Genomic DNA, 114,041 nt, shown 5'->3' on the forward strand with positions numbered 1-114,041 from the left:
GCCGATCGAAGTTTCCAGGTTGTCATCGCCGCCGGTGCCGAGATTGTGGCACGAGTTGCACGAGAACACGCCGGATGCAGAAATACGCGGGTCAAAGAACAGCGCCTTGCCCAGGTCGATCTTGTCGGGGGTGATCAGATTGTTTGCCACTGCCGGCGTGGTCGATGGCAGCGGCTTGAAAAGATCCAGCGCCGCATTGCGTAGCTCCGTGGGAGTCGGATCTGCGGCGAATGCGGTAGTGGCAAGGAGCATCACAGCAATCGTTGTGAGCATATTTTTCATAGTAACCTCCGTTCGGTTGTGAACAGAGTCAATATTAGAATGATTTTAATGTGCAGCCTTGTCTTGAATCAATGAATAAAACCGACGCTTGCGGGGCGCAAACGAAAAAGGCGCCCGGAAAGCCCGGGCGCCTATCATTCGTCAAAGCAGCGGTGCGACATAATCGCACCCAGGCTTCCGGGTCTTATTCGCCGACCGGAGCACCCTCCGCCTGGGCAAGATCCTGCAGCATCGGGGTGGCCAGATCGGCGCCCGTACCCTTGCGACGCTCTTCGAGGATAAGCTCGTCGCGCGAAGTGGCGATGCGGCGGATCTGCGTCATCGTACCACCGGTACCGGCCGGGATCAGACGGCCGACGATGACGTTTTCCTTGAGGCCCTGCAGCGTGTCGGTCTTGCCGGCAATCGCAGCTTCCGTGAGAACCTTGGTGGTTTCCTGGAAGGATGCGGCCGAGATGAACGACGGGGTCTGTAGCGAGGCCTTGGTGATGCCGAGGAGGACCGGTTCGCCGTAAGCCGGCTTCTTGCCTTCCTCGATCAGACGCTCGTTGCCATCGTCCAGTTCGATCCGATCGACATTGTCGCCGACGATGTACTGGCTGTCGCCGGCATCCGTGATCTCGACCTTCTGCAGCATCTGGCGAACAATCACTTCGATGTGCTTGTCGTTGATCAAAACGCCCTGCAGTCGGTAGACCTCCTGGATTTCGTTGACCAGGTACGAAGCCAGAGCCTCGACACCCTTGATCGCCAGAATGTCATGCGGCGCCGGGTTGCCGTCGAGGATATAATCACCCTTTTCGATATAGTCGCCATCCTGAAGATGGAAGGGCTTGCCCTTCGGGATCAGGTATTCGACCGGCTCGACACCGTCTTCGGCCGGCTCGATGATAACGCGACGCTTGTTCTTGTAGTCGCGGCCGAGGCGGATCGTACCATCGATCTCTGCGATGACGGCATGGTCCTTCGGACGACGGGCTTCGAACAGTTCGGCAACACGCGGCAGACCACCGGTGATGTCCTTGGTCTTGGCGCTTTCGAGCGGCGAACGCGCCAGAACGTCACCCTGGGAGACCTTGGTTCCCGGCTCGACCGACAGGATCGCTTCGACCGAGAGGTGGAAGCGGGCTTCGCCACCGCGGGCAAGCTTCAAGACGTTGCCTGCAGCATCCTTGATGACGATCGCCGGCTTGAGGTCCGAACCACGCGGGGTCGAACGCCAGTCGATGACTTGACGCTTGGTGATGCCGGTCGATTCGTCGGTCGCCTCGAGCACCGAGAGACCATCGATGACGTCCTCGAAATGCACGATGCCTTCGACTTCCGTCATCATCGGGCGGGTGTAGGGATCCCACTCCGCGAGACGCTGGCCGCGCTTCACCTTGTCGCCGTCGTCGACGAAGACCTTCGAACCATAGGCCACACGCTGCGAGGAGCGCTCGACACCACGCTCGTCGAGAATGGTGACGGCCATGCTACGGCCCATGGCAATGAGGTTGCCTTCGGAATTGCGCAGCATGTTGCGGTTCTTGATCTGCACCGTACCTTCATACGAGGCTTCCAGGAACGATTGGTCGACCACGGTCGCCGTACCGCCAAGGTGGAAGGTACGCATGGTGAGCTGGGTGCCCGGTTCGCCGATCGACTGTGCGGCGATGACGCCGACGGCCTCGCCCATGTTGACCGGTGTACCGCGGGCCAGATCTCGACCATAGCAGATCGAGCACACGCCGGTCTGAACTTCGCAGGTCAGCGCCGAGCGAATACGGATCGACTGGATACCCGCCTTTTCGATCTCGATGACGTCCGGCTCGAGGATCATGCGACCGGCATCGACGATACGCTCGCCGGTAACCGGATGATCGATGTTGTCGAGCGCGGTGCGGCCGAGAACACGGGCACCGATCGAGGCAACGACCTGACCGGCATCGACGATCGCCGTCATGGTCAGGCCCTTGTCGGTGCCGCAATCCACGAGGTTGACGATGCAATCCTGCGCGACGTCGACGAGACGACGGGTCAGGTAACCGGAGTTTGCGGTCTTCAAGGCGGTGTCGGCCAGACCCTTACGGGCACCGTGGGTCGAGTTGAAGTACTCGTTAACGGTCAGACCTTCCTTGAAGTTCGAGATGATCGGCGTCTCGATGATTTCACCCGACGGCTTGGCCATGAGGCCGCGCATGCCGCCCAGCTGACGCATCTGGTTCGGAGAACCACGGGCGCCCGAGTGGGACATCATGTAGATGGCGTTCATCGGCTTTTGACGGCCGGTTTCCGGATCGAACTCGACGGCCTTAATGCGGGCCATCATGTCTTCAGCAACCTTTTCCGTTGCCTTGCCCCAGGCGTCGACGACCTTGTTGTACTTCTCACCCTGAGTGATCAGACCGTCGTTATACTGCTGTTCGTATTCCTTGACCAAGGACTCCGTGTCGCCGACGATCTTCGCCTTCGTCTCCGGAATGACCATGTCGTCCTTGCCGAACGAAATGCCAGCCTTGCAGGCATGCGAGAAACCGAGCTGCATGATGCGGTCGCAGAAAATGACCGTGTCCTTCTGACCGCAGTGACGGTAGACCGTATCGATCATCTTGGAGATGTTCTTCTTGGTCATTTCCTGGTTGCAGACGTCGAACGGCACGTTCACGTTCTTCGGCAGGAGTTCGCCGATGACCATACGACCCGGCGTCGTCTCAAAGATCTTCGAAACCGGCTTGCCGTCGGCATCGACGGTCTTGAAGCGGCCCTTGATCTTCGAGTGCAGGGTGACAATCTTGTTCTCAAGGGCGTGCTGAAGCTCGCCCATGTCGGAGAAGGCCATGCCTTCGCCTGGCTCGTTCTGGTTCTGGATCGACAGATAGTACAGGCCGAGAACCATGTCCTGCGACGGAACGATGATCGGCGCGCCGTTTGCCGGGTGCAGGATGTTATTGGTCGACATCATCAGCACGCGGGCTTCAAGCTGGGCTTCGAGCGACAGCGGCACGTGAACGGCCATCTGGTCGCCGTCGAAGTCGGCGTTGAAGGCCGTGCAGACGAGCGGATGCAGCTGGATTGCCTTGCCTTCAACAAGCACCGGTTCGAAGGCCTGGATGCCCAGACGGTGCAGCGTCGGCGCACGGTTCAGCAGAACCGGATGCTCGCGAATGACCTCGTCGAGGATATCCCAGACCTCCGGCTTTTCCTTTTCGACCAGTTTCTTGGCCTGCTTGACGGTCGAGGAATAACCCTTGGCGTCGAGACGGGCGTAGATAAAGGGCTTGAACAGTTCGAGCGCCATCTTCTTGGGCAGGCCGCACTGGTGCAGCTTGAGTTCCGGACCGGTCACGATTACCGAACGGCCGGAGTAGTCGACGCGCTTGCCTAGAAGGTTCTGGCGGAAACGGCCCTGCTTGCCCTTGAGCATGTCGGACAGCGACTTCAGCGGGCGCTTGTTGGCACCGGTGATGACGCGGCCACGGCGGCCGTTATCGAAGAGCGCGTCCACAAATTCCTGCAGCATGCGCTTTTCGTTGCGGATGATGATGCCCGGCGCGCGCAGTTCGATCAGGCGCTTCAGACGGTTGTTACGGTTGATCACGCGGCGATAGAGATCGTTAAGGTCGGAGGTCGCGAAGCGGCCACCATCCAGCGGAACGAGCGGACGCAGGTCCGGCGGAATGACCGGAACGACCTTCATGATCATCCATTCCGGACGGTTGCCGGATTCCATGAAGTTCTCGACGATCTTCAGGCGCTTCATCAGCTTCTTCTGCTTGAGATCCGAAGTGGTCTCAGCCAATTCGGCACGCAGATCGCCGGCGATCTTCTCGAGGTTCATCGAGGCGAGCATCTCGTAGATCGCCTCGGCGCCGATCATCGCGGTGAACTGGTCTTCGCCATATTCATCCACGGCCAGCATGTATTCTTCTTCCGAAAGGAGCTGATGCTCCTTCAGGGCGGTCAGGCCCGGCTCAGTGACGATATAGTTCTCGAAATAAAGAACGCGCTCGACATCCTTCAGCGTCATGTCGAGAAGGGTGGAGATGCGGGACGGAAGCGACTTCAGGAACCAGATGTGGGCAACCGGCGCTGCGAGCTCGATATGGCCCATGCGCTCGCGGCGAACGCGCGACAGCGTCACTTCGACGCCGCACTTTTCGCAGATGATGCCCTTGTACTTCATGCGCTTGTACTTGCCGCACAGGCACTCGTAGTCCTTGATGGGCCCGAAGATACGCGCGCAGAACAGGCCATCGCGTTCCGGCTTGAAGGTACGGTAATTGATCGTTTCCGGCTTCTTGATCTCGCCATACGACCACGAAAGAATCTTTTCCGGGCTGGCAATCGAAATCCGGATGGAATCGAAATGCTGCGCCGGTACCGACGGGTTGAAAAGGTTCATGACCTCTTGGTTCATGCCTGTCTCCTTGATGGGGCAAAAGAGCCCTCAATGGGATCTCGGTTCCGGCAAATTCCCGGGATGCCGAACCGGATCCTGAAATGACAATAACCGCCAAATGCGGCGAAACTTCCCTGCCCCGGTCCGACCGGATCAAGGCGGGAATGGCGTGCGAGGTTCGCCCCGCACGCCCTTGTCAACTTGCTATTCCGCCGCGTCGGGCAACTGGCCGGATGCCGCTTCGTCGATCTTCGAGTTCTCGAGCTCGACGCTGAGACCCAGCGACCGCATTTCCTTGACGAGAACGTTGAAGCTCTCCGGAATGCCAGCCTCGAAGGTATCGTCACCGCGGACGATCGCCTCGTAGACCTTTGTACGGCCCGCCACGTCGTCCGACTTCACCGTCAGCATTTCCTGCAGGGTGTAGGCGGCGCCGTAGGCTTCGAGCGCCCAGACTTCCATTTCCCCGAAGCGCTGACCGCCGAACTGCGCCTTGCCGCCCAGCGGCTGCTGGGTCACGAGCGAGTAAGGACCGATCGAACGGGCGTGGATCTTGTCATCGACCAAGTGGTTGAGCTTGATCATGTACATGTAACCCACGGTAACCATGCGGTCGAACTGCTCGCCGGTACGGCCATCGTAGAGCACCGACTGTCCGGACGGATCGAGACCGGCACGGGTCAGCATGGCAGCGACGTCAGGCTCGTGCGCACCGTCGAAGACCGGCGTTGCGATCGATACGCCCCGCTTTGCTTCCTCGGCCAGACGAACAAGAAATTCGTCGTCGAAACGCTTCACTTCGTCATGCGATTCACTCGCATAGATGTCGGTGAGTTCGGTCCGCAACTCGGTGATGTCCAACGACTTGTGATAGGCCTCAAGCATATCACCGATCTTCTTGCCCATGCCGGCGCATGCCCAGGCCAGATGGGTTTCGAGGATCTGGCCGACGTTCATGCGCGAAGGCACGCCAAGCGGGTTCAAGCAGATGTCGACATGCGTACCGTCTTCCAGGAACGGCATGTCTTCGACCGGCACGATGCGCGATACGACACCCTTGTTACCATGCCGGCCGGCCATCTTGTCACCTGGCTGGATCTTGCGCTTCACAGCAACAAAGACCTTGACCATCTTCATGACGCCCGGAGGCATTTCGTCGCCGCGCTGGACCTTTTCGACCTTGTCCATGAAGCGATGCTCGAGCAGCGACTTCGACTCGTCGTACTGGCCTCGCAGCGCTTCGACCTCGCCCTGGACCTTCTCGTCCTCGACGGCGAACATCCACCATTGCGAACGCGGATACTCCGAGATGACGTCGTTCGAAAGCTCGACGCCCTTCTTGAAGCCCTTCGGACCGGCAACAGACACCTGACCACGCAGCATGTCGAGCAAACGACCATATACGTTACGGTCGAGGATCGCCTGTTCGTCGTCGCGGTCCTTGGCCAGGCGCTCGATTTCCTCGCGCTCGATGGCCATCGCACGCTCGTCCTTTTCGACGCCGTGACGGTTGAACACCCGCACTTCGACAATCGTGCCGAAGGTACCCGGCGGCATGCGCATCGAGGTGTCGCGAACGTCCGAAGCCTTTTCGCCGAAGATGGCGCGCAGAAGCTTTTCTTCCGGCGTCATCGGGCTTTCGCCCTTCGGCGTGATCTTACCGACCAGGATGTCACCGGGCTGAACTTCAGCGCCGATGTAGACGATACCGGCTTCGTCCAGGTTCTTCAGCGCTTCTTCCGATACGTTCGGAATGTCGCGGGTGATTTCTTCCGGACCAAGCTTGGTATCGCGCGCCATCACTTCGAATTCTTCGATGTGAATGGAGGTGAAGACGTCGTCAGAGACGATGCGTTCCGACATCAAGATGGAGTCTTCGTAATTGTAGCCGTTCCACGGCATGAACGCGACGAGCGCGTTCCGGCCGAGAGCCAGATCACCGAGGTCAGTCGACGGACCGTCCGCGATGATGTCGCCCTTGTTCAGAATGTCGCCGACGGTAACCAGCGGACGCTGGTTGATGCAGGTGTTCTGGTTGGAACGCTGGAACTTCTGCAGACGATAGATGTCGACGCCGGACTTGCCGGATTCAAGATCTTCCGTGGCACGGATAACGATACGTGTCGCGTCGACTTGGTCGACGACACCGCTGCGACGTGCAGCAATGGCGGCGCCGGAGTCGCGCGCAACGATCGGCTCCATGCCGGTACCGACGAACGGCGCTTCGGCACGCACCAACGGCACGGCCTGACGCTGCATGTTCGAGCCCATGAGAGCACGGTTGGCGTCATCGTTTTCCAAGAACGGAATGAGCGCCGCTGCGACCGAAACGAGCTGCTTCGGCGAAACGTCCATCAGGTTGATGGTGTCGCGCGGCGACAGCATGACTTCGCCGGCATGACGGCAAACGACGAACTCCTCGACGAACTGGCCGTCCGGGGTGAGTTCGGAATTGGCCTGCGCGACGTAGTACTTCGCTTCTTCCATGGCCGACAGGTAGACGACTTCCTTCGTAACCTTGCCGTCAATAATCTTGCGGTACGGGCTCTCGATGAAGCCGTACTTGTTGACACGGGCGAAGGTAGCAAGCGAGTTGATCAGACCGATGTTCGGGCCTTCCGGCGTTTCGATCGGGCAGATGCGGCCGTAGTGGGTCGGGTGAACGTCGCGGACTTCGAAGCCGGCGCGCTCACGGGTCAGACCGCCCGGCCCAAGAGCCGAAAGACGGCGCTTGTGGGTGATTTCCGAGAGCGGGTTCACCTGGTCCATGAACTGCGACAACTGCGAGGAGCCGAAGAATTCGCGCACCGCGGCCGCTGCCGGCTTGGCGTTGATCAGGTCCTGCGGCATGACGGTATCGATTTCGATCGACGACATGCGTTCCTTGATGGCGCGCTCCATGCGCAGCAGACCCAGGCGGTACTGGTTCTCCATCAATTCGCCGACGGAGCGGACACGACGGTTGCCGAGGTTGTCGATGTCGTCGATCTCGCCCTTGCCGTCGCGCAGTTCGACAAGCATCTTGACCACGGCCAGGATGTCTTCCTTGCGCAAGACGCGGACGGTATCCTCGACGGTCAGGTCGAGGCGCATGTTCATCTTGACGCGACCGACGGCCGAGAGGTCGTAGCGCTCGCTATCGAAGAACAGCGAGTTGAACATCGCTTCCGCCGACTCCATGGTCGGCGGTTCACCGGGACGCATGACGCGGTAGATGTCGAACAGAGCGTCCTGACGGTTCTCGTTCTTGTCGGCGGCCAGCGTGTTGCGGATGTAGGCGCCGATGTTGATGTGGTCGATGCCGAGAACCGGGATCTCGCCGAAGCCAAATTCTAGGATCTGCGGCAAGGTCTTCTCATCGATCTCTGCGCCTGCTTCGAGATAAATCTCACCGGTCGCCATGTTGACCATGTCTTCGGCGAGATAGTTGCCGTAAAGATCCTCGTCGGATGCCTTCAGAGCCTTCAGGCCCTTATCCTGCAGCTGACGCAGCAGGCGCGGGGTAAGCTTCTTGCCACCTTCGACCACGACTTCGCCGGTGTCGGCGTCGACCATGTCGGAAATGGTCTTTGCGCCCTTCAGCGTTTCCGGCAGGAAAGGAATGCGCCAGCCTTCGCCGTCACGCAGATAGGTCGACTTGGTATAGAAGGTCGAAAGAATTTCTTCGCCATCCATACCAAGCGCCATCAGCAAAGACGTGACCGGGATCTTGCGGCGACGGTCGATACGGGCATGGACGATGTCCTTGGCATCGAATTCGATGTCGAGCCAGGAACCGCGATAGGGGATGACACGGGCTGCAAACAGCAGCTTGCCCGAGGAATGGCTCTTGCCCTTGTCGTGGTCGAAGAACACGCCTGGCGAACGGTGCATCTGAGATACGATGACGCGCTCGGTACCGTTGACGATGAACGTACCATTGTTGGTCATGAGCGGCATGTCGCCCATGTAGACGGACTGTTCCTTGATGTCCTTGATCGAACGGGCGCCCGTATCCTCGTCAATATCGAACACAATAAGGCGCAGCGTCACCTTGAGCGGCGCTGCGTAGGTCAGATCGCGCTGACGGCATTCGTCCACGTCGAATTTCGGCTGCTCGAATTCGTAAGAGACGAATTCGAGCATCGAAGCACCCGAAAAATCGGTGATCGGAAAGACCGACTTGAAAACAGCATTAAGCCCCTCATCGGGACGGCCGCCTTCGGGCTCGTCAACCATGAGGAACTGATCATAGGAAGCCTTCTGAACCTCAATGAGGTTCGGCATTTCCGCGACTTCTGGAATCTTACCAAAAAACTTGCGTACGCGCCTGCGACCATTAAAGGAAAGGGTCTGAGCCATCGTCGCTCCTTGTCAATTTGCATCCGGGCCTGCAACAGACGGAGACCGCTGGCCAGTCGACTCCGTCAATAAATGGATCGCTCAATCTCGTCTTAGTTCCAAAACGGCCGGCCGGATTGCCGGGTGTCTCGGTTCAAGACCATCCTCTTGAGAACCCATTACCCAAAAGCCGTTTTATGGGCTTTTGGGTAATCAGTTCCTTGCAGAACGACGGATGGGAGACGGCCGATGCCGTCTCCCAAACGCTATTCCAGTCTTACTTGACGTCAACCTTGGCGCCGGCGTCTTCAAGCTTCTTCTTGAGGTCAGCGGCTTCAGCCTTGGAAACGGCTTCCTTGACAGCCTTCGGAGCGCCTTCGACCAGGTCCTTGGCTTCCTTGAGGCCGAGGCCAGTGATGGCGCGGACTTCCTTGATGACGTTGATCTTGTTCGCGCCGGCATCCGTGAGGATGACGTCGAACTCGGTCTTTTCTTCTTCGGCAGCAGCCGGAGCAGCACCACCAGCAGCAGCGACGGCTACCGGAGCAGCGGCGGAAACGCCCCACTTTTCTTCGAGCATCTTGGAAAGCTCAGCAGCTTCCAGAACGGTCAGAGAGGAGAGGTCTTCAACGATCTTAGCGAGATCAGCCATTTTACTAGTTCCTTAAAAGATGTTCGGTTCGAAACGAACGGGTTAGGGTATGAACAGCGAAAAACCGCCTTACGCGGCTTCGTCCTTCTTGGCATAGGCTGCGAACACGCGGGCAAGCTGACTTGCCGGTGCTGCAACAACCGTGGCGATGCGGGTTGCCGGGGCATTGAGAAGGCCCAGCAGCTTCGCGCGCAGCTCGTCCAGCGAAGGCAGGGTCGCAAGCGACTTGACTGCTTCGGCGGTGAGCTTGGTTGCCCCCATGGCACCACCGAGAACAACGAGCTTGTCGTTGGTCTTGGCGAAATCCATGACGACCTTCGGAGCCACAATCGGGTCTTCGCTGAATGCGATCAGCGTCTGACCCTTGAAGAGATCCGACATCTCTTCCGACTCCGTGCCCTGAAGAGCGATCTTGGCCAGGCGGTTCTTCGCGACTTTGACGGTACCGCCAGCTGCGCGCATTTTCGAACGGAAGTCGTTCATTTGCGCAACCGTGACACCAGCATAGTGGGCCACGACAACCGAACCGGAAGTCTTGAAGACTTCGTTCAGCTCCGTGACGAATTCGCGTTTTTCCGCTCTTTCCACTGTCTGTCTCCAGTTGATGGGACCGCAATCCTGCAGGCCCCACCGGGTTTGCCTTTTGCCTCAAGGGATCCATGTGAAAGTGGATCCCAAGCGACGCTTGAGGATCCTGTCCCCTCGCACTGCAGCCAAAGCTACAGGCACAAGGCACACAAGGCTCGAACCGAACTTCAACACGTCTTCCGACGTTTAAATATCGGGTCTTACCCGTCTCATGCAGGCGGTAATTAAGGCCATTCGGCCACCCACAATCTCGGACAGGAATTCCGGATTTCTCCGGAAATCTCCGGCCCCGAAGGGCCGGAAATCGGTGTTTCCGGGACCAAGGCCCCGGAGAAATCTTAGGCCGTAACGGTCGACGGATCGATCTTTACGCCCGGGCCCATGGTGGACGAGATGGCAACGCGCTTGACGTAGTTGCCCTTGGCGCCAGCCGGCTTGGCCTTGACGACCGCATCAGCAAAGGCCTTGATGTTCTCTTCGAGCGCCTTGGCGTCGAAAGACGCCTTGCCGATACCGGCGTGGATGATACCAGCCTTTTCAACGCGGAACTCGACTGCACCACCCTTGGAAGCCTTGACGGCGCCAGCGACGTCCATGGTCACGGTGCCGACCTTCGGGTTCGGCATCATGCCGCGAGGCCCGAGCACCTTACCGAGACGACCAACGAGCGGCATCATGTCCGGGGTCGCGATGCAGCGATCGAAGTCGATCTTGCCGCTCTGGACGACTTCGAGCAGATCTTCCGCGCCGACGATATCAGCACCGGCTGCCTTGGCTTCGTCAGCCTTGGCGCCACGCGCGAAGACTGCAACGCGAACGTCGCGGCCAGTGCCGTTCGGAAGGTTGACAACGCCGCGAACCATCTGGTCGGCGTGACGCGGGTCAACGCCGAGATTCATTGCGATTTCAACGGTCTCGTCGAACTTTGCGACGGCACGTTCCTTGACCATTGCAATGGCGTCGGACAGAGCAACCAGGGTCGTCGGGTCCACGCCTTCGCGGATCTTCTGCATACGCTTTGCGAGCTTAGCCATGATCAACCTACCACTTCCAGGCCCATGGAGCGGGCAGAGCCCTCGACCATGGCCATTGCGCCCTCGACATCAGCCGCGTTCAGGTCCTTCATCTTGCCTTCGGCAATCGTACGGACCTGAGCCTTGGTGATGGTACCGATGTTGGCACCCTTGCCAGGCGTCTTAGAGCCGGCGGTGATCTTTGCTTCCTTCTTCAGCCAGTAGGTCACGGGCGGCTGCTTCATAGCGAAGGTGAAGGACTTGTCCTGGTAATAGGTGATGACGACCGGAATCGGCATACCCTTTTCCATTTCCTGCGTAGCAGCATTGAATGCCTTGCAGAATTCCATGATGTTAATGCCACGCTGACCAAGCGCCGGACCAATCGGCGGGGACGGGTTTGCCGATCCTGCCTTGACCTGAAGCTTGAGCTGGCCTGCAACTTTCTTAGCCATATCTCTCTGCCTTTCAATGAGGACCGGTTGCCCGGCCCAGATGTGCCGGAAGAACCCGGCGGCTGCGGTTGCGTGGTACGTTTGACAGGTCCGGCTTCAGACCCTCACCCTCCCACGCGCTTGCGGGATCCAAGGACCCCTTCCGATCAGACCTTTTCGACCTGACCGTATTCCAGTTCAACCGGGGTCGCGCGACCGAAGATCGAGACCTCAACCTTGAGGCGCGACCGCTCCTCATCAACGTCCTGAACAACACCGTTAAACGAAGCGAACGGACCGTCGGAAACGCGGACCTGCTCTCCGATCTCGAAGGAGACGGAGGACTTCGGACGCTCGACACCTTCCTGGACCTGCCCCAGAATACGCTCAGCCTCGAAATCCGGGATCGGAACAGGCTTGTTGTCGGAACCGAGAAAACCCGTGACCTTCGGGGTATTCTTGATGAGGTGGTAGGCCTCGTCAGTCAGGTTCGCCCGCACCAGCACGTAACCGGGGAAGAACTTGCGCTCGGCGTCGACCTTGCGGCCGCGGCGCACCTCGACAACCTTTTCGGTCGGCACGAGAATCCTCTCGAAGAGGTGATCAAGGCCCTTCTGCTTGGCCTTGTGCTCGATGTCTTCCGCGACCTTCTTTTCAAAATTGGAATAAGCGTGGACGATATACCAACGTGCAGCCATGTTCGTCTCCGCTAATTAATTGCCGATGCTCAGCACGAGGCTGATCAGCCAGCCGATCAATTGATCGGCCGCAAAGAAAAACAGTGCAGCGAAGAGCACCATGAACAGCACCATCGCCGTCGAGATCATCGTCTCGCGCCGCGATGGCCATGTGACTTTGGACGTCTCGGAGCGAACCTGCTGCAGAAACGCGAATGGATTAGTCTTGGATGCCATTTAATGCCCACGCATTTACGGCACGTAAAGCCGACAATGTCAGCCCCACGCACCGCGTGTCTGTTTGAACCCTACATAAAGATCGATTCCCCTTTACACAAGAGTGAATCCATCCGTCCGCAACTTTTGCCTTCAACAAGTCCGCACGCTCTTCAAGCGACCGTCGCAAGAGACTGCGCCGAAATGCGGAACTTGGCAGGGGCAGCAGGGCTCGAACCTACGACCTGCGGTTTTGGAGACCGCCGCTCTACCAACTGAGCTATACCCCTAGATCCCGGCACAGGCGAAGCATGACGCATCGCTCTGCGAGATGGCATGGCGCTCCCTTTAAGGGGACCCGAAACGATTGGCAAGCCTGTTTTTTCCTTTTTCGACAGGCAAGCCCGATCTTTTCCGCCCCTACCGACACTCCCTACGCTACGTGGAAAGTCAGACCGCCGCCACGACCCTTGAAATCAGGAATCGCTCTTTTGCTCGGCCGCCTTCAGCTTCTCGGCCAGCTTGACCTTCCGCTTCTTGGGCTTTAGCCAACGACTGAAGGTGTGGAGAGCGCGGTTGAACTTGGTGTAGGAAAAGAGCCTGTCGATCTCGTGGTTCGCCCCTTCCAGCCGCTCGGACAAAACCTCAACGCCAGCGAAGACCACCTCGCCGGTCTCAAGCTCGGGGAATCGCCGCGTGATCGCAGAATAGGCATTAAACTCGGCGCCTTCCGCCGAGACGATCGTACCGCTGCGAATCAAGAGGCGCAGCACAACCTGCTCGAACGTCCAGTCGTGCTGGTGGAAGAGCTTCCAACTGGCGCTTCGGCGTGCGGAGAAACCGGTAATCATCACGGTCCGGCCGAGGCGAAGCTCTGCAAGCCAGACGGCAAGCGCAAATCCGCTCGTCGGAATCCGGCCCTTCGGATAGAAGTCGGTAAAATGGGATGCGAGGTCGAGATGACCGACCGCCGCACCGCCGAAATCCTCCGCGCGACTGAACCGCTCGCCCGCATCGACGCGCAGATTGGCAATCCCGACGAAGCGATCGCCCGGAAAGTAATTGAGGACGTCACCGACCTCGCGACGGTAGACGATATTGGCACCGACCGATCCGCTCCGGGCGACGAGCAGGGCGTTCCCGTCGAACGGCCTTTCGAGCACTTTGTAGACCTTGTTGAAGAAGACGAATAGCGCCGTATCGGGCAAGCCGGATCTCACCGCATCAAGTTGCGCCTGCTCGCTGTTGGCGACCAGTACGATGTGCGTATAGCGGGAAAAAAGCTCAGACCACCCGGCGGTCGCGTCGATGCCTTCGGTCGTGCGAATAGAAACGGGGACGTCGGACATTAGACCTCCCGCTGACGAACAAAGAGTGTGCGGTCGCGCATCGCGAACCACTCGTCGGCATAGTCGTCGTTGCGGTACTCGTCGAAATACGGGCCGCCATCGGTAAAATGGACGATCTTGGCCTCCGGCCGGTACTCGTATTCGTTGACGAGGTGGTTCCAGCCGACAGGCAGGCCGCCAATCTGACCGTCATCCTCAAGCCACTTGAACTGGTGCAGTTGCAAGCCCGAAGCCGTGTTCACATATTCCGGCGACAGCGCCCTGCACTTCGCGTTGTTGAACATCATCACGCTCGACCAGTTTTTCTTCTCATACTTGGTCTGCGTCTGTCCGAGAAATTTCGTCTCGATCTTGGGCTGGTAATCGTGCTTCACGCACATCACCGCGTAGCGATCGTCGCGCAAGGCCCAAAGCTCCGCGATATCTGCTCTCGCGAGCATGTCGCAGTCGACGAACAAACTCCAGCCCTCATAGCCACTGAGGTAGGGAACCATGAAGCGCGAGAAGGAGAATTCCGTCGACTGGAGGGCATTGCGTTCGCGCTGGAACATTCCGCCAAGATGGTCGAGCACAATGGGGGAAAAGACCACCGGGATCGTGGAGTGCTGAATAATGCTCTGCGCCAGGACATGGTAGGCAACGACTTCGTTTGAATCGAAGCCTATATAGACGCGCGCTATTTCATCCAACATTCCACTCTCCTGAATTCGGGCACGATCAATGTTCAGCGGGCTTGCACCGACTGCTCGGCGTGCCCATCGGACAGCAACGGAAGAACAATTCTTCTACACACAATCGCCACCCACGCCAATATCCACGGGCTTGACCTGGCTGCACGCAGGGTCGACGGTCCGCAGACTGCAGGTGTCAGAGGCAAAAACAAAAGCCCCGGGATACGCCGTATCCCGGGGCTTTCTTCCATCCCTTGCGGGAAAGAAACTACTCGATAATCGAGGCGACGATGCCTGCGCCAACGGTACGGCCGCCTTCGCGGATCGCGAAACGCAGCTTTTCTTCCATCGCGATCGGCACGATCAGTTCGACTTCAACCGTGACGTTGTCGCCCGGCATGACCATTTCCGTGCCTTCCGGAAGCGAGACGATGCCCGTCACGTCGGTGGTGCGGAAGTAGAACTGCGGACGGTAGTTGGTGAAGAACGGCGTATGACGACCGCCTTCTTCCTTCGTCAGGATGTAGGCTTCTGCCATGAACTTCTTGTGCGGCTTGACCGAACCCGGCTTGCACAGGATCTGGCCACGCTCGACGCCGTCACGGGCAACGCCGCGGATCAGGGCGCCGATGTTGTCGCCAGCCTGGCCCTGGTCGAGCAGCTTGCGGAACATTTCAACGCCGGTCACCGTCGTCTTGGTGGTCGGACGGATGCCGACGATTTCGACTTCTTCGCCAACCTTGACGATACCACGCTCGACGCGGCCGGTCACAACCGTACCACGGCCCGAGATCGAGAACACGTCTTCGATCGGCATCAGGAAGGGCTGGTCGATCGGACGCTCAGGCGTCGGAATGTAGGCGTCGACAGCGGCCATCAGTTCGCGGATCGCGTCTTCGCCGATCGTCTTGTCCGAATCTTCCAGAGCCGCCAGAGCCGAGCCCTTGACGATCGGGATCTCGTCGCCGGGGAAGTCGTAGGACGACAGGAGTTCGCGAACTTCAAGCTCGACGAGCTCGAGGAGTTCCGGGTCATCGACCTGGTCGACCTTGTTCAAGAACACCACGATCGCCGGAACGCCGACCTGACGGGCGAGCAGGATGTGCTCGCGGGTCTGCGGCATCGGGCCGTCGGCAGCCGAGCACACCAGGATCGCGCCGTCCATCTGGGCCGCACCGGTGATCATGTTCTTGACGTAGTCGGCGTGGCCGGGGCAGTCGACGTGCGCATAGTGGCGGGCCGCCGTCTCATACTCGACGTGCGCCGTCGAAATGGTGATGCCGCGCGCCTTTTCCTCCGGCGCCGCGTCGATCTGGTCATAGGCCTTGTATTCACCAAAGTACTTGGTGATCGCTGCCGTCAGAGACGTCTTGCCATGGTCGACGTGGCCGATCGTACCGATGTTGACGTGCGGCTTATTGCGCTCAAACTTACTCTTTGCCATTTGAATGCTTCCTATGATCGAGAAAGATGTGGTGCCGGCGAACCGGTTTGGTCCCGCCGTTTAAGGCTTTCCCGAGGATTGCGCAAGACTTAAATGATTTGACGCCGGATCGCAGGGACAAGGCCGCACCCTACCCTTTCGACCGGCGTCAAATCGTATCCGTCACACGCTGATACGACGTCGGATCCGCAGATTATTCGATGCCACCTTACGGCTCGATTGCCACTTTCAGCACGCCGTCGCGCTGGTTGGCGAAGAGGTCGTAGGCCTCCTCGATATCGTCCAGCTTGAAGCGATGGGTGACAAGCGGCTTCAGGTCGACACGGCCGGACGCGCAGACCTCCATGAGGCGGCGCATGCGTTCCTTGCCGCCTGGGCAAAGCGTCGTCACGATCTTGTTGTCTCCGAGGCCCGCCGAGAAAGCCCCGAGCGGTATGGTGAGATCGCTGGAATAAACTCCGAGGCTCGACAGCGTCCCCCCGGGGCGCAAGGATTCGAGCGCGGAGCGGAAGGTCCCTTGCGTGCCGAGCGCCTCGATCGCGACATCGACGCCGCGGCCGTCCGTCAGCGCCATGATCTGCTCCACGGGATCGCCTGCCTTGAAGTCGATAACGTGATCGGCGCCGAGCTTTTTGGCAACCTCCATGCGCGACGCCAGCGTGTCGACACCGATGATCGTCGTTGCACCCATCAGCTTCGCGCCCGCCACCGCGCACAGACCGATCGGCCCAAGCGCGAAGACAACGACGGTATCGCCGATCCTGACCCCGCCGCTCTCCGCGCCCGAAAAGCCGGTCGACATGATGTCGGGGCACATCAGCACCTGCTCGTCGGTTAGCTGGTCTGGAATGGGGCTGAGATTGGCCATCGCGTCCTTCACCAGCACGTACTCGGCCTGGCAGCCGTCGATGGTGTTGCCGAACTTCCAGCCGCCCATGGCCTTGAACCCGTGCTTCGTGCCGGCTCCGTCCTGCGAACCGCAGCCGCACAGGCAGGCATAGCTGTGGCCTGAGGGCGTGATTGCCCCGGCGATCACGCGCTGGCCTTCCTTGTAGCCCTCTACTGCAGAGCCGAGTTTTTCGATGACTCCCACCGGCTCGTGGCCGATCGTCAGGCCCTTCTCGACGGGGTACTCACCCTTGAGGATATGGACGTCCGTACCGCAGATCGTGGTCGTCGTGATGCGGATCAGCGCATCAAGCGGGCCGACGTCGGGGATGGGCTTCTCGTCGAGTACGATGCGACCCTTCTCAACGAAGATCGCAGCTCTCATTTTTTGCACCATGTCTTTTTCCTCCAGGGATGATGGACCAGGCGCAGGATAGTGCAATTACGAGACAACTTGAATACAACAGCAAGGGAAACGGCAGATCATTGAATAGAGCCTGCACACGCGCAATTCGGCGTCGCGTTGCCTCACCCCGGGCGTTTCGGCTTCCGTCCTCGAATAGAGCTGGTATTCAAGGACGGAAGCCGAAACGCCCGGAAGGCAATTATGCTTCCATTTTCATCGCCCTGATGGAAACTACGAATTTCGTGAGGAGATCGACTGGAGCGGGTAGCGGGAATCGAACCCGCGTATTCAGCTTGGAAGGCTGCTGCTCTACCATTGAGCTATACCCGCGATGTTCGATCCGAGGACGAATGGTGGAGAGAGTTGGATTTGAACCAACGTAGGCGAAGCCAACGGATTTACAGTCCGTCCCCTTTAACCACTCGGGCATCTCTCCAGTCTATTCGTCCGGATCAAGCGACCAAGCTTTTCAGTCGAGATTGCAGTGGCATTTGCCCCGCGATCTGCGGCGGGTATATGACGGCCCTTCCCGCTCATGTCAACACGATGAATGTCGAAAAAACTGGAAAAATTTCAGCCTGCGGAAAATGGAGCAGGGGCCAAGCGGGTCTATCCCCGACGATCCGGGGCAGCTATAAGACGACATGGCAAAAGATACGAAGATCGACAAAACCGCCCGTGATACCCACTATGCAACGCTGCGCCGCCAGGTGCGCGATGCGAAGCGCGAACGTGGCGAAATCCCGACGCCCGATACCCGCAAGGATCGTCGCAAAGAGACCGACTGGACGCCCCCACAGATCGCGCCAGATCAGGTCCGCCTCTATGGCCTGCACACCGTGCGTGCAGCGATCGACAATCCCGAGCGCAAGCTGATCAGGCTCTCCGTCACGCAGAATGCGCTCGTAAGACTTGAGATCGGACCCGTTTCCGAACTCGGCTTTCCTGTTGAAATCGTCTCGCCGCAGGATCTCGACAAGCAGCTCGGCCCGGACGCGATCCACCAGGGCGTGATGCTGGAGACGCGCCCGCTTCCCCTGCGTCGGCTGGAAGCGCTCAAAGACAGCCCTCTCCTGCTGGTGCTCGATCAGGTGACAGATCCGCACAATGTCGGCGCGATCATGCGCACCGCTGTCGCCTTTGGTGCCGGCGCGGTCATCACCACCATGCGCCACAGCCCGACCGAATCCGGTGTACTGGCCAAATCCGCCTCGGGCGCGCTGGAAATGATCCCCTATATCCAGATCACCAACTTATCGGACGCGCTCGGTGAGTTACACAAGCTCGGCTTCTTTTCGGTCGGCCTCGATTCGGACGGGCCGGCCCCGCTCGAAGGCATGCTGTCCGGCGACAAGGTCGCGCTGGTGCTGGGGGCCGAGGGCAAGGGCCTGAGGCAGAAGACGCGCGAGACGGTCAATGTGCTTGCTCGCCTCGACATGCCCGGCGCGATCAAATCGCTCAACGTCTCCAACGCCGCGGCGATCGCGCTCTACGCGACGCGCCAGCATCTCGCAAAAAAGACGGCATGATCGTCGTCTTCTCCGATCTCGACGGCACACTGCTCGACCACGAGACCTATTCCTTCGCAGCAGCCCTGCCGGCCCTCGCCGCGCTGAGGGCGAGACGGATCCCGCTCGTGCTTGCCAGCAGCAAGACGGAGGCGGAGATGCGCCCGATCGCCGAAGCAATCGGCATCGACCATCCGATGATCGTCGAAAACGGCGCCGGCATCGCCAATCTTGCCGGGCACCGAGATGAAGAGGCGAATCAATACGAGTCCTTACGCCGCATTCTTCAGTCGCTACCCGAACATCTGGCCGGCCTGTTCGAAGGCTTCGGCGACTGGAGCGTGGAACAGGTGACTGCGCGCACCGGTCTTGCGCCGACAGCCGCGGCGCTCGCCAAGCAACGGCGCTTTTCCGAACCTGGCATCTTTTCCGGCAGCGCGGAGCAGAGAGCGGAATTCTACGCCCGTCTCGACACCCTCGACTACCAGGCAGTCCAGGGCGGGCGCTTCCTTACCGTCATGCCGAAGACTTCCAAGGCCGAGCGCATGGTGGAAATCGCCGCGGCCTACGCATCGGAGACCGGAGAACCGGTCACCACGATCGCACTCGGCGACGCGCCGAATGATCTCGCCATGCTGGAGGCGGCCGACCGTGGTGTGATCATCGCCAACCCGGCGCACGCCCCGCTTCCGGTGACAAACCGGGAACGCCAGGGGTTTATTTCGCGGTCGCGAAATGCCGGCCCGGAAGGCTGGAACGAAAGCATTCTTCAACTCGTTGAAACGGGGTTTTAGTCGCATGGCCGCAGCCGTGCCTTTTGAGGAAGGATCGACATGGCGGATTTTCACCAGAACGGCGTAGTGGCCACCCTGCACAATCTGCGCGAACGCTCGCTTGAGCGCATGGAACGGGAAATCGAGCAATTCGCCACCAACCGACCGATCACCCTGATCCTGCCGTCACTCTATTCGGAGCTTGAGGCCCCAGCCCTCGAACACATTGTCAGCGAGCTCACGGAAGTTCCCTACATTTCCGAAATCGTCATCGGCCTCGACCAGGCCGACCGGGCGCAGTTCGAGCATGCCAAGTCGTATTTCTCCCGCCTGCCGCAGAAGCATTCCGTCATTTGGCATGACGGGCCGAGGCTGAGCGCGATCGATCAGCAGCTTGACGAGGCAAAACTCGCCCCCGACCAGCCGGGCAAGGGCCGCAATGTCTGGTACTGCATGGGATATGTGCTCGGCGCGCGCAATTCCGGCGTGGTGGCACTGCACGATTGCGACATCACCACCTATTCGCGCGAGATGCTGGCGCGACTGATCTATCCGGTCGCAAATCCCGGCTTCCCTTACGTCTTTTCCAAGGGGTACTATCCACGGATCGCAGAGCGCTCGCTCAACGGACGTGTGACCCGGCTGCTGGTCACGCCGCTGCTCTTGAGCCTCGAGCGGGTGATCGGCCATCACCCTTACATCGATTATCTGAAAGCGTTCCGCTATCCGCTCGCCGGCGAGTTCGCCATGCGCACCCACCTGCTGCCGGATATTCGCATCCCGTCGGACTGGGGGCTCGAGATCGGCGTGTTGTCAGAACTCTGGCGCAACTATTCGAACAATGCCATCTGCCAGGTGGACATTGCAGATGCCTATGACCACAAACACCAGCCGCTCTCGCCCGACGACAGCGCCCGTGGCCTGTCGCGCATGTCGATCGACATAACCAAGGCGCTGCTACGCAAGCTTGCGACCGATGGGGTGGTCTTCAGCCAGGAGAGCCTTCGGACGCTGAAGGCGACCTACTACCGCACAGCGCTCGACCTCGTGGAGATCTATCACAACGACGCGCGGATGAACGGGCTCTCGACCGACCGGCACAGGGAGGAACAGGCCGTCGAACTGTTTGCCGCCAACCTGGTCGAGGCCGGCAATATCTTCCTCGACAATCCCAACTCCACGCCCTTCATGCCGAGCTGGAACCGCATCCACAGCGCCCTTCCCAACCTCATCGGCGAATTGCAGGAGGCGGTGCGAGCGGACAGGGAAGCCGAATAGCTCCGTCCGCGCGCAAATCTCACTGGCAAAAGCCCGGTTCTTGAGCCCCCTCCCATGATGGTTAACGAACGGTCAACCTGATGGAGGTAGGATGGGAACCGAAGCCGCCACCGAGCCGTTGATGCGTTTATTGGGAGGAAGAACATGCTGGAACTGCTGAATACCATCCGTGCCAACGCCGCGGAAACACCGGATAAAACACCGGATACAGGCACCTTCGCCGACGGCGTTCTCTCTTTTCCGGCGGTCGATGTACGCGCCGCTTCCCGGCAGGATAATGGCCGCAGTGCGTATGCCCGCGACTATGGCACCCAGCGCAAGGTCCAGCGCGCAATCATCGGCTATGCCTGAACGGCAGTCGTCAAGCGAGCACTCAATCGGGTAATGTGAACGACCGGCCATCGGCGAGGACCTGATTGCCAAACAGGCGAGATCACGCCTCAGTAAAGTGCTCAAGGCCTTGAAGCACCAGTGCGGAAGCAAGCCGCAGAGCGAAAAAATCCAGAATTTTCAAAGGGTGGGAAATGGTGCCCCCGGCAGGATTCGAACCCGCGACCCCCTGATTACAAATCAGGTGCTCTACCAACTGAGCTACAAGGGCATTTCCGAAGCGTCGGATAGCAGATTCTGGACTGCTGTAAAGGGGAAAACAACCCGAACCTCGCAACCCGTCACCACGCAATGCAGGCAAGCGAACTGTTTCGCCGCGAAACGCCTTGTCGCTCCTAGCCTACATCATGTACCACAGTGCCTGATCACAAAGGGCTGTCCATGACGCGTTCGTTCCAGTCGCTTTCCTTCATCGCCTCCATTTCAGAAGAGGCCCAGGCCTCGCGCGACGAACTTTCGGCGCGCTATGGAAACGTGGATCCGGCAGAGGCGGACGTCATCGTCGCGCTCGGCGGTGACGGCTTCATGTTGCAGACATTGCACGACACGATGAATTCGGGGAAGCTCGTCTATGGCATGAACCGCGGCTCGGTCGGCTTTCTGATGAACGACTATTCGACAGAGAGCCTGCGCGAACGCATCGCCGCGGCGGTTGAGAACGAATTCCACCCGTTGAAGATGACCACCACCAATGCCGACGGTTCGAATTCGGTGGCGCTCGCGATCAACGAAGTGTCGCTGCTCAGGCAATCTTACCAGGCCGCCAAACTGCGTGTGCTGATCGACGGCAAGGTCAGGCTCGACGAACTGATCTGCGACGGCCTAATGGTCGCCACGCCGGTCGGTTCGACTGCCTACAACCTCTCGGCGCACGGTCCGATCCTGCCGCTCGAAGCGCCACTTCTGGCCCTGACGCCGGTCAGTGCGTTTCGTCCTCGCCGGTGGCGTGGAGCGCTGCTGCCGAACAGGGTCAGCGTCGAGATCATCGTGCTCGAACCGGAGAAACGTCCGGTCAACGCGGTCGCCGATCATACCGAGGTGAAGTCCGTGATCCGGGTCCACATCGCCCAGTCAGAGGACACGACCGCCCGCATTCTTTCCGATCCGGATCGCTCCTGGTCGGATCGCATCCTCGCTGAACAGTTTTCTGACTAAGGGAGACGATCGGATGGCCCCTACCCTGTTGTTCCGCGCCGGCCTTCTCGGCCTGATGCTGGTGGGCAGTTCCGCGCTTGCCGAGGACATAGACCAACTGCCGGTGACGGCGACCTTCGTAATCAGCGGCGGTTCATGGGAGGGCGAGAACGAAACGGCGGTGCCGCCTACACCGCAATCGCAGCCGCCCGCCGATGCCAGCCAGCCGGCCCCATCAGCTGAGGCTATCACCCCTGCTCCCCGCCGGGGCTATTACAAGCTGATCGCGATCCGCCAGCCGGATCGCACAACCAGGGTCTATCTGCAGCAGATCCTGTCGAGCGAAGCCGGACCGCAGGTGCTGGAAAGCGTAGAGGCTCGAGGAGTTCACCGCGATCCGGCCTTATGTGACCGATATTCGGCCCGAGGATTCAACCGGCGTCAGCCGCCAGCCAGGCTTTTTCGCCACCGTCTATCTCAAGACAGATCCGGCACAGGTCGAACCGGACGCCTGGACGGTGCTGATCGACGAACTCGGCGAGATTCGCGTCGAGCGCGCCACGAACTGAACACCAGGCTGCGAAACGGCGGGCAATTGCCCGCCGCAGCATCAAACCCTGACTGTCAAAAGCGATCAGTCGATGTCAGAAACTGCGTCGGCCTTGCCGCTGATGCGGTGGGCGAGCGCAGCCTCCATGAATTCGTTCAGGTCACCGTTCAGCACGGTATCCGGATCGGTGCTCTCGACACCGGTCCTGAGATCCTTGACCAACTGATAGGGCTGCAAAACGTAGGAACGGATCTGGTGCCCCCAGCCAATATCAGTCTTCGACGCCGCTTCCGCGTTGGCTGCGGCTTCCCGTTTCATCAGTTCCGCCTCGTACAGGCGGGCACGCAGCATTTCCCAGGCCTTGGCCTTATTCTTGTGCTGCGAGCGCTCCTGTTGGCATGCAACAGCAATGCCGGTGGGAATATGCGTGATACGCACCGCCGAGTCGGTCGTGTTGACGTGCTGGCCGCCTGCGCCCGATGAACGATACGTATCGATGCGGCAATCGCTTTCGTTGATGTCAATCTGGATCGAATCGTCGACGACCGGATAGACCCAGACCGACGAAAATGAAGTGTGGCGACGCGCGTTCGAATCATAGGGCGATATGCGCACCAGACGATGCACGCCCAATTCGGTCTTCATCCAGCCGTAGGCGTTGTGGCCCTTAATGTGAATCGTCGCGGACTTGATGCCGGCTTCTTCACCGTCATGGACTTCCAGAACCTCGACCTTGAAGCCCTGCTTCTCGGCCCAGCGGATATACATGCGCAAGAGCATGTTGGCCCAGTCCTGGCTCTCGGTGCCACCGGCACCGGAATGGACTTCGACATAGGTGTCATTGCCGTCGGCCTCGCCGGACAGCATGGCCTCGACCTGCAGCTTGCCGGACTCGGCCTTCAGCGCCCTGAGCGCATTCTCGGCGTCCTTGACGACCAATTCGTCGCCTTCTTCCTCGCCCATCTCGATCAGCTCGATGTTGTCGTTCAGCTCCTGTTCGAGCCGCTTGACGCCATTGATACTGTCATCGAGTTGCTGGCGCTCGCGCATCAGCTTTTGGGCCTCGGCTGCATCGTTCCAGAGGTTCGGATCCTCTGCCTTGTTGTTCAACCAGTCCAGTCGCCTTACCGCCTGGTCCCAGTCAAAGATGCCTCCTCAGCAGGCTTATGGCCTGCTTGATTTCGTCGACTACATTCTCGATTTCATTGCGCATAGTGGATGATCTTAACCTCGGTCTAAACTGGTTCGTCAATTAGTTGCGGCCGCCCCCGATGTAAAGGGCGGCCGCTCGCATTGAACTTCGCTTGATGTCAGAACAGGCCGCCGGCGCCTGAGGTCACCGCCTGATTGGCCTGCGGCGATTCCCGCAGGATCTCCTCGGGTGCGACATATTCTTCCATGCCGATAACCGAGAAGGTATCGGCCGGGCCCGTGCCAGGCTTGAAAGCCTCGATGATCGTGTCGGGATCACCTGCGGTCGCATACATGCCGTTCTTGCGGTTGACCGGTATGAGGCTCATGCCCTCCGGCAGGCGGAACTTGCCCGGGGCAGTGCCGGCTACCGCGACCTGCATGAACTCGTTGAAAACCGGAGCCGACAACGATCCCCCCGTGGATCCGCGACCGAGCGGTGCGGGACTGTCGAAACCAATGTAGAGACCGGCGACGAGGTCGGGCGTATAGCCGACGAACCAGGCATCCTTTTCGTCGTTCGTAGTGCCGGTCTTGCCGGCTACAGGCCGATCGAGCTTGATCTTGCCGGCGGCGGTCCCGCGCGAAACAGCGCCTTCCATCATCGAGGTAATCTGGTAGGCCGTCATCGGGTCGAGCACCTGCTCGCGATTGTCGACGACCTCCGGCTCCTCCTGGCCTTCCCAACCATTGGCGTTGCAGCCTTCGCAGACACGTTCCTCATGGCGGAAAATGGTCTTACCGTAGCGGTCCTGGATGCGGTCGATCAGGGTCGGCTTGATCTGCTTGCCGCCATTGGCCAGCACGGCATAGGCGGAGACCATGCGCAGCACTGTGGTCTCTCCCGAACCGAGAGACATGGACAGCAGCGGCATCATCTTGTCGTATACCCCAAAACGTTCGGCATATTCGGCAACGAGATTCATCCCCATGTCGTTGGCCAGGCGGACCGTCATCAGGTTGCGCGATTTCTCGATGCCGAGACGCAGGGTCGAGGGGCCGGCCGAACCGCCGCCGTAGTTCTGCGGGCGCCAAAGCTGACCGCCCGAGACGAATTCGATAGGAGCGTCCATGATGACCGACGCGGGCGTGTAGCCGTTGTCGAGCGCTGCGGCATAGACGAACGGCTTGAACGACGAGCCGGGCTGACGCATGGCCTGCGTGGCGCGGTTGAATTCCGACTGAGCATAGGAAAAGCCGCCGACCATCGCGAGCACGCGGCCGGTATGCGGATCCATGGCGACCAGACCACCCTGCACCTTTGGTGGCTGGCGCAACCTGTAGCGTTCCGGCGAATCCGCGAGTGCCTCGACGAACACGACGTCACCCGGTTCCAGCACCCCTTCCGGCGATTTCGCAGTTTTGCGATCACCGGTCGCAGAGCGATAGGCCCACCCCATGTCCTCGGCCATGATGCGACCTGTCACGCGATCTGCCGCGACCTTTCCGCCCGCTTCCTTGGCGGGCTGCAGGCCGATGTCGACGCGCGAAGCCGAGACGGCGAGCACGACGGCAAGCTTCCATTCCGGTACGTCGCTCAGGGCATTGACCTTCGCAAGTTCGGCGCCCCAGTCACCCGAAGCGGATATCTTCGCCAGGGGACCGCGGAAACCGCGGCGCAGATCGTAGTTGAGCAGACCGTCCTGCAAGGCCTTTCGGGCGGCAATCTGCATCTGCGGATCGAGGGACGTCCGCACGGACAGGCCGCCTTCATACAGCGACTTGTCTCCGTACTTCTCGATGATCTGGCGGCGAACCTCCTCGGCGAAATAGTCCGAGGCAAAGAGAGACGAACCCGTGCGGCGGACATTCACGCCGAGCGGCTGCTTCTTGGCCTCATCGCCGTCAGCCTTAGTGACGAAGCCGTTCTCCACCATGCGGTCGACGACCCAGTTGCGACGCTCGATCGCCGCCTCGGTGTGACGGAACGGATGGTAGTTCGACGGCCCCTTCGGCAAGGCGGCGAGGTAGGCGGTTTCGGCGATGGTAAGTTCGGTCACCGCCTTGTCGAAATAGGTGAGCGCCGCGCCGGCGATGCCATAGGCATTCATGCCGAAAAAGATCTCATTGAGATAAAGCTCAAGGATCTTGTCTTTCGAATAGGTCTGCTCGATACGGAAGGATAGAATCGCCTCCTTGACCTTGCGGTCGATCGTCTGGTCGGAGGAGAGTAGAAAGTTCTTCGCCACCTGCTGGGTGATGGTCGAGGCGCCAACGGGGCGTCGACCGGAACCCATATTCTGAATATTGGTCACGACCGCGCGGGCAAGGCCGTAAACATCGACACCCGGATGGTTGTAGAAGTTCTTGTCTTCCGCCGAAAGGAACGCCGCCTTGACCCGGTCCGGGATCGCCTGGATCGGCAGGAAGAGACGGCGCTCGCGGGCGTATTCCGCCATCAGCGCGCCGTTGCCCGCGTGAATGCGCGTCGTAACCGGTGGTGCGTAGCTCGACAAGACCTCGTAGTCCGGCAAGTCCTTCGAGACCCCGTTCAGGTAAACGGCGACAACACCCGCGACACCGAGGGCGAGGACGGACGCGAGTCCGAAGAGATAACCAATCAGTCTGATCATATTCGAGCTACCGGCAATGCTTTCGGTTCAGCGCGCTATGGGCGAACATCGCACATAGCGTGGCGTTTTGCACGTCATGCACTCCATGGCAAGACGCAAGTGACCCAGTTCGGAGTAACGGCCCGATTGTGAGGAAAATAGGGCCATGTCTCGCTTATGCACCGCCGACGCCATGTGATGGCTTTGCCTCAGCCACCGTTGGCAACGACCGGAAGGCGGTAGCGCTTGATCGCCGCGGCCAGCAGTTCGGCAATCTTCACGCGCCAGGCCGGATCGAGCAGCTGCTTCTCATCCTCCTTGTTGGACAGGAAGCCCAGTTCCAGTAGGATGGAGGGCACGTCATGGGCCTGCAGCACCCGGAAGCCGGCATAACGATGCGGATTGTTGATCAGCGCCACCTGCCCTTCGAAGGATTTGACCACCGAATCGGCCATCGAAATCGAGAAGGCCTGCGTCTCGCGCCGCGTGAGATCGAGAAGGATGTCAGAGACCTCCGCCGGCTCGCTGGAATAGCTGACCCCACCCACTGCATCGGACAGGTTTTCGCGTTCGGCGAGATCGGCGGCCATGCGGTCGGATGCCTTGTCGGAAATGGTGTAGACCGTGGCACCGCGGATGTTGTTCTGGCGAAGCGTGTCGGCGTGGAAAGAGATGAGGAGGTTCGCCCCGCGCTGGCGCGCGATGGTGACGCGCTCGGCCAGCGAAAGAAACTCGTCCCCCTCCCTCACCAGAAAAGCCTCGATACCGGGCTCACCCTTCAGCCGTTCAGCCAGGGCCTTGGCGAAGGCCAGCGTGATCTCCTTCTCCTGCGTCTTTGTCGCTGCGCCGGTCGCGCCCGCGTCGATGCCGCCGTGGCCGGCGTCGATGGCGATGACAAATGCCCCCGTCGTGGCCCGCTCGACCGCCGCGACCCGACCGCCGCGCAACGAGGCGGAGGCATCATCGACGCTCGCCGTCATCCAGCTCTGCTCGTTCACCAGCTTCTCGAAATCCTGCTGCGATACCATCTCCGCATCGAGCACAAGGCGATAGCCTTCACCGTTCTCGTTCGCCATGACCTCGCTCGCGACCAGCCGGGCGGGCCGGTCTGCCGTCAGCACCAGGCGCGCGGAACCCGCGTCCATAGAGCCGTAGCGAATATCGCGGAACAGTCCCCTCGCCTCAAGGTCGGCCTCCGGAAAGGTGAATACCGTCGAAGGCAAGTCGACGACGATACGGTCGGGCTTGCCAATGTAGCGTACGGCGATTTCCGGCCTGCGGTCGAACTCCAGCACTATCCGGGTGCGGGCGCGGTCGCCAACGATCCGCGCAGCGTAGGCTGCCAACGAATCCGCGGGCTCATCTTGCGCAGCCGAAGCAGCATCGCCCGCTGTCCCTACGCCAGCAACGGTCAATAGCAAAAGGAGAGCGATTCGCGAAAACATGCGCCCCCGCCAATGCATACAGTCTGAACAAAAGCGGCTCCTAACCACATTGTCTCCCCGTGTCGGATCGCCGACGATTGCCCATTTGACGCCGCCATCGCATCGATCACGTATGAAAATCAGACCCAATCGCTTGGAAATGGACGGTTTTTCGGCGACTGACCCGTGCCAGATCGGTACAGCCGAGCCGTTTCTCCGAGAATCGGCATTCCAACGCAAACCCCGCTAATCAATCGATAATATGGCATAATTTCGTTGCCACTTGCTATTGTCACGGAGAAAACATACAAGGCAAATGAGGGTTAAAAGTGCCCACGGGATAGAATGACCGCCTCGGCTGCCAACCTCTTCAAGGACTTGGCGCCTCGCTTGTCGGGTATTCATCCGCCGTCTCCGCTTTTTTTCCTGAAACTGGTTTAACACGCCGGCTCGGCCGGCAAACGCAACTGGTGGTTTCCACCGCATGCTCAAAAGAGCACTCATCGGGTCCCGAGGGACCTAAGTCATTGTCGTTTTCGTTCGGTCTTTGATGTCATTGCAGTTGATCTTGAACAATTCAGGCGGATCGGGCTTTTCAAGCACCCCGGCAGCCGTTCAATTGCTGCTAGTGCACCCCATCGGGCGGAAACATCTATATCCGGCGCCAAGCCCCCAAGGCATCACCCGCACCACAGTACAGCGAGCGAGTGAACTCCTTCCTGGCGGCGCCGAGGAGCACAGCTTAAATGGCAGACAAAATGTTGATCGACGCGTCTCACGAAGAAGAGACGCGCGTTGTCGTCGTACGCGGTAATCGTATCGAAGAGTTCGATTTCGAGTCCCAGCACAAGAAACAGATACGGGGCAACATATATCTGGCGAAGGTGACACGTGTCGAACCCTCGTTGCAGGCGGCCTTCGTCGACTACGGCGGCAATCGCCATGGCTTCCTGGCCTTCGCCGAAATCCATCCAGACTACTACCAGATCCCCTATGCCGACCGGCAGGCGCTCCTGAGTGCCGAGGCCGAAGAGCATCGCCGCGAAGACGAGTCGGATGGCGATGAGCCTGCGGTCGTCGATCTGGCCAAGCAGGAACAGCCCGACGTCGCCGTCGGCATCGCGGCGGTTGAAGAAGTAGACGCGAACGTGGAGACTTCGACCGAAGGGCCGATGGAAGCTGCAGCCGAAGAGGCTGCACCCGCAGGGGAAGCCCCCAAGGCCAAGCCGAAGCGCACCCGCAAGCCGCGCGCCAAGAAGACCGCCGAGCCTGAAGAACAGATTACCGACGCCATCGATAGCATCGAAGACGACGGCAAGGGCGACATGGCGGCCCTGTTCGAGACCGAGGACGAAATTTCCGAGGATGCCGGCGGACGCCGCGGTCGCGACGACGATTTCGATGATGATGATGACGACCACATCGAAGAGAAGGAAGAAATCGAATCCGTCGGCGCAGAAGACGCCATGGAAGAGGTTCCGGACCGGATCGTGCGCAAGCCGCGCAAGCAGTATCGCATCCAGGAAGTCATCAAGCGGCGTCAGATTCTTCTGGTCCAGGTGGCCAAGGAAGAACGCGGCAACAAGGGCGCGGCTCTGACCACCTACCTGTCGCTCGCCGGCCGTTATTCGGTTCTGATGCCGAACACGGCGCGCGGCGGAGGCATTTCTCGCAAGATCACGCAGCCGGCCGACCGCAAGCGTCTGAAGGAGATTGCCCGCGGGCTCGAAGTGCCGCTCGGCATGGGCGTGATCCTGCGCACGGCCGGTGCGAACCGCACCAAGGTCGAGATCAAGCGCGACTTCGAATACCTGATGCGCCTGTGGGAAAATGTCCGCACGCTGACGCTCAATTCGACCGCCCCTTGCCTCGTCTATGAGGAAGGCTCGCTGATCAAGCGCTCGATCCGTGACCTTTACAACAAGGACATCTCCGAGATCGTCGTCGCCGGCGAGGAAGGCTATCGCGAAGCGAAAGACTTCATGAAGATGCTGATGCCAAGCCACGCCAAGGTGGTTCAGCCCTATCGCGACCTGCACCCGATCTTCTCGCGCTCCGGCATCGAAGGACAGCTCGACAAGATGCTGCAGCCGCAAGTGACGCTGAAGTCCGGCGGCTACATCATCATCAACCAGACCGAAGCGTTGGTGGCGATCGACGTCAACTCCGGCCGCTCGACCCGCGAATATTCGATCGAGGATACGGCCCTCCAGACCAATCTGGAGGCCGCCGAAGAGGTCGCCCGCCAGCTTCGCCTGCGCGACCTTGCCGGCCTGATCGTCATTGACTTCATCGACATGGAAGAAAAGCGCAACAACCGCGCTGTCGAGAAGAAGCTGAAGGACTGCCTCAAGAACGACCGCGCACGTATCCAGGTCGGTCGGATCTCGCATTTCGGCCTTCTAGAAATGTCGCGCCAGCGCATCCGCGCTTCGGTTCTCGAATCGACGACGCAGCTCTGCCCGCATTGCGGTGGTACAGGCCTCATCCGCTCGCAGTCCTCGGTTGCCCTGCACGTCCTGCGCGGCATTGAAGAATACCTGCTGAAAAACACGACCCACGACATCACGGTTCGTACGACACCGGAGACGGCGCTCTACATCCTCAACCAAAAGCGCGGAACGATCGTCGACTACGAGAATCGCTTTGGTGTGGCCATCGTCATCGACAGCGACAATTCGGTCGGCGCTCAGCACTTCGGCATCGATCGCGGCGAGCCCGTCGCCGAACCGGTGAAGATCGAGAGCCTGATGCAATTGCTCCCGGCAATCGAGGAGGACGACTACGTCCCCGAGATTGAAGAGGAAGAAGAAGACGAGGAAATCATTGCAGCCGCACCGGCCGCCCAACCTGCCGCATCCGGCAATGGCGACGAACAGAGCCGCAAGCGCAAGCGTCGCCGTCGCCGCCGGAACAAGAATGGCCAGGACAACGGCGTTCAGGCTGGTGCTGACGCTGAAGCCGAGGGCGACGAAGACGAGAGTGATGACGGCGATGAAGACGGCACCGTCGAAACCGCTGGCGAAGCCCGCGAGGACGGCGACACCGTCGGCGAAGATGGCCTGAAGCGCAAGCGCCGCCGTCGCGGAAAGCGCGGCGGCCGCCGCAGCCGTCCAGGCGAAGAAGGTAGCGAGAACGGCACGGAAGCATCGGCCGAAGGCGACGAAGCTGACGACAGCGATACGGAAGCCGCTCTGATCGAGGAGATCGCGGAGAAGGCTGTCGCTCAAGAGCCGGCAGCCATGGCAGCGATCGAATCCGCCGAGGAAGCCGCTCAGCCTAAGCCGCGCCGCAGCCGCAAGGCCAAGGTTGCCGTTTCTCCCGTCGAGGAACCGGTGATCGCCGCCGAGCCAGTTGCCAAGGCGGAAGCCAGGGTCAAGGCTCCCGTGGCGGTGGAGCCTGCGGCGGAAGAAGTCGTGGCACCTGCAGAAGCAGAGGTCGAGGTGGATGCCGCCGAGGAGGCGAAGCCGGCTCGCGCCAACCGCCAGTCCAACGTCACCTCTTCAGAACCGGTCGTGACCTCCGTCAAGGCGTCGACGGATGGCAACGACGATCCGACGAAGCCGAAAAAGGGTGGCTGGTGGCAGAAGCGCGGCTTCTTCTGAGAAGCGCACAGCCATCGCCGAAATCAAGAGGGCCGCGTTTGACGCGGCCCTTTTCGTTTGCGGTCATCGTTCAGAAAGTGATTCAAGCGCTTCTCGATCCGATTCCGCCGGAGCGCATAACCATCTGATCAGATTGAAATTTCGGGAAGCCAGGCAGCCATCCTGTCGGTCGCTTCGACCATCTCGGCATAGGTCCCGGCATAGGAAATGCGCAGCGCGCCGTGGCCATCGAGCGGATCGAAATCCATTCCGGGGGTCGCCGCCACGTCGATCTCGGCCAGCATGCGACGGGCAAACGCCATGCTGTCATTGGTATAGCGGGTGACGTCCACATAGGCGTAGAACGCGCCATCCATCGGCGAGAGCAGCGGCAGGCCGAGCATGGGCAGACGCGCCATCAGGAAGTCACGGTTCCTCCGGCAACTCGCCTTGTATTGCTCCAGTTCCTCTTCGGCACCGAGCGCGGCAATTGCCGCGATCTGCGAGAGTTCGGGCGCGGAGATGTAGAGGCTCTGCGCCAGGCATTCGAGCGGCCGGACGATGTGGTCGGGCACCACCATCCAGCCGATGCGCCAACCTGTCATGCAGTAATATTTGGAGAAGGAGTTGATGACGATCGTCTCGTCGCCGATCTCCAGCGCGGTCGCCTCCTCGCCGGCATAAGTGAGGCCATGATAGATCTCGTCGGAGATGAGCGTGATGCCCTGCCCCTGGCAATAATCATAGACCGCCTTCAGTTGCGCCCTCCCCGTCACCGTACCGGTCGGGTTGGCGGGGCTTGCCAGCAGCACGCCCTTGAGACGTACTCCCGCCCTCGCCTGCGCAGCCTCGAGGCTTTCGGGCGTAAGCGTGAACTGGGTTTCGGCATTGACCGGAACCTCGATCACCTTGAGGCCCAGCGCCGAGAGGATGGCGCGATAGGCCGGATAGCCGGGCCTTGCGATCGCCACGGCGTCGCCTGCATCGAACAGGGCCAGAAAAGCAAGGTTGAAGCCGGCCGACGATCCGGTGGTGACGACCACGCGCGCTGGATCGACGGCAATACCATGACGACGGCGATAGTGGTCGGCGAGTCGTGCCCTCAATTCCGCCAGACCGAGCGCGTCCGTATAGCCGATACGGCCATGGCCGAGCGCTTCGCGCGCCGCGGCAAGGGCGGCTTGCGGCGCGGGGTGGCCCGGCTGACCGACCGCCATGGAGATCACCGGTTTTCCGGCATTGCGACGTCTGGTCGCTTCCGCCAGAATATCCATGGCATGGAAGGGTTCGACTGCGCTGCGTCTTGAAAGGGAAACCACGAACAACTCTCTCCGCTCGATAAAGGGTGCCCGACAATTGCCGCATTATTCAAGTCTTCACAATGGTGAGAGCGTTGTGTTGCGGCCATTTTCCAATTCCACTTGCCGTTCGCTGCCTTTACGCTTTAGGACATCAATGATTTCGGATGGCTTCGGCCACCGCACGACATCCGCTGAGGCGGACAGTATTCAAGAGGAAAGAAATGGCCTTGAATTTCAGGAAGCTTGCCGCCACCGTTCTCGTGCTCCTGCCGGTGGCCCTGCCCACAGCGGCCGCTGCGCTGGATGATGCGCAGAAAAAGGAGTTCGGCGCCTTCATCAAGGAATACCTGATCGCCAATCCGGAGATCATGCTCGACGTCCAGGATGCGCTTGAGAAGAAGCAGCAGCAGGCGCGCCTGCAGCAGGCTTCTGCGGCGGTAGCGGAAAACAAGGACGCGCTCTTTTCCTCGAAGCACGACCTTGCGCTCGGAAATCCGGACGGCGACGTCACGATCGTTGAGTTCTTTGACTACAATTGCGGCTACTGCAAGCGCGCACTCTCGGACATGGACGATATCCTCGCCAAGGACAAGAATGTCCGTTTCGTGCTGAAAGAATTCCCGATTTTGGGACCGGAATCAGACGCTGCCCACAAAGTGTCGGATGCCTTCCGCAAGATTGCGCCGGAGAAGTACGGCGATTTCCACCGCGCCCTGATGAGAGCCGAGGGTCGCGCGGGCGAGGAAAGCGCGATCGAAGTCGCGGTTTCGCTCGGCGTCAGCGAAGAGCAGATCCGCAAGATGATGGCCGAGAACCCGAATGACGCATCGGTCAAGGAGGCCTACCAACTGGCCACCAGCCTTGGCATCACCGGTACGCCCTCCTACATCGTCGGCAACGAGGCGGTGTTCGGTGCCATCGGTTCCGAGGCGATCGGGCAGAAGCTTGCCAATGTCCGTAGCTGCGGCCAGGCGAGCTGCTGACAGCGCAACACACCGCGCTTAACCTTCCTCCTCATTTTCCGGGGAACGTACGGCACCCGGGCCGCAAAGGGCTTTCCCTTGCGGCCCCACCGGTCTATAGGAGGCGGTTGAAAGTCGACGGATTCGCAGATGAGCAAGACCCTTTTCGTCCTGAATGGCCCCAATCTCAACGCGCTCGGCAAACGCGAGCCGGGGATCTACGGCGGCAAGACGCTCGCCGACATCGAGGCCGAATGTACGGCCGTCGGCGTAGAACTCGGCTTTTCAGTGGACTTCCGCCAAACCAACCACGAAGGCGTGCTGGTCGACTGGCTGCACGAGGCCGGCGAAAGGTCGGTGGGCGTGGCGATCAATGCCGGTGCCTATACGCATACTTCGATTGCGCTGCACGATGCCATCCGCGCGATCGGCGTTCCGGTCGTCGAGGTGCATATTTCCAACATCCATTCACGGGAAGCATTCCGCCACAAATCGGTGATCGCGCCCGCCACCAAGGGCATGATCTGCGGCTTCGGCCCTCACAGCTACATCCTGGCGCTTCATGCGCTGAAGAACATCACGCAATAACAAGAATACAGGACCCCTTTCAAATGGCTGACAAGAAATCGGGAATCGATCAGGCGCTGATCCGTGATCTGGCAAACATCCTCAACGACACAGACCTCAGCGAGATCGAAGTCGAACAGGACGACATCCGCATCCGCGTCTCGCGCGCCGCGCCGCAGATGATGGCGATGCCGCAGATGGCCTACCAGCAATATGCCGCACCGGCCGCAGCAACTGCGGCCGTGCCGGTCGTTTCGGCCGAACCGGCGCGCAATATCGCCAACACGCTGACAGCACCGATGGTTGGCACTGTCTACCTCGCGCCGGCCCCGGGCTCGCGCCCCTTCGTCGAGGTCGGCTCGATCGTCAAGGAAGGCCAGACGCTGCTGATCATCGAAGCCATGAAGACCATGAACCAGATTCCGGCGCCGCGCTCTGGTAAGGTCGTCGAAATCATCGTCGAAGACGGTCGCCCGGTCGAGTACGGCGAACCGCTCGTCGTCATCGAGTAAGCCGATGACCATTTCCAAGATCCTCATTGCCAATCGCGGCGAAATCGCACTCCGAGTGCTTCGCGCCTGCAAGGAACTCGGCATCGCCACCGTCGCTGTCCACTCGACGGCCGACGCCGACGCGATGCACGTCCGCCTTGCCGACGAGAGCGTCTGCATCGGTCCGCCGCAGTCGCGTGACAGCTATCTGAACATCCACCAGATCGTCGCCGCCTGCGAAATCACCGGGGCAGACGCCGTCCATCCAGGCTACGGCTTCCTGTCGGAAAACGCGAAGTTCGCTGACATCCTCGATGCCCACGGTATCACCTTCATCGGCCCGACCGCTGAGCATATCCGCCTGATGGGCGACAAGATCACCGCCAAGAAGACCGCCGTAGAACTCGGCATTCCGGTCGTTCCGGGCTCCGCGGGCGAAGTGTTGCCGGAGAATGCGCTGGAGATCGCCCGCCAGATCGGCTTCCCCGTGCTGATCAAGGCGACCGCCGGTGGCGGTGGTCGCGGCATGAAGGTTGCGAAGACCGAGGCCGAACTCGAAGAGGCCGTCACGACCGCCCGCTCCGAGGCTCTCGCCGCGTTCGGCAACGACGCCGTCTACATGGAAAAATATCTTGGACACCCACGCCATATCGAAGTGCAGGTGGTCGGCGATGGCGAAGGCAACGCGATCCATCTGGGCGAACGGGATTGCTCGCTGCAGCGCCGCCATCAGAAGGTCTGGGAAGAGGCAAACTCCCCTGCCCTCAATGTCGAGCAGCGCATGAAGATCGGCCAGATCTGCGCCGACGCGATGAAGAAGATGAAGTACCGGGGCGCCGGCACGGTAGAATTCCTCTACGAGAACGGCGAGTTTTATTTCATCGAAATGAACACCCGCCTGCAGGTCGAGCATCCGATCACCGAAGCCATCACCGGCATCGACTTGGTGCACGAGCAGATCCGCGTCGCTTCCGGCGCCGGCCTCTCGGTCACGCAGGACGAGATCACGTTTTCGGGCCATGCCATCGAATGCCGCATCAATGCCGAGGATCCGCGCACCTTCGTACCCTCGCCGGGCACGATCACGCATTTCCACGCGCCGGGCGGCCTTGGCGTTCGCGTCGATTCCGGCGCCTATGCCGGCTACAAGATTCCGCCCTACTACGACAGCCTGATCGGCAAGCTGATCGTGCATGGCCGCACCCGCGTCGAATGCATGATGCGCCTGCGCCGGGTTCTCGACGAGTTCGTCGTCGACGGCATCAAGACGACACTGCCGCTGTTCCAGGATCTGGTCAAGAATCAGGACATCGCGAACGGCGACTACGACATCCATTGGCTGGAAGACTATCTGGCCAGGACCGCGCCTTGAGGTGAGACAGACATGGCAGGGCGCCGCAGCAGGGACCAGAGGATAACCCCGGAACTCCTGCTGCGCGCCTATTCCATCGGGCTCTTCCCGATGTCGGATGCGGCCGACGACCCGGAGATCTTCTGGGTGGAACCGGAAATGCGCGGCATCCTGCCGCTCGATGCTTTCCACATATCCAAGAGCCTCGCCAAGGCGGTCCGCAAGAAACCCTTCGACATCCGCTTCAACACGGCCTTCGACGCCGTCGTGGAGAAATGCGCCGAGGAAGCCGCAGACCGGCCGAGCACCTGGATCAACGACACCATCAAGGAACTCTACGGGGCGTTACACAAGCTGGGCCACGCCCATTCGGTCGAGGCCTGGGAAGGCGATGCGCTGGTCGGTGGGCTTTACGGCGTGTCGCTCGGCTCGGCCTTCTTCGGCGAGAGCATGTTTTCCCGGCGCACCAATGCCTCGAAGATCTGCCTGGTGCATCTGGTGGAGAGACTGAAGATTCGCGGCTTTACCCTGCTCGACACCCAATTCACAACCGAGCACCTCAAGACCTTCGGCGCGATCGAGGTGGCCAAGCAAGACTATATCAAACTGCTCGACGCGGCGATGGACAGCGACACGCTGCCATTCTGAGCTACACCCTCAGGTTGCGGGGATAGTCGTGACCGGCTAGGCCGCGTTGAGATCCGCCGTCTCGCCGAACTGGATCAATAGGCGCGGGCTGGTCATGTCGCCGCTCTCCTCATCCACCTGCACCGAATAGGCCGCGACGCCAATGTGGCGCGTCGACATGGCGGTTGCGATCTTCTCGGCAGACATCGCATTGGAGGCTTGGCGCATCTCGCCGGGAACCAAGTTCCCGCGGTTCTTCTTGAATGGCAAGACGATGAATTTTTCAGAAAGGGCCATGGTCGCAACTCCTGTTCGTTCTCTGAATGTTCCCATTCAGAGGCAAAGTCAAGCGCCGCGTCCCATCGCGCCGGGTGGATGAACCGAATTGCGTAAATATGCCGGTAAGGAAGTGGCGGCGGTGGACGTCGCCTCCGTCAATCTTCCATTCGGGTCAAGACTCAGTACAGTCCCACACTTCCCGGTGTTGTCACCGCTGCCGGCGGTACAGGCTGTTCCTGCGGCACGTCTTCGCCCGCTGGAGGAAGGTCGAGCGGTGGCAAACCTTCGCCGGTCACATCGTCCGGTATCTCTTGTGGCGCATCCAGCGGGGGCACGGTGACAGGCGCGGTCCCGTAAGGGGCGTCTTGACCCGGCTCGCCGGTCGATTGGGGTTGCGCGCTTTCGACAGGTTGCTGTGGCTCGACGGGCTTCTGGGCCTCACTGACCGGTACCGGAGCAGGATGAGCAGCCTTGACGCCCAGTGGCGCTGGTACATCGGAAGATTGTTTGCAGCCGGTCAGCCAGACGTCGTAGATCGCATGTTCGACGGCGTTGAGCGCCGGGCTGTCGGCGAACATCCAGCCGGAAAAGATGCGGCGGATCTTGCGGTCGAGGGTGATCTCGTCGACTTCGATGAAGGCGTCGATCTTCTGTGCCTCGGTCTCATCGCGGGAATAGCAGACCTTCGGGGTGACCTGGAGGGCGCCGAACTGGACCGTCTCGTCGATATAGACGTCGAAGGAGGTGATACGGCCGGTGATCTTGTCGATGCCGGCGAATTCTGCGACGGGATTGGAAATCCGCTCGGCGCGAGCAGGACCCGCTCCAACCATTGCGGCGGCAGTTGCGGCCAATGCCGCCATGCCCATCACAGCAAGGGTAGAGCCACGCCCGATACGCTTCATGTCTGCCATTCTCCAGCCTTCGATTATGCGGGCGCCGCGATCAGAGCGGCCCCGCACAGAGGCCCTAGAACCGAATTGTGGCCAAAACGGGTGTCAGTTGCCGGGGGTCCAGGCGTCATAGTCGCCCGTCACGCGGGGACGTTCGCCGGCTACGGCAATCGAACCCTGGGGACGATAAGCGTTCGGCGTGCCGGTGGCATTGGCGCGATGCGGCTTCTGCCATTCCGCGGCCTTGTAGTCCTCCTTGGACGGCGGAACGTCGGTACGATAATGCATCCAGCCGTGCCAGCCGGCCGGAATGGTCGAGGCGTCGGCATAGCCTTTGTAGATAACCCAGCGGCGCGGCAGACCGAAGGTGGTGGTGCCGCCCTCGTAATAGATGTTGCCGAACTGGTCGTCGCCGACCTTCGTGCCCTTGCGCCAGGTGAAGAACCGCGTGCCCATGGTCTGACCGTTCCACCAGGTGAAAAGTTCCAACAGAAGCTGCTTCATGTCTCGTCCTTGGCTCCGGGCCTTGGCGGCCGCCGGCTTGTCATCGTTCTCCGCTTATGCCGCCTCGGTGGCCGGTTGTCCAGTGATTCGCCGCGCAGCGGCACTCATTTCAGTTTGTACTTGAAGCCGAAATGGCTCTTGGCGAATCCGAGCCGTTCGTAGAAGCGATGCGCATCGGTGCGGGCGGCATTCGAGGTCAATTGCACCTGGCGCAGGCCGAGCCGCCTTGCCTCCTCGAGGCAGAAGCCGATCATCTGGCCGCCGATACCGCGGCCGCGCATGTCCGGTCGTGTCTGTACCGCCTCGACGATCATCGAGGTTGCGCCGCGTCCGGTCAGGGTGGTGGTCAGGAGCGTCTGGAACGTGCCGACGATCTCGCCGTCACGCTCGGCGACATAGAGGGTTTCGCGCGGCGTCTGCTCCAGGGTGCGGAAGGCATGCAGATAGTCCGCACGGCCGGCTTCAGCCGTAGTGTCGCCGTGACCGCCGATGTCGTCGGATGCGAGGATTGCGACGATCGCCGCAACATCCTCTTCGCGGGCCGGCCTGATGGTGATCGTCGGTGCTTGCATAATTTTCCCTTCCGCGCGTTACTCATGGGGAGGTTTAGGGAGAATGCAGGAGGACCGTATGACGGTGAGAGGGTTTTGCACGCTTATTTTCGCCATCGCGTTCCCGGCCACCGGAGCGCTTGCCCAGGAGGGCGGACGCCAGGGCATCGCCTTCGTCCAGGCACCGGAGATGTCGAGCGGGGTCTGCACCGGCAAGGATGCCGCAGCCGCCTTCGACTGTGCCAGGAGGCAATGCGTCGATGGCGGAGGAACGGACGAGGACTGCCTTGAACAGGCCTTTTGTTTCCCGGCGCGCTTCAGCGTCGACGTCGTGATGCAGTCGTCGGAAGGGCCGCACTGGCACGAGTATTACTGTGGTTGGGACACCAAGGAACTGGCGCTTGCCGCGGCAAAGATCGCTTGCGACAACATCAAGCGCCCCTACCTGATCGAGTGCACGCCGGTTCTGATCTACGACGAAGAAGGCAATTCGGAAGAAGTGCCGATGGACAACTGAGGCCCGGCAAACCCCGCAGGGCACCGCTCAGCCGAGCCGCTTTTCCATGATGATCGCAGGCAGGCCGCTGTCCGGCCCGCCGCAGCTCGTCGTGCGGTCGACCTCGACGAAGCCGTGTTCCTGATAGAACTTGACCGCCGCCGTGTTGCGCGGCTCGACCTCGAGCCGCATGATTTCGGCATCGGGAAAACAGGTTTCCAGCTCGGCGAAGAGATCGCGGCCGATGCCCATGCGCTGGCATGAAGGCCGGACATAGAGCTGATGCAGGAAGGCGGTCTTGGCCATCTTCGTCGACATGGCAGCATAGGCCATGCCGCCGAGCTGGCGACCGTCGTCCGCCACGAGGAACTCGCCGCCCTTCTTTTCAATCCGCGCCTTCAGCGCCGCAAGGGAATGCCAGGCATCGACCAGTTCGCGCACCTTCGCCTCGCCGTAGAGCGAATCATAGGTGGCGTGGAAGGTCTCCGACAGCAGGGTGCGGAGCGCGTCCGCGTCCTTTGGGCCGGCGGTGCGGACGAAGAACAAGGCCTTATTCCTCGACAATGCCGAGCTTGGCCTTGACCAGCGCCTGGACGGCCTGCGGGTTGGCCTTGCCGCCGGTCGCCTTCATCACCTGGCCGACGAACCAGCCGGCGAGCGTCGGCTTGGCGAGCACCTTGGCGACCTGATCGGGATTGGCGGCGATGATCTCGTCGACGGCCTTTTCGATGGCGCCGGTGTCGGTGACCTGCTTCATGCCGCGGCTCTCGACAATCTCGGCCGGATCGCCGCCCTCGTTGAAGACGATCTCGAACAGGTCCTTGGCGATCTTGCCGGAAATGGTCTCGGCCTTGATCAGGTCGATAATACCGCCGAGCTGGGCGGGAGATACCGGAGTCTCTTCAATAGCTTTGCCGGCTTTGTTCAAGGCGCCCAGCAGGTCGTTGATGACCCAGTTGGCCGCCGTCTTGCCGTCGCGGCCGGCAGCGACAGCTTCGAAATAGTCGGCGATCGCCTTTTCAGAGACGAGCACGGAGGCGTCGTAGACGGAGAGGCCGAGTTCGGCGACGAAACGCGCCTTCTTGTCGTCGGGCAGTTCCGGCAGGTCCTTCTTCAGCGCCTCGATGAAGGCGTCGTCGAATTCGAGCGGCAGCAGGTCCGGGTCGGGGAAATAGCGATAGTCATGCGCATCTTCCTTGGAGCGCATCGAGCGCGTTTCGCCTTTGCCTGGATCGAAGAGGCGAGTCTCCTGGTCGATCGAGCCGCCGTCTTCCAGGATGGCGATCTGGCGACGGGCTTCGTATTCGATCGCCTGGCCGATGAAGCGGATCGAGTTGACGTTCTTGATTTCGCAGCGCGTGCCGAATTCGCCGCCCGGCTTGCGCACCGAGACGTTGACGTCGGCGCGCATCGAGCCTTCGTCCATGTTGCCGTCACAGGTACCGAGGTAGCGCACGATCGAGCGCAGCTTGGTCATATAGGCCTTGGCTTCGTCGGACGAGCGCATGTCGGGCTTCGACACGATTTCCATCAGGGCGACACCGGAGCGGTTCAAATCGACATAGGACATGGTCGGATGCTGGTCGTGCATCGACTTGCCGGCATCCTGTTCCAGATGCAGGCGCTCGATGCCGATCTCGATGTCCTCGAAATTGCCCTGACGGTCAGGGCCGAGCGAGATGATGATCTTGCCCTCGCCGACGATCGGATCCTTGAACTGCGAGATCTGGTAGCCCTGCGGCAGGTCGGGATAGAAATAGTTCTTGCGGTCGAAGATCGAGCGCTTGTTGATCTGGGCTTTCAGGCCAAGACCGGTGCGCACGGCTTGCGCGACACATTCCTCGTTGATGACCGGCAGCATGCCGGGCATGGCGGCATCGACCAGCGACACGTTGGAGTTCGGCGCATTGCCGAAGGTCGTCGACGCGCCCGAAAACAGCTTGGAATTGCTCGTTACCTGGGCGTGGACCTCCATGCCGATGACGATCTCCCAATCACCGGTGGCGCCGGGGATAAAACGTTTCGGATCGGGCGTGCGGGTGTCAACAAGGGTCATCGGCTGCTCGTGTCATGCGTGGATTTCTCAAGCCCGTGAGGTAGAACAAATGCGGCGGTGGCGCAAGGCTTGTGCGGTTCACGCCGAAGGCTCAGACGGCTTACAAAACGTTAAACGGCAGTCGCTAGGCTGGTACGCATGACCTCTGCAAGCATGCCCATCCTGGTGGCGATCGCCGCGCTCTACAATATCGTCGTCTTCTGCGCCTACGCGTATGACAAGGCGGCGGCGCGGAACGGCGACTGGCGGGTACGGGAATCCACCCTGCTGTGGCTCGCCGTGCTCGGCGGGGGGATCGGCGCATTTGTCGGCCAGCGGCTGCTACGCCACAAGACGCGCAAGCCGCCCTTCCACGTGGTGCTGCCTGCCCTGTGCATCGTGCACACATTGCTCGCAGTCACGACACTTTTCGCCCCGGAGGCAGCCCTTGCAGCCATCCGAGCCGGCGCTGCAGCGATCGCCGGAAGCTAGAATTCCTGCCCGTAGGCGGGAGAGACCGGCGCGGCCAGTTGTTTCGACAGGCCGACCGACTGGACGTCGCGATCGAGCTTCGGATTGTAGGCGATCGTCAGCCAATGCACGGCATAGCCGTGTTTCTCGAAGAAACGCACCCCCTCTTCGTTCTTGGCGTGTGTCTGCAGACTCGCCTTGGTGAAGCCCTGGTGCAGGACCTCCTTTTCGATTTCCTCGAGCAGCGCCGCACCTAGCCCCTGCCCCTGGAAATCCGGATCGATCCAGAAGTCGGTGATGTTCTCGTCGAGCTCCTCGCGCGCCGCCCAGCCGGCAGGCTGTCCGTTCAACTCGATCACCGAGATCGTCAGCCATCCGGAGCGGGTGAAATTGAGGAAGGCGGACCGGGCGCCCTCGACCATGGTCTTCGTCTCGCCGACGGGGATCATCGCCTTTTCCCAGGCGCGAAAGCCGATGGCGGCCAAGAGATCCGCTTCGTCGCGGCGCGCATTGCGTATCGTGATCATCGGCACCCCATCTTTCGGCAACAGTAGATCATCGGACAGACGGTTTTTCCAGCCCGGCACCGCCTCTCACGAAGCCGCGCATATTTTCCATTATTTTCAGCTAGTTACCGCATCGGCTCGAAAACCTCCGCCGCGGAGGGGCCGCCGGCTACGGGCAGAACCGCGCCGTGGCCGATTCGACACGCTGCCGAGACAGGACGTCATGCTTCAGCCTTCGGCGCTTGACGTGAACGCGCGGCACGCCCATTTTCAGACTGCAACCTATGGAGTGTGGATGTTCCGTCAGTCGGAGACCCGGTAAAGGCCCCTGCCCGCGATCGTCGTGATCCGCGCGCTTGGGCCCGAAAAAAAGCGAAGCCCCGACGCCTATGCGGCGCCGGTATCGTTTTTGTGCGCTCGCCTCAGAGCGCTTATCCGGATCGACACCATGGACATCTCCCGCGCCGAACAGCGCATCCTCCACCTGCTCGCCCAGGGCGGGCGCATCGAACTCACCCGTGACGAAAATCGAAAGATCGAGAAGATCCAGCTCTTCACCCGCGAAGGCTGGGTGTTCAGCGGCCTCGACATCATCGCCTTCCGCAAGCTGAAGCAGAAGAGAGCGATCAAGTCCTCCGGCGGCCACCCCTACCGCATCACCGAACGCGGCCTGGTGCTGGTCAGGTCCCAGCCGGACAACAGGTAGTACAAACGAGAAGCGGCGCCCTCGGGCGCCGCGTCATGATGCAAGCGAATGAATTCCTACCACCACTTCGAAGGCGTGAACTTGCCGGCGGCCTGTTCGATGACGTGGGCGGTCTTGAACAGCGTGCCCTCCTCGAACGGGCGGCCGATCAGTTGCAGGCCGAGCGGCAAGCCCTTGGCGTCGAGGCCGGCAGGTACGGACAGGCCCGGCAGGCCGGCCATGTTGACCGTGACGGTGAAGATGTCGTTGAGGTACATGGCGACCGGATCGGCAGCGAGCGCCTCGTCGCCGATGGCGAAGGCCGAAGACGGGGTGGCCGGCGTCAGGATGGCGTCGACGTCGTTGAAGGCCAGTTCGAAATCGCGCTTGATCAGCGTGCGGACCTTCTGTGCCTGCAGGTAATAGGCGTCGTAATAACCGGCCGACAGAACATAGGTGCCGATCATGATGCGGCGCTTGACCTCGGTGCCGAAGCCGCTCGCGCGGGTCTTCTCGTACATGTCGGCAATGTCCTTGCCATCGACGCGCAGGCCGTAGCGCACGCCGTCATAACGGGCGAGGTTCGACGAGGCTTCGGCGGGCGCGACGATGTAATAGGCCGGCAGCGCATATTTGGTATGCGGCAGGGAAATGTCGACGATCTCGGCGCCGGCATCCTTCAGCCAGGCAACGCCTTGGCTCCAGAGCTTTTCGACGTCGTCCGGCATGCCGTCGACGCGGTATTCCTTCGGGATGCCGATGCGCATGCCCTTCAGCGACTGGCCCAGCGAGGCTTCGTAGTTCGGCACCGGAATGTCGACCGAAGTCGTGTCCTTGGCGTCGGTGCTGGCCATCGAGCGCAGCAGGATCGCGGCGTCGCGCACGTCGCGGGCGATCGGGCCGGCCTGATCGAGCGAGGAGGCAAAGGCGACGACGCCCCAGCGCGAGCAGCGGCCATAGGTCGGCTTGATGCCGACGGTGCCGGTGAAGGCGGCCGGCTGGCGGATCGAGCCGCCGGTGTCAGTGGCGGTGGCGCCGGCGCACAGATGCGCGGCAACGGCAGCGGCCGAGCCGCCGGAGGAGCCGCCCGGCACGAGCTGCTGGTTGGAACCGCTGGCCTTCCACGGGTTGACGACCGGCCCGTAGTGCGAGGTCTCGTTGGAAGAGCCCATGGCGAACTCGTCCATGTTGAGCTTGCCGAGCATGACCGCGCCGTCGTCCCACAGATTCTGGGTGACGGTCGATTCGTATTTCGGCTTGAAACGGTTGAGGATGCCGGAACAAGCCTGAGTGTGCACGTCGCGGGTGGCGAACAGGTCCTTGATGCCGAGCGGAATGCCTTCCAGCGCGCCTGCCTTGCCTTCTGCGATGCGTGCGTCCGAGGCCTTGGCCATCTCGCGAGCCTTGTCGCCGGTGACCGTCACATAGGCGTTGATGACGTCATTGGCGGCCTCGATCGCCTGGACATAGGCGTCCGTCAGTTCGACGGCCGTGATTTCCTTGGCCACCAGTTTGGCGCGGGCTTCGGCAATGGTGAGGCTGGTCAGTTCGCTCATGATGTCGGTTCACTTCAGAAAATCGGCGCTTTGGCCAAGCGCCCGGGAATCGGGATCGGCAGAATGGGACGGCGCGAAGCGCCTGACCTTATTCGACCACCTTCGGCACCAGGAAGAAATTACGGTCGGTTTCCGGGGCATTGGCGACGATGTCGTCGGCCTTGCCGCCGTCGGTGACCACATCCTGGCGCTTCTTCATCGCCATCGGCGTCACCGAGGTCATCGGCTCGACGCCGGTGACATCGACCTCGGAAAGCTGTTCGACGAAGCCGAGAATACCGTTCAGCTCACCCATCATCCGTTCCGCTTCCTGTTCGCTCAGCGCGATTCGGGCCAGGTGCGCGACGCGCTTGACGGTCTTGAGATCAACGGACATCGGTATTCTCCAGGTCTTTGGTTTCCTCCGCTATAATGGCCGCAAAGCTCAGGCGCAACGGGGGAATTGTCAGACTTCCACGCTATCGCCGGCTGCCGGCGTGGCCACGCGGGTACGGGTGCCTTCCATGCCGAGCACGAACTTCTCCGGGGTCTGGTCGATGATTGGAAACGAGCCGTAGTGGCAGGGGAGCGCCGTCTTGAAATCGAAGAAACGGCGGCAGGCGAGTGCGGCCACGGCGCCGCCCATGGTGAAACGGTCGCCGATCGGCACGATGCCGATATCCGGTTGATGCAGCTCGTTGATCAGCTTCATGTCGGAGAAGATGTCGGTGTCGCCCATGTGCAGCAGGGAGGCGTCCCCTTCAATGTGCAGCATCAGGCCATTGGCGCTGCCGAGCGCATGGGAAATCCCGTCCTCGGTGATCTGGGCGGAGGAATGAAGCGCGTTGGTGAAGGTCACGGTGAAGCCTTCGAAACCGATGGTGCCGCCGGTGTTGCCGGGCGAAAAATTCTTCAGCCCCTTGTGGGCCAGCCACATGCAGAGGTCAAAATTGGCGACGACCGTCGCACCCGTCTCGTCGGCGATCTGCAAGGCGTCGCCGACATGGTCGCCGTGACCATGGGTCAGCAGGATGTGGGTGACGCCGGCGGTGGCATCCTTGCGGTCCAATCCGGCAAAACCGGGGTTGCCGGTGAAGAACGGATCGATGAGGATGCTGGCCTTGGCGGTATCGAGACGGAATGCGGAATGGCCGAGCCACGTGATCTTCATGATAATTTCCCTCAGGTGCGTTGCCCGGAATATAGGCCATGCTATTCCTGCGGCAACCGTGTTCTCCTCAATCGGCGGGCACGGCGTGTTGCGCCCCGGTCGAGCGTAAGATAAGCCGCAGCAACCAGCCTTCGGGTTGGCAAGGCCGCCCTCACCGCTCCGGTCGTCCGGCCGACTTTCAACGCTTACGACAGGAGACCAAAATGGCCGACGACGACGATTATGTATATGACGAAGTAACAGGGGAATGGCGCCCGGCTTCCGAAGTGTCAGCTGCTGCCAATGCCAAGCCGGTCGCCAAGGATGCGGCAGGTAATGTCCTGGCTGACGGCGATTCCGTCACGCTGATCAAGGACCTCAAGGTCAAGGGGACCAACACCACGCTCAAGCAGGGAACGGTCATCAAGTCGATCCGCCTGACGGAAGACCCGGAAGAAATCGACTGCCGCAACGACACGATCAAGGGACTGGTCCTCAGGACCGAGTTCGTGCGCAAGCGCTAATTGGCCGGGGCCGCAGCATGACCACGCTCACCATCGAAGAACTGGCGCAAGTGCTGCAGCCCCGACAGGCGATTGCCGGCCTCGACCTCGGCACCAAGACCATCGGGCTGTCGATGTCGGATCTCGGTCGGCGGTTCGCCACGCCGCGAACGGTCCTCAAGCGGGTGAAGTTCACCCAGGATGCAGAAACGCTCCTGGCTTTCGCGGCCAAGGAGAACGTGGCGGCCTTTATCATCGGTCTGCCGACGAACATGGACGGCTCGGCCGGGCCGCGCGTCCAGGCGACACGGGCCTTTGTGCGCTCGATGTCGGAGAAGACCGACATTCCCTTCGTTTACTGGGATGAGCGGCTGTCCACGGTGGCCGCCGAACGGGCGCTGCTGGAAATGGACGTGTCGCGCGCCAAGCGCAGCGAGCGGATCGATTCCGCCGCCGCGAGCTTCATTCTTCAGGGCGCATTGGACAGGTTGTCAGCGCTTCGCACGACGATGGGCCGCAATTCCGACGAGGCCTGACGCGCCTCCCACCAGGCGGCGATCTTCCTGCGGCGGCGGAAGGCGATGATGGCAAAAACGATGAGGCTGTCGACGACGATGGCACGGGCAACGAGCGGCGGGATGGTTTCCGGTGCAAGCCCGAGGGCATTGCCATAGACCGCAAAGACGAGATCGTGGGCCTGGCGAGTCAGCATGAAAATTCCGAAACTCATGTCGTAATAGGAGAGTCCGTACCAACTGCCGAGCAGCAGGATCGGCAGTGCCCACAAGATCAGAAATACCTTCATGCGGGTCTCCCCTTCCAATGCTGCGGCGGCCGGTCGGTACTTAACGGCGATTCGGGCCAGGCCTGGACCAGCCAGTTCGACCCTGCCATCACGCTCAGCACCATCGCCGGGACCGCTATATCGAGCGCCAGGCCGGCGAAGAACGTCGCCATGACACCCGTCAACGTCACCTTCGCCATTCCGGTTCCCATCGCGATCGTCCCGATTCCTCTGCCTATTGGCGGAGAAACTGGCCCGTTAACCGTTCCGTCGCAACGTAAACCCTTTGTTAAGGTTAACGGGCGCTGGGGATAACGCAAGAGGCGGCCCCCATCGCCACCGTATGACGGGCACCGGCTCGATTGCCTCACGCGCCACTCAACTGCTAAGCGGAGCGCGCGCCTCCTCGACTTCCTGCTGCGAAAGCGAACCGATGCTCCTCATCTTCGAAAGCGTCCTGCCGATCTTCCTGCTCGTGCTGCTCGGCGCACTGCTCAAGCGCTGGCCGCTGATCGATGACAGATTGTGGGGCGGGCTCGAGCAGTTCGGCTACTACGTGCTCTTCCCGGCACTGCTGTTCCAGACGTTGGGCAAGGCCGATTTTTCGACCATGGACACAGGCGCCGTCAGCGTGACCGCCCTGCTTTCGGTCGGGATCATGTCGGCCCTGGTGCTGGCGCTTTGGCGGCCGCTCAACCGGCTCGGGCTCGAGGGACCGGCCTTCACTTCAATTTTTCAGACCGCAACCCGCTGGAATGGCTTCATGGCACTCGCCATTGCCGAGAAGCTTTCCGGCCCGGTCGGCCTCACCGTGGTCGCCGTGGTGATGGCGACGATCATCATTCCACTCAATGTCATTAATGTCGGCGTGTTGATCTGGTTTTCCGGCAATGGCCGGTCGCTGCGGGATTTCGCGCTGAAGATCCTCACGAACCCGATCATTCTCGGGGCAGCGAGCGGTGTTCTGGTGAATCTCGCGGGCATCCCCATCTACGAACCGCTGATGGTCGCCGTTGACCTCGTCGCCCGGTCCTCGCTCGGCCTCGGCCTGATCATGGTCGGCGCTGGGCTCAGGATCATGGACGCATTGAAGCCTCAGCCGAACGTCATCCTCGGCTCGGTCTTGAAGCTGCTAGTGTTTCCGCTCGTGATGGGGGGCGTCGCCCTGCTGCTGGGCGTCGAGGGCGATGCGCTTGCGATGCTGGTGCTGAGCGCTGCGGTCCCCACCGCGATGAACGGCTACCTGCTCGCCAAGCAAATGGGTGGCGACGCGCCGCTCTATGCGGCAACAGCGACGGTGCAGACAGTCGCTGCGGTAATCACCATTCCCCTGACGCTCTATCTCGTCGCTCAGGTGGCCGCGGGATAGAGCAGATCGAGCACATAACGGGCGTCGAAGCGGGCGTCGAGCACGCCATAAGTATGGCGCCAGCCGCCGGCGAGGCGGGATTCAAGGAAGGCATCTGCGATCTTTCCGGCACCGAGCTTGTAGAGCTCGGCCGCGGCTGCTGCGAGCGCCATTTGCTCGATCAGCAGGCGGGCTGCACCCTCGTCACGCTCGGCAAGGGCGGTTGCGGCGCGCAGCACTTCCACCGTCTTTTTGCCAGAGGCGCCGAGATCCCGCTCGAGGCCGGCAAAGATCGTCTCGAACAGGTCCTTGCCGCGGCTCAAGACCCGGAGCAGATCGAGCGCCATGACGTTTCCGGAGCCTTCCCAGATCGCATTGACTGGAGCCTCGCGGTAGTGCCGGGCGATCGGCCGTTCCTCGATATAACCGCTGCCGCCGATGCACTCCATTGCCTCGTAGATCAGGCCCGGGGCGATCTTGCAGATCCAGTACTTGACCACGGGCGTCATGACGCGGGCATAGGCGGCGTCGACGGCATTTTCGCGGGCGCGGTCGAAACTGTCGGCAAGCCTGAAGGCAAGAGCGGTCGCGGCGGCGACGTCGAGGGCCATGTCGGCGAGCACACGCGTCATGATCGGCTGGTCGATCAGCTTCTTGCCGAACACCGAGCGGCCGCGGACATGATGCACCGCCTCGGCCATCGAGGCGCGCATGATGCCGGCCGACGCCAGCGCGCAATCGAGCCGGGTCAGCGTCACCATGTCGAGGATGGTGCGAATGCCGTCGCCGGGCGTGCCAAGCAGGAAGCCGAAGGTTTCGGAAAACTCCACTTCGGACGAGGCGTTGGAGCGGTTGCCGATCTTGTCCTTGAGACGCTGGAACTCGAGGCCGTTGGCCGAGCCGTCCTCGAGCAGGCGCGGCACGAGGAAGCATCCCATGCCATCCTTGGTCTGGGCAAGCATGACGAAAGCGTCGCTCATCGGCGCCGACATGAACCACTTGTGGCCCGAAAGGCGATAGATCCCCTCGCCCACCCGCTCGCCGGTCGAGGTATTGGCGCGTACATCCGTGCCGCCCTGCTTTTCCGTCATGCCCATGCCGATCGTGACGGCAGTCTTCTGCATGGCCGGCTTGTTGGACGAATCATATTTGCGCGACAGGATCTTCGGCGCCCATTCCTTCTGCACATGCGGCGAGGAGACGAGGGCCGCGACCGAGGCGCTGGTCATGGTCAGCGGGCAAAGGTGGCCGCATTCGAGCTGAGCCGTCAAGAAGAAGCGCACGGCGCGGGCCAGATGATCGTGGCCGCGCGATTCGGACTGGTTCTCCCAGACGGACGAATGCAGGCCGATCGACATCGAACGGCGCATCAGTGCATGCCAGGCCGGATGAAATTCCACCATGTCGAGCCGCTCGCCGCGCACGCCGTGGGTCCGCAACTGCGGCGGGCTCTGGTTCGCCATGCGCGCCAGTTCCTGCGCCTCATGCGAGGTAACGTATTTGCCGATGACGTCGTATTCCTCACGCAATGCGCGCGCGAGCCCGGCCGTCAGGTCCACGATCAATGGATCGGAGCGATAGGCGTTGATACCGGACCAGGGCTTGGGCTGGTTCAGTTCGGCGAGCTTTTCTTCAGTCCGGTTCATTGGGGTCATGCCGATCCTCTAGCGGAAATCGATTCGTTTTACATGGGGACCGCGCTTCTATCCACATAGCATATGCTTGCCCCCCGGCCCGGCCTTCTTTATAGACCGCGTGACATCTCAGGAGGACGTCCATGGTCTTCTTTCCCCATCGCCATCTCATCGGCATCAAGGGCCTCACCGAGCAGGACATTACCTATCTGCTCGACAGGGCTGACGAAGCCGTCAAAATCAGCCGCCAGCGGGAGAAAAAGACTTCCACGCTTCGCGGCCTCACCCAGATCAACCTGTTCTTCGAAGCCTCGACGCGGACCCAGTCCTCGTTCGAGCTGGCCGGAAAGCGCCTCGGCGCCGACGTGATGAACATGTCGGTCAGCACGTCGTCTGTCAAAAAGGGAGAGACGCTGATCGACACGGCGATGACGCTGAACGCCATGCGGCCCGACGTGCTGGTGGTGCGCCATTCTTCAGCAGGTGCCGCGGCGCTGCTCGCACAAAAGGTCGCCTGCTCGGTGATCAATGCCGGCGACGGCCAGCATGAGCATCCGACCCAGGCGCTGCTCGACGCGCTGACCATCCGGCGGGCCAAGGGCAAGCTGTCGCGGATCATCGTGGCGATCTGTGGCGACGTGCTGCATTCCCGCGTCGCGCGATCCAACATTCTTCTATTGAACGCCATGGGCACGCGCGTCAGGGTCGTCGCGCCGGCAACCCTTCTGCCCTCCGGTATCGCCGACATGGGCGTCGAGGTTTTCCACGACATGGAAGAGGGCCTGAAGGATGCTGACGTTGTGATGATGCTGCGACTGCAGCGGGAGCGCATGTCCGGCGCCTTCGTGCCGTCGGTGCGCGAATACTTCCACTACTGGGGCCTCGACGCCGAAAAGCTGAAGGCCGCCAAGGACGACGCCCTCGTCATGCACCCAGGCCCGATGAACCGCGGCGTGGAGATCGCCTCGGAAGTGGCGGACGGTCCGCAGAGCGTCATCGAACAGCAGGTGGAAATGGGTGTGGCGGTGCGCATGGCGGTGATGGAAGCCCTGCTCGTTTCGCAAAACCAGGGGCTTCGCAGCGAAGGAATGGGCGCATGAACCGGCCAGTCGTTCTCAAGAATGCCCGCATCGTCGACCCTTCCCGCCAGCTCGACACGGTCGGCACGATCATCGTCGGCGAAGACGGCCGCATATTGGCAGCTGGCGCCGATGCGCAGAACCAGGGTGCGCCGGACGGCGCCGAAATCCGCGACTGCGCCGGCCTAACCGCCGTTCCGGGCTTGGTCGATGCCCGGGTCTTCGTCGGGGAGCCGGGCGCCGAACACCGCGAGACCATCGCTTCGGCCAGCCGGGCGGCAGCGGCCGGCGGGGTCACCTCCTTCATCATGATGCCGGACACGGATCCGGTGATCGACGACATCGCGCTGGTCGAATTCGTCAAGAAGACCGCGCGCGACACGGCCGTCGTCAATATCTATCCGGCAGCAGCCTTGACCAAGCACCTCGCCGGCGAGGAGATGACCGAGATCGGCCTGCTTCAGCACGCCGGAGCGGTGGCCTTCACCAATGGCCGTAACGGACTGGCCGACAGTCAGGTTCTACGCCGGGCGATGACCTATGCTCGCCAATTCGGTGCCGTCATCGATTTAGAGCCGCGCGAAGATTACCTTGGGAACGGCGTGATGAATGCCGGTCTGTTCGCCAGCTGGCTCGGCCTGTCCGGCGTGCCGAAGGAGGCCGAGATCATCCCGCTCGAACGGGATCTCAGGATCGCCGGGCTGACCGGTGCCAAGTTCCACTCCTCCAAGATCTCGGTGCCCGAATCGGCGGAAGCGATCCGTGTGGCGCGCGGTCGTGGCGCCAAGGTCACCTGCGGCATTTCGATCAACCATCTGGCGCTCAACGAGAATGACATCGGTGAGTACCGCACCTTCTTCAAGCTGACGCCGCCGCTGCGGGCCGAAGACGACCGTATGGCAATGGTCCAAGCGATCGCCGACGGCACCGTCGACATCATCGTCTCGTCGCATGATCCGCAGGACGTCGATACCAAGCGCCTGCCCTTTGCCGACGCGGCCGACGGTGCGATCGGTCTCGAAACGCTGCTTTCGGCGGCCCTTCGCCTGCATCACAGCGGTCACGTGTCGCTGATGCGGCTGATCGACGCCATGTCGACGCGCCCGGCTGAGATCTTCGGCCTCGACGCTGGTTCGCTCCGGCCCGGTGCCAAGGCCGACATCACGCTGATCGACCTCGATGAGCCGTGGCTCGTGGCGAAGGAACTGTTGCTGTCGCGCTCGAAGAACACACCCTTCGAGGACGCCCGCTTCTCGGGCCGCGCGGTCGCGACCTATGTCGCCGGCAATTGCGTGCATTCGCTGTAAGAACACCAAGGGGATCTCAGTGGCCAGCATCAATTTTCTTGTAATCGGTTGGCCGGCGGTGCTTGCGGTCCTCAGCCTCGGCTATCTGATGGGCTCGATCCCGTTCGGCCTGCTGCTCACGCGCATGGCCGGCCATGGCGACCTGCGCTCGATCGGTTCGGGAAATATCGGCGCGACCAATGTGCTGCGCACCGGCAATAAGAAACTCGCCGCCGCGACCCTTCTCCTCGACGCGCTGAAAGCGACAATCGCCGCCGTCATCGCTCAAGCCGTGTTCGGTCAGAATGCCGGTCTGATCGCCGGCTTTGCCGCCTTCATCGGCCATCTCTTTCCGATCTGGCTCGGCTTCAAGGGCGGCAAGGGTGTGGCGACCTATATCGGCACCCTGCTCGGCGTCGCGCCCCTGATGGTTCTGGTCTTTGCCGCCGTCTGGCTGGCGGTGGCCTTTTTGACCCGCTATTCCTCGCTGTCCGCCCTGGTTGCAACCCTTGTCATTCCGGTTGTGTTGTGGATACTGGGCATGCCTGAAACAGCTATGGTTACTGCCGTGATGACGGCAATCAGCTACTGGCGTCACAAGGCTAATATAGAAAGACTGATCGCGAGAACCGAGAGCAAGATCGGGCAAAAGGGATGAAATCATGCCGGAGCCAGGCGCAAGACGAACAGGGATTGCGCTGAACGACCGGCAAAGGATCAGTTGGCTACGGCTGATCAGAAGCGACAATATCGGCCCCGCGACCTTTCGCGATCTCATCAATCATTTCGGCACGGCAGAAACCGCCCTTGCCATGCTGCCGGAACTGTCCCGGCGGGGCGGCTCGACACGCGCCATCCGCATCGCCACCGAGGCGGAAGCAGAACAGGAGCTGGAAACGGCGGCCCGGTTCGGCGCCCGCTTTCTCGGCATCGGTGAACCGGACTATCCGTCGGCCCTGCGACAGATCGACGGCGCGCCACCGCTTCTTGCTGTGAAGGGCGACCTTTCAGCGGCCAGCCTGCCGGCCGTAGGTGTGGTCGGTTCGCGCAATGCCTCGATCAGCGGGGCGAAATTCGCAGCCCTGATGGCGCGCGACATCGGGCGGGCCGGCTATGCGATTATTTCTGGCCTGGCACGCGGCATCGACACCGCCGCGCATCGGGCGAGCCTGGAGACCGGAACGATCGCCGCCATGGCCGGCGGGCTCGACCGGCCCTACCCGCCGGAAAACATCGACCTGCTGCGCGAGATCTGGGACGGTCGGGGGCTGGCGATTTCGGAAATGCCGTTCGGCTGGGAGGCCCGGGCCCGCGACTTTCCCCGCCGCAACCGGTTGATTGCCGGCGTCGCCCTTGGCGTAGTCGTCGTCGAGGCGGCGGCACGTTCCGGCTCGCTGATCACCGCACGGCTCGCCGGCGATTTCGGCCGGCTGGTCTTTGCCGTACCCGGCTCGCCACTCGATCCACGCTGCGAAGGCACCAACGGCCTGCTGAAGGACGGCGCAACAGTGACGACGCGGTCGGACGATGTGTTGCAGGCGCTGGCGCCGCTGTCACAGATCGATCTTCTTTCCGGCCACGAGGCCAAGGAACCGGCCAGCGACGAGGAACACCAGCCGACGCCGCCGCCGAGCGACAGCGACCGGACCCGCATCACCGACGCGCTGGGTCCGACACCGGTCGAGATTGACGATATCGTCCGCCATACGGGGCTCGCGCCCGCCGCTGTCTATCTCGTGCTACTGGAACTGGACATCGCCGGGCGTTTACACCGGCATCCGGGTGGGCTTGTTTCCATTGCGATGATGGATTGACAGAGAGCGGCGGCCCATCTGCAGGTCGCCCGCCTCGACATAGGCCATCTCGATCAGGTAGCAGAGCATTTCCGCCCCCTCGTTTTCCGCAACCATGCGCAACTCACCGAGCATTTGCCGGATATAGGCTATGTTTTCCCGCGTGCGCTGTTCGCCGCCGTTCATCGCTTTCGAGACCATGCTTCCCATCCACATATGCCGCCTGGCACCACCGGACCCCTGTTATGAAAACGATAGTGGCATTTATCGGAAATTGCAATCTTAGTCGTATCCCTTCAAGGTTGTACTGCGTTGCAGTCGGGAGAAAATCCGACTGCCCCCTTGACCGCGGCCGAATCCCCCTCCATGTCGGGGAACCGGTTTTCGGGACCTGGCCATGTTGGCCCTGAGGCAAGCCTTTTCGGCAGTACAGAGAAACGCAATGGATGTCGTAGTCGTAGAATCTCCGGCCAAGGCCAAGACGATCAACAAGTATCTGGGTCCCGGATACAAGGTGCTCGCGTCCTTTGGGCACGTGCGCGATCTGCCGGCCAAGGACGGATCCGTCCGCCCCGACGACGACTTTGCCATGGACTGGGAGGTCGACAGCGCCTCGGCCAAGAGAATGAAGGACATTTCCGACGCCATGAAGGGCGCCGACGGCCTCATCCTGGCGACCGACCCGGATCGCGAAGGCGAAGCGATTTCCTGGCACGTACTCGACCTGCTGAAAAAGAAGAAGGTGATCGGCGACAAGCCGGTCAAGCGCGTTGTCTTCAACGCCATCACCAAGAAGGCCGTGCTCGACGCGATGGCCAATCCGCGCGACATCGACGGCGCGCTGGTGGACGCCTATCTCGCCCGCCGCGCGCTCGATTACCTCGTCGGCTTCAACCTTTCGCCAGTGCTGTGGCGCAAGCTTCCCGGCGCCCGGTCGGCCGGCCGCGTGCAGTCTGTAGCACTGCGGCTTGTCTGCGACCGTGAAGACGAGATCGAACGCTTTGTCGCCGAGGAATACTGGAATATCTCCGCGCTTCTCAAGACGCCGCGCGGCGACGAGTTCGAGGCAAGACTTGTTTCGCATCTCGGCAAGCGCATCCAGCGCAATTCGGTTACCAACGGCGATCAGGCGAGCGGCATAAAGACGCTGCTCGAAGGTGCCCAATATGTCGTCGACAGCGTCGAAGCCAAGCCCGTCAAGCGAAATCCAGGCCCGCCGTTCACCACCTCGACACTGCAGCAGGCGGCCTCCTCCAAGCTCGGTTTCTCTGCCTCCCGCACGATGCAGGTCGCGCAGAAACTCTACGAAGGCATAGACATCGGCGGCGAGACGGTCGGTCTCATCACCTATATGCGTACCGACGGCGTGCAGATGGCGCCGGAAGCGATCGATGCGGCGCGCGCCGCAGTCGCCGACCAGTTCGGGCCGCGCTACGTGCCTGAAAAACCACGCTTCTACTCCACCAAGGCGAAGAATGCCCAGGAAGCCCACGAAGCGATCCGCCCAACCGACTTCAACCGTTCGCCCGACAAGGTACGCCGCTTCCTCGACGCCGACCAGTTGCGGCTCTACGACCTGATCTGGAAGCGCGGCATTGCCAGCCAGATGGCTTCGGCCGAGATCGAGCGCACCACGGTCGAGATCCTCGCCGACAACAATGGCGACAAGGCGGGCCTGCGCGCCGTTGGCTCCGTGATCCGCTTCGACGGCTTCATTGCCGCCTATACCGACCAGAAGGAAGAGGGCGAACCGAGCGAGGACGGCGATGACGAAGGCCGCCTGCCCGAGATCAATGCGCGCGAGGCGCTTGCCAAGAGACAGGTCAACGCCACCCAGCACTTCACCGAACCGCCGCCGCGCTATTCGGAAGCAACTTTGATCAAGAAGATGGAAGAACTGGGCATCGGCCGCCCCTCCACATATGCCGCGACGTTGAAAACGCTGAGTGACCGAGAATATGTCACGATGGACAAGCGCAAGCTGATCCCGCATTCCAAGGGTCGCTTGGTGACGGCATTCCTCGAAAACTTCTTCACGCGCTATGTCGAATACGATTTCACCGCCGACCTCGAGGAAAAGCTGGACAAGATCTCCGCCGGCGAACTGAACTGGAAGGACGTGCTGCGCGAGTTCTGGACGAGTTTCTTCGCCCAGATCGAAGACACCAAAGAATTGCGCGTCACCAATGTGCTGGACGCGCTGAACGAGGCCTTGGCACCGCTGGTCTTCCCCAAGCGCGAGGACGGTTCTGACCCGCGCATCTGCCAGGTCTGCGGCACCGGCAACCTTTCGCTGAAGCTCGGCAAGTACGGCGCCTTCGTCGGCTGCTCCAATTATCCCGAGTGCAGCTTCACACGTCAGCTCTCCTCCGAGGGCGGCGCGGATGCCGAGGCGTCCGGCAACAACGAGCCGAAAGCGCTCGGCAAGGATCCGGTGACGGAAGAGGAAATCACGCTGCGCAGCGGCCGTTTCGGCCCTTACGTCCAGCGCGGCGACGGCAAGGAAGCCAAGCGCTCCTCGCTGCCCAAGGGATGGACCCCGGAAAGCATCGATTTCGAGAAAGCACTTTCGCTGCTCTCTCTGCCGCGCGAGGTCGGAAACCACCCCGAGACCGGCAAGATGATTACCGCTGGTCTCGGCCGCTACGGACCGTTTATCCTGCACGACGGCACTTACGCCAATCTCGAAAGCATAGAAGACGTTCTATCGGTCGGTTTGAACCGTGCCGTCACAGTCCTGGCCGAAAAGCAGAGCAAGGGACCGGGTGGGCGCGGCCGCACAGCGGCGGCACTCAAGGAAATGGGAGAACATCCGGACGGCGGCGCGATTACTGTTCGCGATGGCAAATACGGTCCCTATATTAATTGGGCCAAGGTCAATGCTACGCTGCCCAAGGGCAAGGACCCTCAGTCTGTGACGATAGAGGAAGCCTTGCTCCTGATCGCCGAGAAGGCGGGCAAGAGCGGCACCAAGAAGACCGCAGCAAAGAAGGCGCCGGCCAAGGCAGCCGCGAAGTCGAAGGCCGTCAAGACCAAGGCTGCGGATGCGACGGCAGCCAAGCCGAAAAAGACAACCGCCGCCAAGCCTAAGGCCAAGGCGGCACCGAAGACGAAGAAGAGCTAGATTTGAGCAAGACCCCGCGCGACCGTTCTCCCGACCCCGCCTCCGGCAACCGCAGGAGCCGGCGGGCGGAGGCCGCAGGCGCGTCAGGCGACAAACCGACGATCATCCATGGCGAGATCCCGCCGCGAGAGGTGCTACTCGAGTTTATCGCCGACAACCCCGACCGCGCCTCCAAGCGCGAGATCGCCAAGGCTTTCGGCCTCAAGGGTGATACCCGGGTCGAGCTCAAGGAAGTTCTGCGCACGCTTGAGAGCGACGGTCTGGTGCAGAAGGACCGCAAATCGTTGAAGCGACCCGGCGCGCTTCCCCCGGTCACTGTTCTCGACATCACCACCCGCGACAAGGAAGGCGAACTGATCGGCCGGCCGGCGGAATGGAACGAGGAACTGGGGGTCGCACCGGCCGTCGCCATCCGTCAGTCGAGCGCCGATCGTGCCAAAGGCAAGGCCCCCGTCGGCGGCTTGGGCGACCGGGTGCTGGCCAAGATCTTCGTATCCAAGGACCGGGCTGGTCCAGCCTATACCGCCCGCATCATCAAGGTCATCGACCGCCATCGCGACGCACTGCTCGGCGTCGTTCGCGAAACGCCCGACAGCGGCGCACGCCTGATGCCGATCGAACGACGCGGCGAGGAGATGCAGATTTCGCCCAGCGACCTTGGAGACGCCAAGGACGGCGATCTCGTCGAGGTCGAGATTGCCCGCACCGGCCGCCTCGGTTTGACGCAGGCACGCGTGCTGAACGTTATCGGTTCGGTCGCCTCGGAAAAGGCGATCTCGATGATCGCCATCCATGCCCACGGCATTCCGCACGTATTCCCGCAATCGGTAATCACGGAAGCGGACGAGGCGAAACACGCTTCCATGTCCCACCGCGAGGACTGGCGCCATGTGCCGCTGATCACCATCGACCCGCATGATGCCAAGGACCATGACGACGCCGTCTATGCCGAGCGCGACCCCTCGCCCGACAATCCGGACGGCGTGATCGTCACCGTCGCAATCGCCGACGTCTCCTGGTACATCAGGCCGAAATCGGCGCTGGACCGCGAGGCGTTGAAGCGCGGCAATTCAGTCTACTTCCCTGACCGCGTCGTGCCGATGCTGCCCGAGCGCATCTCTAATGACCTTTGCTCGCTGCGCGAGGGCGTCGACCGGCCGGCGCTTGCCGTGCGCATGACGTTCTCGAAGGAAGGCCGCAAGGCCGGCCATACCTTTCACCGCGTCATGATGAAGAGCGCCGCCAAGCTCTCCTACCAGCAGGCCCAGTCGGCGATCGACGGCAAAGCCGACGACAAGGCCGGCCCGCTGCTGGAGCCGATCCTGAAGCCGCTGTGGAACGCCTACGAGGTCTTGAAGCGCGGCCGCGACCGGCGCCAGCCGCTCGAACTCGACATGCCCGAGCGCAAGATCATTCTCAAGCCCGACGGCACGGTCGACCGCGTGCACGTTCCCGAGCGGCTCGATGCCCACAAGCTGATCGAGGAAATGATGATCCAGGCGAACGTTGCCGCCGCCGAAACGCTGGAAAAGAAGCGCCAGCCGCTGGTCTACCGTGTGCACGATGCGCCCAAGCTGTCGAAGCAGGAGGCGCTGCGCGAGTTCCTCGCGACGATCGGCCTGACGCTGGCCAAGGGCGCCGGCCTGCGTTCCAACTCGTTCAACGGCATTCTCGCCAAGGCTCTCGACACGCCGCACCAGACCATGGTCAACGAAATGGTGCTGCGCAGCCAGAGCCAGGCGATCTACAGCCCGGAGAACATCGGCCATTTCGGCCTGAACCTGTTGAAATACGCCCACTTCACCTCGCCGATCCGGCGCTACGCCGACCTGATCGTGCACCGTGCCCTGGTCGGTTCGCTGGGTCTTGGCGAAGGTGGTATCACGCCGGAGGAAGAGGCGTCGCTCGACGACATCGCAGCGGAAATCTCGACCTTCGAGCGGCGCGCCATGGCCGCCGAGCGCGACACCGTGAACCGGCTGATCGCGCACCATCTGGCCGGACGGATCGGCGACGAGTTCGACGGGCAGATCTCCGGGGTCACCAAGGCCGGGCTGTTCGTCACGCTGCCACAATTCGGTGCAGACGGCTTCGTACCCATTTCAACGCTCGGACGCGATTACTATATATATGACGAAGCGCATCAGGCCTTGTCAGGTGAAAAAACGGGTTTGGGATTTCGGCTGGGCGATTCAGTTCAGGTGAGGCTTGCAGAAGCGGTGCCGCTCGCCGGCGCGTTGCGCTTTGAAATGCTGAGCGACGGGCGACCCATGCCGGTCGCCACCCGCTCGTTCCACAAGTCTGGGCGACGTGGTGCGTCCAAGAAGCCGGGAACTCGGCCCAACCGGCCGAGACGGTGAAAAAGATATGGAAGGAAAAGATATGCCTGCCAGCCAGCAACAGGAGATGCTGCATCTGGGCGGAGAAGCCCCGACAGAACGGCCGGTCGGCCGCTCTATCTTACGCGGCATGCTCAACCAGTGTCCGGCCTGCGGAAGCGGCAAGCTGTTCCGCGCCTATCTCAAGCCGGTAGACACCTGCGCGGCCTGTGGCGAGGAGATATTCCACCACCGTTCCGACGACCTGCCACCCTATCTCGTGATCATGGTGCTCGGCCATGTATTGCTCGGCGGATTCATGCTCACCGATCTCATCTTTCCGGCGTCCGAGTGGATCCACCTGGCAATCTGGGCGCCGTTGGGCCTCATCACCGCGCTCGCCACCATCCAGCCGATCAAGGGCGGCGTAATCGGTCTGCAATGGGCGCTCAGGATGCACGGTTTTGGCGGAGAGACGGACGAACCCGAAAACTACGGTCCGACGACCACACCATGAGCAGCCATCCGTTCAATCGGCAAGACGCGGAATCCCAAGCGTCCGCAAGAATACGTCCGCGGGATGCGGCGTCAATTCTGCTTGTCGACCGGACCAGCAGCGTACCGCGCGTGCTGATGGGCAAGCGGGGCAGCGCGCATGTCTTCATGCCAAACCTCTATGTCTTTCCAGGTGGACGGCGCGACCGCGGCGACAGCCGGCAGCCCTTTATTCGCGATCTGAACCCACTGGTGCTTGCCAGGCTGACCGGCGGCGACGCCAGCGCCGCTGCACTCAACCGCAGCCGGGGTCTCGCCCTGGCGGCCGTGCGCGAACTGGTCGAGGAGACCGGACTCCTGCTCGGACGCGCGGAGAATGGCCGCAAAGGGCTTTCGCGCCTGCACGCCGATCTGGCCAGCCTGCGCTATGTCGCCCGTGCCATTACGCCACCGGGTCATGTGCGGCGTTTCGACACGCGATTCTTCCTGACGTTCACTGACGAAGCAGCGATCGATCCGGCAGGCATCAGCGATTCGTCCGAACTGCACGACCTTCGTTGGCTTGACATGCAGGACCTTTCCAGCCTGAACATGCCCGAGATCACGAGGACGATCCTCGATGATGTGAGGGCACAGATGAAATGCGATCCATCGCTGCCGTTCGGAAGCGACGGCCCGTTCTACTTTTGCCGCAACGGCCGCTTCTATCGCGAAACCATCTGAGGTCAGACTGATGTCACAGCCGGCACGCGGCGCAAACGGTCACCGCGAGGCAATTCACTGGCCTTCGCTCGTTGCCGCGATATCGGCAATCACCGCAGTCGGAATCGCCATCGGTCTCGGCCTGCCGCTGCTCAGCATCATTTTGGAAAAGCGCGGCATCTCGTCGACGATGATCGGGCTGAATTCGGCGATGGCGGGCCTCGCCGCGATGGCGGCAGCACCGATATCCACCAAGCTCGCCCATTCCTGGGGCGTAGCGCCCACCATGCTGTGGGCCGTCCTGTTGGCTTCCATAAGCTCACTCGGCTTCTACTATGCCGAACAGTTCTGGATGTGGTTTCCCCTGCGTATCGTCTTCCACGGAGCAACCACCACCCTTTTCATCCTGTCAGAGTTCTGGATCAATGCCGCAGCACCGCCGTCGCGGCGTGGCCTTGTACTCGGAATCTACGCGACCGTGCTGTCGGTCGGCTTTGCCTCAGGCCCCCTGCTCTTCTCATTAATAGGCAGTGACGGGATCCTGCCGTTTGCCGTGGGTGCCGTGGCCATTCTTGTCGCTGCCATTCCGATCTTTGTCGCCCGTGGCGAAAGCCCGGCGCTCGACGGGAAGCCCAGCACTCATTTCCTGCGCTATATCTTCCTCGTGCCGACAGCGACGGCCGCGGTCTTCGTCTTCGGCGCCGTCGAGGTCGGGGGATTGTCGCTCTTCCCGATCTACGCGACCCGAATCGGCTTTGGCGAATCGCAGGCGGCCCTGCTACTGACCGTGATGGGCGTCGGCAACATGATCTTCCAGATCCCCCTCGGCATGCTCTCTGACCGTCTGAAGGATCGGAGACTTCTGTTGTCCGCCATGGCATTGATCGGGCTTGCGGGCTCGCTAGCCCTCCCCTGGCTGTCCGAGAACTGGCTGCTGATGGCCGTGGTACTGCTGTTCTGGGGTGGCAGTGTCTCCGGGCTCTATACCGTCGGCCTCAGCCACCTCGGCTCGCGCCTGACCGGTTCCGACCTTGCGGCCGCCAATGCCGCCTTCGTTTTCTGCTATGCCGTCGGCACGGTTGCCGGTCCGCAGGCGATCGGCGCCGCCATCGACATCTCCGGAAATCACGGCTTTGCCTGGGCAATTGCCGGATTCTTTGGGCTCTACGTGGCGCTTTCCGTGGGAAGGCTGCTTTTCAAGGGTAAACAGACTTGACTTTTCCGGCGTGATTTGTAGTTTCGCGCCAGATTTGCCGTGGGCTTCGTTCGGTCGTCCACGGCTTCGTTTATTAGAGGCAGGACGACCATGGCCAAGGCTACAACAATCAAGATCAAGCTACTGTCGACAGCCGACACGGGTTTCTTCTACGTCACGACCAAGAACAGCCGTACGATGACGGACAAGATGACGAAGACGAAGTACGATCCGATCGTGCGGAAGCACGTCGAATTCAAGGAAGCCAAGATCAAGTAATTCCTGATCGGTTTTCATCATATCAGGCGCGTTGCTCCGGCGACGCGCCTTTTTTTTGTTTTGTGACGTCCGCTGTGCCAATTGCGTCTCGCCTGGCCAAACCGACGCATACGGGCCAAAAAACAAAAGGCACCGCGCAACTTAACGGCTGCGGTGCCTTTCGCTTTCAAAAAGGGGGTCGGTCGGCACGCAAATACGGCACGAGGAACCGTTGATTACTTGCATGCCAACCGACCGACCCCACGATCCAGGTGATGCGGCGGACCTGAGCATCATGGGGTATCGGAAGGCCTCTCTTAAGAGGCGTTCTTTCTGTTGGCTCAACTTCGCTCAACTTGGGTTCAGAATCAACAGTTTCTTAACTCTTTCACATTTTGCTTTTGCCTATGGTTAAGATCACCGGCAAAAGCGCAGTGTAGGTCGACGGCAACCATCGGACACAATTGACTATACTTTAAACACCAGGCCAACATCGCAAGTAAAATCTCTCGCGTCGGAGTGGCAAAGCGAGGCATCCCGTCGGAATGCCAGGCAAACGTATTATTTCCGCTGTGTATGAAAATGCAAAGAAGGGGAATTTATTCGGAGAGTGCGCCGCAGCCGCCAGTATACTTTTGCGTTGTCAACCACCACTTATAAAAGCGAAACTCATCCAGGCAACACAACAATAGGTGCCGATTTCAATTGCTTTCAACGCTTCCCCTAGGCGCGAACAAAAACAAGAATTTTTCGACTATCAATCACAGGCCAATCCGGCGAAATCCCCAAATATGGCAGCTTGACAGATGAATTTCATCTCACCGCAAGCGGCAGGCGCGGTGCGACGCGCTTCGTTTTGGTACACGAGGCCTCACGCCGCAGCGGCAACCACGCGGTTGCGTCCGTCCTTCTTCGCCTGATAGAGCGCGCGGTCGGCCTGCTTCAGCAGTTGTTCCTGCGTATCTATGCCCTTGCCGACGGTCGCTATACCCATGGACGCGGTGATATCGAGAGACAACCCAGAGCCCTTGAGCACGAACGGCTTGGACTCGATAATGCCTCGCAGGCGCTCTGCTATGAGAGCGGCCGCATCCGGCGCCGTATCCGGCATGACCACGACAAACTCCTCGCCGCCATAGCGGCAGGCAAGGTCGGCGCCGCGCACGGTCGAGCGAATGCGCATTGCGAACTCCTTCAGCACCTCGTCGCCGGCGTCGTGGCCATAGGTATCATTGACCTGCTTGAAGCGGTCTATGTCGGTGACGCAGACGGAAAGCAGCTTGCCGCGCGTCTGGGCTCGGGTGAAAAGCATCTTCAGATGGCTATCAAGATAACGGCGGTTGTGCAGGCCGGTCAGACCATCTGTGACAGCGAGTTCGATAGTATGCGTCACGCTGTGCCGCAGGCGATCGTTGAACCGCTTGCGGCGGATCTGTGTCAGCGAGCGGGCCACCAGTTCGTTCGGATCGAGTGGACGCACGATATAGTCGTTCACGCCGAGATCAAGGGCACGCACGATCATCTGCTCGTCGCCGTGCTCAGTGATCAACAGGATCGGAATGAAGCGCGTGCGTTCCAGCGAGCGCAGCTGCGAGCAGATCCGCAGCGGATCATAATCATCGAGATTGCCGTTGACGATCACAAGATCGAATGAATTCTCGGCGGCATCAAACACGGCAGCCTGCGGGTCGGACATCGCAGTTACGACGGCGATTGGCTTCAGGGTCTTGATGATCCGTTCCTGCGAGTTGCCACGGCTATCGACCAGCAGCACCTGGGCCGCTTCTTCGAGCCGACCGTCGCTGAGACGGAGTGGATCGTCGATACCGATCGACTGCGCCGTGTCGGCGCGGATACGCAATTCGTCGCTCAGGGTCTTCAGGCGCACCAGGCTCTTGACCCGGGAAATCAGTTGAAGGTCACTAACCGGCTTGGTGAGAAAATCGTCGGCGCCGGCCTTCAGGCCACGCACACGGTCTGACGGCTGATCAAGCGCCGTCACCATAACGACCGGGATATGTGCGGTACGCGGATTGGCCTTCAACCGCTCGCAGACTTCGAAACCGTCCATGCCCGGCATCATGATGTCGAGAAGGATGACGTCGACCTGCGTGCGATCGCAGATGTCGAGTGCGTCGCGGCCGTTATCGGCGGTCAAAACGTCGAAATACTCGGCGATCAGACGCGCCTCAAGCAGCTTCACATTGGCGGGGATATCGTCGACGACAAGTATTCTCGCGGTCATCGGTCCATTCCCTCACGCATCGCCAAGATAGGTCTTAATCGTCTCGATGAACTTTGGCACCGAGATCGGCTTGGAGACATAAGCCTCGCAACCGCCCTGGCGAATGCGCTCCTCGTCGCCTTTCATCGCAAAGGCCGTGACCGCGATCACCGGTATCACATGCAGTTCTGGATCCTCCTTCAACCACCGTGTCACGTCAAGGCCGGAGACTTCTGGCAGCTGGATGTCCATCAAGATGAGGTCCGGACGGTACTTGCGCGCCAGATCAAGCGCTTCCATGCCATTGCGAGTCTGGATCGTCTCATAGCCCGAGGCTTCGATAAGATCGCGGAAGAGCTTCATATTGAGCTCGTTGTCTTCGACAATCATTACCTTCTTCGGCATAAGTCCCGTCCCTTGATCCCGCCTGGCGTCCGCTGAACGTTGCGGTCCGGCAGTTTGCACTTCTGGTGCGATGTCATGCTAAGGTCATTTGGTTGAGAAATAGGTAACTCTATTGAGAATTGCGGAAAGGCCCATGAAGAACAGCAGCATACCAGCCAGCGCCGAGGAAACCGCCATCGCCGTTCTTAGCTGGCTTGCCGGCGAACCAGACATGCTCGGCCGCTTTCTGGCACTCTCGGGTACGCGTCCCGACCACTTGCGCCAGGCGATTCGCGACCCCGCCTTCATGGCCGGCATGCTGGATTTCCTGATGGCGCACGAGCCGACCCTCATGGCCTTTTGCGCGGCGTCCGGCACCGAACCGGAGGCGGTGGTCAGGGCTTCGCATCACTATTCCGGCCCGACACTCGAGTCGGGAGAATACTGAAGCCTCGCCAGGCCGCGGAACTCAAAGTACCAGCCGCATCAGCGGCCTTCCCTCTTTTCTCGCGGCCACCTCGACAAATTCCGCCGCCTCAAAAATTCGCTTCGATCCGACATAAAGCCCGACGGACTTCGATTGTTTGGTCCGCTCGATCGGACAAGCTTCAATGATGCGCGCAGCGGCCACGCGGGCATGAGCGACGGCGGCATCGAGCATCCTGTGGCTCAAGCCCTTGCCGCGCTCTTCCGACACGATGAAGAAGCAGCTCACCGCCCAGACCGCTAGGTCGGCAGCGTCTCGCTCTTCGAGCGGCCGCGAGACGGTGCGGGGCGAATTCCAGTTCGGCACATCGGCACGAGGCCCCACCTGCACCCAGCCGACCGGCCTGTCACCGAGATAGCCGATGAGCCCCGCCGGTGGTCCCACACTCACGCGTCGGTGCATGAAATCCTTCTTCTCGCTGCCCGCCAAGCCCTTCCTCTGAGAAGGTGACAGGCGGAAATGAGTGCACCAGCAGCCATAACAGGCACCGTGGGGGCCCATGACTGCCTCAAAATCGCTCCAGCGGTCGGCCGTGAGAGGTTGGGCACGGAATTGTCCGTCCATTGCATTTTTCCTTGTCACCCAACTCATCAAAGAGTAACGCTAGGCGCGCGAATGTTCAACATTTGTTCCAATCAATGACCGACGATCCGATCCCATCTCCCGGCTTTTGTCGCGACTGCCTGGCCGGGCAGCCGGAGAGCCGGACGCGTTGCCGCGCCTGCGGCAGCCCTCGCCTCGTCTACCACCCCGAACTCTACCGGCTGACGCTCGCCCATATCGATTGCGACGCATTCTATGCCTCGATAGAGAAACGCGACAATCCCGAACTGGTCGACAGGCCGGTGATCATCGGCGGGGGAAAGCGTGGCGTCGTCTCAACCGCCTGCTACATCGCTCGAATCTATGGCGTTCGCTCGGCCATGCCGATGTTCAAGGCACTGGAAGCCTGTCCGCAGGCGGCGGTGATCAAACCGGACATGGAGAAATATGCGCGTGTCGGGCGGCAGGTGCGGTCGATGATGGAAGAGCTGACGCCGCTCGTCCAACCGCTGTCGATCGACGAGGCTTTCCTTGAGCTCAGGGGCACCGAGCGACTGCATCACGATCCTCCTGCGCGCGTCCTGGCGCGTTTTGCCCAGCGGGTGGAAGAGGAGATCGGCATCACGGTCTCCGTCGGCCTTTCCTACTGCAAGTTCCTCGCCAAGGTCGCCTCCGACCTTCAGAAGCCGCGCGGCTTCTCGGTAATCGGCGAAGCCGAGGCCTTGTCTTTCCTGGCGCCACGCCCGGTCACAACCATCTGGGGCGTCGGCAGGGCCTTTGCTGCGACGCTGGAGCGCGACGGAATCCGCACCATCGGCCAGTTACAGACGATGGAGGAAGGTGACCTCATGCGCCGTTACGGGTCCATGGGCCAGCGTCTGTTCCGTCTGTCGCGCGGCGTCGATGATCGTGATGTCCATCTCAATGACGCCGCCAAGAGCGTTTCGGCCGAGACGACCTTCTTCGACGATATCTCGCATTACGAGGAACTGGTGACCCACCTGCGAGCGCTGTCTGAAAAGGTCGCGTGGCGGCTAAAGAGGAGCGGTATAGCCGGCCAGACCGTGGTGCTGAAACTCAAAACCGCCGACTTCAAGGGAAGGACGCGCAATCGCCGCCTTGACGACCCGACCCAGCTTGCCGACAGGATATTTCGCATCGGGCTCAGTCTGCTTGAAAAGGAAACCGATGGAACGCGCTTCCGCCTGATCGGGATCGGTGTCACGGACCTTCAGGACCAGACGCTCGCCGATCCGCCGGATCTTGTCGACGAGCAGGCCAAGCGCCGCGCCGCCGCCGAGGCCGCCATGGATGAACTGCGTCACAAGTTCGGCAAGGCAAGCGTGCAAACCGGCTATACATTCCCGTCAAAAAACCGTCCGGGTGATCCTTGAATTATACTTACGGCCGGTGGACGCAATCAACAAACTGTGAGCAGCCATAGCCGCTGTCAAAGGTTTGTATCGGCATACACGAGTTCGTGAACATCGATTTCTCTTCAAACTTTCCTTAAGCATCGAATTATAATCTGGCGGAATTCGTATTGCGTGAGGGATCCCATACCATGATCAAGTCGCTGGCTGCTTCACTCGGCCTTCTGTCTGCGACCATCCTTGCCACACCGGCCTTGGCCGGCGGTGGAGATTCGCTCCAGATTTTCGTGTCCAAGGCGGAACAGTCGCTGACCGTCTATGACGGAGATCAGGTGATCGCGACCTCAAAGGTTTCGACCGGCAAACCCGGCCATACGACGCCGTCAGGGATTTTCTCGATCCTGGAGAAGCGCAAATACCACGAGTCCAATCTCTATTCGAATGCACCCATGCCGTGGATGCAGCGGCTGACCTGGTCCGGTATCGCCCTGCACGAATCAAGCAGCGTGCCGAACTACCCAGCCTCGCACGGCTGCATCCGGATCCCGCGAGCCTTTGCCAAGCAGCTCTACGGCATGACCGAACGCGGTGCGCATGTGATCATCACCGACAATCCGGTGGCGCCGGTCTTGCTGGAACATGCAACATTGTTCAGCCCACGTCTTCAGCAACCCGAGGGCCAGTTGCTGTCCGATGCCGAATTGCGGCCCAGTGCGATCGACGCCTCGCTCCAGCCCGTCGAGGTGGCCATGGCCGATGTGCTGCCGAAAGCCGGAGCCACGGCCAAGGTCGAGCTTAAAGAGGAGCCGCCACTTCGCATCCTGATCACCCGCCGCGACCAGCGCGAAACGCTGATCGCGGCGCAGGCCCTGCTCGGTGAACTGGGCTTCGACGCCGGCATCCCGGATGGTCTTGTCGGCAAGATGACAGTCGCCGCCGTCAACGGTTTCAAGCGCTGGAAAGGCCTCGACACCCGGGGCGAGTTGATCACGGCGGAATTCCTCGGCGCGCTTTATCAGAGCGCCGGCAAGGGAGAGCCCTCCTTGGGCCAAATTATGGTGCGGCAGAAGTTCAAGCCGCTGTTCGAGGCCCCGGTGACGATCGACGATCCGCATATCGCCCTCGGCACCCATTTCATCGAGGCCGTCGATGTCGACCGCTACGGCGAGAAAGCGACATGGCGTGCAGTGACGCTGGAGAACCACCTTTCAAAGACGACGGTCAAGCGGCTGGGCATCACCACACAGGCCGACGACACCGCCATCTACAACGCTGCCGCGGCACTCGATCGCATCACGATCCCCGAGGATATCCGCCAACGGATCGAAATGCTGATGAGCAAGGGTACCTCCTTGACCATCTCGGATAGCGGAATCGGACCGGAAACCGGCCGCGGCACGGACTTCATCACCATCACCCGCCGCGCGCCCAAGTCCTGAGGCGCGCCGGCTCAGACCAGTTCAACATCGACCACGCCAGGCGCCGAGCGCATGGCCGCAGCGACCTCAGGCGAGATTCGATATTTTTCAGTGAGTTCGACCTCGATCTCCCGCTGACCGTCCTCCTTGATCACGATGAATGAAACGAGGCCGTCGCCGCGGGTGTTGAGGTGGGCGGCGACCGTCTTCAGCGGGCCGGAATCGCGCACGTAGACGCGTAGCGTCTTTTGCATCTGGACCGATTTCTCTTCCAGCGACTGCGCAGTCTGGATCCTCAACCCGATGCCTTCTGGGCGCTCTTCGGCAGCAACCGTAATGACCAGTGATTTGCCCGGTTCGAGCAGGTCGCGGTACTGGTTCAGGCCCTCGGAGAACAGCACGGCTTCATACTGGCCGGAGGCATCGGAAAAGGTGACGATGCCCATCTTGTTGCCGGTCCGCGTCTTGCGCTCCTGGCGCCCGATCACCGTTCCGGCAAGCCGGCCGGCGGTCGCGCCCTGGCGGACCGATTGCGTAAAATCGGCGATGTTTTGCACGCGCATCTTCTCGAGCAGCGAGCGATAGGAATCGAGGGGATGGGCCGTCAGGTAGAAACCGAGCACCTGGAACTCCCGCATCAGCTTTTCCGATGGCAACCAGGCTGCCGAATCCGGGAATGAAATACGTTCCGGACCGCTTGCAGCGCCCGAGCCGAACATATCGGATTGCCCGCTCACCGCATTCTCCTGGGCACGCTGGGCATAACCGAGGACGCGGTCGAGCCCACCCACCAGTTCGGCGCGATCGCGGCCGAAGCAATCGAAGGCGCCGGCGCAGATCAGGCTTTCGAAGACCCGCCGGTTTACCTGTTTCGGATCGATCCGCAGGCAGAAATCCTCGATGGATTCGAAAGGCTTATCCCCCCTCACTTCGACAATATGCTGAACGGCGGAATCGCCGACGCCTTTGAGCGCGGCCAGGGCATAGCAGATGCGGTTCAGCCCCGCCTGGAAATGGCGAAAAGAGGTCTGCACCGAGGGCGGCACGACCTCGATACCGAGCCGTCCGGCATCCTGGCGGAAGTCGTTGAGCTTTTCGGTATTCGCCATGTCGAGCGTCATCGACGCGGCAAGGAACTCGGTCGGGAAATGCGCCTTCATGTAGGCGGTCTGGTAGGAGACGATTGCGTAGGCTGCGGCGTGCGACTTGTTGAAGCCGTAGTTGGCGAACTTGGCGAGAAGTTCGAAGATGTTCTCGGCCTGCGGCTTGGACACGCCGTTCTTCATCGCCCCGTCGACAAAACGGGCGCTCTGCTGGTCCATCTCCGCCTTGATCTTCTTACCCATGGCGCGACGCAGAAGATCGGCTTCGCCAAGCGAATAGCCCGACAGCACCTGGGCGATCTGCATGACCTGCTCCTGGTAGACGATAACCCCTTGCGTTTCCTTCAGGAGATAGTCGATCTGCGGATGAATGGAGGCGATTTCCTCCTCGCCATGCTTGCGGGCATTGTAGACCGGGATGTTCTCCATCGGGCCTGGACGATAGAGTGCGACCAGCGCGATGATGTCCTCGATACAGTCAGGCCGCATGCCGATCAGGGCCTTGCGCATGCCCGCACTTTCCACCTGGAACACGCCGACCGTCTCGCCGCGCGACAGCATCTCGTAGGTCAGCGTGTCGTCGAGCGGGATGGCTGCGAGGTCGACCTTGATGCCACGCTGCTCCCAGACGAAATCGACCGCGGTCTTCAGCACGGTCAGCGTCTTCAGGCCGAGGAAGTCGAACTTGACGAGACCGGCCTGTTCGACCCATTTCATGTTGAACTGGGTGACCGGCATGTCGGAGCGTGGATCGCGATACATCGGCACCAGCTTCGACAGCGGCCGGTCGCCGATAACGATGCCGGCGGCGTGGGTCGAGGCGTGACGATAGAGACCCTCAATCTTCTGGGCGATATCAAGCAGACGCGCGACGACCGGCTCCTCTTCGGCCGCCTCCCGAAGCTTCGGCTCCTCCTCGATCGCCTTCGACAGCGGCGTCGGGTTGGCCGGATTGTTCGGCACGAGCTTGCAGATCTTGTCGACCTGTCCATAGGGCATTTCCAGCACCCGGCCGACATCGCGCAAGGCCGCACGCGCCTGGAGCGAACCGAAGGTGATGATCTGCGCCACCTGTTCGCGGCCATACTTCTGCTGCACGTAGCGGATCACCTCTTCGCGCCGGTCCTGGCAGAAGTCGATGTCGAAGTCGGGCATCGACACGCGTTCGGGATTGAGGAAGCGCTCGAACAGCAGCGAAAACCGCAGCGGATCGACGTCGGTGATGGTCAGCGCATAGGCAACCAGCGAGCCCGCGCCCGAACCACGGCCGGGACCGACCGGAATATCCTGTTGCTTCGCCCATTTGATGAAGTCGGCAACGATCAGAAAGTAGCCGGGGAACTTCATGCGTTCGATGACGCCAAGTTCGAACTCCAGCCGATCGCGATAGTCCTGCTCTTCGTAGCCCGGGGCCATCCCCAAGGCCGCGAGCCGCCCGTCCAGCCCCTCCTCCGCCTGCCGGCGCAGTTCCAGCGCTTCGGCGCGCTCCGCCTCCAGCGGATCGTCAGTGCCGCCGGTGAAGCGCGGCAGGATCGGCTTGCGTGTATCAAGCACGAAGGCGCAGCGCCGCGCGATCTCGACCGTGCTGGCCAAGGCCTCAGGCAGATCCGCAAACAGCGACTGCATCTCCGCCCGGCTTTTGAGGTAATGATCGGGCGTCAAGCGGAAGCGGCTGTCATCCGAGACGATCGCATTGTGCGCGACCGCCATCAACGCATCATGCGCCTCGTAGTCGTCACGCGACGGGAAAAAGGCCTCATTGGTAGCGACCAACGGAACGTCGTGTTCGTAGGCCAGAGCCACCATGCGACGCTCATGGCTGCGATCGAACTCGCCATGCCGCTGCAGTTCAACGTAGAGCCTGTCGCCGAACAGCCTCTTCAGCTCGAGCAGGCGCGCCTCGCCTTGGGCGCGATGGCCCTCCTTGAAGGCAAGATCGACCGGTCCCTTGGATGCGCCTGTGAGAACGATCAATCCATCCGTCCCCAACTCCTCGAGCCATGACATGCAGATGTGGACCGCCTGCGAGGAATCACCCCCGAGATAGGCGCGACTGACCAGATCGACCAGCCGCTCATAACCGGCCGCATCCGCAGCGAGAAGCACAATTGCCGGATAGGCGCTGTTCCCGGATTGCCCGGCCCGCTTTTCCGTGCCGCCATCCTCCATGTCGATCGACAACTGGCAACCGATGATCGGCTGAAGCCCATCGCCGAGCGCCTTTTGCGAGAATTCGAGCGCAACGAACAGGTTGTTGGTGTCGGTAATGGCGATTGCCGGCTGATCGTCGGCGACCGCCTTGCCGAGGATCTTCTTGAGCGGCAAGGCCCCTTCAAGCAGCGAATAAGCCGAATGCACGCGCAAATGGACAAAGCCCGGCCCTGCGCCAAACGGTTCTTTTCCATTCCCGCCCGCAACCCTGTCAGCCATCGAACTCAATCCTCGTCACGCATCTGAATCAGGCGTGATTTTCCGCCGTGTGCGAGGGGAAGTCCAGAACTGTTTGGCCCGAGGTCGGGATCTCTACAGATATGCGAGGGCCAAAGGCATCAGCGGCCGAAAATCAAAGCGCCAGCATGATCACCGAAAGGCTGGCGACGAACATGGAAATCGAGGCGAATGCGGCAACGTCACGAAGAATTTCGGTCATGGCTCTCTCCTTACTCGTTATGTTTTCTTTATGTTCCTTTTTTGTTCTGGCGTCAATACCATTTTAAGTCGGCCTCTCGCGTGACTTCGCGCCGGTAATCCGACAGACTGCGCATACAGGCTTTCAGGGGATGGACAGTGATCAAGCAGTTCTTTTCGTGGGTGTCGGTGGGCCTGCTGCCGGCCATGGGTGTTCTTGCCCAATCGTTTCCGGCCGAGCGGATTATCGCCGGGGCGTCCGGCGACTGGAACAAAGACGGAGCGACGGATCTGGCCCTCCTTGTTGCCCCCGGCAGCGATGACGAGGTTATCGGCATTTATCTTTATGTCACGGAGAGCGATCGCGGCCTGCTGAAGCTGGTGACATCCGCACCGGACAAAGTCTGGGGAAATTCCAGACTGGACGGCTTCTATGGCCAGGATCCGGCGATCACCGCGCTTGCCAACGGCTCCATCGCCGTGATGTCGCAAAATTCCACCATTGGCCGCAACCGCTGGGAAAGGACACTGACGCTTGCCTATCGCGAGGGCCGGTTCATCGTCGCCGGCTACACCTACGCCTACCGTGACACGCTTGATGTCGCTGACAGCGGCTTCTGCGACTACAATGTGGTGACCGGCAAGCTCAAGCGGGACGAAACCGCGCAAAGCGTGGCCCCTACGACCGTGTCGATCGAGGATTGGACGGACGAGATCGGCAGCAAGGCTTGCGGGATCGACTAGACGATCCCGCAAGCCTCGTGGACTATGCGACGAAATCGGCGATCTTGCCGTCGACCAGCGTCACGCAACGATCCATCCGGCGCGCGAGTTCGTGATTGTGGGTGGCGATCAGGGCGGCGAGCCCGGACTGGCGCACCAGGGCTTCCAGCGCGGAAAACACATAGGATGCCGTCTCCGGATCGAGGTTGCCGGTCGGCTCGTCTGCCAGAAGCACCAGTGGCGCATTGGCCACCGCACGGGCGATGGCGACGCGCTGTTGTTCGCCGCCGGAAAGCTCCGCCGGACGATGTTGGCCGCGGTGACCGATGCGCATGTAGTCGAGGAGTTGAGAGGCCCGCTCGCGCGCCTCCGCAATCGACAGGCCCGCGATGAGCTGCGGCATCATGATGTTTTCCAGTGCCGAGAATTCCGGAAGGAGGTGGTGGAACTGGTAGACGAAGCCCACGGAATGGCGGCGCATGGTGGTGCGTCGCTCATCCGACAAATCCTGACAAGCGACCCCCCCCAGCGTCACTTCGCCGGCATCGGGGTGCTCGAGCAAGCCGGCAATATGCAGGAGTGTGGACTTGCCTGTGCCGGAGGGGGCGACCAGAGCAACGGTCTCGCCGCTCTTGAGGCTGAAGTCGGCGCCCTTGAGGATACTGAGTATGGTTTCGCCCTGCCCATAATGGCGGTCGATGCCCGAGAGCGAAAGAACGGTATCAGAAGCCATGGAGCGGTATCCTTATTCGTAGCGCAGGGCCTGGACTGGATCGAGGCGCGAGGCGCGCCAGGCCGGGAAGATCGTCGCCAGGAAGGAAAGGCTGAGCGCCATGACAACGACGGACACCGTCTCGCCGACGTTCATGTCGGCAGGCAGCTTGCTGAGGAAGTAGAGTTCGGGATCGAACAGGACCGTGCCCGAAACCCACGAGAAGAAACCGCGGATCGACTCGATATTGAGACAGACGACCACCCCGAGCAGAACGCCGGCGAATGTCCCTGTCGTGCCGATCGCCGCACCGGTCATGAAGAAGATCCGCATGATGGAGTTGGCACTCGCCCCCATGGTGCGCAGGATGGCGATGTCGCTCGACTTGTCCTTCACCAGCATGATGAGACCCGAGATGATGTTGAGCGCGGCGACCAGAACGATCAGCGTCAGGATCATGAACATGACGTTTCGCTCGACCTGCAGGGCAGAGAAGAAGGTCTGATTGCGCTGGCGCCAGTCGGTGATAAAGATCTGGCGCCCGGCGGCCTCCTCGATCTTCACTCGCATTGCGTCGATCGCATCCGGATCGGCGACGAACAGTTCGATCGATTGGACGAGGCCTTCGGCGTTAAAATAGAGCTGCGCCTCCTCGAGCGGCATATAGATGATCGACGCGTCATATTCCGACATGCCGATCTCGAAGACGCCGGAGACCGGATAGGCCTTGACCCGCGGATTGACCCCGAGCGGGGTGACGTCCCCCTCCGGCGAGACGAGGGTGATCGTGTCACCAGCCGTAATGCCAAGATTGGCGGCCATGCGTGATCCGACGAGAACGCCCTGCCCCGCGGCAAAGCCGACCAGGTCGCCTGCGCGAATATTGCTCGAGACTGTCGTCAGCTTGGTCATGTCCTCGGAGCGGATGCCGCGCACCAGCGCACCGGTTCCAGCGCCCGCACGGCCGGAGGCAAGCGTCTGCCCCTCCACGAGCGGCAACGCCATGGTAACGCCCGGAACGGCGGAGAATTTCGTTGCCAGATCCGCGTAATTGTCCAGCGGACCATCGACCGGTTGAACGATCATGTGGCCGTTGATGCCGAGAATACGCGAGATGAGCTCGGTACGAAAACCATTCATCACCGCCATGACGATGATCAGCGTCGCCACTCCGAGCATGATTCCGAAGAACGAGAAGCCGGCGATCACCGAGATGAAGGCCTCCTTACGCCGGGCCCGCAGGTAGCGCCAGGCGACCATGCGCTCGAAGGCGGAGAAAGGCCGAGCGGACCGGCCGGCATCCGGCGCGGCCGTCTCGTTGGCTAAGGCTGCACTCGTCATCTCGTCTCCTCGCTCGGTCGCTTAGCCGACCAGCTTGTTGATGGCGGCCTCGATGGTCATCGTCTCGCGCGCACCGGTCTTGCGGTCCTTGATCTCGATCTCGCCATTGGCGACCGAGCGCGGGCCGGCAATGACCTGCATCGGAACGCCGATCAGATCAGCGGTGGCGAACTTCGTGCCGGCGCGGTCGTCGGTGTCGTCATAGAGCACGTCCTTGCCTGCCTTGGTCAGAGCGCCGTAGAGCCGTTCGCAAGCCGCGTCGCAAGCAGCATCGCCCGTCTTCATGTTGATGACAACGCAGTCGAACGGCGCAACCGAATCCGGCCAGATGATGCCGTTCTCGTCATGCGAGGCTTCGATGATGGCGGGAACAAGGCGGGTCGGGCCGATGCCGTAAGATCCCATGTGGACAAGGTGCTCCTTGCCGTCCGGACCCTGGACCTTGGCGCCCATCGGCTCGGAATATTTCGTGCCGAAATAGAATATATGGCCGACCTCAATGCCGCGGGCAGAGAGCCGGTCGGCGTCTGGAATGGCGTTGAAGGCAACCTCGTCATGCATTTCCGAGGTTGCGGCATAGACCGAAGTCCACTTGTCGAAGATCGCCTGCAGACCGGCGACGTCATCGAAATCGGTATCTTCGGAGGGAATGTCGAAATCGACGAAGCTCTTGTGGCTGAAGACTTCCGACTCGCCCGTCTCGGCAAGGATAATGAACTCATGGCTGTGGTTGCCGCCGATCGGGCCTGTATCAGCGCGCATCGGTATAGCCCGAAGCCCCAGCCGCGCGAAGGTCCGCAGATAGGCGGCGAACATCTTGTTGTAGGAATGGATCGCGTCTTCCTGGGTCAGGTCGAAGGAATAGGCATCCTTCATCAGGAACTCACGCGAGCGCATGGTGCCGAAACGCGGCCGGATCTCGTCGCGAAACTTCAGCTGGATATGGTAGAGGTTGAGCGGCAGATCCTTGTAGGACTTGACCGAGGAACGGAAGATGTCTGTGACCATCTCTTCGTTGGTCGGACCGTAGAGCATCGGGCGTTCCTGACGGTCCTTGATACGCAGCATTTCCTTGCCGTAGTCCTCATAGCGACCGCTCTCCTGCCAGAGCTCGGCCGATTGCAGTGTCGGCATCAGGAGTTCGATCGCGCCTGCGCGGTTCTGCTCTTCGCGAATGATGGCATTGACCTTGTCCAACACACGCTTACCAAGCGGCAACCAGGAATAGATGCCTTGGCTCTGCTGACGGATCATCCCCGCACGCAGCATCAAACGGTGGGAGACGATCTCCGCTTCCTTGGGGTTTTCCTTGAGGATCGGCAGGAAATAGCGCGAAAGACGCATAACAGGTTCCAACAATTAAGGATTCCGCGAGACCTGCGGAATCAGCCATTACAACGGTAATTCTCGAAGCGTTCATAGCGGTTTCCCATCCCGAAGAAAACCCGCCACCGTCCCGCCATCCCGTCACCCACAAGCGGATCCCGATTGGCCCGTGGATCGAAACACCGCGGACCAAAAATGCCGCCATGCGGCACACCGACTGCGACAAATCCGACCATCTCGATTTTTCCGGGCGACTGTTACAATTATGCAAAAAATGGGGTGACAAAGCGCACAAGTTGGGCTAGCGTTAGCCCATAAATCAGGCAGAAAGCTCAATTTCTTGCCGACTTCGCGGTCAAGTCTTGGGAGGATCAGATCTTAGGCGCGCTTGTTCGCTGCCCCTTAATTGGTGAAGGATCACGCGATACTTGAACAAGGTCTTCGGACCTTGTTTTTTTTTGCCTCCACGAATTTTGCGAAATCCGTGCCAAACAGACACTCTCCACCGGCCCCCCTGAAAAACCGGGGGCTTAGCCTGCGTTCCTCAGGATCAATCACCCGTGCCGAATGAGAATCGACACGCAGGCGCCTTGATGGAGCGATCAGTCGAACTTTGGGAGAATGCTTGGCAGACTGTCGAGTCCGATACCCAGGTATGTGGTTGCAACATACCAGGCGCCGTAGATCACGGCGGAAACCAGGGTGGTGATAAGCACGACCTTGCCACCACGGAAGCGGGCCGGGGCGCTTTCGACACTGCCCGGAACCACGTCGTCAGCCTCGGCCTGTGTCTTCATGCCGATCGGCAGAATAACGAAAAGCGTGAGCCACCAGATGACGAAGTAGACCGCAAGAAACGAAAGAATAGACAAGGTCGGGGTATCCTCTCACTGGCTCGCGCCGCGATGCGCCGAACCTGAACGCCTTATAGGTTCACCGGCTGTTTCACGCAAATCAAGAGAGACAGACCTCAGACCTGCTCAAGCTCGATCAACGTCCCGTAGAAGTCTTTCGGGTGGAGGAACAGCACCGGCTTGCCATGAGCACCGATCTTGGGCTCTCCGCCACCAAGCACCCGCGCGCCGGTCGCTGCCAACTTGTCACGTGCCGAGAGGATATCCTCGACCTCGTAACAGATGTGATGCATGCCGCCGGCCGGGTTCTTGGCCAGAAAAGCGGCGATCGGCGAGTCGTCGCCGAGCGGCTCGAGCAATTCGATCTTGGTATTCGGCAGTTCAACGAAAACGACCGTTACGCCATGTTCCGGCAGGGCCTGAGCCTGTGAAACATGTGCCCCTAGCATATCGCGATAGGATGCGGTCGCGGCGGCAAGATCCGGCACGGCGATGGCGACGTGGTTGACGCGTCCAAGCATGACTAACTCCCTCGGAGACGAAACACGGCGAGGCTATGCAAGCTTCGCCGCAGACAGCAATCAGACTTTGGTCACGAAGACCGTGACGATGGGTTTCTTGCCCCAGGCATCGTTGGCCGTGCCCCGCACCGCACGCCGGATGCTCTCACGCACCGTGTCCAGATCCTTGCGCCGAGCGCGCGGAATGCTTTCGACGGCACCGAGCACAGCGTCATAGAGGGTGTCCTCCATGGCCTCACCCTCCTGATCATACTTCGGCAGGCCGAAGGTCACGAGATCCGGGTCACCGAGAAACTCGAGATGGCTGTCCAGCAGGACATTGACGGAGACATGCCCCACATAAGAGAGCTTGCGCCGATTGCCGATGCCCATCTCGTCGAGATCACCGAGCAGTTTGCCGTCCTTGTAGATGCGACCGTGCGGAACCTGATCAATGACCTCGGCCGGCCCCGGCGCCAGGCGCAGCATGTCGCCGTTGCGCACCCGCGGCACGCTCTTGATGCCAGCCTGCCCCGCCAGCTCGGCCTGGGAAATCAGATGGGCGGCTTCACCATGCACCGGCACGAGGATTTCGGGTCGTGTCCACTCGTACATCTGCACGAACTCGCTGCGCCGCGGATGGCCGGAGACGTGGACCAGCGCCTCGCTGTCGGTGACAATATGGATACCCTGCTCCATCAGACCGTTCTTGATCTCGATGATCGCCTTCTCATTGCCCGGAATGGTGCGCGAGGAGAACACAACGGTATCGCCGGCAGTCAGTGCCACATTGCGCATCTCGTCGCGCGCGATCTTGGCGAGCGCTGCCCGCGGCTCGCCCTGGCTACCGGTCAGGATGATGACCACCTTGTTGCGCGGAATAAAACCGAACTCATCCTCGGCAATGAAGGGCTTCAACCCCTCCATGATACCGAGATCCTCGGCGACCGCGCAGACACGCTTCAGCGATGAGCCTAGCAGCAGCACTTCGCGGCCGGCCGCCTCGGCCGCCTGGGCGATGGAACGGATACGACCGACATTCGAGGAAAAGGTGGTGATCGCGACACGGCCTTCGGCCGCCTCGATGATCTGGCGAAGCCCTTCCGAGACCTGTTCCTCCGATGGAGAAACGCCGTCGCGCATGGAATTGGTGCTGTCGCACATCAGCGCCAGCACGCCCTCGTCGCCAAGTGCCCGGAACCGCGCCTCGTCGGTGAACGGCCCGAGCGACGGATGGTGGTCGATCTTCCAGTCGCCGGTGTGGATGATGTTGCCGAGCGGCGTGCGGATGACGAGCGACATCGGCTCTGGAATCGAGTGGTTGACGCCGACAGCCTCGATCGAGAAGGGGCCGACATTGATCACGTCGCCGGCCTTGAACGGGGTCACAGGAATCTTCGCCCTGCTACCCTCATAGTCGCGCTTGGCTTCCAGCATGCCGGCAGTGAAGCCTGACCCGTAGACGGGGACATTGAGGCCGGGCCAGATGTCGTTCAGGCCGCCATAGTGGTCCTCATGCGCATGGGTAATGATGATCGCTTTGAGCTTGTTCTTGCGGGCGGTAATGAAGCTGACGTCGGCAAGCACGAGATCGACGCCCGGCAGGTCGGGACCTGGAAAGGTCACGCCGCAATCGACCATGATCCATTCGCGGTTCGACGGCGCACCATAGCCGTAGAGTGCGAGGTTCATGCCGATTTCGCCGACACCGCCCAGCGGTACGAAAACCAGTTCTTCGTTCTTTGCCATTCTTCCTTAATCCATTTCACCCGAAGAAGACGTCGCCAGCGGCGATCGCCATGCGGCCTTCTTCGCCGCGGTCGAGTATCAGCATGCCTTTATCATCAATTCCGCAAAAGTAACCGGAAATCGACCTGTCGGGCAGGTTCACCGTAATTTTTTCCCCGATGCCACAGGCGACCGCACGCCACAAATCGACGATTCTGGCGATCCCCCTACCCTCATCCCAGATCGCCAGGATCGCCGCCATACTGGCGAACAGATGAGCAAAGAGCTCTGGCGCCGATACCGAAACACCTTGATCCGCCAGTGACGTCACCGGATAGACCGTCTCCTCTGGCTTGGTACAAATATTGATCCCGATGCCGACCACCAGCGCATTGCGTCCGTCGGCAACGCGCTCGCCTTCGAGCAGGATGCCGCAGACCTTCTTGCGGCCGATCAGGATATCGTTCGGCCATTTCACCTCAAGCGGCAGCGCTTCAAGAGGAAGAATTGCGCGGATCGCCGCATGCACGGCCAGTGCCACCGCGAGCGGAAGCGAAGCCAGGCGCTCCATCGGAGCCGGGTCGATCAGAAGCAGCGACGCGTAGAGATTGCCAGGTTCGGACGCCCATGCCCGGCCACGACGGCCGCGGCCGCTCGTCTGGCTATCGGCCGTGATCCAGAGAAGACCGAAATCGCCCGCGCGAGCGCGGGCGAGGCATTCACTATTGGTCGACGCCACGGCGCCAAGCGCCTCATGGCGGAAATCGTCGAGCGAAATCCGGCGATGTTCGCCGCCCTTGGTCAATTAAAGAGCGTCTTGGCGGCTGCCTCGGCTGCCGTTCCAAGCGGACCGCCGACCAGAACATAGCCGACGACGAACAGTCCAGAGAGGCCGAAGACGAGGCGCAGTTCGCCGGCGATGCGAGAGAAATCGCCCTTCGCTTCATCGAACCACATGACCTTCACGATGCGCAGGTAGTAGAACGCGCCGACGACGGACGCAAGCACACCGATGATGGCGAGCGCATAGAGCTTGGCTTCGATGGCAGCGACGAAGACGAAGTATTTCCCGAAGAAGCCTGCAAGTGGCGGGATGCCAGCGAGCGAGAACATCAGTGCGGTCAGAACGACGGCCATGAACGGCTTCGTCGTGGACAGGCCGGCGAGATCGTTGATGTTCTCGACATTGCCACCTTCCTTATCCTTCATCGCCATGATGCAGGCGAAGGTGCCAAGCGTCATGACCAGGTAGATCAGCATGTAGGTGATAACGCCCGTCACGCCAGTCTCTGTTCCGGCAGCAAGGCCGACCAAGGCATAGCCCATATGACCGATCGAGGAATAGGCCATCAGTCGCTTGATGTTGCGCTGGCCGATCGCGGCGAAGGATCCGAGTAGCATCGAGGCGATCGAGATGAAGACGACGATCTGCTGCCATTCTGCGAAGAGAGGAAGGAAGGCGTCGATGGCGATACGTACGACGATCGCCATCGCGCCGATCTTCGGAGCTGCAGCAAGGAAGGCCGTCACCGGGGTCGGCGCGCCCTCGTACACGTCCGGCGTCCACATATGGAACGGCACGGCCGAGATCTTGAAGGCTAGGCCCGCAAGAATGAAGACCAGACCGAAGATTACGCCAAGACCTGCATTGCCACCGGCCAGGACCGCGGCGATTTCGTCAAATCCGATATTTCCGGTGAAACCGTAGACGAGCGACATGCCATAGAGCAGCATGCCCGACGACAGGGAGCCGAGAACGAAATACTTGAGGCCCGCTTCGGTCGAGCGCAGGCTGTCACGGTTGATGGCAGCAACCACGTAGAGCGCCAGCGACTGCAGTTCCAGTGACAGGTAGAGCGAGATCAGGTCGTTGGCCGAGATCATCAGCATGATGCCGAGGGTCGCGAGCACGAGCAGGACCGGGAACTCAAACTTGTCGAGATGATCGCGGCGGGCGTGGCCAACGGCCATGATCATGGCAGTGATCGAGCCGATGAGTGCCAGAACCTTCATGAAGCGGGCAAAGCCGTCCGCCTTGTAGGCACCGCCAAAGGCTTCGCCCTCAGCCGGAACCAGGATCATCCACAGACCCGACGCGATCAGTAGCGCGACAGCGAGGCCCATGACGGTCGTCGCCGACTTCTCGCCGGAGAAGACGCCGATCATCAGCAGCACCAGAGCGCCGACCGCGAGGATCAGTTCCGGCGTGACCAGATGCAGACTAGCGAGGAGTGTTTCAGGGGTCATGTCCAAAGGATCCTGTCGTCAGTTCGCGATGAGCGCAACGGATTGCGCTGCCTGCAGTGCGGCTTCGTAGTTGTTCACGAGAAGGTCGACCGAGGCGGCCGTGGCGTCGAAGATCGGGGCCGGATAGACGCCGAAGAAGATCGTCAGCGCAATCAGCGGATAGAGAATGAATTTCTCGCGCACCGAAAGGTCGAGAAGCCCCTTCAGGCTTTCCTTCTCGAGCGCACCGAAGACGACCCGGCGATAGAGCCAGAGCGCATAGGCCGCAGAGAGGATGACGCCGGTGGCCGCGAAGAGTGCCACCCAGGTATTGACGCGGAAGACGCCGATCAGGGTCAGGAACTCGCCGACAAAACCGGAGGTGCCCGGAAGGCCGACATTGGCCATGGTGAAAATCATGAAGGCAACGGCATATTTCGGCATATTGTTGGCCAGACCACCATAGGCCGCGATCTCGCGGGTGTGCATGCGGTCATAGATGACGCCAACGCAGAAGAAGAGCGCGGCCGAGACGAAGCCGTGGCTGATCATCTGGAATATCGCGCCCTGCACGCCTTGGGTATTGGCGGCGAAGGTTCCCATCGTCACGTAGCCCATATGGGCGATCGAAGAATAGGCAATGACCTTCTTCATGTCGTCCTGCATCAGCGCCACCAGCGAGGTGTAGATGATGGCGATCACAGAGAGCGTGAAGACCATTGGCGCGAAGTAGTCGGAGGCCAGCGGGAACATCGGCAGCGAGAAGCGCAAAAGCCCGTAACCGCCGAGCTTCAACAGGATGCCGGCAAGGATCATCGAACCCGCAGTTGGCGCCTGAACGTGCGCGTCCGGCAGCCAGGTATGGACCGGCCACATCGGCATCTTCACCGCGAACGAGGCGAAGAAGGCGAGCCACAACCAGGTCTGCATTTCAGCCGGAAACTTGTGGTTCAAGAGTTGTGTGATGTCGGTCGTGCCGGCATTCCAATACATCGCCATGATGGCGAGCAGCATCAGCACAGAGCCGAGCAGCGTGTAGAGGAAGAACTTGTAGGAAGCGTAGACGCGTTCCTTGCCACCCCAGACACCGATGATGATGAACATCGGAATCAGGCCGGCCTCGAAGAACACGTAGAAGAGGACGATGTCGAGCGAGACGAAGACACCGATCATCAGTGTTTCAAGGATCAGGAATGCAATCATGTATTCCTTGATGCGCTTTTCAATCGAAGCCCAGCTGGCGAGAATGCAGAGCGGCATCAGCAGCGTCGTCAGGATTACGAACAGCATGGAAATGCCGTCGACGCCAAGATGGTAGGCGATGCCGGTGCCGAGCCATTCATGCTTCTCGACCATCTGGAAACCGGCATTCGAATTGTCGAAGCCGATCCAGATGAAGAGCGAGACGACGAAGGTGAAGACCGTCGTCAGAAGCGAGACATTGAGGATGTTGCGGCGGCCGAGGCTGGTGTCCTGGCGCGTCAGAAGGAGCAACGCCACGCCGACCAGCGGCAGGAAGGTGACCGTCGAGAGAATAGGCCAATCGGTCATCAGAATGAACTCCCGAGCATCATCCAGGTAATAAGGGCCGCGATACCGATCAGCATCGCGAATGCATAGTGATAGAGGTAGCCAGACTGTAGCCGGACGACACGCTGGGTCAGGTCGGCAACGCCAGCTGCGACGCCATCCGGCCCGTAGGCGTCGATGACGCCGACGTCACCCTTCTTCCACAGGAAACGGCCGAGCGCCTTGGCGGAACGGACGAACAGAAAGTCGTAGAGCTCGTCGAAGTACCACTTGTTGAGCAGGAACTGGTAGAGCACGCGATGTTGCTCTGCTAGGACCTTCGGCGTCGAGGGCGACTTGATGTACATGTACCAGGCCGTGACGAAGCCGGTGAGCATGGCCACAAATGGGCTCCACTTCACCCAAAGCGGCACATGGTGGAACTCTTCGAGGATCTGGTTCTGCGGACCGGTGAACAGAGCACCCTTCCAGAATTCGGCATACTCATGGCCGAAGAAGTAACCCTCGAAGATGACGCCGGCAAACACGGCGCCGAGTACCAGCACGACGAGCGGGACCAGCATGACCATCGGCGATTCATGCACGTGGTGCATGACGTCGGCAGAGGCGCGCGGCTTGCCGAAGAAGGTCATGAAGGCCAAGCGCCACGAATAGAAGCTGGTGAACAGCGCGGCAATGACGAGCAAGGTGAAGGCGAAACCGGCCACGCTCGAATGCGAGGCATAGGCGGATTCAATGATCACGTCCTTCGAGAAGAAGCCGGCAAAGCCGATCATCGTCCCTGGGATGCCGACGCCGGTCAGCGCGAGCGTGCCAATCGTCATGGCCCAGAACGTATAGGGGATGTGCTTGCGCAGGCCGCCCATGTAACGCATGTCCTGTTCGCCATCGACGGCATGAATGACCGAGCCGGCGCCCAAGAACAGGAGCGCCTTGAAGAAGGCGTGCGTGAAGAGGTGGAATACGGCCGCACCATAGGCACCGAGGCCGAGCGCCACGAACATGTAACCGAGCTGCGAACAGGTCGAATAGGCGATGACGCGCTTGATGTCGTTTTGCACCAGACCGACAGTCGCGGCAAAGAAGGCGGTGATCGCACCGATTAGGGTTACGAAGGTCAGCGCATCCGGCGACAGTTCGAACAGCGGTGACATGCGGGCGACAAGGAAAACGCCGGCGGTGACCATGGTTGCGGCATGGATGAGGGCCGAGACCGGGGTCGGGCCTTCCATCGCGTCCGGCAGCCAGGTGTGCAGCAGGAACTGCGCCGACTTGCCCATCGCGCCCATGAAGAGCAGCAGGCAGACAGCGGTGATCGCATGGCCCTTGTCGAGGCTCAGGCCGAAGAGGCTGATGATGGCTTCCGTGCTTTCCGCGCCCTCGGCCGGCAGATAGGTCTGGGCGGCGGCGAAGATCGTCTCGAAGTTGATCGAGCCGAACAGCACGAAGATGCCGCCAATCCCGAGCAGGAAGCCGAAATCGCCGACACGGTTGACGATGAAGGCCTTCATCGCGGCAGCGTTGGCAGACGGCTTCTTGAACCAGAAACCGATCAGCAAATACGACGCCAAACCCACGCCTTCCCAGCCGAAGAACATCTGCAGCAGGTTGTCGGAGGTCACCAGCATGAGCATGGCGAAGGTGAACAGCGACAGGTAGGAGAAAAAGCGCGGCCGATGCGGGTCGTGGTGCATGTAGCCGATCGAGTAAACGTGCACGAGCGTCGACACGGTGTTTACGACCACCAGCATGACGGCGGTCAGTGTGTCGATGCGCAGCGACCATTCCACGTCGATGCCGCCGGACTGGATCCAACGCAGAAGCGAAACCTTGATCACTTCATCGCCTTCGCCATGACCAAGGCCTACATTGATGAAGACGATCCAGGACAGAACCGCGACGATGATCATCAGGCCGGTGGTGATGTATTCCGAGGCCTTAGCGCCGATCTGGCGACCGAACAGGCCGGCGATGAGCGCGCCGATCAGAGGAAGAAAGACGATAGCCTTATAGATGAGCATAGCCGTATCAGCCCTTCATCACATTGACGTCTTCGACGGCGATGGAGCCGCGATTACGATAGAAGACCACGAGGATTGCGAGGCCGATCGCCGCTTCCGCGGCCGCCACCGTCAGGATGAACAGAGCGAAGACCTGGCCGACCAAGTCGTTGAGGAACACCGAGAAGGCCACCATATTGACGTTGACCGCGAGCAGGATGAGCTCGATCGACATCAGGATGACGATGACGTTCTTGCGGTTGAGGAAGATGCCGAAGACGCCGAGCGTGAAAAGCAGCGCGCTGACCGTCAGGTAGTGGGAAAGACCGATTTCCATAATTCTTGCTCCTTGACCTCTCAGCTGCCTCAGATGCCCTGGCCCGGCTTGACCTTGACCACCTTGACGGCGGTCTCGGGCGTGCGGGCAACCTGGCGGGAGACGTCCTGCCGCTTGATGTTCTCACGGTGACGCAGGGTCAGCACGATCGCGCCGATCATTGCCACCAAAAGCACCAGTCCGGCGATCTGGAAGAAATAGACATAGTTGGTATAGAGCACGTCGCCGAGCGCCGCGGTATTGGTGCGGACGTCGTGCGCCGGGATCGGCATGGTGATCGCCTGGGCTGCTTCCGGCGAAAGTGCGCTGCCGCCAATCACGATGACCAGTTCGGCCGCCACGACCAGACCGACCAGCGCGCCGATCGGCGCATACTTCAATACACCAGAGCGCAGTTCGGCGAAGTCGATGTCGAGCATCATAACGACGAAGAGGAAAAGAACCGCAACGGCCCCGACATAGACCACCAGGAGGATCATCCCCAGGAACTCTGCGCCGATCAGGATGAACAGGGCCGACGCGTTCACGAAGGTGAGGATCAGGAACAGGACCGAATGGACCGGGTTCCGCGCGGAAATGACCATGAACGCCGACGCCACCGCGACAAAGGCGAAGAGATAGAAAAAGAGAGCCTGAAGACCCATGTTGGTGCCTTTTCATCTTCCCCCGGGCGCGGGCCCTGCCCTGCCGCCCGATGACGCTTCACCGGCATCCCCACCGATCAAGCGCCCCGTTTCAAATTCCGCCGCGGCGAGGGCTCGTCCCTCGCCATGACGCCGTCATACCGCGGTTCAGCGGTACGGCGAATCCAGCGCGATATTACGCGCGATTTCGCGTTCCCAGCGGTCGCCGTTGTCGAGCAGCCGGGTCTTGTCGAAATAGAGTTCTTCGCGCGTTTCGGTCGCGAATTCGAAGTTCGGGCCTTCGACGATTGCATCGACCGGGCAAGCCTCCTGGCAGAAGCCGCAATAAATGCACTTCACCATGTCGATGTCGTAGCGCACCGTGCGCCGTGTACCGTCATTGCGGCGCGGGCCGGCCTCGATTGTGATTGCCTGTGCCGGACAGATCGCCTCGCACAGTTTGCAGGCGATGCAGCGCTCTTCGCCGTTCGGATAGCGGCGCAGCGCATGTTCGCCGCGAAAGCGCGGAGAAACCGGGCCCTTTTCGAACGGATAGTTGATCGTCGATTTGGGCGCGAAGAAATAGCGCATCGACAGGAAGAAAGCGCCGACGAACTCTTTCAGGAATAGCGAACTGACAGCCTGGGAAAGACCAGCCATCTCAACCTCCAAATCTGCCGAATGAACGGATGGCCATGATTATGCCCACCCCATGATCTTCAGCACGAATGCAACGATGATGACCATGGCGAGCGAAAGCGGAAGGAAGACCTTCCAGCCGAGGCGCATCAGTTGGTCATAGCGGTAGCGCGGCACAAAAGCCTTCACCATGGCGAACATGAAGAACACCATCGAAGACTTCAAGACAAACCAGACGATGCCCGGTACCCAGTTCAGGAACCAAACGTCCACCGGGGGCAACCAGCCACCAAGGAACAGGATGGTGGTCATGGCGCACATTAGCACGATGGCGGCATATTCGCCGAGCATGAACATCATGTACGGGGTCGAGCCGTATTCGACCATGAAGCCGGCGACCAGTTCCGATTCCGCTTCCGGAAGGTCGAAAGGCGGACGGTTGGTTTCTGCCAATGCCGAGATAAAGAAGATCACGAACATCGGGAAGAGCGCCAGCCAGTGCCAGTCGAGGAAGGAGTTCGGCAGGCCAAGCATAGTGCCGAGACCATCCTTCTGTGCGTAGACGATATCGGTGAGGTTCAGGGATCCGACGCACAGCAGGACCGTGACGATGACCAGGCCGATCGAGACTTCGTACGAAACCATCTGCGCCGCCGAACGCAAGGCGCCAAGGAAGGGATACTTCGAGTTCGACGCCCAGCCACCCATGATGATGCCGTAGACCTCGAGCGAGGAGATGGCGAAGATATAGAGAATGCCAACATTGATATTGGCAATCACCCAGCCGTCGGCGACCGGCACGACGGCCCAGGTGGCAAGCGCCAGCGTCACGGCAACCAGGGGGGCGAGCAGGAAGACGCCCTTGTTGGCACCGGCCGGAATGACCGGTTCCTTGAAGACGAACTTCAAAAGGTCGGCGAAGGACTGGAACAGACCCCAGGGACCGACGACGTTCGGACCACGGCGCATCTGGACGGCGGCCCAGATCTTGCGGTCGGCGAGCAGAACATAGGCGATGAAGACCAGAAGGGCGACCAGAAGCAGAAGCGACTGGCCGATCATGATGGCCGCCGGCCAGACATAAGTGGAAACGAAGCTATCCATGATCCCCTGCCCTTACTCTGCCGCAGCCTGGAAATTGTTGCGGGCCAACGCCGAGCACTCAGCCATGACGGCCGAAGCGCGTGCGATCGGGTTCGTCAAATAGAAGTCTTTGACCGGCGACGCAAACGCGGATTTCGTCATCTTCCCGGCTTTTTTCGCAACTGCGGCAATTTCAGCACCGGCGCCCGGTGCAATCTCGTCCAGCGCGGCGAAATGCGGGTAGTCCGCATAGAGCCTGGCCCGCAGAGCGCCAAGCGAATCAAAGGGAAGCTTCTTGCCGAGAACATCGGAAAGCGCCCGAATGATCGCCCAGTCCTCGCGGGCATCGCCAGGCGCGAAGCCCGCCCGGTTGCCCATCTGGACGCGCCCCTCGGTGTTGACCCAGGTGCCCGACTTTTCGGTATAGGTCGCTCCCGGCAGGATGACGTCGGCATGGTGTGCGCCGTTGTCGCCATGGCTGCCGATGTAAACGGTGAACTTTGCCGACTTCCTGGTGAAGTCGAGTTCGTCGGCACCGAGCAGGAAGAGCACGTCCATCGAGGTCAGCATATCGGCGGCAGCGACACCGCCCTCGCCCGGTACGAAGCCGAGGTCGAGGCCACCGACGCGCGAAGCGGCGGTGTGAAGGACCGCAAAGCCGTTCCACTCATCCGAGACTGCACCGACAGCACTGGCGAGCTTTGCGGCGTTGCCCAGCACGGCCAAACCTTCAGCCCCGACGAGTGCACCCTGGCCGATGATGATCAGCGGATTCTTGGCCGCCTTGAGCTTCTCGACGAAGGCGTTCTTGCCGGAAACCAACTCGCTCAGCGTATCCGTGCCAGCACCGAGATGTTCGTAAGGATAGCGCATCTCGCCGCCTTCACCAATCACGCCGATCGGCAGGCCACTGCGGCGCCAGGCCTTGCGGATGCGGGCGTTGAGAACGGCCGCTTCGTAGCGCGGATTGGCACCGACGATCAGGATCGCGTCCGCCAACTCGATGCCTTCGATGGTGGAATTGAACAGGTAGCTTGCGCGACCGAGCGACGGATCAAGTGCCGCCCCATCCTGGCGACAGTCGGTGTTGGTCGAGCCGAGCGAGTTGATGAGCGCCTTCAGCGCGTACATTTCCTCGACCGAGGCCAGATCGCCCGCGATCGCGCCGATCTTGGCACCGGACGCGGTAGCAACGGCCGACTTGATGGCGGCGAAGGCTTCGCCCCACGTTGCAACCTGGAGGCGGCCGTCACGGCGCACGTAGGGCCGGTCAAGACGCTGGGTCTTCAGGCCATCCCAGATGAAGCGGCTCTTGTCCGAAATCCACTCCTCATTCACCTCATCGTTGATGCGCGGCATGATGCGCATCACTTCGCGGCCGCGGGTATCGACGCGGATCGCGCTCCCAAGCGCGTCCATGACGTCGATCAATTCGGTCTTGTTCAACTCCCAAGGACGGGCGGTGAAGGCAAACGGCTTCGAGGTTAGCGCGCCGACCGGGCAGAGGTCGACGACATTGCCCTGCAGCTCCGACGTCATCGCCTGCTCGAGATAGGTGGTGATCTCGGCGTCTTCGCCACGGCCGATCAGGCCGAGCTCGGCAATACCGGCGACCTCGGTGGTGAAGCGGACGCAACGCGTGCAGTGGATGCAGCGGTTCATCACGGTCTTGACCAGCGGGCCGATATACTTGTCTTCGACGGCGCGCTTGTTTTCGGTGTAGCGCGAGCTGTCCATGCCGAAAGCGATGGCCTGGTCCTGCAGGTCGCATTCGCCGCCCTGGTCGCAGATCGGGCAATCGAGCGGGTGGTTGATCAACAGGAATTCCATCACGCCTTCGCGGGCCATCTTGACCATCGGTGTGTTGGTGAAGACTTCCGGCAGCTCGCCGTTCGGGCCACCGCGAATGTCGCGCACGCCCATGGCGCAGGAGGCCGCCGGCTTCGGCGGGCCACCCTTCACCTCGACGAGGCACATACGGCAATTGCCGGCAACCGACAGCCGTTCATGGAAACAAAAGCGCGGGACTTCGGCGCCGGCTTCCTCACACGCCTGCAACAGCGTGAAATGATCCGGGACTTCGATCTCTTTACCGTCGACTTTCAGCTTAGCCATATTCGCCTTCCTGCCTCACGCATAATGCGCATTGCACCGCAGCCCTCGCTGCGGCAGGCGGAGCCGACCAACCTCGATTGGCTCATCCCCGCCGTTCATTTCCCTATCCTCACCCCGTATCGCGAGGCTGGAGATCCGTTGTTCTTCGCTGACCGCGAAACGCCCCCTGCAGAGCGCTTCGCAGTCGTTATTTCTTGCCACGCGCCAAATTTCGCGCCTGGCCCAGCCAGTCGTCACGAAGCGCCCGGCCGCCAAGCCCGATCGCCTTGTCGAGCGCTTCGAGCTCACCGGCGCCCAGCGCCACCAGATCCGCGAAGCGGCGAATTCCGCGACCGTTCAGTATCTGCTCCAGCTTTGGCCCGATGCCCTCGATCTTCTTCAGATCGTCGGCCCTGCCGTTCGACCTCGCAGGCTTTGCCGCCTTGGCCACTGCGGACCTTGCAGGCGCTTCGGCCGTAGCGATCGCCGCCGTAGTCTGCGCCACCGCTGGCTTGACCATCTTTGGTTTCGCCGCCGTCAACTTGGCAGCGCCCGGTTTCGATGCCACCGGCTTGGCCGCCTTCACCGTCGCCGGCCTCGGCTGCCCCGCCTTGCGGGGCTTCACTCTATCTGCGGCCGAGACTGGTTCGTTCGGCCCGGCCTCAGCCGGAACGGGCCCTACTCCGGTATCGGTTTTCGCCTGCTCATCCTCGAGCTGGCGGGCCAGTCTGTTGGTCGCCTCGATCGCGCCATGCAGCGAACCGAGGAAGACGCTCGTCATGTGCGTCGCAAGGCCAAACCCGATCGCCGTGGCCGCGGCAAGCGCCGCCGTCGGATGCGCCATCAGCGGGTGCAGGGGCACGGCCGGCATGTCCTTCAGCGCATCGGCAAGACGACCAAAATCAGCGGCCTCCGCCGACCGCCCTTCCCCCGTCTTGTCCGGTGCCTTGGCCATCGCCGCTCGTCCTTACTCGGCCGCTTCCATTACCACGCCATGCGCCATGGCGTGGCGTGTATACTGATCGATGCGCGCCTCGATTTCGGGGCGGAAATTGCGGATGAGTTCCTGGATCGGCCAAGCCGCGGCATCGCCAAGCGCACAGATGGTGTGGCCCTCGATCTGCTTGGTCACCTGGAACAGCATGTCGATTTCACGCTTCTGGGCATTGCCCTTCACCATGCGTTCCATGACGCGCATCATCCAGCCGGTGCCTTCGCGGCACGGCGTGCACTGGCCGCAGCTCTCGTGCTTGAAGAAGGCCGCGATGCGCCAGATCGCCTTGATGATGTCGGTCGACTTGTCCATGACGATCATGCCGCCGGTACCGAACGACGACTTGACCTCGCGCAGGCCGTCGAAGTCGAGCACAACGTCCATCATGTCCTCGGCCTTGACGACCGGGCAAGATGCACCGCCCGGAATGACGGCGAGAAGGTTGTCCCAACCGCCACGGATGCCGCCGGCATGCTTTTCGATCATCTCACGGAAGGTAACGCCCATGCTCTCCTCGACCGTGCAAGGCCGGTTGACGTGGCCCGAGATCATGAAAAGCTTGGTGCCGACATTGTTCGGGCGGCCGAAGCTGGAGAACCAGCCGGCGCCACGGCGCAGGATCGTGGGGGTGACGGCAATCGATTCGACGTTGTTGACCGTCGTCGGGCAACCGTAAAGACCCATATTGGCCGGGAACGGGGGCTTCAGCCGCGGCTGTCCCTTCTTGCCTTCCAGGCTTTCGAGCAGTGCGGTTTCTTCGCCGCAGATATAGGCGCCGGCGCCGTGATGCACGATGATGTCGATGTCATAGCCGAGCTTGTTGTTCTTGCCGAGCAAGCCGTAGGCGTAGCATTCATCGATCGCGGCCTGAAGGGCCTCACGCTCGCGCATGAACTCCCCGCGCACGTAGATGTAGGCATGGTGTGCGCCCATGGCGAAGGAAGCGATGACGCAGCCTTCGATCAGCGTATGCGGATCATGGCGCAGGATGTCGCGGTCCTTGCAGGTGCCGGGCTCGGACTCGTCGGCATTGACGACGAGATAATGCGGGCGACCGTCGGATTCCTTCGGCATGAAGGACCACTTCAAACCGGTCGGGAATCCGGCGCCGCCACGGCCGCGCAGGCCCGAGGCCTTGACCTCGTTGATGATCCAGTCGCGGCCCTTTTCGAGCAGCTGCTTGGTACCGTCCCAATGACCACGGCTCATCGCGCCCTTCAGGGACTTGTCCTTGAGGCCGTAGATATTGGTAAAGATGCGATCCTGATCTCTCAACATATCTTAACCCCCTTACCGCGGCTTCTTGCCGAAGACCTTGATGTATTCGGCTTCACCGCCCTTGGCGAGCGCCTTGGCCTGCTTGACCCAGTCGTCGCGCTCGATGCGGCCTGCAAACTTCAAATAGCCGTCGACCCATTCGCGCTCGGCCTTCTTCCAGCCGGCGATCTGGGCAAAGGTGTAGATGCCGAGACCGTTGAGGATGCCTTCGATTTTCGGGCCAACGCCCGAGATCATCTTGAGGTCGTCCGGCGTGGCCGGCTTCTCAACGGAGGCCGGACGGTTCTTGTCATCGAGCGAAGGCTGGGTGGCAACCTGTACCTTCGGCGCCTTGCCGGCGCCGTCGGCTGCCGCCGTCTCCGAAATCACTTCCTTGATCTCATCGCTGGCCGGCTTTGCGCTCTTGCGGGCCGGCTTCACGTCAGGACCGCCCGGGGTGGCAGACTTGCCGTCGGCCGGGGTTTTAAGTGTCGGATTGGTCTCGTCGGTGGTCGTCACTGGCTTGGCCGCATTCGCCGGCGGCACGGCTGCCGGTTCTGCTGGTTCGGTCTCAATTCTGGCCTTCGGCACGACGATCTCTTCCGTCAGCGTGGTCGGCCCACCGGCAGGCGCCGAATAGATACGATCGACCTGCGGCCCGGGCGTAATGTCGGACCCCTTGCCTGCCTGAAAACGGTCGATGATGTGCTCCAGCTGGGTCGGCGTCAGGTCCTCAAAACTATCCTTGAAGATCATCACCATCGGCGCATTCACGCAGGCGCCCTGACATTCGACCTCTTCCCACGACAGCGTACCGTCGGCATTCAGCTCGAACGGATCGGCATGGATCTTCGACTTGCAGACCTTGATCAGATCCTCAGCGCCGCGCAGCATGCACGGCGTCGTGCCACAGACCTGCACGTGAGCGCGCGTGCCGACCGGCTTCAGCTGGAACTGGGTGTAGAAGGTCGCCACTTCCAGCACTCGGATATAAGGCATGGAGAGCTTGTCGGCGACGAATTCGATCGCCGCTCGGGTGACCCAACCGTCCTGCTCCTGGGCGCGCATCAACAGCGGAATGACCGCCGACTGCTGCCGGCCTTCAGGATACTTGGCAATCGTTGCCTCGGCCCAGACTGCGTTCTCCTCGTTGAAGGAAAAGCCTGCCGGCTGGAATTGATCTTCGGCTAGTCGACGAACGGACATTACTTCCTCACGCCTTGTCTCAGTTTATGGAACCACACCGCGAACTCGTCAGGGACGTGAATTCGCAGGCATAGGCCGAGTTGTCTTTCTGCAGGAACACGATCAGCTTGGAACCGTTAGAGACGGTGGACTTGATCTCGTAGCCCTGCTTGATGAGGTCCCCCATCGATGACGAGGAACTGCTGGACGACACACCCGAATCCTGCGCCTGCATATTGGCGGCGAAGAGCACGGCGGCGATCATCAGCAGCATGCGCGGCATCAGCGGTCAACCTCACCGAACACGATGTCGAGCGAGCCGAGGATCGCCGAAATGTCGGCGAGCTGATGGCCGCGGCAAATGTAGTCCATCGCCTGGAGATGCGCGTAGCCTGGAGCGCGGATCTTGCAACGATAGGGCTTGTTGGTGCCATCCGAGACAAGATAGACGCCGAACTCGCCCTTCGGCGCCTCGACCGCGGCGTAAACCTCGCCTGCCGGAACATGGTAGCCTTCGGTGTAGAGCTTGAAGTGATGGATCAGTGCTTCCATCGAGCGCTTCATTTCGCCGCGCTTCGGCGGAACGACCTTGCCGTCAATCGAGGAGATCGGACCGGTCTTGGCATCACCCAGCAGACGATTCACGCACTGCTTCATGATCTTCACCGATTCGCGCATTTCAAACATGCGGATCAGGTAGCGATCGTAGCAGTCGCCGTTCTTGCCGACCATGATGTCGAAGTCCATGTCGGCATAGCACTCGTAGGGCTGCGACTTGCGCAGGTCCCAGGCGCCGCCCGAACCGCGCACCATGACGCCGGAGAAGCCCCAGGCCCAGCAATCCTCAAGGCTGACGACGCCGATGTCGACGTTGCGCTGCTTGAAAATGCGGTTGCCTGTCAGAAGAGCGTCGATATCATCGAGTTTGGCCGGGAACTCGTCGCACCACTTACCGATGTCCTCGACCAGTTGGTGCGGCAGGTCCTGGTGAATCCCGCCCGGACGGATGTAGGCCGAGTGCATGCGCGCGCCGCAGGCCCGCTCATAGAAAACCATCAGTTTTTCGCGTTCCTCGAACCCCCAGAGCGGCGGCGTCAGAGCGCCGACGTCCATCGCCTGGGTTGTGACGTTCAGAATGTGCGACAGGATACGGCCGATTTCCGAATAGAGCACACGGATCAGCTGACCGCGGATCGGGATTTCCACGCCAAGCAACTTTTCAACCGCCAGCGAATAGGCATGCTCCTGGTTCATCGGCGCGACGTAGTCGAGCCGGTCGAAATAGGGCAGCGCCTGCAGGTAGGTCTTGGTCTCGATCAGCTTTTCGGTGCCGCGGTGCAGCAGGCCGATATGTGGATCGACGCGCTCGACGATCTCGCCGTCGAGCTCCAGCACGAGACGCAAAACGCCATGCGCCGCCGGATGCTGCGGGCCGAAGTTGATATTGAAATTGCGGACGTTGTGTTCAGTCATTGCGCTAACCTTCCGTCCTTACTTCGCCGCCTTCTCATCGCCCGGCAGCACGTAATCCGTGCCTTCCCAGGGCGAGAGGAAGTCGAAATTTCGGAATTCCTGCTTGAGTTCGACCGGTTCGTAGACGACCCGCTTGGCGTTGTCGTCGTAGCGGACCTCGACGAAGCCGGTGGTCGGAAAATCCTTGCGCAGCGGGTGACCCTCGAAACCGTAGTCGGTGAGGATGCGGCGCAGGTCCGGATGGTCGGTGAACATGATGCCGTACATGTCCCAAGCCTCCCGCTCGAACCAGTCGGCACCCGGGAAAACGGAACAGGCCGACGGAACCGGCTTGTCCTCGTTGGTCGCGACCTTGATGCGGATGCGAAGATTCTGGCGCGGCGACAGGAGGTGATAGACCACATCGAAGCGGTCTTCACGTGTCGGGTAGTCGACGCCGCAGATGTCGATCAGGTTAAGGAACCCACACTGCACGTCATCGCGCAGGAAGGTCAGGAGCGCGATCACGTTTTCTGGGTTCGTCGTGAGACTCAGTTCGCCGTAACGCAGATCTGCAGAGGTGATGAGCGCACCGCGCACCTCGGAGAGGTAGGATGCAAGCTCGTTCAGGGCTTCACTCATTTGTCTCGTCCCTTCGCCTTACCGTTCGATGGTGCCGGTGCGGCGGATCTTCTTCTGCAGCAGAAGTACGCCATAAAGCAGCGCCTCTGCCGTCGGCGGACAGCCCGGCACATAGATGTCGACCGGCACGACGCGGTCGCAGCCGCGCACGACGGAATAGGAATAGTGATAATAGCCGCCGCCGTTGGCGCAGGAGCCCATCGAGATGACGTAGCGCGGCTCAGGCATCTGGTCGTAGACTTTGCGGAGTGCAGGCGCCATCTTGTTGGTCAGCGTGCCGGCGACGATCATCACGTCGGACTGGCGCGGCGAAGCGCGCGGCGCAAAACCGAAGCGCTCAACGTCGTAACGCGGCATGGAAAGCTGCATCATCTCGACTGCACAGCAGGCAAGACCAAAGGTCATCCACATCAGCGAGCCGGTGCGCGCCCAGTTGATCAGCTCATCGGTCGAGGTAACGAGAAAGCCCTTGTCGGCGAGCTCGTTGTTGATCTCGCCGAAGAAGGCATCGTCAGATCCGATCGGCTTGCCGGTATTGGGATCAATGATTCCCTTGGGCTGCGGCGCAACCAGCGTCGTGTTGGACTGGCTCACTCCCATTCGAGTGCCCCCTTCTTCCATTCATAGATAAAGCCGATGGTCAGCACAGCGAGGAACACCATCATGGACCAAAAGCCGAACCAGCCGATTTCACCGAACGATACCGCCCAGGGGAAGAGGAAAGCGACTTCGAGGTCGAAGATGATGAAGAGGATCGACACCAGGTAGAAGCGGATGTCGAATTTCATGCGCGCATCGTCAAAAGCGTTGAAGCCGCATTCGTAGGCCGAGAGCTTTTCCGAGTCGGGCGCCTTGAAGGCAACGGCGAACGGCGCGATCAGCAGCGCCAGGCCGATGACGAGGGCAATACCGATGAAAATGGCAATCGGAAGATAGGAACTGAGCAGTTCAGTCATCATGTCCATCCCTGCTTGCATCGAATGCCGGGCGGCATTTCGGGCACAAGGCCAACAAGCCGAAAAGAGTGTTGCAACGAGCCGTGGTTAGCGCAGCCGGCCCGGTTGCGCAAGACCGACATCGGGCTTTTACCCGATACCGCGATGACTTTATCAGCCGATAAAAACCCTGTCGCGCGCAATCATTACATTATGATCGTGCGGCGCAACAATACACTGGTCGAAGGGGGAATGAATGGCGCGAGTGACGGGGCTCGAACCCGCGACCTCCGGCGTGACAGGCCGGCACTCTAACCGACTGAGCTACACCCGCGCACGATGGATCACCGAGAGGCGATCCGACCCTTGGTCGCCGCCCCGAGGAGCATGACAACAAGGAAGAAATTTGAGAATGGCGCGAGTGACGGGGCTCGAACCCGCGACCTCCGGCGTGACAGGCCGGCACTCTAACCAACTGAGCTACACCCGCGCATTTCTCAAACAGAAGCGTCGCCGCTTCGTTACGATCGGCTGGGCCGTTCGATGAGCGGCTAACTAAGGGGTTCGCTTATTGGTGTCAAGCGCGATCGAAGACAATTCCATGGAGGACCGAATTTTGTTCGCCGCGGTCCGTGGGATCCCATCGCGACAGCGGAAGACCACCCCCTCCCCAACCCAAAGCGAAAAGCCAGCAAAGCCGGGGCCCGGTGCCGGAATTCGTCCCCACTCGGCAAAAAAATCAAAAAATCTTCATAAATACTCTTGCGGATTTTTGCCGATCCGCATAGATCACGGCCACCGACGCAACGGGCATCGCCCGACACTGCGGAAGGGCGATTAGCTCAGTTGGTAGAGCGCCTCGTTTACACCGAGGATGTCGGGAGTTCGAGTCTCTCATCGCCCACCATTCTCCGATAAAAATAGGCTATTTCTGCGAGCACGATTGGATCGCATCACGCGAGCTGCTGGCGCAGCCTCTGCTGCTCCGCCTCATCGAGGGAAAAGCGCCACATCAGGGCGATCGCAGCGAGTTTCGGGAAAATCGGCAACCAGGCATAGAGCGCTCCAAGCGCCTGCAGTGAGGTAGCGCTCTGCGATGAGCCCGGCGTGGTCGAAAAGCCGGCCAGGCCCAGAAGCGGAAACACGATGCCGGCCGAAAGCGCCAGGGACAGTTTGGTGATGAAGCTCCAGGCGGCGAAATAGAGGCCGGAACGTTGTTCGCCCGAGCGCACGGTATCATTGTCGATGACATCGGCCTGAATGGCCGGCGGCAGTGCGAGATCGAAGCCGAGCAGGACGCCGGTCGCCGCGCAGATCACGGCAAAGACAGCGACATTCCCCTCCCCGAGAAATCCGGCACCCGAGAACACGAGGCAAGCGAGCGCCATGGAAATCGACCAGGCACGATGCTTGCCGAGCCGCGCCGAGGTCCAGACTGCGAGCGGAACGCCGGCGATTGCGGCGAGAAAATAGGCAAACAGAAGCGGCCCTTCCCAGCCGGGTGCAGCCAGACGCGCTGTAACGAAATAGATGAAGAGCGAGGCTGGGATGGCATTTGCGAAACTGTTGAGCAGAAAGGCTATCGCCAGCCGGAGGAATGGCCGATTGGCAACAAGATGCGCCAGTCCCTCTCTGATGGACAATTGCCGCACCGATCGATCGATCGGCTCCGGCACCCGCCAAACGGCGAGGCTGCCGGCGAGCGGCAACAGCAGCACGACGAAAACCGCAATCCAGGCGAGACCATTAAAGTCGCCGACGTGCTCCAGTCCGCCGATGAAGGGCAGCGAAATGGCCACGAGCGACCCTATGAGGGTCGCCCCCTCTCGCCAGGCCGAGATGCGGACGCGCTCATGATAGCCATCCGAGAGTTCTGCGCCCCAAGCGGTATAGGGCAGCAATGTCCAGGTGGCGCCGATCGACAACGCGGCGCCCCAGAGCGCGAGATAGGCAATGCCGGCATCGACCGGTGGCCAGAACAGCATGAAGGCGGCCAGGGCGGTCAAAGGCAGGGAGGCCAGGAAGAATCCGCGTCGGCGACCAAAACGGCATGTCACCCGGTCGGCGAGCCAGCCAAAAAGCGGGTCGGTCACCGCGTCGAGCAGGCGAATCGCGAGAAGAACCCCTCCGATTGCGGCCAGCGGAATCGCAAAGCTCGCCGCATAGAAGCTCGGTACGATGATGTAGAGGGGAAGCGCTATCACCGCCAGCGGCATGGCCGGGAGGGCATAGACGGCGCAAATCCCTGCGGATTGACGCGGCAGCACAGTCGGAAGGATCATGGTTGGTCTCCAGGCCGCTGTGAAATGACAAGCCCTGTCATATCTACGGCCGGGGATGCGCATCGGTTTTCCAGATGCGGGCCAATGGCACCAGAGAGTGACGGAGGTGGCTTGCGATGTGGTGTTTCAGGCGAGGCGAAGAGCGCGTAGCGCCGGAACAGAACGGATAGCTCTGATGCGTCCGAACAACCGGACAGCAAGACGTAGCGACAAGCGTAGCAGCGCCAGCGTAACGGCAATGACAAAACCGGCAAGCGCCGAAAACAGTGCATAGAGCGCCGCGCCGACCTCGAGAACCGAACGGCCGAGGAGTTTCATCACGGCATGCGACTCACCTCCGAAGCGCGTTGAGAGCCGTTGAAGCTTGCGAAGCTCCTGCGGGCTCTCGGCAAGTGACAGCGCCACAACGGAGCTGCGCACGCCGCCTTTCGTTCCGATCGCGCCCAGTACAGCAGCATCGTCCATCAAGGCGCGCGCAGCCGTGCCGTCCATCGACCGGGCCGCGGCCTTTTGCAGCCGTGCCAGCCCGAGGGCGCCTTCGTCGATTGCCGCCGCAAGTTCGGCCTTGAGCAGCCTACGGTCGAACAGTTTTGCCGCTGTCTTCCTCAGATAGATGGTGAGCGGGACGGAGAGCTTGCGGCTGCGGTAGGCGTTTTTCAAAACGGACAAACCGGCATCGGGAACGGCTGCCGCTCCGACGGTGCCGTAGGTGGAGAAGGTCAGGCCGAGCCCGACGGCGGACAAGCCCAGCAGGATCGGGTCATAGTCTTCGCCCGCCACATAACGAAAACCCTGGACGGAGAAATCCCGAATGTCGCCGATACCAACAAGATCGCTGGTGACAGAGCCGGCGATCTCCGCTCCACTGTCGAGCGAGCCGAAGACAAAGCCCTTTGCCGCCCGGCTGCCGGAAACAAGGGCGCGCCCGAGCACGGTCCCCTCGGCCTTTTCCCGAAGAGCGGGCGACAGGTCATGGCCGAAACGAATGCCGAGATCATGAAGCGCCGTCGCATAGGCGTGATCGCCATCGGCGATCGCCTGCTCGATCTCCGCAACGAAGGTGGCGGTCGGCGCGGCATAGAGCCTGTATTCCGCAAGTGCCGCCGAATCGACAAATCCCAGCATGACCCCGGAGCGATAGACGTTTGACACGAGATTCCATCCCGCGAGGCCTAAGGCGAGCAAGGCGATGAGGCGCCAGACCTTCATGAGCTTGGATAGCAGTGTCACGCCATCATACCGGGTTCGAGAGAAAGCAGGGAAAGCGCCTTCTCCTATCCGCCCATCACGGTGTTTTTGCGGCGCTCCTGGACTGAGCCATTCGCAGACAGCCCCTCAAGGTTGCCCTTGCCCCGTCGCCTACCCCTTGCTAACTGCAACGATGCAGCATTCATCAAGGAGGAAGATCATCATGCGACAGCATCCGTTCGGACGAACGAGCTTCACCGTCAGCGACGTTGGTTTCGGCGCCTGGCAGATCGGCGGCTCCTGGGGTGAGGTTTCCGAGGCCGACGGCCGGGCAGCGCTCAATGCGGCGCTCGACGCCGGCATGACCTTCATCGACACCGCCGACGTCTACGGCGACGGCCGCTCGGAGAAAATCATCGCCGATGTGCTAAAGGCTCGACAAGGAGCGAGGCCGATGGTTGCCACCAAGGCCGGACGCAGACTCAATCCGCATGTGGCGGATGGCTACACCAAGGCCAATCTGGAGGGCTTCATCGATCGCTCCCTCAAGAATCTCGCGGTCGAGCGGCTCGACCTCGTGCAGTTGCACTGCCCGCCGGCCGAGGTCTACTACCGGCCTGAGGTGTTCGAGGGGCTTGAAGAGATCAAGCAGGCCGGCAAGATCGCCAATTACGGGGTGAGTGTGGAGAACGCCGAGCAGGCGCTGAAGGCGATCGAATATCCCGGCGTCGTCAGCGTACAGATCATATTCAACATGTTCCGCCAGCGGCCCGCCGGCCTGTTCTTTCAAGAAGCGAAACGGCGCAACGTCGCAGTCATTGCCCGTGTCCCGCTGGCAAGCGGCCTGCTGTCAGGCAAGATCACGCCGCAGACGCAGTTCGCGGCCGAAGACCACCGCAACTTCAACCGCCATGGCGAAGCCTTCGACGTTGGCGAGACCTTTGCCGGCGTTCCGTTCGAGACAGGACTGCAGGCCGTCGAAGAAGTTCGCAAGCTGGTCCCGTCCGGCACCGCGATGGCAGCCTTCGCGCTGCGTTGGATCCTGATGCACGATGCGGTAACCGTGGTCATCCCAGGGGCGCGCAACGCCGCCCAGGCGCAGGCGAACGCGTCTGCATCCGACCTGCCGCCACTTTCAAGCGATGTCATGACTGCGGCACGCGAGATCTACAACCGGCTGATCGCGCCGCACGTTCATCATCGCTGGTAATCCCGCCGCCCTGCGGCACACCGGATCGCAAACGCAGCGGAGGCCGGGTGAGATCGCTCACCCGGCCTCCGATCGTCTTGGGAGGACGATGTTGATCAGTGGGTGCCCTTGAGGTCGACCGCGAAGAACAAAGTCTCGCCCGACGAATCGTCGACGCCGTCATTGTCTGTGACGGCAAAGGCCTTGCCTTCGGCGTCGAAAGCGAAGCCCTCGAGCTTGTCGAGGACATAGCCGTTGGTCGCTGCCTTTAGATCGGGCAGGAAGTCATGGGCTTCTTCCTTCTGCACCAGCGGCAATGTTTCGCCAATCTTAGCCGGCTTCAGGTCGGCGATCGCCACACGGTAGAGCTTCTTGATCCTGGCCGCATCGCCGATCAGGTTGTCGCGCTCGATGATGTAGACGTGGTCGCCATGGGCGGTGATCTCGGAGAGACCGACCCATCCGTTCTCGCCCTTGTCGAGCGGATAGCGCACGGCGCCCCATTCCTTCGACTTCGGGGTGTAGGATACGAGCTTGACGGTGCCCTTCTCGTCATCCTTCCATTCGCGCTGGACGGCCATCCACAGCGTCAGGTCGTCGCCTTCGCCAACCGTGGTGATGCCCTCGAAGCCGAAGCGGGTCTGGCCGGCCAGCAATTCGACGGGCAGGCCGATCTCCGCCTTGATCTCGCCCTTGGCATCGACATTGTAGATGCCGTGGCCGACGAGCTTGGCCGGATCTCCTTCGGAGGCGAGCCAGAAGCCGCCCTTGCCGTCCAGCGCGATGCCCTCGATGTCGAGCTTCTGGGCCGGCTGGCCACCACGGGTGACCGGCAAAGCCGTTGTGATGACGGCCGGCTTCTGCGTCGCGTCGATCGTGAAGATCGTCGGCTGCATGGCGTAGAAGCTGTCGTTGACGGCATAGAACGTGCCGGCCTTCTCAGCGTCGCCGACGAGGCCCGAGAGAGCGCCCCAGCCGATCGGCGCGCCGTCGACGATTTCGGAGCGGATCGTCGGATAGGCGGCTTCGCCTTCGCCGAGTTCATAGAGCATGACATGCGAGCGGGCGCCGCCGTCCTCGACCAGGTCGACCTCGTTGGCGGTGACGAACAGGTTGCGGCTCGGGATGGCGACCGCACCTTCCGGCGAAACGCCCGACGGCAGAAGCTGGACGAGTTCAGGCTCGGCGCCAGTATCCTTGTAGACGGCGGCGATCGAGCCACGCTCGGAGAGAACGAAGAAGTATTTCTGTTCGCCGTAGGTCGCGGCTTCCAGGCCCTCGAGCCTCGACGCCCTTGGACTTGGCGCGCTTGTCGGGGAAGTGGCCGATCCGGGCGAGCTCGAGCTCGAGCGAGGCGCCAGATTCATAGAGCACCTTGCCGTTCTTGTCGAAGATGGTGAAGCTGCGCGAACCGCCTTCGTAGTCACCTTCGTTGGCGACGACGAAGCGGTCGTCGTCGAGCCACTTCAGCGCATCGGGTTCGCGAAGGACGCCTTCCTTCTTGCCCGTGAACTTCAACGCGCCGTCGGACTTGGTGTCAATGCCGTCAAGGTCGATCGCGCCAGCAGAGAAGTGCGTCTTCACCGTGCCGGTCTTGCCGTCGATGATGGCGATATGGTTGTTTTCCTGCAGCGTCACGGCGATTTCGCCGAGGCTGTTGATCGAGACGAATTCCGGCTCCGGATCGTCCGCGCCAATCTCGGCAAGGCCGGTCAGGTCAACCTGCTTGATCGAGGAGCAATCGGCGACGCCGTCTTTCAGAGAAACGATTGCCAGGGCACCGGCCGGCAACTGCGGGAGCTTCCCGTCATTCAGGTCTTCGTCGCGCTCGTTCTCGATGGCAATCGCGGCAAAGCTCATGTCAGGCGAGACGGCAACGGAATCCGGTTGGCCACCGAGATCGCAGGTAGCGTCGATCTGTCTGGAGGCAAGGTCGACAATGGCGAGCCTGCCCGACGGCTGGACGAAGCTTTGCGAAGTGTTCACGGCAACCAGCACCTTGCCGCCAGCCACGGCTACCGAGGTCGGCTCGCCCTCCATTGCCAGCACGCCGGAAGCCTTCGGAGCCTTGGCGTCGGAAATATCGATAAAGCCGATCGCGCCGAGCGGGCTGTCGGAATAGACCAGCGTCATGCCGTCTTCCGACGCGGCAATGATCTCAGCGGAGGAAACGGACTTCGGGTCCTTGTCGGCCGGAATATTGGCTGCGACAGGGAAGGATGCGATGCGATTGAAAACCTGCTCGGCGCCAGCCGGAACGGCAGCAGATGCCAGCAGGGCTGCGGTCAGCGCCGCGCGGGAAAAGCCATACGTCATGGGAAACCTCCTGTTTCCGTTAGAAAAGAACAGGAGGCTTTTGCGTCACACGGATGACAGGCGGATGACAGTCCGGAGGGATTGCTCGCGAGGTCCGTGCCCATCAGGCGCAGGAGCGTTCCTTGCGTACCTCCGCCGCCATAAGAAAAAGCGATGCGCCGAGAATCAGCAGCGCCCCGAGCCAGAGATAGCCGGCTGGCGCATAGCCGAAAACCAGCCAACCGGCGAACACGTTGAGCGGCAGTTTCAGGTCATCGAACGGCTGAACATAGGCGGCGTCCGCCGCATTGTAAGCGAGCGTCAGAAGGTACTGGCCAATGACGGTCAGGAGGCCCGCAGCGAGCAGCAGAACGAGGATCAGTCCGGATGGCGCAGCAAGGCCCGAGGCAAGCGCCAGACCAGCATTGATCGGCGTTAGCAGCACCAGGAGCCAAACCGTAATCGTCTCCGGCGGCTCGAAGGCCGTGAGGTTCTTCATCAACAGCGAAGAGCCGCCCCACAGCAATGCCGACAGGATCGGCAGAAGTGCTGACGGCGAAAACGTCTCCGCCCAGGGCTGCAGGATGATCATTGCGCCGGTGAAGCCGACAACCGTCGCCGCCCAGCGAGCTATACCAACGGTCTCGCCGAGAAACAGGCGCGCCCCGATGATAATGAAGAACGGTGATGTCATGACCAGTGCTATCGCCTGCCAGATCGGTACCGAGGCGAGGCCCGCCACCCAGGTTTGCACCCCGAGGGCTGCGAGTAGCACGCGCAGCAGATGACGACCCGGATAGCGCGTGCGCATCGCCCGCAGGCCGAGCCTGAACAGCAGTGGCAGCGAGAGCACCATCGCGAAACCATATTGCCAGAATGCCGCGGAGGCCGGCGGGAAGGCCAGTGTCATCGCCAGCCACTGGGTTGCGACATTGAGCAGCGCGAAGGCGATGCCCGCCAGCACCATGTAGGAGGCTCCGGCGAAAGCGCGGGACCGGGAGAGCGTAAGGGAGACTCTGATTCATGTTTCTTTCCTTCACAAAGGACCAACACAAATCAGGACGCATGAGGGCATTCGCGAAAAGACCCGCCTGGACGAGCCCACCCGCTTGCGCCGCCGTCCGGAGAAGCGGACGGCATACGCAGGCCAAGCCGCCTGCATCCGGACAGATCCGTCCGAAAACGCGGCGCCACGACCGATTGCCTCATTCTCTTTCATCCGGACTATGACCGTCGGCTCCGGAATTCAACCGGATCTGCTGACCCTCCCGGACCAGGTCCGAAAGGCGCTCGCGGGCTTGGAGGCGAACCTCCTTACCGCCGGTGGGGACTTGCACCCCGCCCTGAGAACGAATGCCGGAAAACCGGCGTCCCGAGCGATACGGCAAGCATGCGCATCGCACAAGCACGGCGAACGAAAAAAGCCCGGCGCGGGGCCGGGCTTTCAATTTGTATGGCCCGCCCTGCACCAGGCAGGGAGGCGTTCAGCTGATTAGCTGTTGCAGGCGTCCTTCAGACCCTTGCCGGCCGTAAACTTCGGCACGTTACGGGCCGGAATATCGACTTCGGCGCCCGTCGAGGGATTGCGGCCCTTCGAGGCTTCGCGACGACCAACGGTGAACGCACCGAAGCCAGCGAGGCGAACATCGCCGCCGTTCTTCAGCTCGGCCTGGACCGTTTCGAAAACGGCGTCAACGGCGGAAGCTGCATCGGCCTTGGTGAGGCCGGCCTTCTCGGCGACCGCGGATACGAGTTCGTTCTTGTTCATGTTTCCACCCTTTCTGATTGGTATGAAACGACTCAATGGATAAGTCGGGCGGAGAATACGGATGCATCTGCCCTAGGCAACTCAAAAGCACCGCAATCGCCCGGAAAACAAGGGGTTTGCGGGAGTTTGCACAAAAAAGGCTGGCATTTCTGCCAGCCTTTTTCCGTTCAATGTGCCAATTTGGCCAGACTAAGGCAAAATCCGCCTTAGTGAGCCAAAGTCGCGCCGTTTTCGTCGACCCCTTCGACGGTGCCGATGGCCGGCGTTTCGACCGTTCCGTCCCATTCAATCGGTTCAGGTACGCGAACAAGCGCATGCCGAATGACCTCACCCATGCGCGACACAGGCACGATCTCGAGATTGTTCTTCACGTTATCCGGGATGTCCGCCAGATCCTTGGCGTTCTCTTCCGGGATCAGAACCTTCTTGATGCCACCGCGCAACGCCGCGAGCAGCTTCTCCTTCAGGCCGCCGATCGGAAGAACCCGACCACGCAGCGTGATCTCGCCGGTCATAGCCACGTCCTTGTTGACCGGAATGCCGGTCATGATCGAGACGATAGCCGTTGCCATCGCGACGCCAGCCGACGGGCCATCCTTGGGCGTTGCCCCTTCGGGAACGTGCACGTGGATGTCCGATTTGTCGAAGCGCGGCGGCTCGATGCCGAAATCGACAGCGCGCGAGCGGACATAGGATGCCGCCGCCGAGATCGATTCCTTCATCACTTCCTTGAGATTACCGGTGACCGTCATACGGCCCTTGCCCGGCATCATCACGCCTTCGATCGTCAGCAGCTCGCCGCCGACTTCGGTCCAGGCCAGACCGGTGACGATACCGACCTGATCCTCGCCTTCAGCTTCGCCGTGACGATAGCGCGGCACACCCAAGTAGTCATGGATGTTGGCCGCGGTCACGGCGACCGACTTGGTCTTGCCCTTGAGGATCTCTGTGACAGCCTTGCGGGCGAGCTTCATCAGTTCGCGTTCGAACGAGCGGACGCCAGCTTCGCGGGTGTACTGCTGGATGATCGCCTTGATCGCGTCGTCAGCAACCGAGAACTCCTCTGGACGCAAGGCATGTTCTTTGATCGACTTCGGCAGCAGGTGCCGCTTGGCGATCTGCAGCTTCTCGTCCTCAGTGTAGCCCGCGATCCGGATGATCTCCATGCGGTCCATCAACGGGCCCGGAATGTTGAGCGTGTTCGCCGTGGTGATGAACATCACGTTCGACAGGTCGTATTCGACTTCCAGGTAGTGGTCCATGAAGGTCGAGTTCTGTTCCGGATCCAGCACCTCGAGCAGGGCCGACGACGGATCGCCACGATAGTCCTGGCCCAGTTTGTCGATCTCATCGAGCAGGAACAGCGGGTTGGCCTTCTTCGCCTTCTTCATTGACTGGATGACCTTGCCGGGCATCGAGCCGATATAGGTACGGCGGTGACCGCGGATCTCGGCTTCGTCACGGACGCCACCGAGCGCCATGCGGATGTATTCGCGGCCGGTCGCCTTGGCGATCGACTTGGCGAGCGAAGTCTTGCCGACGCCCGGAGGGCCAACGAGGCAGAGAATCGGACCCTTGAGCTTGGTCGCGCGCGTCTGGACGGCGAGATACTCGACGATGCGCTCCTTGACCTTGTCGAGGCCGAAATGATCCTCGTCGAGAATCTTCTCGGCGGCGTTCAGATCAATCTTGACCTTGGACTTCTTGCCCCAGGGCAAACCGATCAGCCAGTCGAGGTAGTTGCGGACAACCGTTGCTTCCGCCGACATGGGACTCATGTGGCGCAGCTTCTTCAGTTCCGCCTCGGCCTTTTCCTTGGCTTCCTTGGAAAACTTCGTCTTGGCGATGCGCTCTTCCAATTCGGCCAGCTCGTCGCGGCCGTCTTCGCCGTCGCCAAGCTCCTTCTGGATCGCCTTCATCTGTTCGTTGAGGTAGTACTCGCGCTGGGTCTTCTCCATCTGGCGCTTGACGCGCGAGCGGATGCGCTTTTCGACCTGGAGAACCGAAATCTCGCCTTCCATGAATCCGAGCGCCTTTTCAAGACGCGTCTTCACGCTCACCGTTTCCAGCATTTCCTGCTTTTCGGTGATCTTGATGGAAAGATGCGAGGCGACCGTGTCAGCGAGCTTCGAATAATCCTCGATCTGGCTCGCGGCGCCAACGACTTCCGGTGAAATCTTCTTGTTCAGCTTGACGTAGTTCTCGAACTCCGAAACCACGGAGCGGCTGAGGGCCTCGATCTCGACCGGATCCTCATCCGGTTCGGCGAGTACATGGGCAGTCGCCTCATAGAACTCTTCGCGGCCGGTATAGGTCTCGATCTTGGCACGCGCACGGCCCTCGATAAGGACCTTGACCGTCCCGTCCGGCAGCTTGAGAAGCTGAAGAACATTGGCAACGGTGCCGATCTCATAGATGGCTTCCGAGGCTGGGTCGTCGTCCCCGGCATTGATCTGGGTCGCCAGCATGATCTGCTTGTCGGAGCCCATGACCTCTTCCAGAGCGCGGATGGACTTCTCGCGCCCGACGAACAGAGGCACGATCATGTGTGGGAAAACCACGATGTCGCGCAGGGGCAATACGGGATAGATATTGCCTTCGTTTGCTGCAGACGTTTTCGACATTTTCATTCCTTTCCGACGTCCCGGCGTGAACCGGAACCTGGCGCCAGTCCCCGAAGGCAACTGGCACATCTCTTGCTCCTCCAACAAATGGAGTTCCGCGATAGTGAATTCAAGCCTGACCAAATACCGGCTGCCTTCGAATGTGACAGCGGCGTTACAGACGGCGACACAACGCTACAAAACACGCTTGCCCGACGAGCGCGGAACCGAGCGCGAAGCGCCCTGCTCCGGCCGGCGACCACTGATCGCGGCGAAGCACTTAACCTTGTAGCCCAAGCCTGTGCTTCGGAAAACCACGGATGGGCAAAATCGCTGACTTCTTACCGTTTATCGCCGGAAGTGAACACAAACGAAAAAAGCCCGCCAGAGTGCGGCGGGCTTTCGTGACTAAATTCGGGGCTACCCTCAGGCCGAAGCGTTGGCCTTTTCTTCGTGCCGGTCCGCGTAGATGTAGAGCGGACGCGAAGATTCGCGCACGACGTCCTCGGAGATGACCACTTCGCGCACGCCCTCGAGTTCCGGCAGTTCGAACATGGTATCGAGCAGGATCTTTTCCATGATCGAGCGCAGGCCGCGGGCACCGGTCTTGCGGGTGATCGCCTTGCGGGCAATCTCGCGGAGCGCGTCCTCGTGGAAGGTCAGTTCGATGTCTTCCATCTCGAACAGGCGCTGGTACTGCTTGACCAGAGCGTTCTTCGGCTCCGACAGGATCTGGATCAGCGCATCCTCATCGAGGTCCTCAAGCGTTGCCAGAACCGGCAGACGACCGATGAATTCCGGGATCAGGCCGAACTTCACCAGGTCTTCCGGCTCCAGTTCGCGCAGCACTTCGCCGACACGACGATCGTCTTCGGCCCGAACCGTCGCACCGAAACCGATGGAGGTCTTTTCGCCACGCGCCGAGATGATCTTGTCGAGGCCGGCAAAGGCGCCGCCACAGATGAACAGGATGTTCGTCGTGTCGACCTGCAGGAATTCCTGCTGCGGATGCTTGCGCCCGCCCTGCGGCGGAACCGACGCGACCGTGCCTTCCATGATCTTCAACAGCGCCTGCTGCACACCCTCACCAGAGACGTCGCGGGTGATCGACGGATTGTCGGACTTGCGCGAAATCTTGTCGACTTCGTCGATGTAGACGATGCCGCGCTGGGCGCGTTCGACGTTGTAGTCGGCTGACTGCAGCAACTTCAGGATGATATTCTCGACATCCTCGCCGACATAGCCGGCTTCAGTGAGCGTCGTCGCATCTGCCATGGTGAACGGCACGTCGATGATCCGGGCCAGCGTCTGGGCAAGATAGGTCTTGCCGCAGCCGGTCGGGCCGACGAGCATGATGTTCGACTTGGCCAGTTCCACGTCACCGCCCTTTGAGGCGTGCGATAGGCGCTTGTAATGGTTATGAACCGCGACCGAGAGGATCTTCTTGGCCTGCCTCTGGCCGATCACATATTCGTCGAGGATCTTGATGATGTCCTGCGGCGTGGGAACGCCGTCGCGAGACTTGACCATCGACGACTTGTTCTCTTCGCGGATGATGTCCATGCACAATTCGACGCATTCATCGCAGATGAACACTGTCGGTCCGGCAATCAGCTTGCGGACCTCGTGCTGGCTCTTGCCGCAGAAGGAACAATAGAGGGTATTCTTGGAGTCACCGCCGTTGCTTCCGCTGACCTTGCTCATGTCTTAATCCTTCCAGCACGCCGCGCCTCCGACCAGCGGAGGGCGGTCACTCTCACCGCCCGGCACCGGCCGCAACTCACGGCCGGAACCTATCCCGATTTGGAGGTACTTACCGATCCATTCAATCCAGTTTCAGGATCGGCGGCAACGAAAACCCCTTCAAATCGTCAGGTTATGTCATCAAACTACAACATAGCCTTAATAGTTACTAATAGCGCTTTCCTCGTCCGTTTACACCCCTGAGCCGATCACATCCGGTTCATGGAGCTCGAACCGGGACCGGACAGGGACGAACTCAGGCGGGAGGAGCGCCTTCGAGCTCCTGACGAGAGGTCAGGATCTTGTCGATCAGACCCCAGTCCTTCGCCTCGCTCAACTCCATGAAATGGTCGCGGTCGAGCGTCTGTTCGACTTCCTCGAGGCTGCGGCCCGTATGCTTGACATAGACTTCGTTCAGCCGGCGCTTCATCTTGATGATGTCGCGTGCGTGACGCTCGATGTCCGATGCCTGGCCCTGGAAACCGCCCGAGGGCTGGTGAACCATGATGCGGGCGTTAGGGGTGGCAAAGCGCATGCCCTTCTCGCCCGCTGCCAGAAGCAGCGACCCCATCGACGCGGCCTGGCCGACGCAGAGCGTCGAAACGGCCGGACGGATGAACTGCATCGTGTCGTAGATCGCCATGCCGGCGGTGACGACGCCACCCGGCGAATTGATATAGAGCGCGATTTCCTTCTTCGGGTTTTCGGCTTCGAGGAACAGGAGCTGCGCGCAGACCAGCGACGCCATCGTGTCTTCCACCGGACCGGTCAGGAAAATGATGCGCTCCTTGAGGAGGCGCGAAAAGATGTCATAGGAGCGCTCGCCGCGATTTGTCTGCTCCACAACCATCGGCACCAGGGCCATGGCGGTATCAACTGGATTTCTCATGTCCGTCCTTTATCAGCCTCATCCCCAAACACTCGATGCGCGGCGGGAATCAAATAAAACCTGTCAATCCCTACATAGAGTGTCCGCACCCTCGACTTCAAGACGCGCGGCTCGGATATCCTTAATAGCCGGGGCGTTGATCACGAGCCATAAACACTTGGCCTGCCCTCGCCTATGCCACCGACTGCCGCGGCCACAGCTATTCCATGAGCGATGGTAAACCAAGTGCTAATAAATACGGCCAAGCTTGCACGAACCTGCGCGGTGACGAGCATTCCGTAAGGACTCGTTAAAGAGTCTGCCCCATCTTGCGACAATCCTCCGGACCGCACGCAAGGCCTATCTCGTGCTCGACATCAATACCGCGCTTTTCCTGTGGGCTATGGAAGCCTCGACCCTGGCCGCGCTGCTTGCCGCCGTCTGGCTGTACGATCGCACGCAAGGACACTACGGCCACTGGGCGCTCGGCTTTGGCGCCCATGGGCTCGGAGTCTTGCTCATTGCGCTGCGCGGCGGCGTACCGGACATTTTGTCGATCGAAATTGGCAACGCTATCGCCCTTTCGAGCTTCCTGTTCTGGATTTCCGGAGTGCTTGCTCTCTCCGGACGGCCCATGCCGGGATGGGCGGCCCTACCGGTGCTGATCTGGATTGCCGGAGTGCTGCTTCCCCCCATCCGCGAGGAGATTGCCTACCGGATCGTGCTATACAATCTCGCCGCCGCCTGCGGCTACCTGATGCTCGCTTCGGTCGCCTTCCGGTTTGATGTCGCCGAGCGGCGCTTTCGCCGTGTTCTGGCGAGCATCTGGACGGTCGAAGCGCTAGTCTGCCTGATCGTCGCAGGGGCCACCTTTGCCACGATGCCCGAGAGCATACAGGCGGCGCCCTTATCTGCCGTCTCCACCGCGACGAGCATCTTCGGCTTCATTGCCATGATCATGATTGGCGCGAAGATCGTCATGGATCGCTCCGAACAGCGCCTTCAGCATCTGATCCGCACCGATCCCCTGACCGGGGCACTCAACCGGCGGGGCATGGTCGAGGGTTTTGCCACGATGATTGGCAGCAAGGCCGCCGCGGATCGCCTCCTGGCTCTCGCGCTCTTCGACCTGGACCACTTCAAGACGATCAACGACACGCACGGGCATCAGGCCGGAGACGCCGTTCTCGTCGCTTTTGCCACGCTTTGCCGCACAATCGTTCCTTCCGGCGGAATATTCGGACGCACCGGGGGCGAGGAATTCATGGCCCTCATGGCGGTCAGAGACATCCGTGAAGCCGCCCTCGTTGCCGAGACCATCCGGCAGGCTTTCGCCGCGACCCGGATCGAGACGGACAGGGGGCAAGTGTCTGCGACGGTCTCGATCGGTACCGCCACCACCGCGGCCGCGGCCGGCGATCTTGACCGCCTGATGAGCAATGCCGACAGGGCGCTTTACAAGGCTAAGGCGCGGGGCCGAAACCGTAGCGCCGTGATCATCGGCGACAAGGTTCTCATCGTTCCGGCAGAAGGCCCCGAAGCGCTTGACGAACAGGCCGACCGCCAGGTCGCCGCGCTCAAACGCCTGGTTGCCAAGGCAACGCCGCAAACCGGCCTGTCCAAGCCGTAAACGGCCTTTCGCACCTCCACCAGAAACGGTAGACCATCCGCATGACTGATCTTCCCTTCCTCGCCATCGACAAGACCGCGCGGCGCATCTGCCTCGACGGCCGCAACCCGGCCTTTTATTGCGACCCAAATCGCGTCTATGCGGCGCTGCATGCCGTCTGCCCGACCTTCTACTGGGAGGAGCAGAAACAGTGGTTCTTCACCCGGTACGACCACGTGAACACGCTTCTGAGGGACCGCCGCTTCGGGCGGCAGGTCCTGCATGTCGCAACGCGCGAAGAACTGGGCATGCCCGAACCTTGCCCGCACACGCAAAACTTCGATGCGGCCGAGGCGCATTCGCTACTCGAACTCGAGCCTCCGGAGCACACACGGCTGAGAACCCTCGTCAACCGCGCCTTCGTCTCGCGCCATGTGGAGAAGATGAAGCCGGAGATCGAGGAACTGGCGAACGGCCTGATCGACAGGTTCGAAAAGGGTGGCAGGACGGAACTGCTCTCGACCTTTGCCGACATCATCCCGGTGACGATGATCGCCCGTATGATCGGCATTCCGGAAGAAATGGGGCCACAATTGCTGAAATGGTCTCATGACTATGTCGGCATGTACATGTTCAAGCGCAGCCGCGCCGACGAGGACGCCGCGGACCGTTCGGCCAAGGAATTTGCCGACTATGTCCGCGGCATGATCGCCGAACGCCGCGCCGCCCCGCGCGACGACCTGCTCAGCCACATGATCCACACCGAACACAAGGGACAATATCTGACCGAAGACGAACTGGTCTCGACGACCATCGTGCTGCTGAATGCAGGCCACGAGGCGACCGTCCACCAGATCGGTAATTCGGTCAGGATCATCCTTGAAAGCGGCCTCGATCCGGCAGCCATGTTCCGCGACGAGGCGGCGACGGAACGCACAGTCGAGGAGACGCTGCGCATCTGCGCGCCGGTCCATATTTTCCAGCGATGGTGTCTGGAACCGGCGGAAATCGATGGCGTTGCCCTGAAGCGCGGCGACAAGGTGAGCATGATCCTTGCTGCCGCAAACCTCGACCCGCTGAAGTACTCCGATCCGCTGACGTTCAATCCGGAGCGCAACGAGGCACCGAACCTGTCCTTCGGCGCCGGCATCCACTTCTGCATCGGCGCGCCGCTGGCCCGGCTCGAGCTTAACATTGTCTTGCCGCTGCTGTTCGAGCGCCTGCCGGGGCTCCGGCTTGCAGCTCCTCCGAAGGTCAAGGACGTCTATCACTTCCACGGCCTGGAGCGACTGGATCTCGAATGGTGAAGATCCGGTTCAAAGCCGGATGACGTAGTCCTTGCGAGTCGTTTCAACGACTTCCCAGGTACCCTTGAAGCCGGGCCTGAGGATCATCCGGTCGCCAGCCTTCAGGTGTACAGGCTCCCCGCCGTCCTCGGTGACGACTGAATAGCCTTCCAGCATGTGGAAATATTCCCACTCGTCGTAGGAGATCCGCCATTTGCCGGGCGTTGACTGCCAGATGCCG

At 61.0% G+C, this 114,041-nt stretch carries 99 protein-coding genes, 7 tRNA genes, 3 pseudogenes and 1 riboswitch (2 of these 110 only partly in view); of the genes and pseudogenes, 36 read left to right on the forward strand and 73 right to left on the reverse strand.

The genetic code is table 11. The features are described 5' to 3' along the window. The 16 genes from ACWPVA_RS08900 to ACWPVA_RS08975 all read right to left on the reverse strand — a co-directional run. Positions 1 to 282, reverse strand: partial view of a cytochrome-c peroxidase gene (locus ACWPVA_RS08900; RefSeq protein ID WP_454287343.1) — the start only. The gene continues 774 nt to the left of window position 1, outside the view; 282 of the gene's 1,056 nt are visible here — the first part of the coding sequence; its start codon is at positions 280 to 282; its stop codon lies beyond the left edge, outside the window. 184 nt (positions 283 to 466) lie between these two features. Further along, positions 467 to 4,681 carry a DNA-directed RNA polymerase subunit beta' gene (gene rpoC / locus ACWPVA_RS08905; protein ID WP_454287344.1) on the reverse strand — a complete coding sequence of 1,405 codons (4,215 nt, stop codon included), beginning with the start codon at positions 4,679 to 4,681 and terminating at the stop codon, positions 467 to 469. Positions 4,682 to 4,867: 186 nt separating this feature from the next. Beyond that, the gene (gene rpoB, locus ACWPVA_RS08910; protein WP_454287345.1) at positions 4,868 to 9,004 is read right to left on the reverse strand and encodes a DNA-directed RNA polymerase subunit beta; all 4,137 of its coding nucleotides are present in this window, start codon (positions 9,002 to 9,004) and stop codon (positions 4,868 to 4,870) included. Between the two features lie 256 nt (positions 9,005 to 9,260). Beyond that, positions 9,261 to 9,635, reverse strand: a complete 375-nt coding sequence (gene rplL / locus ACWPVA_RS08915) for a 50S ribosomal protein L7/L12 (protein WP_454287346.1) — start codon at positions 9,633 to 9,635, stop codon at positions 9,261 to 9,263. Between the two features lie 69 nt (positions 9,636 to 9,704). Further along, positions 9,705 to 10,223 (reverse strand): 50S ribosomal protein L10, encoded by a 519-nt coding sequence (rplJ, locus tag ACWPVA_RS08920; protein ID WP_454287347.1) that lies wholly within the window; start codon positions 10,221 to 10,223, stop codon positions 9,705 to 9,707. A gap of 338 nt (positions 10,224 to 10,561) precedes the next feature. Next, positions 10,562 to 11,257 carry a 50S ribosomal protein L1 gene (gene rplA, locus ACWPVA_RS08925; protein WP_454287348.1) on the reverse strand — a complete coding sequence of 232 codons (696 nt, stop codon included), beginning with the start codon at positions 11,255 to 11,257 and terminating at the stop codon, positions 10,562 to 10,564. Between the two features lie 2 nt (positions 11,258 to 11,259). Next, positions 11,260 to 11,691: a 50S ribosomal protein L11 gene (rplK, locus tag ACWPVA_RS08930; protein WP_454287349.1), complete on the reverse strand. Its 432-nt coding sequence runs from the start codon at positions 11,689 to 11,691 to the stop codon at positions 11,260 to 11,262. A gap of 146 nt (positions 11,692 to 11,837) precedes the next feature. Next, entirely contained in the window at positions 11,838 to 12,368 is a 531-nt protein-coding gene (gene nusG / locus ACWPVA_RS08935) for a transcription termination/antitermination protein NusG (RefSeq protein WP_454287350.1), read from the reverse strand. Positions 12,369 to 12,383: 15 nt separating this feature from the next. After that, on the reverse strand, positions 12,384 to 12,584 hold the full coding sequence (gene secE, locus ACWPVA_RS08940; RefSeq protein WP_454287351.1) for a preprotein translocase subunit SecE: 201 nt from the start codon (positions 12,582 to 12,584) through the stop codon (positions 12,384 to 12,386). A 193-nt stretch (positions 12,585 to 12,777) separates the two neighbouring features. Then, positions 12,778 to 12,853, reverse strand: a tRNA-Trp gene (locus tag ACWPVA_RS08945). 186 nt (positions 12,854 to 13,039) lie between these two features. Next, positions 13,040 to 13,912, reverse strand: a complete 873-nt coding sequence (locus tag ACWPVA_RS08950) for a 3-deoxy-manno-octulosonate cytidylyltransferase (RefSeq protein WP_454287352.1) — start codon at positions 13,910 to 13,912, stop codon at positions 13,040 to 13,042. Continuing rightward, positions 13,912 to 14,604, reverse strand: coding sequence for a glycosyltransferase (locus ACWPVA_RS08955; RefSeq protein ID WP_454287353.1), 693 nt, complete (start codon positions 14,602 to 14,604; stop codon positions 13,912 to 13,914). Before ACWPVA_RS08955 ends, ACWPVA_RS08950 begins: the two co-directional genes overlap by 1 nt. 247 nt (positions 14,605 to 14,851) lie before the next feature. Further along, positions 14,852 to 16,027, reverse strand: a complete 1,176-nt coding sequence (tuf, locus tag ACWPVA_RS08960; protein WP_454287339.1) for an elongation factor Tu — start codon at positions 16,025 to 16,027, stop codon at positions 14,852 to 14,854. A gap of 208 nt (positions 16,028 to 16,235) precedes the next feature. Then, positions 16,236 to 17,309 carry an NAD(P)-dependent alcohol dehydrogenase gene (locus ACWPVA_RS08965; RefSeq protein ID WP_454289555.1) on the reverse strand — a complete coding sequence of 358 codons (1,074 nt, stop codon included), beginning with the start codon at positions 17,307 to 17,309 and terminating at the stop codon, positions 16,236 to 16,238. A 268-nt stretch (positions 17,310 to 17,577) separates the two neighbouring features. Further along, positions 17,578 to 17,651: transfer RNA gene (locus ACWPVA_RS08970), tRNA-Gly, on the reverse strand. 21 nt (positions 17,652 to 17,672) lie between these two features. Continuing rightward, a tRNA-Tyr gene (locus ACWPVA_RS08975) sits at positions 17,673 to 17,757 on the reverse strand. 208 nt (positions 17,758 to 17,965) lie between these two features. On the opposite strand from ACWPVA_RS08975, the gene rlmB reads away from it, so the two are divergent. The 4 genes from rlmB to ACWPVA_RS08995 all read left to right on the forward strand — a co-directional run bounded on the left by rlmB (position 17,966) and on the right by ACWPVA_RS08995 (position 21,231). Further along, positions 17,966 to 18,850 (forward strand): 23S rRNA (guanosine(2251)-2'-O)-methyltransferase RlmB, encoded by an 885-nt coding sequence (gene rlmB / locus ACWPVA_RS08980; RefSeq protein WP_454287354.1) that lies wholly within the window; start codon positions 17,966 to 17,968, stop codon positions 18,848 to 18,850. Continuing rightward, the gene (locus ACWPVA_RS08985; RefSeq protein ID WP_454287355.1) at positions 18,847 to 19,623 is read left to right on the forward strand and encodes an HAD-IIB family hydrolase; all 777 of its coding nucleotides are present in this window, start codon (positions 18,847 to 18,849) and stop codon (positions 19,621 to 19,623) included. The genes rlmB and ACWPVA_RS08985 overlap by 4 nt, the downstream gene beginning before the upstream one ends. A gap of 39 nt (positions 19,624 to 19,662) precedes the next feature. Beyond that, positions 19,663 to 20,880 carry a glycosyl transferase gene (locus tag ACWPVA_RS08990; RefSeq protein ID WP_454287356.1) on the forward strand — a complete coding sequence of 406 codons (1,218 nt, stop codon included), beginning with the start codon at positions 19,663 to 19,665 and terminating at the stop codon, positions 20,878 to 20,880. Between the two features lie 144 nt (positions 20,881 to 21,024). Next, complete coding sequence (locus ACWPVA_RS08995) at positions 21,025 to 21,231, forward strand: hypothetical protein (RefSeq protein ID WP_454287357.1); 207 nt, start codon at positions 21,025 to 21,027, stop codon at positions 21,229 to 21,231. 174 nt (positions 21,232 to 21,405) lie between these two features. On the opposite strand, the gene ACWPVA_RS09000 is transcribed toward ACWPVA_RS08995, so the two are convergent. Next, positions 21,406 to 21,481, reverse strand: a tRNA-Thr gene (locus ACWPVA_RS09000). Between the two features lie 170 nt (positions 21,482 to 21,651). Between ACWPVA_RS09000 and ACWPVA_RS09005 the strand changes: the two genes are divergently transcribed. Beyond that, complete coding sequence (locus ACWPVA_RS09005; protein WP_454287358.1) at positions 21,652 to 22,425, forward strand: NAD kinase; 774 nt, start codon at positions 21,652 to 21,654, stop codon at positions 22,423 to 22,425. A gap of 13 nt (positions 22,426 to 22,438) precedes the next feature. Continuing rightward, positions 22,439 to 22,973, forward strand: a pseudogene (locus ACWPVA_RS09010) (hypothetical protein). 65 nt (positions 22,974 to 23,038) lie between these two features. On the opposite strand, the gene prfB reads toward ACWPVA_RS09010, so the two are convergent. The 3 genes from prfB to ACWPVA_RS09025 all read right to left on the reverse strand — a co-directional run bounded on the left by prfB (position 23,039) and on the right by ACWPVA_RS09025 (position 28,160). Next, a protein-coding gene (gene prfB, locus ACWPVA_RS09015) for a peptide chain release factor 2 (protein WP_454287359.1) occupies positions 23,039 to 24,167 on the reverse strand; the annotation gives its coding sequence in 2 pieces (ribosomal slippage) (positions 23,039 to 24,097 and positions 24,099 to 24,167; 1,128 coding nt in all). Between the two features lie 97 nt (positions 24,168 to 24,264). Then, positions 24,265 to 26,718: a penicillin-binding protein 1A gene (locus ACWPVA_RS09020; RefSeq protein WP_454287360.1), complete on the reverse strand. Its 2,454-nt coding sequence runs from the start codon at positions 26,716 to 26,718 to the stop codon at positions 24,265 to 24,267. Positions 26,719 to 26,906: 188 nt separating this feature from the next. Further along, positions 26,907 to 28,160, reverse strand: coding sequence for an N-acetylmuramoyl-L-alanine amidase (locus tag ACWPVA_RS09025; protein WP_454287361.1), 1,254 nt, complete (start codon positions 28,158 to 28,160; stop codon positions 26,907 to 26,909). A 707-nt stretch (positions 28,161 to 28,867) separates the two neighbouring features. Between ACWPVA_RS09025 and ACWPVA_RS09030 the strand changes: the two genes are divergently transcribed. Continuing rightward, on the forward strand, positions 28,868 to 31,726 hold the full coding sequence (locus ACWPVA_RS09030) for an Rne/Rng family ribonuclease (protein ID WP_454287362.1): 2,859 nt from the start codon (positions 28,868 to 28,870) through the stop codon (positions 31,724 to 31,726). A gap of 128 nt (positions 31,727 to 31,854) precedes the next feature. Here the strand turns inward: ACWPVA_RS09030 and ACWPVA_RS09035 are convergent, their stop codons facing one another. Further along, positions 31,855 to 33,024 carry a pyridoxal phosphate-dependent aminotransferase gene (locus ACWPVA_RS09035; RefSeq protein ID WP_454287363.1) on the reverse strand — a complete coding sequence of 390 codons (1,170 nt, stop codon included), beginning with the start codon at positions 33,022 to 33,024 and terminating at the stop codon, positions 31,855 to 31,857. A gap of 203 nt (positions 33,025 to 33,227) precedes the next feature. On the opposite strand from ACWPVA_RS09035, the gene ACWPVA_RS09040 reads away from it, so the two are divergent. From ACWPVA_RS09040 to aat, 5 genes are all read left to right on the forward strand, one after another. Beyond that, entirely contained in the window at positions 33,228 to 33,989 is a 762-nt protein-coding gene (locus tag ACWPVA_RS09040) for a DsbA family protein (RefSeq protein WP_454287364.1), read from the forward strand. Between the two features lie 129 nt (positions 33,990 to 34,118). Next, positions 34,119 to 34,556: a type II 3-dehydroquinate dehydratase gene (aroQ, locus tag ACWPVA_RS09045; protein WP_454287365.1), complete on the forward strand. Its 438-nt coding sequence runs from the start codon at positions 34,119 to 34,121 to the stop codon at positions 34,554 to 34,556. A gap of 23 nt (positions 34,557 to 34,579) precedes the next feature. Next, positions 34,580 to 35,047 (forward strand): acetyl-CoA carboxylase biotin carboxyl carrier protein, encoded by a 468-nt coding sequence (gene accB / locus ACWPVA_RS09050; RefSeq protein ID WP_454287366.1) that lies wholly within the window; start codon positions 34,580 to 34,582, stop codon positions 35,045 to 35,047. A gap of 4 nt (positions 35,048 to 35,051) precedes the next feature. Next, positions 35,052 to 36,398, forward strand: coding sequence for an acetyl-CoA carboxylase biotin carboxylase subunit (gene accC, locus ACWPVA_RS09055; protein ID WP_454287367.1), 1,347 nt, complete (start codon positions 35,052 to 35,054; stop codon positions 36,396 to 36,398). A 12-nt stretch (positions 36,399 to 36,410) separates the two neighbouring features. Beyond that, entirely contained in the window at positions 36,411 to 37,025 is a 615-nt protein-coding gene (aat, locus tag ACWPVA_RS09060; RefSeq protein ID WP_454287368.1) for a leucyl/phenylalanyl-tRNA--protein transferase, read from the forward strand. A 36-nt stretch (positions 37,026 to 37,061) separates the two neighbouring features. Here the strand turns inward: aat and ACWPVA_RS09065 are convergent, their stop codons facing one another. The 4 genes and pseudogenes from ACWPVA_RS09065 to ACWPVA_RS09080 all read right to left on the reverse strand — a co-directional run bounded on the left by ACWPVA_RS09065 (position 37,062) and on the right by ACWPVA_RS09080 (position 39,252). Then, complete coding sequence (locus ACWPVA_RS09065; protein WP_454287369.1) at positions 37,062 to 37,301, reverse strand: hypothetical protein; 240 nt, start codon at positions 37,299 to 37,301, stop codon at positions 37,062 to 37,064. Positions 37,302 to 37,765: 464 nt separating this feature from the next. Further along, positions 37,766 to 38,146 (reverse strand): annotated as a pseudogene (locus ACWPVA_RS09070) (DUF2155 domain-containing protein); the annotation flags it as partial. A gap of 135 nt (positions 38,147 to 38,281) precedes the next feature. Beyond that, on the reverse strand, positions 38,282 to 38,680 hold the full coding sequence (locus ACWPVA_RS09075) for an NADH:ubiquinone oxidoreductase subunit NDUFA12 (protein WP_454287370.1): 399 nt from the start codon (positions 38,678 to 38,680) through the stop codon (positions 38,282 to 38,284). 104 nt (positions 38,681 to 38,784) lie between these two features. Further along, entirely contained in the window at positions 38,785 to 39,252 is a 468-nt protein-coding gene (locus ACWPVA_RS09080) for an N-acetyltransferase family protein (RefSeq protein WP_454287371.1), read from the reverse strand. A 58-nt stretch (positions 39,253 to 39,310) separates the two neighbouring features. Between ACWPVA_RS09080 and ACWPVA_RS09085 the strand changes: the two genes are divergently transcribed. Next, on the forward strand, positions 39,311 to 39,748 hold the full coding sequence (locus ACWPVA_RS09085) for a hypothetical protein (RefSeq protein WP_454287372.1): 438 nt from the start codon (positions 39,311 to 39,313) through the stop codon (positions 39,746 to 39,748). Between the two features lie 27 nt (positions 39,749 to 39,775). Here the strand turns inward: ACWPVA_RS09085 and ACWPVA_RS09090 are convergent, their stop codons facing one another. Both ACWPVA_RS09090 and gatB read right to left on the reverse strand, forming a co-directional pair. Continuing rightward, a complete protein-coding gene (locus ACWPVA_RS09090) occupies positions 39,776 to 40,273 on the reverse strand; it encodes an N-acetyltransferase family protein (RefSeq protein ID WP_454287373.1) in 498 nt (165 codons plus the stop codon). A 4-nt stretch (positions 40,274 to 40,277) separates the two neighbouring features. Continuing rightward, positions 40,278 to 41,783: an Asp-tRNA(Asn)/Glu-tRNA(Gln) amidotransferase subunit GatB gene (gene gatB, locus ACWPVA_RS09095; RefSeq protein WP_454287374.1), complete on the reverse strand. Its 1,506-nt coding sequence runs from the start codon at positions 41,781 to 41,783 to the stop codon at positions 40,278 to 40,280. Positions 41,784 to 41,921: 138 nt separating this feature from the next. Between gatB and ACWPVA_RS09100 the strand changes: the two genes are divergently transcribed. Further along, the gene (locus ACWPVA_RS09100; RefSeq protein ID WP_454287375.1) at positions 41,922 to 42,254 is read left to right on the forward strand and encodes a DUF1294 domain-containing protein; all 333 of its coding nucleotides are present in this window, start codon (positions 41,922 to 41,924) and stop codon (positions 42,252 to 42,254) included. Here ACWPVA_RS09100 and ACWPVA_RS09105 read toward each other — a convergent pair. Continuing rightward, positions 42,251 to 42,760 (reverse strand): N-acetyltransferase family protein, encoded by a 510-nt coding sequence (locus tag ACWPVA_RS09105; RefSeq protein ID WP_454287376.1) that lies wholly within the window; start codon positions 42,758 to 42,760, stop codon positions 42,251 to 42,253. The two genes, ACWPVA_RS09100 and ACWPVA_RS09105, sit on opposite strands and share 4 nt — an antisense overlap. A gap of 427 nt (positions 42,761 to 43,187) precedes the next feature. Here ACWPVA_RS09105 and ACWPVA_RS09110 point away from each other — a divergent pair, with 427 nt between their 5' ends. Further along, positions 43,188 to 43,445, forward strand: coding sequence for a YjhX family toxin (locus ACWPVA_RS09110; protein ID WP_454287377.1), 258 nt, complete (start codon positions 43,188 to 43,190; stop codon positions 43,443 to 43,445). A gap of 56 nt (positions 43,446 to 43,501) precedes the next feature. Here the strand turns inward: ACWPVA_RS09110 and gatA are convergent, their stop codons facing one another. From gatA to ACWPVA_RS09125, 3 genes are all read right to left on the reverse strand, one after another. Then, on the reverse strand, positions 43,502 to 44,980 hold the full coding sequence (gene gatA, locus ACWPVA_RS09115; RefSeq protein ID WP_454287378.1) for an Asp-tRNA(Asn)/Glu-tRNA(Gln) amidotransferase subunit GatA: 1,479 nt from the start codon (positions 44,978 to 44,980) through the stop codon (positions 43,502 to 43,504). An 88-nt stretch (positions 44,981 to 45,068) separates the two neighbouring features. Continuing rightward, complete coding sequence (gene gatC / locus ACWPVA_RS09120; RefSeq protein WP_454287379.1) at positions 45,069 to 45,356, reverse strand: Asp-tRNA(Asn)/Glu-tRNA(Gln) amidotransferase subunit GatC; 288 nt, start codon at positions 45,354 to 45,356, stop codon at positions 45,069 to 45,071. 69 nt (positions 45,357 to 45,425) lie between these two features. Then, positions 45,426 to 46,130 carry a metal-dependent hydrolase gene (locus ACWPVA_RS09125; protein ID WP_454287380.1) on the reverse strand — a complete coding sequence of 235 codons (705 nt, stop codon included), beginning with the start codon at positions 46,128 to 46,130 and terminating at the stop codon, positions 45,426 to 45,428. Positions 46,131 to 46,333: 203 nt separating this feature from the next. Here ACWPVA_RS09125 and ACWPVA_RS09130 point away from each other — a divergent pair, with 203 nt between their 5' ends. Together ACWPVA_RS09130 and ruvX are read left to right on the forward strand one after the other, a co-directional pair. Next, positions 46,334 to 46,633: an alkylphosphonate utilization protein gene (locus ACWPVA_RS09130; RefSeq protein WP_454287381.1), complete on the forward strand. Its 300-nt coding sequence runs from the start codon at positions 46,334 to 46,336 to the stop codon at positions 46,631 to 46,633. A 17-nt stretch (positions 46,634 to 46,650) separates the two neighbouring features. After that, positions 46,651 to 47,148 (forward strand): Holliday junction resolvase RuvX, encoded by a 498-nt coding sequence (ruvX, locus tag ACWPVA_RS09135; protein WP_454287382.1) that lies wholly within the window; start codon positions 46,651 to 46,653, stop codon positions 47,146 to 47,148. Here ruvX and ACWPVA_RS09140 read toward each other — a convergent pair. Together ACWPVA_RS09140 and ACWPVA_RS09145 are read right to left on the reverse strand one after the other, a co-directional pair. After that, positions 47,082 to 47,417 (reverse strand): DUF6105 family protein, encoded by a 336-nt coding sequence (locus tag ACWPVA_RS09140; RefSeq protein WP_454287383.1) that lies wholly within the window; start codon positions 47,415 to 47,417, stop codon positions 47,082 to 47,084. The two genes, ruvX and ACWPVA_RS09140, sit on opposite strands and share 67 nt — an antisense overlap. After that, positions 47,414 to 47,596 (reverse strand): hypothetical protein, encoded by a 183-nt coding sequence (locus tag ACWPVA_RS09145; protein ID WP_454287384.1) that lies wholly within the window; start codon positions 47,594 to 47,596, stop codon positions 47,414 to 47,416. The genes ACWPVA_RS09140 and ACWPVA_RS09145 overlap by 4 nt, the downstream gene beginning before the upstream one ends. A gap of 233 nt (positions 47,597 to 47,829) precedes the next feature. On the opposite strand from ACWPVA_RS09145, the gene ACWPVA_RS09150 reads away from it, so the two are divergent. Continuing rightward, positions 47,830 to 48,765, forward strand: a complete 936-nt coding sequence (locus ACWPVA_RS09150; RefSeq protein WP_454287385.1) for an AEC family transporter — start codon at positions 47,830 to 47,832, stop codon at positions 48,763 to 48,765. Here ACWPVA_RS09150 and ACWPVA_RS09155 read toward each other — a convergent pair. After that, positions 48,747 to 50,399 (reverse strand): acyl-CoA dehydrogenase family protein, encoded by a 1,653-nt coding sequence (locus ACWPVA_RS09155; RefSeq protein WP_454287386.1) that lies wholly within the window; start codon positions 50,397 to 50,399, stop codon positions 48,747 to 48,749. The genes ACWPVA_RS09150 and ACWPVA_RS09155 overlap by 19 nt on opposite strands. Positions 50,400 to 50,521: 122 nt before the next feature. Here ACWPVA_RS09155 and ACWPVA_RS09160 point away from each other — a divergent pair, with 122 nt between their 5' ends. The 4 genes from ACWPVA_RS09160 to dprA are packed head-to-tail and all read left to right on the forward strand — an operon-like array spanning position 50,522 to position 54,557. After that, positions 50,522 to 51,478 (forward strand): aspartate carbamoyltransferase catalytic subunit, encoded by a 957-nt coding sequence (locus ACWPVA_RS09160; RefSeq protein WP_454287387.1) that lies wholly within the window; start codon positions 50,522 to 50,524, stop codon positions 51,476 to 51,478. Further along, on the forward strand, positions 51,475 to 52,764 hold the full coding sequence (locus ACWPVA_RS09165; RefSeq protein ID WP_454287388.1) for a dihydroorotase: 1,290 nt from the start codon (positions 51,475 to 51,477) through the stop codon (positions 52,762 to 52,764). Before ACWPVA_RS09160 ends, ACWPVA_RS09165 begins: the two co-directional genes overlap by 4 nt. After that, positions 52,754 to 53,401 (forward strand): glycerol-3-phosphate 1-O-acyltransferase PlsY, encoded by a 648-nt coding sequence (gene plsY, locus ACWPVA_RS09170; RefSeq protein WP_454289556.1) that lies wholly within the window; start codon positions 52,754 to 52,756, stop codon positions 53,399 to 53,401. Before ACWPVA_RS09165 ends, plsY begins: the two co-directional genes overlap by 11 nt. A gap of 4 nt (positions 53,402 to 53,405) precedes the next feature. After that, entirely contained in the window at positions 53,406 to 54,557 is a 1,152-nt protein-coding gene (gene dprA, locus ACWPVA_RS09175; RefSeq protein WP_454287389.1) for a DNA-processing protein DprA, read from the forward strand. On the opposite strand, the gene ACWPVA_RS09180 is transcribed toward dprA, so the two are convergent. Beyond that, positions 54,510 to 54,737, reverse strand: a complete 228-nt coding sequence (locus ACWPVA_RS09180; RefSeq protein ID WP_454287390.1) for a hypothetical protein — start codon at positions 54,735 to 54,737, stop codon at positions 54,510 to 54,512. The two genes, dprA and ACWPVA_RS09180, sit on opposite strands and share 48 nt — an antisense overlap. Before the next feature lie 241 nt (positions 54,738 to 54,978). Here ACWPVA_RS09180 and topA point away from each other — a divergent pair, with 241 nt between their 5' ends. The 6 genes from topA to rpmG all read left to right on the forward strand — a co-directional run bounded on the left by topA (position 54,979) and on the right by rpmG (position 62,649). Continuing rightward, on the forward strand, positions 54,979 to 57,660 hold the full coding sequence (gene topA / locus ACWPVA_RS09185; protein ID WP_454287391.1) for a type I DNA topoisomerase: 2,682 nt from the start codon (positions 54,979 to 54,981) through the stop codon (positions 57,658 to 57,660). A 101-nt stretch (positions 57,661 to 57,761) separates the two neighbouring features. After that, a complete protein-coding gene (rnr, locus tag ACWPVA_RS09190; protein WP_454289557.1) occupies positions 57,762 to 60,020 on the forward strand; it encodes a ribonuclease R in 2,259 nt (752 codons plus the stop codon). A 22-nt stretch (positions 60,021 to 60,042) separates the two neighbouring features. After that, positions 60,043 to 60,495 (forward strand): DUF983 domain-containing protein, encoded by a 453-nt coding sequence (locus tag ACWPVA_RS09195; protein ID WP_454287392.1) that lies wholly within the window; start codon positions 60,043 to 60,045, stop codon positions 60,493 to 60,495. Further along, the gene (locus ACWPVA_RS09200) at positions 60,492 to 61,196 is read left to right on the forward strand and encodes an NUDIX hydrolase (RefSeq protein ID WP_454287393.1); all 705 of its coding nucleotides are present in this window, start codon (positions 60,492 to 60,494) and stop codon (positions 61,194 to 61,196) included. The genes ACWPVA_RS09195 and ACWPVA_RS09200 overlap by 4 nt, the downstream gene beginning before the upstream one ends. 10 nt (positions 61,197 to 61,206) lie before the next feature. Beyond that, positions 61,207 to 62,391, forward strand: coding sequence for an MFS transporter (locus ACWPVA_RS09205; protein WP_454287394.1), 1,185 nt, complete (start codon positions 61,207 to 61,209; stop codon positions 62,389 to 62,391). A gap of 90 nt (positions 62,392 to 62,481) precedes the next feature. Beyond that, entirely contained in the window at positions 62,482 to 62,649 is a 168-nt protein-coding gene (gene rpmG, locus ACWPVA_RS09210; RefSeq protein WP_454287395.1) for a 50S ribosomal protein L33, read from the forward strand. Positions 62,650 to 63,499: 850 nt separating this feature from the next. Here the strand turns inward: rpmG and ACWPVA_RS09215 are convergent. Both ACWPVA_RS09215 and ACWPVA_RS09220 read right to left on the reverse strand, forming a co-directional pair. Further along, positions 63,500 to 64,873: a PleD family two-component system response regulator gene (locus ACWPVA_RS09215; RefSeq protein WP_454287396.1), complete on the reverse strand. Its 1,374-nt coding sequence runs from the start codon at positions 64,871 to 64,873 to the stop codon at positions 63,500 to 63,502. 12 nt (positions 64,874 to 64,885) lie between these two features. Beyond that, on the reverse strand, positions 64,886 to 65,257 hold the full coding sequence (locus ACWPVA_RS09220) for a response regulator (protein WP_454287397.1): 372 nt from the start codon (positions 65,255 to 65,257) through the stop codon (positions 64,886 to 64,888). Between the two features lie 133 nt (positions 65,258 to 65,390). Between ACWPVA_RS09220 and ACWPVA_RS09225 the strand changes: the two genes are divergently transcribed. Then, the gene (locus tag ACWPVA_RS09225; RefSeq protein ID WP_454287398.1) at positions 65,391 to 65,684 is read left to right on the forward strand and encodes a DUF3572 domain-containing protein; all 294 of its coding nucleotides are present in this window, start codon (positions 65,391 to 65,393) and stop codon (positions 65,682 to 65,684) included. A gap of 21 nt (positions 65,685 to 65,705) precedes the next feature. On the opposite strand, the gene ACWPVA_RS09230 is transcribed toward ACWPVA_RS09225, so the two are convergent. Continuing rightward, the gene (locus ACWPVA_RS09230; protein WP_454287399.1) at positions 65,706 to 66,287 is read right to left on the reverse strand and encodes a GNAT family N-acetyltransferase; all 582 of its coding nucleotides are present in this window, start codon (positions 66,285 to 66,287) and stop codon (positions 65,706 to 65,708) included. A gap of 74 nt (positions 66,288 to 66,361) precedes the next feature. On the opposite strand from ACWPVA_RS09230, the gene ACWPVA_RS09235 reads away from it, so the two are divergent. Beyond that, on the forward strand, positions 66,362 to 67,660 hold the full coding sequence (locus ACWPVA_RS09235; RefSeq protein WP_454287400.1) for a DNA polymerase IV: 1,299 nt from the start codon (positions 66,362 to 66,364) through the stop codon (positions 67,658 to 67,660). A gap of 170 nt (positions 67,661 to 67,830) precedes the next feature. Then, positions 67,831 to 69,078, forward strand: a complete 1,248-nt coding sequence (locus tag ACWPVA_RS09240) for a L,D-transpeptidase family protein (protein WP_454287401.1) — start codon at positions 67,831 to 67,833, stop codon at positions 69,076 to 69,078. Positions 69,079 to 69,089: 11 nt separating this feature from the next. Here the strand turns inward: ACWPVA_RS09240 and dnaE are convergent, their stop codons facing one another. Then, positions 69,090 to 72,590, reverse strand: coding sequence for a DNA polymerase III subunit alpha (dnaE, locus tag ACWPVA_RS09245; RefSeq protein WP_454287402.1), 3,501 nt, complete (start codon positions 72,588 to 72,590; stop codon positions 69,090 to 69,092). Positions 72,591 to 72,947: 357 nt separating this feature from the next. Here dnaE and ACWPVA_RS09250 point away from each other — a divergent pair, with 357 nt between their 5' ends. Further along, complete coding sequence (locus tag ACWPVA_RS09250; RefSeq protein WP_454287403.1) at positions 72,948 to 73,532, forward strand: hypothetical protein; 585 nt, start codon at positions 72,948 to 72,950, stop codon at positions 73,530 to 73,532. A gap of 22 nt (positions 73,533 to 73,554) precedes the next feature. Here ACWPVA_RS09250 and ACWPVA_RS09255 read toward each other — a convergent pair whose 3' ends face one another. The 25 genes from ACWPVA_RS09255 to ACWPVA_RS09375 all read right to left on the reverse strand — a co-directional run bounded on the left by ACWPVA_RS09255 (position 73,555) and on the right by ACWPVA_RS09375 (position 97,459). After that, complete coding sequence (locus tag ACWPVA_RS09255) at positions 73,555 to 74,244, reverse strand: ABC transporter ATP-binding protein (RefSeq protein WP_454287404.1); 690 nt, start codon at positions 74,242 to 74,244, stop codon at positions 73,555 to 73,557. A 12-nt stretch (positions 74,245 to 74,256) separates the two neighbouring features. After that, complete coding sequence (locus ACWPVA_RS09260; RefSeq protein WP_454287405.1) at positions 74,257 to 75,564, reverse strand: lipoprotein-releasing ABC transporter permease subunit; 1,308 nt, start codon at positions 75,562 to 75,564, stop codon at positions 74,257 to 74,259. Between the two features lie 21 nt (positions 75,565 to 75,585). Further along, positions 75,586 to 76,908 carry a proline--tRNA ligase gene (gene proS / locus ACWPVA_RS09265; protein ID WP_454289558.1) on the reverse strand — a complete coding sequence of 441 codons (1,323 nt, stop codon included), beginning with the start codon at positions 76,906 to 76,908 and terminating at the stop codon, positions 75,586 to 75,588. A gap of 584 nt (positions 76,909 to 77,492) precedes the next feature. Next, a complete protein-coding gene (locus ACWPVA_RS09270) occupies positions 77,493 to 77,762 on the reverse strand; it encodes a DUF1467 family protein (protein ID WP_454287406.1) in 270 nt (89 codons plus the stop codon). Positions 77,763 to 77,860: 98 nt separating this feature from the next. Further along, positions 77,861 to 78,265 (reverse strand): methylmalonyl-CoA epimerase, encoded by a 405-nt coding sequence (gene mce, locus ACWPVA_RS09275; protein ID WP_454287407.1) that lies wholly within the window; start codon positions 78,263 to 78,265, stop codon positions 77,861 to 77,863. Between the two features lie 60 nt (positions 78,266 to 78,325). After that, entirely contained in the window at positions 78,326 to 79,993 is a 1,668-nt protein-coding gene (locus ACWPVA_RS09280; protein ID WP_454287408.1) for a ribonuclease J, read from the reverse strand. 16 nt (positions 79,994 to 80,009) lie between these two features. Then, a complete protein-coding gene (locus tag ACWPVA_RS09285; RefSeq protein ID WP_454287409.1) occupies positions 80,010 to 80,777 on the reverse strand; it encodes a biotin--[acetyl-CoA-carboxylase] ligase in 768 nt (255 codons plus the stop codon). Beyond that, positions 80,774 to 82,219 (reverse strand): NADH-quinone oxidoreductase subunit NuoN, encoded by a 1,446-nt coding sequence (gene nuoN / locus ACWPVA_RS09290; RefSeq protein ID WP_454287410.1) that lies wholly within the window; start codon positions 82,217 to 82,219, stop codon positions 80,774 to 80,776. Before nuoN ends, ACWPVA_RS09285 begins: the two co-directional genes overlap by 4 nt. 18 nt (positions 82,220 to 82,237) lie before the next feature. Continuing rightward, positions 82,238 to 83,749: an NADH-quinone oxidoreductase subunit M gene (locus ACWPVA_RS09295; RefSeq protein ID WP_454287411.1), complete on the reverse strand. Its 1,512-nt coding sequence runs from the start codon at positions 83,747 to 83,749 to the stop codon at positions 82,238 to 82,240. Then, positions 83,749 to 85,749 carry an NADH-quinone oxidoreductase subunit L gene (nuoL, locus tag ACWPVA_RS09300; protein WP_454287412.1) on the reverse strand — a complete coding sequence of 667 codons (2,001 nt, stop codon included), beginning with the start codon at positions 85,747 to 85,749 and terminating at the stop codon, positions 83,749 to 83,751. The genes ACWPVA_RS09295 and nuoL overlap by 1 nt, the downstream gene beginning before the upstream one ends. 7 nt (positions 85,750 to 85,756) lie before the next feature. Next, positions 85,757 to 86,065 carry an NADH-quinone oxidoreductase subunit NuoK gene (gene nuoK / locus ACWPVA_RS09305; RefSeq protein ID WP_454287413.1) on the reverse strand — a complete coding sequence of 103 codons (309 nt, stop codon included), beginning with the start codon at positions 86,063 to 86,065 and terminating at the stop codon, positions 85,757 to 85,759. A gap of 29 nt (positions 86,066 to 86,094) precedes the next feature. Further along, the gene (locus ACWPVA_RS09310; protein WP_454287414.1) at positions 86,095 to 86,709 is read right to left on the reverse strand and encodes an NADH-quinone oxidoreductase subunit J; all 615 of its coding nucleotides are present in this window, start codon (positions 86,707 to 86,709) and stop codon (positions 86,095 to 86,097) included. A 147-nt stretch (positions 86,710 to 86,856) separates the two neighbouring features. Then, entirely contained in the window at positions 86,857 to 87,348 is a 492-nt protein-coding gene (gene nuoI / locus ACWPVA_RS09315) for an NADH-quinone oxidoreductase subunit NuoI (RefSeq protein ID WP_454287415.1), read from the reverse strand. Positions 87,349 to 87,387: 39 nt separating this feature from the next. After that, positions 87,388 to 88,431, reverse strand: coding sequence for an NADH-quinone oxidoreductase subunit NuoH (gene nuoH / locus ACWPVA_RS09320; protein WP_454287416.1), 1,044 nt, complete (start codon positions 88,429 to 88,431; stop codon positions 87,388 to 87,390). Between the two features lie 12 nt (positions 88,432 to 88,443). Continuing rightward, positions 88,444 to 90,525: an NADH-quinone oxidoreductase subunit NuoG gene (gene nuoG, locus ACWPVA_RS09325; protein WP_454287417.1), complete on the reverse strand. Its 2,082-nt coding sequence runs from the start codon at positions 90,523 to 90,525 to the stop codon at positions 88,444 to 88,446. A gap of 187 nt (positions 90,526 to 90,712) precedes the next feature. Beyond that, positions 90,713 to 91,459 carry a 5' DNA nuclease gene (locus ACWPVA_RS09330; protein WP_454287418.1) on the reverse strand — a complete coding sequence of 249 codons (747 nt, stop codon included), beginning with the start codon at positions 91,457 to 91,459 and terminating at the stop codon, positions 90,713 to 90,715. 12 nt (positions 91,460 to 91,471) lie between these two features. After that, on the reverse strand, positions 91,472 to 92,776 hold the full coding sequence (gene nuoF / locus ACWPVA_RS09335) for an NADH-quinone oxidoreductase subunit NuoF (RefSeq protein WP_454287419.1): 1,305 nt from the start codon (positions 92,774 to 92,776) through the stop codon (positions 91,472 to 91,474). A 12-nt stretch (positions 92,777 to 92,788) separates the two neighbouring features. Beyond that, positions 92,789 to 93,961, reverse strand: coding sequence for an NADH-quinone oxidoreductase subunit E (locus ACWPVA_RS09340; RefSeq protein WP_454287420.1), 1,173 nt, complete (start codon positions 93,959 to 93,961; stop codon positions 92,789 to 92,791). 19 nt (positions 93,962 to 93,980) lie between these two features. Beyond that, on the reverse strand, positions 93,981 to 94,175 hold the full coding sequence (locus ACWPVA_RS09345) for a hypothetical protein (protein ID WP_454289559.1): 195 nt from the start codon (positions 94,173 to 94,175) through the stop codon (positions 93,981 to 93,983). A 47-nt stretch (positions 94,176 to 94,222) separates the two neighbouring features. Beyond that, positions 94,223 to 95,413 carry an NADH-quinone oxidoreductase subunit D gene (locus ACWPVA_RS09350; protein ID WP_454287421.1) on the reverse strand — a complete coding sequence of 397 codons (1,191 nt, stop codon included), beginning with the start codon at positions 95,411 to 95,413 and terminating at the stop codon, positions 94,223 to 94,225. 18 nt (positions 95,414 to 95,431) lie between these two features. Next, entirely contained in the window at positions 95,432 to 96,034 is a 603-nt protein-coding gene (locus ACWPVA_RS09355) for an NADH-quinone oxidoreductase subunit C (RefSeq protein ID WP_454287422.1), read from the reverse strand. Positions 96,035 to 96,052: 18 nt separating this feature from the next. Beyond that, positions 96,053 to 96,634 (reverse strand): NuoB/complex I 20 kDa subunit family protein, encoded by a 582-nt coding sequence (locus tag ACWPVA_RS09360; protein ID WP_454287423.1) that lies wholly within the window; start codon positions 96,632 to 96,634, stop codon positions 96,053 to 96,055. Beyond that, positions 96,625 to 96,990 (reverse strand): NADH-quinone oxidoreductase subunit A, encoded by a 366-nt coding sequence (locus tag ACWPVA_RS09365; RefSeq protein WP_454287424.1) that lies wholly within the window; start codon positions 96,988 to 96,990, stop codon positions 96,625 to 96,627. The genes ACWPVA_RS09360 and ACWPVA_RS09365 overlap by 10 nt, the downstream gene beginning before the upstream one ends. Positions 96,991 to 97,226: 236 nt before the next feature. Beyond that, positions 97,227 to 97,303: transfer RNA gene (locus tag ACWPVA_RS09370), tRNA-Asp, on the reverse strand. A 79-nt stretch (positions 97,304 to 97,382) separates the two neighbouring features. Further along, a tRNA-Asp gene (locus tag ACWPVA_RS09375) sits at positions 97,383 to 97,459 on the reverse strand. 341 nt (positions 97,460 to 97,800) lie between these two features. Between ACWPVA_RS09375 and ACWPVA_RS09380 the strand changes: the two genes are divergently transcribed. Continuing rightward, positions 97,801 to 97,876, forward strand: a tRNA-Val gene (locus ACWPVA_RS09380). Between the two features lie 46 nt (positions 97,877 to 97,922). On the opposite strand, the gene ACWPVA_RS09385 is transcribed toward ACWPVA_RS09380, so the two are convergent. Next, positions 97,923 to 99,251 carry an MFS transporter gene (locus ACWPVA_RS09385; protein ID WP_454287425.1) on the reverse strand — a complete coding sequence of 443 codons (1,329 nt, stop codon included), beginning with the start codon at positions 99,249 to 99,251 and terminating at the stop codon, positions 97,923 to 97,925. 126 nt (positions 99,252 to 99,377) lie between these two features. After that, complete coding sequence (locus tag ACWPVA_RS09390) at positions 99,378 to 100,481, reverse strand: hypothetical protein (protein ID WP_454287426.1); 1,104 nt, start codon at positions 100,479 to 100,481, stop codon at positions 99,378 to 99,380. A 181-nt stretch (positions 100,482 to 100,662) separates the two neighbouring features. On the opposite strand from ACWPVA_RS09390, the gene ACWPVA_RS09395 reads away from it, so the two are divergent. Next, complete coding sequence (locus ACWPVA_RS09395) at positions 100,663 to 101,649, forward strand: aldo/keto reductase (protein WP_454287427.1); 987 nt, start codon at positions 100,663 to 100,665, stop codon at positions 101,647 to 101,649. 95 nt (positions 101,650 to 101,744) lie between these two features. Here ACWPVA_RS09395 and ACWPVA_RS09400 read toward each other — a convergent pair. From ACWPVA_RS09400 to clpP, 6 genes and pseudogenes are all read right to left on the reverse strand, one after another. Further along, positions 101,745 to 103,944, reverse strand: a pseudogene (locus ACWPVA_RS09400) (esterase-like activity of phytase family protein). A gap of 103 nt (positions 103,945 to 104,047) precedes the next feature. After that, the gene (locus tag ACWPVA_RS09405) at positions 104,048 to 104,890 is read right to left on the reverse strand and encodes a DMT family transporter (protein ID WP_454287428.1); all 843 of its coding nucleotides are present in this window, start codon (positions 104,888 to 104,890) and stop codon (positions 104,048 to 104,050) included. Positions 104,891 to 105,126: 236 nt separating this feature from the next. After that, a riboswitch (FMN riboswitch) is annotated at positions 105,127 to 105,278 on the reverse strand. Positions 105,279 to 105,415: 137 nt separating this feature from the next. Then, a complete protein-coding gene (gene hupB / locus ACWPVA_RS09410; RefSeq protein WP_115670790.1) occupies positions 105,416 to 105,691 on the reverse strand; it encodes a DNA-binding protein HupB in 276 nt (91 codons plus the stop codon). A gap of 206 nt (positions 105,692 to 105,897) precedes the next feature. Further along, complete coding sequence (gene lon / locus ACWPVA_RS09415) at positions 105,898 to 108,315, reverse strand: endopeptidase La (RefSeq protein WP_454287429.1); 2,418 nt, start codon at positions 108,313 to 108,315, stop codon at positions 105,898 to 105,900. A 405-nt stretch (positions 108,316 to 108,720) separates the two neighbouring features. Next, entirely contained in the window at positions 108,721 to 109,998 is a 1,278-nt protein-coding gene (gene clpX, locus ACWPVA_RS09420) for an ATP-dependent Clp protease ATP-binding subunit ClpX (RefSeq protein WP_454287430.1), read from the reverse strand. Positions 109,999 to 110,293: 295 nt separating this feature from the next. Further along, positions 110,294 to 110,926, reverse strand: coding sequence for an ATP-dependent Clp endopeptidase proteolytic subunit ClpP (clpP, locus tag ACWPVA_RS09425; RefSeq protein ID WP_454287431.1), 633 nt, complete (start codon positions 110,924 to 110,926; stop codon positions 110,294 to 110,296). Positions 110,927 to 111,272: 346 nt separating this feature from the next. Here clpP and ACWPVA_RS09430 point away from each other — a divergent pair, with 346 nt between their 5' ends. Further along, entirely contained in the window at positions 111,273 to 112,535 is a 1,263-nt protein-coding gene (locus ACWPVA_RS09430; RefSeq protein WP_454287432.1) for a GGDEF domain-containing protein, read from the forward strand. Positions 112,536 to 112,576: 41 nt separating this feature from the next. Further along, on the forward strand, positions 112,577 to 113,821 hold the full coding sequence (locus tag ACWPVA_RS09435) for a cytochrome P450 (protein WP_454287433.1): 1,245 nt from the start codon (positions 112,577 to 112,579) through the stop codon (positions 113,819 to 113,821). 9 nt (positions 113,822 to 113,830) lie between these two features. Here the strand turns inward: ACWPVA_RS09435 and ACWPVA_RS09440 are convergent, their stop codons facing one another. Then, on the reverse strand, positions 113,831 to 114,041 hold the 3' portion of the coding sequence (locus tag ACWPVA_RS09440; protein WP_454287434.1) for a cupin domain-containing protein. Its footprint extends 134 nt past the window's final position; only the last 211 of its 345 coding nucleotides appear in the window; its start codon lies beyond the right edge, outside the window; it ends in the stop codon at positions 113,831 to 113,833.

This window comes from Rhizobium arsenicireducens, from assembly GCF_964021225.1.

Excerpts from the sequence above, each read along its gene's own strand:
- rpoC (WP_454287344.1), bottom strand. The coding sequence starts at position 4,681 with ATGAACCAAGAGGTCATGAACCTTTTCAACCCGTCGGTACCGGCGCAG.
- rpoB (WP_454287345.1), bottom strand. The coding sequence starts at position 9,004 with ATGGCTCAGACCCTTTCCTTTAATGGTCGCAGGCGCGTACGCAAGTTT.
- rplL (WP_454287346.1), bottom strand. The coding sequence starts at position 9,635 with ATGGCTGATCTCGCTAAGATCGTTGAAGACCTCTCCTCTCTGACCGTT.
- rplA (WP_454287348.1), bottom strand. The coding sequence starts at position 11,257 with ATGGCTAAGCTCGCAAAGCGTATGCAGAAGATCCGCGAAGGCGTGGAC.
- rplK (WP_454287349.1), bottom strand. The coding sequence starts at position 11,691 with ATGGCTAAGAAAGTTGCAGGCCAGCTCAAGCTTCAGGTCAAGGCAGGA.
- nusG (WP_454287350.1), bottom strand. The coding sequence starts at position 12,368 with ATGGCTGCACGTTGGTATATCGTCCACGCTTATTCCAATTTTGAAAAG.
- secE (WP_454287351.1), bottom strand. The coding sequence starts at position 12,584 with ATGGCATCCAAGACTAATCCATTCGCGTTTCTGCAGCAGGTTCGCTCC.
- ACWPVA_RS08950 (WP_454287352.1), bottom strand. The coding sequence starts at position 13,912 with ATGTCCGACGTCCCCGTTTCTATTCGCACGACCGAAGGCATCGACGCG.
- ACWPVA_RS08955 (WP_454287353.1), bottom strand. The coding sequence starts at position 14,604 with ATGTTGGATGAAATAGCGCGCGTCTATATAGGCTTCGATTCAAACGAA.
- tuf (WP_454287339.1), bottom strand. The coding sequence starts at position 16,027 with ATGGCAAAGAGTAAGTTTGAGCGCAATAAGCCGCACGTCAACATCGGT.
- rlmB (WP_454287354.1), top strand. The coding sequence starts at position 17,966 with ATGGCAAAAGATACGAAGATCGACAAAACCGCCCGTGATACCCACTAT.
- ACWPVA_RS08985 (WP_454287355.1), top strand. The coding sequence starts at position 18,847 with ATGATCGTCGTCTTCTCCGATCTCGACGGCACACTGCTCGACCACGAG.
- ACWPVA_RS08990 (WP_454287356.1), top strand. The coding sequence starts at position 19,663 with ATGGCGGATTTTCACCAGAACGGCGTAGTGGCCACCCTGCACAATCTG.
- ACWPVA_RS08995 (WP_454287357.1), top strand. The coding sequence starts at position 21,025 with ATGCTGGAACTGCTGAATACCATCCGTGCCAACGCCGCGGAAACACCG.
- ACWPVA_RS09005 (WP_454287358.1), top strand. The coding sequence starts at position 21,652 with ATGACGCGTTCGTTCCAGTCGCTTTCCTTCATCGCCTCCATTTCAGAA.
- ACWPVA_RS09020 (WP_454287360.1), bottom strand. The coding sequence starts at position 26,718 with ATGATCAGACTGATTGGTTATCTCTTCGGACTCGCGTCCGTCCTCGCC.
- ACWPVA_RS09025 (WP_454287361.1), bottom strand. The coding sequence starts at position 28,160 with ATGCATTGGCGGGGGCGCATGTTTTCGCGAATCGCTCTCCTTTTGCTA.
- ACWPVA_RS09030 (WP_454287362.1), top strand. The coding sequence starts at position 28,868 with ATGGCAGACAAAATGTTGATCGACGCGTCTCACGAAGAAGAGACGCGC.
- ACWPVA_RS09040 (WP_454287364.1), top strand. The coding sequence starts at position 33,228 with ATGGCCTTGAATTTCAGGAAGCTTGCCGCCACCGTTCTCGTGCTCCTG.
- aroQ (WP_454287365.1), top strand. The coding sequence starts at position 34,119 with ATGAGCAAGACCCTTTTCGTCCTGAATGGCCCCAATCTCAACGCGCTC.
- accB (WP_454287366.1), top strand. The coding sequence starts at position 34,580 with ATGGCTGACAAGAAATCGGGAATCGATCAGGCGCTGATCCGTGATCTG.
- accC (WP_454287367.1), top strand. The coding sequence starts at position 35,052 with ATGACCATTTCCAAGATCCTCATTGCCAATCGCGGCGAAATCGCACTC.
- aat (WP_454287368.1), top strand. The coding sequence starts at position 36,411 with ATGGCAGGGCGCCGCAGCAGGGACCAGAGGATAACCCCGGAACTCCTG.
- ACWPVA_RS09065 (WP_454287369.1), bottom strand. The coding sequence starts at position 37,301 with ATGGCCCTTTCTGAAAAATTCATCGTCTTGCCATTCAAGAAGAACCGC.
- ACWPVA_RS09075 (WP_454287370.1), bottom strand. The coding sequence starts at position 38,680 with ATGAAGCAGCTTCTGTTGGAACTTTTCACCTGGTGGAACGGTCAGACC.
- ACWPVA_RS09080 (WP_454287371.1), bottom strand. The coding sequence starts at position 39,252 with ATGCAAGCACCGACGATCACCATCAGGCCGGCCCGCGAAGAGGATGTT.
- ACWPVA_RS09085 (WP_454287372.1), top strand. The coding sequence starts at position 39,311 with ATGACGGTGAGAGGGTTTTGCACGCTTATTTTCGCCATCGCGTTCCCG.
- gatB (WP_454287374.1), bottom strand. The coding sequence starts at position 41,783 with ATGACCCTTGTTGACACCCGCACGCCCGATCCGAAACGTTTTATCCCC.
- ACWPVA_RS09100 (WP_454287375.1), top strand. The coding sequence starts at position 41,922 with ATGACCTCTGCAAGCATGCCCATCCTGGTGGCGATCGCCGCGCTCTAC.
- ACWPVA_RS09105 (WP_454287376.1), bottom strand. The coding sequence starts at position 42,760 with ATGATCACGATACGCAATGCGCGCCGCGACGAAGCGGATCTCTTGGCC.
- ACWPVA_RS09110 (WP_454287377.1), top strand. The coding sequence starts at position 43,188 with ATGGACATCTCCCGCGCCGAACAGCGCATCCTCCACCTGCTCGCCCAG.
- gatA (WP_454287378.1), bottom strand. The coding sequence starts at position 44,980 with ATGAGCGAACTGACCAGCCTCACCATTGCCGAAGCCCGCGCCAAACTG.
- gatC (WP_454287379.1), bottom strand. The coding sequence starts at position 45,356 with ATGTCCGTTGATCTCAAGACCGTCAAGCGCGTCGCGCACCTGGCCCGA.
- ACWPVA_RS09125 (WP_454287380.1), bottom strand. The coding sequence starts at position 46,130 with ATGAAGATCACGTGGCTCGGCCATTCCGCATTCCGTCTCGATACCGCC.
- ACWPVA_RS09130 (WP_454287381.1), top strand. The coding sequence starts at position 46,334 with ATGGCCGACGACGACGATTATGTATATGACGAAGTAACAGGGGAATGG.
- ruvX (WP_454287382.1), top strand. The coding sequence starts at position 46,651 with ATGACCACGCTCACCATCGAAGAACTGGCGCAAGTGCTGCAGCCCCGA.
- ACWPVA_RS09140 (WP_454287383.1), bottom strand. The coding sequence starts at position 47,417 with ATGAAGGTATTTCTGATCTTGTGGGCACTGCCGATCCTGCTGCTCGGC.
- ACWPVA_RS09145 (WP_454287384.1), bottom strand. The coding sequence starts at position 47,596 with ATGGCGAAGGTGACGTTGACGGGTGTCATGGCGACGTTCTTCGCCGGC.
- ACWPVA_RS09150 (WP_454287385.1), top strand. The coding sequence starts at position 47,830 with ATGCTCCTCATCTTCGAAAGCGTCCTGCCGATCTTCCTGCTCGTGCTG.
- ACWPVA_RS09155 (WP_454287386.1), bottom strand. The coding sequence starts at position 50,399 with ATGACCCCAATGAACCGGACTGAAGAAAAGCTCGCCGAACTGAACCAG.
- ACWPVA_RS09160 (WP_454287387.1), top strand. The coding sequence starts at position 50,522 with ATGGTCTTCTTTCCCCATCGCCATCTCATCGGCATCAAGGGCCTCACC.
- ACWPVA_RS09165 (WP_454287388.1), top strand. The coding sequence starts at position 51,475 with ATGAACCGGCCAGTCGTTCTCAAGAATGCCCGCATCGTCGACCCTTCC.
- dprA (WP_454287389.1), top strand. The coding sequence starts at position 53,406 with ATGCCGGAGCCAGGCGCAAGACGAACAGGGATTGCGCTGAACGACCGG.
- ACWPVA_RS09180 (WP_454287390.1), bottom strand. The coding sequence starts at position 54,737 with ATGGTCTCGAAAGCGATGAACGGCGGCGAACAGCGCACGCGGGAAAAC.
- topA (WP_454287391.1), top strand. The coding sequence starts at position 54,979 with ATGGATGTCGTAGTCGTAGAATCTCCGGCCAAGGCCAAGACGATCAAC.
- ACWPVA_RS09195 (WP_454287392.1), top strand. The coding sequence starts at position 60,043 with ATGCCTGCCAGCCAGCAACAGGAGATGCTGCATCTGGGCGGAGAAGCC.
- ACWPVA_RS09200 (WP_454287393.1), top strand. The coding sequence starts at position 60,492 with ATGAGCAGCCATCCGTTCAATCGGCAAGACGCGGAATCCCAAGCGTCC.
- ACWPVA_RS09205 (WP_454287394.1), top strand. The coding sequence starts at position 61,207 with ATGTCACAGCCGGCACGCGGCGCAAACGGTCACCGCGAGGCAATTCAC.
- rpmG (WP_454287395.1), top strand. The coding sequence starts at position 62,482 with ATGGCCAAGGCTACAACAATCAAGATCAAGCTACTGTCGACAGCCGAC.
- ACWPVA_RS09215 (WP_454287396.1), bottom strand. The coding sequence starts at position 64,873 with ATGACCGCGAGAATACTTGTCGTCGACGATATCCCCGCCAATGTGAAG.
- ACWPVA_RS09220 (WP_454287397.1), bottom strand. The coding sequence starts at position 65,257 with ATGCCGAAGAAGGTAATGATTGTCGAAGACAACGAGCTCAATATGAAG.
- ACWPVA_RS09225 (WP_454287398.1), top strand. The coding sequence starts at position 65,391 with ATGAAGAACAGCAGCATACCAGCCAGCGCCGAGGAAACCGCCATCGCC.
- ACWPVA_RS09230 (WP_454287399.1), bottom strand. The coding sequence starts at position 66,287 with ATGGACGGACAATTCCGTGCCCAACCTCTCACGGCCGACCGCTGGAGC.
- ACWPVA_RS09235 (WP_454287400.1), top strand. The coding sequence starts at position 66,362 with ATGACCGACGATCCGATCCCATCTCCCGGCTTTTGTCGCGACTGCCTG.
- ACWPVA_RS09240 (WP_454287401.1), top strand. The coding sequence starts at position 67,831 with ATGATCAAGTCGCTGGCTGCTTCACTCGGCCTTCTGTCTGCGACCATC.
- dnaE (WP_454287402.1), bottom strand. The coding sequence starts at position 72,590 with ATGGCTGACAGGGTTGCGGGCGGGAATGGAAAAGAACCGTTTGGCGCA.
- ACWPVA_RS09255 (WP_454287404.1), bottom strand. The coding sequence starts at position 74,244 with ATGGCTTCTGATACCGTTCTTTCGCTCTCGGGCATCGACCGCCATTAT.
- ACWPVA_RS09260 (WP_454287405.1), bottom strand. The coding sequence starts at position 75,564 with ATGACGAGTGCAGCCTTAGCCAACGAGACGGCCGCGCCGGATGCCGGC.
- proS (WP_454289558.1), bottom strand. The coding sequence starts at position 76,908 with ATGCGTCTTTCGCGCTATTTCCTGCCGATCCTCAAGGAAAACCCCAAG.
- mce (WP_454287407.1), bottom strand. The coding sequence starts at position 78,265 with ATGCTTGGACGCGTCAACCACGTCGCCATCGCCGTGCCGGATCTTGCC.
- ACWPVA_RS09280 (WP_454287408.1), bottom strand. The coding sequence starts at position 79,993 with ATGGCAAAGAACGAAGAACTGGTTTTCGTACCGCTGGGCGGTGTCGGC.
- nuoN (WP_454287410.1), bottom strand. The coding sequence starts at position 82,219 with ATGACCCCTGAAACACTCCTCGCTAGTCTGCATCTGGTCACGCCGGAA.
- ACWPVA_RS09295 (WP_454287411.1), bottom strand. The coding sequence starts at position 83,749 with ATGACCGATTGGCCTATTCTCTCGACGGTCACCTTCCTGCCGCTGGTC.
- nuoL (WP_454287412.1), bottom strand. The coding sequence starts at position 85,749 with ATGCTCATCTATAAGGCTATCGTCTTTCTTCCTCTGATCGGCGCGCTC.
- nuoK (WP_454287413.1), bottom strand. The coding sequence starts at position 86,065 with ATGGAAATCGGTCTTTCCCACTACCTGACGGTCAGCGCGCTGCTTTTC.
- ACWPVA_RS09310 (WP_454287414.1), bottom strand. The coding sequence starts at position 86,709 with ATGGGTCTTCAGGCTCTCTTTTTCTATCTCTTCGCCTTTGTCGCGGTG.
- nuoI (WP_454287415.1), bottom strand. The coding sequence starts at position 87,348 with ATGGCTGGTCTTTCCCAGGCTGTCAGTTCGCTATTCCTGAAAGAGTTC.
- nuoH (WP_454287416.1), bottom strand. The coding sequence starts at position 88,431 with ATGGATAGCTTCGTTTCCACTTATGTCTGGCCGGCGGCCATCATGATC.
- nuoG (WP_454287417.1), bottom strand. The coding sequence starts at position 90,525 with ATGGCTAAGCTGAAAGTCGACGGTAAAGAGATCGAAGTCCCGGATCAT.
- ACWPVA_RS09330 (WP_454287418.1), bottom strand. The coding sequence starts at position 91,459 with ATGGCCAAGGCACCGGACAAGACGGGGGAAGGGCGGTCGGCGGAGGCC.
- nuoF (WP_454287419.1), bottom strand. The coding sequence starts at position 92,776 with ATGTTGAGAGATCAGGATCGCATCTTTACCAATATCTACGGCCTCAAG.
- ACWPVA_RS09340 (WP_454287420.1), bottom strand. The coding sequence starts at position 93,961 with ATGTCCGTTCGTCGACTAGCCGAAGATCAATTCCAGCCGGCAGGCTTT.
- ACWPVA_RS09345 (WP_454289559.1), bottom strand. The coding sequence starts at position 94,175 with ATGCAGGCGCAGGATTCGGGTGTGTCGTCCAGCAGTTCCTCGTCATCG.
- ACWPVA_RS09350 (WP_454287421.1), bottom strand. The coding sequence starts at position 95,413 with ATGACTGAACACAACGTCCGCAATTTCAATATCAACTTCGGCCCGCAG.
- ACWPVA_RS09355 (WP_454287422.1), bottom strand. The coding sequence starts at position 96,034 with ATGAGTGAAGCCCTGAACGAGCTTGCATCCTACCTCTCCGAGGTGCGC.
- ACWPVA_RS09360 (WP_454287423.1), bottom strand. The coding sequence starts at position 96,634 with ATGGGAGTGAGCCAGTCCAACACGACGCTGGTTGCGCCGCAGCCCAAG.
- ACWPVA_RS09365 (WP_454287424.1), bottom strand. The coding sequence starts at position 96,990 with ATGACTGAACTGCTCAGTTCCTATCTTCCGATTGCCATTTTCATCGGT.
- ACWPVA_RS09385 (WP_454287425.1), bottom strand. The coding sequence starts at position 99,251 with ATGATCCTTCCGACTGTGCTGCCGCGTCAATCCGCAGGGATTTGCGCC.
- ACWPVA_RS09395 (WP_454287427.1), top strand. The coding sequence starts at position 100,663 with ATGCGACAGCATCCGTTCGGACGAACGAGCTTCACCGTCAGCGACGTT.
- ACWPVA_RS09405 (WP_454287428.1), bottom strand. The coding sequence starts at position 104,890 with ATGGTGCTGGCGGGCATCGCCTTCGCGCTGCTCAATGTCGCAACCCAG.
- hupB (WP_115670790.1), bottom strand. The coding sequence starts at position 105,691 with ATGAACAAGAACGAACTCGTATCCGCGGTCGCCGAGAAGGCCGGCCTC.
- lon (WP_454287429.1), bottom strand. The coding sequence starts at position 108,315 with ATGTCGAAAACGTCTGCAGCAAACGAAGGCAATATCTATCCCGTATTG.
- clpX (WP_454287430.1), bottom strand. The coding sequence starts at position 109,998 with ATGAGCAAGGTCAGCGGAAGCAACGGCGGTGACTCCAAGAATACCCTC.
- clpP (WP_454287431.1), bottom strand. The coding sequence starts at position 110,926 with ATGAGAAATCCAGTTGATACCGCCATGGCCCTGGTGCCGATGGTTGTG.
- ACWPVA_RS09435 (WP_454287433.1), top strand. The coding sequence starts at position 112,577 with ATGACTGATCTTCCCTTCCTCGCCATCGACAAGACCGCGCGGCGCATC.